This window comes from Saccharothrix lopnurensis, assembly GCF_042658445.1.
GTDB classification, from domain to species: Bacteria; Actinomycetota; Actinomycetes; order Mycobacteriales; family Pseudonocardiaceae; genus Actinosynnema; species Actinosynnema lopnurensis.
Genome location: NZ_JBHSQO010000003.1, coordinates 173,797 through 287,553 on the forward strand (window position 1 = coordinate 173,797; position 113,757 = coordinate 287,553).

113 protein-coding genes and 1 pseudogene (2 of these 114 cut by a window edge) are annotated in these 113,757 nt (G+C 73.6%); 55 read left to right on the plus strand and 59 right to left on the minus strand.

Features of this window, described 5'->3' with window-relative positions:
- The 6 genes in view from ACFP3R_RS04555 to ACFP3R_RS04580 are tightly spaced (at most 60 nt apart) and all read right to left on the minus strand, a layout consistent with a single transcriptional unit that may run on beyond the window.
- Positions 1–1,272, minus strand: partial view of an McrB family protein gene (locus ACFP3R_RS04555; protein WP_380633127.1) — the 5' portion only. It extends 1,008 nt beyond the left edge of the window; 1,272 of the gene's 2,280 nt are visible here — the first part of the coding sequence; it begins with the start codon at positions 1,270–1,272; its stop codon lies beyond the left edge, outside the window.
- Positions 1,273–1,332: 60 nt separating this feature from the next.
- On the minus strand, positions 1,333–3,087 hold the full coding sequence (locus ACFP3R_RS04560) for an IucA/IucC family protein (RefSeq protein WP_380633129.1): 1,755 nt from the start codon (positions 3,085–3,087) through the stop codon (positions 1,333–1,335).
- Positions 3,080–4,351 (minus strand): lysine N(6)-hydroxylase/L-ornithine N(5)-oxygenase family protein, encoded by a 1,272-nt coding sequence (locus ACFP3R_RS04565; protein WP_380633131.1) that lies wholly within the window; start codon positions 4,349–4,351, stop codon positions 3,080–3,082. Before ACFP3R_RS04565 ends, ACFP3R_RS04560 begins: the two co-directional genes overlap by 8 nt.
- Positions 4,348–4,923: a GNAT family N-acetyltransferase gene (locus tag ACFP3R_RS04570; protein ID WP_380633132.1), complete on the minus strand. Its 576-nt coding sequence runs from the start codon at positions 4,921–4,923 to the stop codon at positions 4,348–4,350. The genes ACFP3R_RS04565 and ACFP3R_RS04570 overlap by 4 nt, the downstream gene beginning before the upstream one ends.
- Complete coding sequence (locus ACFP3R_RS04575; protein ID WP_380633134.1) at positions 4,920–6,581, minus strand: IucA/IucC family protein; 1,662 nt, start codon at positions 6,579–6,581, stop codon at positions 4,920–4,922. Before ACFP3R_RS04575 ends, ACFP3R_RS04570 begins: the two co-directional genes overlap by 4 nt.
- Entirely contained in the window at positions 6,578–7,972 is a 1,395-nt protein-coding gene (locus ACFP3R_RS04580) for a pyridoxal phosphate-dependent decarboxylase family protein (RefSeq protein ID WP_380633136.1), read from the minus strand. Before ACFP3R_RS04580 ends, ACFP3R_RS04575 begins: the two co-directional genes overlap by 4 nt.
- A gap of 253 nt (positions 7,973–8,225) precedes the next feature.
- On the opposite strand from ACFP3R_RS04580, the gene ACFP3R_RS04585 reads away from it, so the two are divergent.
- Genes ACFP3R_RS04585 through ACFP3R_RS04610 form a run of 6 tightly spaced genes read left to right on the plus strand, consistent with a single transcriptional unit; the run spans position 8,226 to position 14,179 of the window.
- Positions 8,226–8,621, plus strand: coding sequence for a DUF948 domain-containing protein (locus ACFP3R_RS04585; protein ID WP_380633137.1), 396 nt, complete (start codon positions 8,226–8,228; stop codon positions 8,619–8,621).
- Positions 8,618–8,881 (plus strand): hypothetical protein, encoded by a 264-nt coding sequence (locus tag ACFP3R_RS04590; RefSeq protein WP_380633139.1) that lies wholly within the window; start codon positions 8,618–8,620, stop codon positions 8,879–8,881. The genes ACFP3R_RS04585 and ACFP3R_RS04590 overlap by 4 nt, the downstream gene beginning before the upstream one ends.
- A 56-nt stretch (positions 8,882–8,937) precedes the next feature.
- Complete coding sequence (gene alaS / locus ACFP3R_RS04595) at positions 8,938–11,610, plus strand: alanine--tRNA ligase (protein ID WP_380633141.1); 2,673 nt, start codon at positions 8,938–8,940, stop codon at positions 11,608–11,610.
- A complete protein-coding gene (ruvX, locus tag ACFP3R_RS04600; protein WP_380633143.1) occupies positions 11,597–12,109 on the plus strand; it encodes a Holliday junction resolvase RuvX in 513 nt (170 codons plus the stop codon). The genes alaS and ruvX overlap by 14 nt, the downstream gene beginning before the upstream one ends.
- On the plus strand, positions 12,106–13,338 hold the full coding sequence (gene mltG, locus ACFP3R_RS04605) for an endolytic transglycosylase MltG (protein ID WP_380633145.1): 1,233 nt from the start codon (positions 12,106–12,108) through the stop codon (positions 13,336–13,338). The genes ruvX and mltG overlap by 4 nt, the downstream gene beginning before the upstream one ends.
- Position 13,339: 1 nt before the next feature.
- Positions 13,340–14,179 (plus strand): shikimate dehydrogenase, encoded by an 840-nt coding sequence (locus ACFP3R_RS04610; RefSeq protein ID WP_380633147.1) that lies wholly within the window; start codon positions 13,340–13,342, stop codon positions 14,177–14,179.
- Here the strand turns inward: ACFP3R_RS04610 and ACFP3R_RS04615 are convergent.
- The 4 genes from ACFP3R_RS04615 to ACFP3R_RS04630 form a co-directional block, all read right to left on the minus strand.
- Entirely contained in the window at positions 14,176–14,763 is a 588-nt protein-coding gene (locus tag ACFP3R_RS04615; RefSeq protein ID WP_380633148.1) for an AAA family ATPase, read from the minus strand. The genes ACFP3R_RS04610 and ACFP3R_RS04615 overlap by 4 nt on opposite strands.
- 64 nt (positions 14,764–14,827) lie before the next feature.
- Positions 14,828–15,091, minus strand: coding sequence for an HPr family phosphocarrier protein (locus tag ACFP3R_RS04620; protein WP_380633149.1), 264 nt, complete (start codon positions 15,089–15,091; stop codon positions 14,828–14,830).
- Positions 15,084–16,391, minus strand: coding sequence for a PTS transporter subunit EIIC (locus tag ACFP3R_RS04625; RefSeq protein ID WP_380633150.1), 1,308 nt, complete (start codon positions 16,389–16,391; stop codon positions 15,084–15,086). Before ACFP3R_RS04625 ends, ACFP3R_RS04620 begins: the two co-directional genes overlap by 8 nt.
- A gap of 3 nt (positions 16,392–16,394) precedes the next feature.
- Entirely contained in the window at positions 16,395–17,189 is a 795-nt protein-coding gene (locus tag ACFP3R_RS04630) for a GntR family transcriptional regulator (protein WP_380633368.1), read from the minus strand.
- A gap of 180 nt (positions 17,190–17,369) precedes the next feature.
- Here ACFP3R_RS04630 and ACFP3R_RS04635 point away from each other — a divergent pair, with 180 nt between their 5' ends.
- From ACFP3R_RS04635 to ACFP3R_RS04665, 7 genes are all read left to right on the plus strand, one after another.
- Positions 17,370–17,606 carry a PTS sugar transporter subunit IIB gene (locus ACFP3R_RS04635; protein WP_033427848.1) on the plus strand — a complete coding sequence of 79 codons (237 nt, stop codon included), beginning with the start codon at positions 17,370–17,372 and terminating at the stop codon, positions 17,604–17,606.
- Positions 17,603–18,055 carry a PTS sugar transporter subunit IIA gene (locus tag ACFP3R_RS04640; protein ID WP_380633152.1) on the plus strand — a complete coding sequence of 151 codons (453 nt, stop codon included), beginning with the start codon at positions 17,603–17,605 and terminating at the stop codon, positions 18,053–18,055. Before ACFP3R_RS04635 ends, ACFP3R_RS04640 begins: the two co-directional genes overlap by 4 nt.
- 303 nt (positions 18,056–18,358) lie before the next feature.
- Positions 18,359–18,862: a prepilin peptidase gene (locus ACFP3R_RS04645; RefSeq protein WP_380633154.1), complete on the plus strand. Its 504-nt coding sequence runs from the start codon at positions 18,359–18,361 to the stop codon at positions 18,860–18,862.
- A gap of 63 nt (positions 18,863–18,925) precedes the next feature.
- Positions 18,926–20,125: a chorismate synthase gene (aroC, locus tag ACFP3R_RS04650; RefSeq protein ID WP_380633155.1), complete on the plus strand. Its 1,200-nt coding sequence runs from the start codon at positions 18,926–18,928 to the stop codon at positions 20,123–20,125.
- The gene (locus ACFP3R_RS04655) at positions 20,122–20,625 is read left to right on the plus strand and encodes a shikimate kinase (protein WP_380633156.1); all 504 of its coding nucleotides are present in this window, start codon (positions 20,122–20,124) and stop codon (positions 20,623–20,625) included. The genes aroC and ACFP3R_RS04655 overlap by 4 nt, the downstream gene beginning before the upstream one ends.
- Positions 20,626–20,703: 78 nt before the next feature.
- On the plus strand, positions 20,704–21,810 hold the full coding sequence (gene aroB / locus ACFP3R_RS04660; protein WP_380633158.1) for a 3-dehydroquinate synthase: 1,107 nt from the start codon (positions 20,704–20,706) through the stop codon (positions 21,808–21,810).
- 239 nt (positions 21,811–22,049) lie between these two features.
- The gene (locus ACFP3R_RS04665; RefSeq protein WP_380633160.1) at positions 22,050–23,570 is read left to right on the plus strand and encodes a beta-xylosidase; all 1,521 of its coding nucleotides are present in this window, start codon (positions 22,050–22,052) and stop codon (positions 23,568–23,570) included.
- Positions 23,571–23,588: 18 nt separating this feature from the next.
- On the opposite strand, the gene ACFP3R_RS04670 is transcribed toward ACFP3R_RS04665, so the two are convergent.
- A complete protein-coding gene (locus tag ACFP3R_RS04670) occupies positions 23,589–24,065 on the minus strand; it encodes a hypothetical protein (RefSeq protein WP_380633162.1) in 477 nt (158 codons plus the stop codon).
- An 89-nt stretch (positions 24,066–24,154) separates the two neighbouring features.
- Between ACFP3R_RS04670 and ACFP3R_RS04675 the strand changes: the two genes are divergently transcribed.
- From ACFP3R_RS04675 to nusB, 3 genes are all read left to right on the plus strand, one after another.
- Positions 24,155–25,234, plus strand: a complete 1,080-nt coding sequence (locus tag ACFP3R_RS04675; protein WP_380633164.1) for a M24 family metallopeptidase — start codon at positions 24,155–24,157, stop codon at positions 25,232–25,234.
- 62 nt (positions 25,235–25,296) lie between these two features.
- The gene (gene efp, locus ACFP3R_RS04680; protein WP_380633166.1) at positions 25,297–25,860 is read left to right on the plus strand and encodes an elongation factor P; all 564 of its coding nucleotides are present in this window, start codon (positions 25,297–25,299) and stop codon (positions 25,858–25,860) included.
- Position 25,861: 1 nt separating this feature from the next.
- A complete protein-coding gene (gene nusB, locus ACFP3R_RS04685) occupies positions 25,862–26,281 on the plus strand; it encodes a transcription antitermination factor NusB (protein WP_380633168.1) in 420 nt (139 codons plus the stop codon).
- Positions 26,282–26,393: 112 nt separating this feature from the next.
- Here the strand turns inward: nusB and bldD are convergent, their stop codons facing one another.
- Positions 26,394–26,882 (minus strand): transcriptional regulator BldD, encoded by a 489-nt coding sequence (bldD, locus tag ACFP3R_RS04690; protein ID WP_015103676.1) that lies wholly within the window; start codon positions 26,880–26,882, stop codon positions 26,394–26,396.
- Between the two features lie 257 nt (positions 26,883–27,139).
- Between bldD and pyrR the strand changes: the two genes are divergently transcribed.
- From pyrR to metK, 12 genes are all read left to right on the plus strand, one after another.
- A complete protein-coding gene (gene pyrR, locus ACFP3R_RS04695; RefSeq protein ID WP_380633170.1) occupies positions 27,140–27,712 on the plus strand; it encodes a bifunctional pyr operon transcriptional regulator/uracil phosphoribosyltransferase PyrR in 573 nt (190 codons plus the stop codon).
- Positions 27,709–28,668 (plus strand): aspartate carbamoyltransferase catalytic subunit, encoded by a 960-nt coding sequence (locus ACFP3R_RS04700; protein WP_380633172.1) that lies wholly within the window; start codon positions 27,709–27,711, stop codon positions 28,666–28,668. Before pyrR ends, ACFP3R_RS04700 begins: the two co-directional genes overlap by 4 nt.
- Positions 28,665–29,948, plus strand: coding sequence for a dihydroorotase (locus ACFP3R_RS04705; RefSeq protein ID WP_380633174.1), 1,284 nt, complete (start codon positions 28,665–28,667; stop codon positions 29,946–29,948). Before ACFP3R_RS04700 ends, ACFP3R_RS04705 begins: the two co-directional genes overlap by 4 nt.
- On the plus strand, positions 29,945–30,427 hold the full coding sequence (locus tag ACFP3R_RS04710; RefSeq protein ID WP_380633176.1) for a PH-like domain-containing protein: 483 nt from the start codon (positions 29,945–29,947) through the stop codon (positions 30,425–30,427). Before ACFP3R_RS04705 ends, ACFP3R_RS04710 begins: the two co-directional genes overlap by 4 nt.
- A complete protein-coding gene (carA, locus tag ACFP3R_RS04715; protein WP_380633178.1) occupies positions 30,424–31,536 on the plus strand; it encodes a glutamine-hydrolyzing carbamoyl-phosphate synthase small subunit in 1,113 nt (370 codons plus the stop codon). Before ACFP3R_RS04710 ends, carA begins: the two co-directional genes overlap by 4 nt.
- Position 31,537: 1 nt before the next feature.
- The gene (gene carB / locus ACFP3R_RS04720) at positions 31,538–34,855 is read left to right on the plus strand and encodes a carbamoyl-phosphate synthase large subunit (protein ID WP_380633180.1); all 3,318 of its coding nucleotides are present in this window, start codon (positions 31,538–31,540) and stop codon (positions 34,853–34,855) included.
- Positions 34,852–35,670 carry an orotidine-5'-phosphate decarboxylase gene (gene pyrF / locus ACFP3R_RS04725; RefSeq protein WP_380633182.1) on the plus strand — a complete coding sequence of 273 codons (819 nt, stop codon included), beginning with the start codon at positions 34,852–34,854 and terminating at the stop codon, positions 35,668–35,670. Before carB ends, pyrF begins: the two co-directional genes overlap by 4 nt.
- Positions 35,671–35,971: 301 nt before the next feature.
- Complete coding sequence (gene mihF, locus ACFP3R_RS04730; RefSeq protein ID WP_033427832.1) at positions 35,972–36,289, plus strand: integration host factor, actinobacterial type; 318 nt, start codon at positions 35,972–35,974, stop codon at positions 36,287–36,289.
- Positions 36,286–36,888 carry a guanylate kinase gene (gene gmk / locus ACFP3R_RS04735; protein ID WP_380633184.1) on the plus strand — a complete coding sequence of 201 codons (603 nt, stop codon included), beginning with the start codon at positions 36,286–36,288 and terminating at the stop codon, positions 36,886–36,888. The genes mihF and gmk overlap by 4 nt, the downstream gene beginning before the upstream one ends.
- A 60-nt stretch (positions 36,889–36,948) precedes the next feature.
- Positions 36,949–37,227, plus strand: a complete 279-nt coding sequence (rpoZ, locus tag ACFP3R_RS04740; RefSeq protein WP_015103666.1) for a DNA-directed RNA polymerase subunit omega — start codon at positions 36,949–36,951, stop codon at positions 37,225–37,227.
- Positions 37,224–38,483, plus strand: coding sequence for a bifunctional phosphopantothenoylcysteine decarboxylase/phosphopantothenate--cysteine ligase CoaBC (gene coaBC, locus ACFP3R_RS04745; RefSeq protein WP_380633186.1), 1,260 nt, complete (start codon positions 37,224–37,226; stop codon positions 38,481–38,483). The genes rpoZ and coaBC overlap by 4 nt, the downstream gene beginning before the upstream one ends.
- Before the next feature lie 44 nt (positions 38,484–38,527).
- A complete protein-coding gene (gene metK / locus ACFP3R_RS04750) occupies positions 38,528–39,730 on the plus strand; it encodes a methionine adenosyltransferase (protein WP_380633188.1) in 1,203 nt (400 codons plus the stop codon).
- Positions 39,731–39,854: 124 nt separating this feature from the next.
- Here metK and ACFP3R_RS04755 read toward each other — a convergent pair whose 3' ends face one another.
- Positions 39,855–40,169: a hypothetical protein gene (locus ACFP3R_RS04755; protein ID WP_380633380.1), complete on the minus strand. Its 315-nt coding sequence runs from the start codon at positions 40,167–40,169 to the stop codon at positions 39,855–39,857.
- A gap of 23 nt (positions 40,170–40,192) precedes the next feature.
- Positions 40,193–40,507, minus strand: a pseudogene (locus ACFP3R_RS04760) (alpha/beta hydrolase); the annotation flags it as partial.
- A gap of 522 nt (positions 40,508–41,029) precedes the next feature.
- On the opposite strand from ACFP3R_RS04760, the gene ACFP3R_RS04765 reads away from it, so the two are divergent.
- From ACFP3R_RS04765 to ACFP3R_RS04800, 8 genes are all read left to right on the plus strand, one after another.
- Positions 41,030–42,964, plus strand: a complete 1,935-nt coding sequence (locus ACFP3R_RS04765) for a primosomal protein N' (protein ID WP_380633370.1) — start codon at positions 41,030–41,032, stop codon at positions 42,962–42,964.
- 538 nt (positions 42,965–43,502) lie between these two features.
- Positions 43,503–45,287, plus strand: coding sequence for a gamma-glutamyltransferase (gene ggt, locus ACFP3R_RS04770; protein WP_380633190.1), 1,785 nt, complete (start codon positions 43,503–43,505; stop codon positions 45,285–45,287).
- Between the two features lie 266 nt (positions 45,288–45,553).
- Positions 45,554–45,745 (plus strand): hypothetical protein, encoded by a 192-nt coding sequence (locus ACFP3R_RS04775; RefSeq protein WP_380633192.1) that lies wholly within the window; start codon positions 45,554–45,556, stop codon positions 45,743–45,745.
- A gap of 49 nt (positions 45,746–45,794) precedes the next feature.
- A complete protein-coding gene (gene def, locus ACFP3R_RS04780) occupies positions 45,795–46,343 on the plus strand; it encodes a peptide deformylase (RefSeq protein ID WP_380633194.1) in 549 nt (182 codons plus the stop codon).
- Positions 46,344–46,459: 116 nt separating this feature from the next.
- A complete protein-coding gene (fmt, locus tag ACFP3R_RS04785) occupies positions 46,460–47,389 on the plus strand; it encodes a methionyl-tRNA formyltransferase (RefSeq protein WP_380633372.1) in 930 nt (309 codons plus the stop codon).
- On the plus strand, positions 47,386–48,810 hold the full coding sequence (locus tag ACFP3R_RS04790; RefSeq protein WP_380633196.1) for an RsmB/NOP family class I SAM-dependent RNA methyltransferase: 1,425 nt from the start codon (positions 47,386–47,388) through the stop codon (positions 48,808–48,810). Before fmt ends, ACFP3R_RS04790 begins: the two co-directional genes overlap by 4 nt.
- A gap of 163 nt (positions 48,811–48,973) precedes the next feature.
- Positions 48,974–49,501, plus strand: a complete 528-nt coding sequence (locus tag ACFP3R_RS04795) for a flavoprotein (protein WP_380633198.1) — start codon at positions 48,974–48,976, stop codon at positions 49,499–49,501.
- Between the two features lie 43 nt (positions 49,502–49,544).
- A complete protein-coding gene (locus ACFP3R_RS04800) occupies positions 49,545–52,202 on the plus strand; it encodes a helix-turn-helix transcriptional regulator (protein ID WP_380633200.1) in 2,658 nt (885 codons plus the stop codon).
- Positions 52,203–52,217: 15 nt separating this feature from the next.
- Here the strand turns inward: ACFP3R_RS04800 and ACFP3R_RS04805 are convergent, their stop codons facing one another.
- Positions 52,218–52,853: an SDR family NAD(P)-dependent oxidoreductase gene (locus ACFP3R_RS04805; RefSeq protein WP_380633202.1), complete on the minus strand. Its 636-nt coding sequence runs from the start codon at positions 52,851–52,853 to the stop codon at positions 52,218–52,220.
- Between the two features lie 196 nt (positions 52,854–53,049).
- Here ACFP3R_RS04805 and rpe point away from each other — a divergent pair, with 196 nt between their 5' ends.
- The 8 genes from rpe (at position 53,050) to ACFP3R_RS04845 (ending at position 59,916) form a co-directional block, all read left to right on the plus strand.
- On the plus strand, positions 53,050–53,700 hold the full coding sequence (gene rpe / locus ACFP3R_RS04810; protein ID WP_465269978.1) for a ribulose-phosphate 3-epimerase: 651 nt from the start codon (positions 53,050–53,052) through the stop codon (positions 53,698–53,700).
- A gap of 14 nt (positions 53,701–53,714) precedes the next feature.
- Positions 53,715–54,698: a bifunctional diaminohydroxyphosphoribosylaminopyrimidine deaminase/5-amino-6-(5-phosphoribosylamino)uracil reductase RibD gene (ribD, locus tag ACFP3R_RS04815; RefSeq protein ID WP_380633373.1), complete on the plus strand. Its 984-nt coding sequence runs from the start codon at positions 53,715–53,717 to the stop codon at positions 54,696–54,698.
- Between the two features lie 12 nt (positions 54,699–54,710).
- Positions 54,711–55,334 carry a riboflavin synthase gene (locus tag ACFP3R_RS04820; RefSeq protein ID WP_380633206.1) on the plus strand — a complete coding sequence of 208 codons (624 nt, stop codon included), beginning with the start codon at positions 54,711–54,713 and terminating at the stop codon, positions 55,332–55,334.
- Positions 55,331–56,605 (plus strand): bifunctional 3,4-dihydroxy-2-butanone-4-phosphate synthase/GTP cyclohydrolase II, encoded by a 1,275-nt coding sequence (locus tag ACFP3R_RS04825; protein ID WP_380633208.1) that lies wholly within the window; start codon positions 55,331–55,333, stop codon positions 56,603–56,605. The genes ACFP3R_RS04820 and ACFP3R_RS04825 overlap by 4 nt, the downstream gene beginning before the upstream one ends.
- Positions 56,602–57,081: a 6,7-dimethyl-8-ribityllumazine synthase gene (ribH, locus tag ACFP3R_RS04830; protein WP_380633210.1), complete on the plus strand. Its 480-nt coding sequence runs from the start codon at positions 56,602–56,604 to the stop codon at positions 57,079–57,081. Before ACFP3R_RS04825 ends, ribH begins: the two co-directional genes overlap by 4 nt.
- Positions 57,082–57,089: 8 nt before the next feature.
- Entirely contained in the window at positions 57,090–57,539 is a 450-nt protein-coding gene (locus ACFP3R_RS04835) for a PH domain-containing protein (protein WP_380633375.1), read from the plus strand.
- A gap of 297 nt (positions 57,540–57,836) precedes the next feature.
- The gene (locus ACFP3R_RS04840) at positions 57,837–59,177 is read left to right on the plus strand and encodes a M28 family peptidase (RefSeq protein ID WP_380633212.1); all 1,341 of its coding nucleotides are present in this window, start codon (positions 57,837–57,839) and stop codon (positions 59,175–59,177) included.
- 58 nt (positions 59,178–59,235) lie between these two features.
- The gene (locus ACFP3R_RS04845; RefSeq protein ID WP_380633215.1) at positions 59,236–59,916 is read left to right on the plus strand and encodes a DUF7919 family protein; all 681 of its coding nucleotides are present in this window, start codon (positions 59,236–59,238) and stop codon (positions 59,914–59,916) included.
- Between the two features lie 49 nt (positions 59,917–59,965).
- Here the strand turns inward: ACFP3R_RS04845 and ACFP3R_RS04850 are convergent, their stop codons facing one another.
- From ACFP3R_RS04850 to ACFP3R_RS04860, 3 genes are all read right to left on the minus strand, one after another.
- On the minus strand, positions 59,966–60,928 hold the full coding sequence (locus ACFP3R_RS04850) for a helix-turn-helix transcriptional regulator (RefSeq protein ID WP_380633219.1): 963 nt from the start codon (positions 60,926–60,928) through the stop codon (positions 59,966–59,968).
- A gap of 79 nt (positions 60,929–61,007) precedes the next feature.
- A complete protein-coding gene (locus tag ACFP3R_RS04855) occupies positions 61,008–61,490 on the minus strand; it encodes a hypothetical protein (RefSeq protein WP_380633220.1) in 483 nt (160 codons plus the stop codon).
- A gap of 2 nt (positions 61,491–61,492) precedes the next feature.
- The gene (locus tag ACFP3R_RS04860; protein ID WP_380633222.1) at positions 61,493–62,989 is read right to left on the minus strand and encodes a helix-turn-helix domain-containing protein; all 1,497 of its coding nucleotides are present in this window, start codon (positions 62,987–62,989) and stop codon (positions 61,493–61,495) included.
- A gap of 330 nt (positions 62,990–63,319) precedes the next feature.
- On the opposite strand from ACFP3R_RS04860, the gene ACFP3R_RS04865 reads away from it, so the two are divergent.
- Positions 63,320–63,811, plus strand: coding sequence for a hypothetical protein (locus ACFP3R_RS04865; protein ID WP_380633224.1), 492 nt, complete (start codon positions 63,320–63,322; stop codon positions 63,809–63,811).
- A 226-nt stretch (positions 63,812–64,037) separates the two neighbouring features.
- Here the strand turns inward: ACFP3R_RS04865 and ACFP3R_RS04870 are convergent, their stop codons facing one another.
- Positions 64,038–64,784, minus strand: coding sequence for a class I SAM-dependent methyltransferase (locus ACFP3R_RS04870; RefSeq protein WP_380633226.1), 747 nt, complete (start codon positions 64,782–64,784; stop codon positions 64,038–64,040).
- Between the two features lie 55 nt (positions 64,785–64,839).
- On the opposite strand from ACFP3R_RS04870, the gene ACFP3R_RS04875 reads away from it, so the two are divergent.
- Together ACFP3R_RS04875 and ACFP3R_RS04880 are read left to right on the plus strand one after the other, a co-directional pair.
- The gene (locus tag ACFP3R_RS04875; RefSeq protein WP_380633227.1) at positions 64,840–65,652 is read left to right on the plus strand and encodes a VOC family protein; all 813 of its coding nucleotides are present in this window, start codon (positions 64,840–64,842) and stop codon (positions 65,650–65,652) included.
- 75 nt (positions 65,653–65,727) lie between these two features.
- Entirely contained in the window at positions 65,728–66,564 is an 837-nt protein-coding gene (locus tag ACFP3R_RS04880; protein ID WP_380633229.1) for a VOC family protein, read from the plus strand.
- On the opposite strand, the gene ACFP3R_RS04885 is transcribed toward ACFP3R_RS04880, so the two are convergent.
- The 5 genes from ACFP3R_RS04885 to rpsB all read right to left on the minus strand — a co-directional run bounded on the left by ACFP3R_RS04885 (position 66,561) and on the right by rpsB (position 70,700).
- Entirely contained in the window at positions 66,561–67,424 is an 864-nt protein-coding gene (locus ACFP3R_RS04885) for a phosphatidate cytidylyltransferase (RefSeq protein WP_380633231.1), read from the minus strand. The genes ACFP3R_RS04880 and ACFP3R_RS04885 overlap by 4 nt on opposite strands.
- Before the next feature lie 65 nt (positions 67,425–67,489).
- Positions 67,490–68,047 (minus strand): ribosome recycling factor, encoded by a 558-nt coding sequence (frr, locus tag ACFP3R_RS04890; RefSeq protein ID WP_380633232.1) that lies wholly within the window; start codon positions 68,045–68,047, stop codon positions 67,490–67,492.
- 48 nt (positions 68,048–68,095) lie between these two features.
- Positions 68,096–68,806 (minus strand): UMP kinase, encoded by a 711-nt coding sequence (pyrH, locus tag ACFP3R_RS04895; RefSeq protein WP_344035384.1) that lies wholly within the window; start codon positions 68,804–68,806, stop codon positions 68,096–68,098.
- 126 nt (positions 68,807–68,932) lie between these two features.
- Complete coding sequence (gene tsf / locus ACFP3R_RS04900) at positions 68,933–69,748, minus strand: translation elongation factor Ts (protein ID WP_380633234.1); 816 nt, start codon at positions 69,746–69,748, stop codon at positions 68,933–68,935.
- A 100-nt stretch (positions 69,749–69,848) separates the two neighbouring features.
- Positions 69,849–70,700 (minus strand): 30S ribosomal protein S2, encoded by an 852-nt coding sequence (rpsB, locus tag ACFP3R_RS04905; RefSeq protein WP_380633236.1) that lies wholly within the window; start codon positions 70,698–70,700, stop codon positions 69,849–69,851.
- A gap of 368 nt (positions 70,701–71,068) precedes the next feature.
- Here rpsB and ACFP3R_RS04910 point away from each other — a divergent pair, with 368 nt between their 5' ends.
- Complete coding sequence (locus ACFP3R_RS04910; protein WP_380633237.1) at positions 71,069–71,653, plus strand: M23 family metallopeptidase; 585 nt, start codon at positions 71,069–71,071, stop codon at positions 71,651–71,653.
- Positions 71,654–72,263: 610 nt separating this feature from the next.
- Here the strand turns inward: ACFP3R_RS04910 and ACFP3R_RS04915 are convergent.
- The 31 genes from ACFP3R_RS04915 to allB all read right to left on the minus strand — a co-directional run bounded on the left by ACFP3R_RS04915 (position 72,264) and on the right by allB (position 104,267).
- The gene (locus tag ACFP3R_RS04915) at positions 72,264–73,256 is read right to left on the minus strand and encodes a FliA/WhiG family RNA polymerase sigma factor (protein WP_380633239.1); all 993 of its coding nucleotides are present in this window, start codon (positions 73,254–73,256) and stop codon (positions 72,264–72,266) included.
- Positions 73,231–74,208, minus strand: a complete 978-nt coding sequence (locus ACFP3R_RS04920) for a tyrosine recombinase XerC (RefSeq protein WP_380633240.1) — start codon at positions 74,206–74,208, stop codon at positions 73,231–73,233. The genes ACFP3R_RS04915 and ACFP3R_RS04920 overlap by 26 nt, the downstream gene beginning before the upstream one ends.
- A gap of 33 nt (positions 74,209–74,241) precedes the next feature.
- Complete coding sequence (locus tag ACFP3R_RS04925; protein ID WP_380633377.1) at positions 74,242–74,904, minus strand: DNA-processing protein DprA; 663 nt, start codon at positions 74,902–74,904, stop codon at positions 74,242–74,244.
- Positions 74,905–75,009: 105 nt separating this feature from the next.
- A complete protein-coding gene (locus ACFP3R_RS04930) occupies positions 75,010–75,438 on the minus strand; it encodes a hypothetical protein (RefSeq protein WP_380633241.1) in 429 nt (142 codons plus the stop codon).
- 5 nt (positions 75,439–75,443) lie between these two features.
- Positions 75,444–77,591, minus strand: coding sequence for a hypothetical protein (locus ACFP3R_RS04935; protein ID WP_380633243.1), 2,148 nt, complete (start codon positions 77,589–77,591; stop codon positions 75,444–75,446).
- Positions 77,588–79,426, minus strand: coding sequence for a hypothetical protein (locus ACFP3R_RS04940; protein WP_380633245.1), 1,839 nt, complete (start codon positions 79,424–79,426; stop codon positions 77,588–77,590). The genes ACFP3R_RS04935 and ACFP3R_RS04940 overlap by 4 nt, the downstream gene beginning before the upstream one ends.
- A gap of 65 nt (positions 79,427–79,491) precedes the next feature.
- Positions 79,492–80,925 (minus strand): site-specific integrase, encoded by a 1,434-nt coding sequence (locus ACFP3R_RS04945; protein ID WP_380633247.1) that lies wholly within the window; start codon positions 80,923–80,925, stop codon positions 79,492–79,494.
- A gap of 87 nt (positions 80,926–81,012) precedes the next feature.
- On the minus strand, positions 81,013–81,495 hold the full coding sequence (locus ACFP3R_RS04950; protein ID WP_380633249.1) for a DNA-processing protein DprA: 483 nt from the start codon (positions 81,493–81,495) through the stop codon (positions 81,013–81,015).
- A 390-nt stretch (positions 81,496–81,885) separates the two neighbouring features.
- Positions 81,886–83,394 (minus strand): YifB family Mg chelatase-like AAA ATPase, encoded by a 1,509-nt coding sequence (locus ACFP3R_RS04955; RefSeq protein ID WP_380633250.1) that lies wholly within the window; start codon positions 83,392–83,394, stop codon positions 81,886–81,888.
- Positions 83,394–83,747: a YraN family protein gene (locus ACFP3R_RS04960; RefSeq protein WP_380633252.1), complete on the minus strand. Its 354-nt coding sequence runs from the start codon at positions 83,745–83,747 to the stop codon at positions 83,394–83,396. Before ACFP3R_RS04960 ends, ACFP3R_RS04955 begins: the two co-directional genes overlap by 1 nt.
- 541 nt (positions 83,748–84,288) lie before the next feature.
- Positions 84,289–84,612, minus strand: coding sequence for a DUF2469 domain-containing protein (locus ACFP3R_RS04965; protein WP_015104440.1), 324 nt, complete (start codon positions 84,610–84,612; stop codon positions 84,289–84,291).
- Positions 84,612–85,361 carry a ribonuclease HII gene (locus ACFP3R_RS04970; RefSeq protein ID WP_380633379.1) on the minus strand — a complete coding sequence of 250 codons (750 nt, stop codon included), beginning with the start codon at positions 85,359–85,361 and terminating at the stop codon, positions 84,612–84,614. Before ACFP3R_RS04970 ends, ACFP3R_RS04965 begins: the two co-directional genes overlap by 1 nt.
- Positions 85,362–85,415: 54 nt before the next feature.
- Positions 85,416–86,318, minus strand: a complete 903-nt coding sequence (lepB, locus tag ACFP3R_RS04975) for a signal peptidase I (protein WP_380633254.1) — start codon at positions 86,316–86,318, stop codon at positions 85,416–85,418.
- A gap of 16 nt (positions 86,319–86,334) precedes the next feature.
- Positions 86,335–87,237: a signal peptidase I gene (lepB, locus tag ACFP3R_RS04980; protein ID WP_380633256.1), complete on the minus strand. Its 903-nt coding sequence runs from the start codon at positions 87,235–87,237 to the stop codon at positions 86,335–86,337.
- Between the two features lie 34 nt (positions 87,238–87,271).
- Positions 87,272–87,631 (minus strand): 50S ribosomal protein L19, encoded by a 360-nt coding sequence (rplS, locus tag ACFP3R_RS04985; protein WP_380633257.1) that lies wholly within the window; start codon positions 87,629–87,631, stop codon positions 87,272–87,274.
- A 148-nt stretch (positions 87,632–87,779) separates the two neighbouring features.
- Entirely contained in the window at positions 87,780–88,532 is a 753-nt protein-coding gene (gene trmD / locus ACFP3R_RS04990) for a tRNA (guanosine(37)-N1)-methyltransferase TrmD (RefSeq protein ID WP_380633258.1), read from the minus strand.
- On the minus strand, positions 88,522–89,040 hold the full coding sequence (gene rimM / locus ACFP3R_RS04995) for a ribosome maturation factor RimM (protein WP_380633260.1): 519 nt from the start codon (positions 89,038–89,040) through the stop codon (positions 88,522–88,524). Before rimM ends, trmD begins: the two co-directional genes overlap by 11 nt.
- 8 nt (positions 89,041–89,048) lie before the next feature.
- Positions 89,049–89,288, minus strand: coding sequence for an RNA-binding protein (locus tag ACFP3R_RS05000; RefSeq protein ID WP_015104447.1), 240 nt, complete (start codon positions 89,286–89,288; stop codon positions 89,049–89,051).
- Positions 89,285–89,737 carry a 30S ribosomal protein S16 gene (rpsP, locus tag ACFP3R_RS05005; protein WP_380633262.1) on the minus strand — a complete coding sequence of 151 codons (453 nt, stop codon included), beginning with the start codon at positions 89,735–89,737 and terminating at the stop codon, positions 89,285–89,287. The genes ACFP3R_RS05000 and rpsP overlap by 4 nt, the downstream gene beginning before the upstream one ends.
- A 153-nt stretch (positions 89,738–89,890) precedes the next feature.
- Positions 89,891–90,646: a LamB/YcsF family protein gene (locus ACFP3R_RS05010; protein WP_380633264.1), complete on the minus strand. Its 756-nt coding sequence runs from the start codon at positions 90,644–90,646 to the stop codon at positions 89,891–89,893.
- Positions 90,643–91,425, minus strand: a complete 783-nt coding sequence (locus ACFP3R_RS05015) for a CPBP family intramembrane glutamic endopeptidase (RefSeq protein WP_380633266.1) — start codon at positions 91,423–91,425, stop codon at positions 90,643–90,645. Before ACFP3R_RS05015 ends, ACFP3R_RS05010 begins: the two co-directional genes overlap by 4 nt.
- Before the next feature lie 9 nt (positions 91,426–91,434).
- Positions 91,435–92,145 (minus strand): CPBP family intramembrane glutamic endopeptidase, encoded by a 711-nt coding sequence (locus ACFP3R_RS05020; RefSeq protein WP_380633268.1) that lies wholly within the window; start codon positions 92,143–92,145, stop codon positions 91,435–91,437.
- 197 nt (positions 92,146–92,342) lie between these two features.
- Positions 92,343–93,422 (minus strand): amidohydrolase family protein, encoded by a 1,080-nt coding sequence (locus tag ACFP3R_RS05025; RefSeq protein ID WP_380633270.1) that lies wholly within the window; start codon positions 93,420–93,422, stop codon positions 92,343–92,345.
- Positions 93,419–94,978: a signal recognition particle protein gene (gene ffh, locus ACFP3R_RS05030; protein ID WP_380633272.1), complete on the minus strand. Its 1,560-nt coding sequence runs from the start codon at positions 94,976–94,978 to the stop codon at positions 93,419–93,421. Before ffh ends, ACFP3R_RS05025 begins: the two co-directional genes overlap by 4 nt.
- A 58-nt stretch (positions 94,979–95,036) precedes the next feature.
- The gene (locus tag ACFP3R_RS05035; RefSeq protein WP_380633273.1) at positions 95,037–95,582 is read right to left on the minus strand and encodes an AAA family ATPase; all 546 of its coding nucleotides are present in this window, start codon (positions 95,580–95,582) and stop codon (positions 95,037–95,039) included.
- Positions 95,583–95,899: 317 nt separating this feature from the next.
- Complete coding sequence (locus tag ACFP3R_RS05040) at positions 95,900–98,269, minus strand: [protein-PII] uridylyltransferase (RefSeq protein WP_380633274.1); 2,370 nt, start codon at positions 98,267–98,269, stop codon at positions 95,900–95,902.
- Between the two features lie 19 nt (positions 98,270–98,288).
- Positions 98,289–98,627 carry a P-II family nitrogen regulator gene (locus ACFP3R_RS05045; protein ID WP_344035194.1) on the minus strand — a complete coding sequence of 113 codons (339 nt, stop codon included), beginning with the start codon at positions 98,625–98,627 and terminating at the stop codon, positions 98,289–98,291.
- The gene (locus ACFP3R_RS05050) at positions 98,624–99,967 is read right to left on the minus strand and encodes an ammonium transporter (RefSeq protein ID WP_380633275.1); all 1,344 of its coding nucleotides are present in this window, start codon (positions 99,965–99,967) and stop codon (positions 98,624–98,626) included. Before ACFP3R_RS05050 ends, ACFP3R_RS05045 begins: the two co-directional genes overlap by 4 nt.
- Before the next feature lie 366 nt (positions 99,968–100,333).
- Positions 100,334–101,860 (minus strand): alpha/beta fold hydrolase, encoded by a 1,527-nt coding sequence (locus tag ACFP3R_RS05055; RefSeq protein ID WP_380633276.1) that lies wholly within the window; start codon positions 101,858–101,860, stop codon positions 100,334–100,336.
- Positions 101,861–101,973: 113 nt separating this feature from the next.
- On the minus strand, positions 101,974–102,975 hold the full coding sequence (alc, locus tag ACFP3R_RS05060) for an allantoicase (RefSeq protein WP_380633277.1): 1,002 nt from the start codon (positions 102,973–102,975) through the stop codon (positions 101,974–101,976).
- Positions 102,972–104,267 (minus strand): allantoinase AllB, encoded by a 1,296-nt coding sequence (gene allB / locus ACFP3R_RS05065; protein WP_380633279.1) that lies wholly within the window; start codon positions 104,265–104,267, stop codon positions 102,972–102,974. Before allB ends, alc begins: the two co-directional genes overlap by 4 nt.
- Before the next feature lie 173 nt (positions 104,268–104,440).
- Between allB and uraD the strand changes: the two genes are divergently transcribed.
- From uraD to pucL, 3 genes are read left to right on the plus strand one after another with little or no spacing between them, the layout of a single operon-like run.
- On the plus strand, positions 104,441–104,929 hold the full coding sequence (gene uraD, locus ACFP3R_RS05070) for a 2-oxo-4-hydroxy-4-carboxy-5-ureidoimidazoline decarboxylase (RefSeq protein ID WP_380633280.1): 489 nt from the start codon (positions 104,441–104,443) through the stop codon (positions 104,927–104,929).
- A complete protein-coding gene (locus ACFP3R_RS05075) occupies positions 104,926–105,213 on the plus strand; it encodes a hydroxyisourate hydrolase (protein WP_380633282.1) in 288 nt (95 codons plus the stop codon). The genes uraD and ACFP3R_RS05075 overlap by 4 nt, the downstream gene beginning before the upstream one ends.
- Positions 105,214–105,216: 3 nt before the next feature.
- Entirely contained in the window at positions 105,217–106,095 is an 879-nt protein-coding gene (gene pucL, locus ACFP3R_RS05080; RefSeq protein WP_380633284.1) for a factor-independent urate hydroxylase, read from the plus strand.
- A 4-nt stretch (positions 106,096–106,099) separates the two neighbouring features.
- Here pucL and ACFP3R_RS05085 read toward each other — a convergent pair whose 3' ends face one another.
- Genes ACFP3R_RS05085 through aceB form a run of 3 tightly spaced genes read right to left on the minus strand, consistent with a single transcriptional unit; the run spans position 106,100 to position 109,328 of the window.
- Positions 106,100–106,558, minus strand: a complete 459-nt coding sequence (locus ACFP3R_RS05085) for an Imm1 family immunity protein (protein ID WP_380633285.1) — start codon at positions 106,556–106,558, stop codon at positions 106,100–106,102.
- Positions 106,559–106,609: 51 nt separating this feature from the next.
- Positions 106,610–107,794 (minus strand): DUF6986 family protein, encoded by a 1,185-nt coding sequence (locus tag ACFP3R_RS05090; protein WP_380633286.1) that lies wholly within the window; start codon positions 107,792–107,794, stop codon positions 106,610–106,612.
- A 1-nt stretch (position 107,795) separates the two neighbouring features.
- A complete protein-coding gene (aceB, locus tag ACFP3R_RS05095) occupies positions 107,796–109,328 on the minus strand; it encodes a malate synthase A (protein WP_380633288.1) in 1,533 nt (510 codons plus the stop codon).
- 84 nt (positions 109,329–109,412) lie between these two features.
- On the opposite strand from aceB, the gene ACFP3R_RS05100 reads away from it, so the two are divergent.
- Positions 109,413–110,168 carry an IclR family transcriptional regulator gene (locus ACFP3R_RS05100; protein ID WP_380633290.1) on the plus strand — a complete coding sequence of 252 codons (756 nt, stop codon included), beginning with the start codon at positions 109,413–109,415 and terminating at the stop codon, positions 110,166–110,168.
- 90 nt (positions 110,169–110,258) lie between these two features.
- On the plus strand, positions 110,259–110,807 hold the full coding sequence (locus tag ACFP3R_RS05105) for a flavodoxin family protein (protein ID WP_380633291.1): 549 nt from the start codon (positions 110,259–110,261) through the stop codon (positions 110,805–110,807).
- Between the two features lie 173 nt (positions 110,808–110,980).
- Here the strand turns inward: ACFP3R_RS05105 and ftsY are convergent, their stop codons facing one another.
- Positions 110,981–112,477 (minus strand): signal recognition particle-docking protein FtsY, encoded by a 1,497-nt coding sequence (ftsY, locus tag ACFP3R_RS05110; RefSeq protein WP_380633293.1) that lies wholly within the window; start codon positions 112,475–112,477, stop codon positions 110,981–110,983.
- A 115-nt stretch (positions 112,478–112,592) separates the two neighbouring features.
- On the opposite strand from ftsY, the gene ACFP3R_RS05115 reads away from it, so the two are divergent.
- Positions 112,593–113,729 carry an anhydro-N-acetylmuramic acid kinase gene (locus tag ACFP3R_RS05115; protein WP_380633295.1) on the plus strand — a complete coding sequence of 379 codons (1,137 nt, stop codon included), beginning with the start codon at positions 112,593–112,595 and terminating at the stop codon, positions 113,727–113,729.
- Positions 113,716–113,757 carry the 5' end (the start) of a sodium:solute symporter gene (locus ACFP3R_RS05120; RefSeq protein ID WP_380633298.1) on the plus strand. Its footprint extends 1,503 nt past the window's final position, so 42 of the gene's 1,545 nt are visible here — the first part of the coding sequence; it begins with the start codon at positions 113,716–113,718; its stop codon lies beyond the right edge, outside the window. The genes ACFP3R_RS05115 and ACFP3R_RS05120 overlap by 14 nt, the downstream gene beginning before the upstream one ends.

Genomic DNA, 113,757 nt, shown 5'->3' on the forward strand with positions numbered 1-113,757 from the left:
GGTCGTCGACTGGCCCTCGTCCTCGTTCGGGAACGTGGTGCCGGTGAGCTCGAACGCCTTGCCGAACGCGGTCGCGACGTAGGGCGGGTGGTTGGCCGGGTCGGAGCCCATGAGCAGGGACGCGGCGATGGAGAGCCCCGTGCCCGCCCGGTTCACCGCGCTCGGCGGCGCGTGGTGCACGAAGCTCTCGATGCGGTCGCCCAGCTCGCGCCGCTCGTCCCACAGCGCGGTCAGCGCCTGCGCCGCGTCCTCCGGGTGCCGCTCGACCCAGTCGGTGAACGGGGCGCGCGAGAAGCGGTGCACGAGGTTGGCCCGGTGGTTCATCGCGACGCGCAGCCTGCCGGGCCAGTCCGGGGAGCGCCGGTCGAGCGCCTCCCGCGCCTCGGCCAGCAGCCCGGCGGCGGCGAGCTTGTCCTCGCGGTCCCCGTTGTCGAGGCCCACGTCGGCGGCGACCCGCCGCGCCCAGAGGAGCCAGTTGTCCCACGCGGTGCCCCCGCCCCGCCACTGCGGGAGGAGGCGCTCGTCGTAGAAGTCGAAGTCGGGGCCGTGGTGCGGGGTCAGGCCGGCCCGGACCTGCTGGAGCTGCCGGTCGACGTCCTCGGTGGGCGCGGTGACCAGGACCGCCCACTTCTTGGCGATCAGCCGCTTGTGCTCGCGCGAGACGATGGCCTCGAACGTCCGCGGGTGGAACAGGTGCAGCAGGGCGTGCCGCTGTGAGTGGGCGCCGGTGGGGCGCAGCCCCTCCACCACCTCCTTGAACGGCCACGGCCCCGACAGGACCCGCCACCGCTGGTTCACGTCCATCGCGGTGAGCGCGAGCCCGAAGTTGACCAGGCAGCTCAGCTGCACGTCGCGGCGGGTGAGGTAGAACGTGCCCGGGTTCAGGAAACCGAGGTCGAGGGCGCGGTCCACGGCAGCGGGCAGCGGGGTGCCGCCGTCGCCGCTCCACGACCGGACCGCGGCGATGAGCTCGCGCTTGCGCTCGCCGCCGGTGGTCTTCGTGACCAGCAGGTGCAGGGCGAGCAGCTCGGCCATCAGCCGCACCGGACCGGCGCCCGCGCCGGCCAGCTGATCCGCGAGCTTGGCCAGGAACGGCCGCTTGCCCAGGTCGGGCCGGTCCACGAACCGCTCACGCAGCACCTCGAAGTTGTCCCTGGTCCAGACCGCCTCGCCGGGCAGGAAAGCCGAGGTCCGCTCGTGCGCGGCGGCGCGGTACAGCTCCACCGCCTCGTAGATCCCGGGATCGGCCGTCCTGCGCCTGCCCACGACCATGCTCAGCGACCTCCCGCGCTCGACACCACGGTGGGGTGATCGTGATCGCCTCCGGGAGGGTTACCACCCGTCCGGCGGCGCCACCGGCTCCACCCCGTGCAGCGGGTTCGGCACGGTCCCGGCCCTCGGCACCGGCGGCCGGGCCGCCAGGTCCCGGTACCCCAGCGTGACCCGGTAGCTGTTGAGCGGGTACCGCAGGAACTCGGCGCAGGTCAGCGATCCCTCCTCCATCCGATCGGCCACCCCCGGGAACCGCGCCCGGTACGCCTCGACCTCCCCGCGCACCATCCCCCAGAACCTCTCCGGCGCCAACGGGTACAGCGAGGCCAGCGGTCGGAAGACGCCCACCAGCAGCGCGTCCACGACGTACTGCCGCAGCACCGCCCACGGCTTGCGCGGCAGCACGGGGGCGTCCGAGTCCGGGTCCAGTCCCCGCGCCGGCACCCGCTCCACCGACACGTTCACGTCGTCCACCAGGTCCAGCAGCGCCACCCGGACCGGCAGACCGCCCTCGTCGACGACCACCACCACGTTCTCCCCGTGCGGGTTGAAGGTGATCCCGTACGCGTACAGGAAGTGGATCAACGGCCGCAGCAGCGCCCGCAGCAGCGCCGCGAACCACACCGCCGGGTCCGTCCCGCCCACGTGCTCCAGCACCAGCGGCCGCCCGGCGCGGTCCACGTGCAGCAGGGCCGCCAGCGACCACGCCCGCTCGCCGGGCCCCAGCGCAACCGGCTCGCGCCAGATGCACCCCAGCGTCTCCAACCACTGGTAGGGCACCTCCCCGGCCCGCGACAGCTGCGGGTGCCGAACGGTCACCGAGGCGACCTCGCCCAGCAGCTGCGTCCCCCACGACCCGACGAGCTCGTCCGCGTCCCACAGACCGCGCAGCCACTGCGTCACCACCGGCGCGTGCAGCGTGCAGTGCGGCGGGATGCCGCGGTACACCGACGTGTTCAGCACCTTCAGCGGCAGCTTGACCTGGTAGCGCCCCGGCGAGTCCACGTTGGACATGCTGCGCACCGACTGCGTCGGCAGGTACCAGTCCGGCCCCTCGCCCAGCTCCACGATCCGACCCAGCGCCAGTTCCGGCGCCCACAGCACCCGCACCACGTGGTCGAGCTGCCACGGGTGCACGGGCAGCCACACGTACGCCGACGGCTCGACCCCCGCCTCCCGCAGCACCTCGGTGAACCGCTCGACCGTCGCCGGGTCCAGCTCGTGCCCCCGCACCGCCAGCTCCGACAGCTCCGGCGTGCCCCGGAACTCCGCCGGCCCCCGGTGCACGGCCAGCCACGGCAGCCGCACCGGGGTGCGCGACTCCGGCGCGTGCCGGGCCACGTCGTCGGCGGAGAAGCCGACCCGCCCCTTGTTCGCGATCAGCCACGGGTGCCCGGTCAGGTGCCCGTCCAGCTCGGCCTGCGGCAACGCCGCCAGCTCCGCGACCGGCCGCGCCGTCGCGGCCAGCTGCACGTCCGCCGCCAGCGTCGAGGTCACCTCGGCCAGGAACCCGGCGGTGGTGGCGGGGTCGACCCCCAGGTGCCGGAAGGCGTCCACCACGAACCGCTGCACGTCGTCGCACGGCTCGACCACGTCGTCGCCGAGGATGCCGGCCGCGCCGCGCCGCACCGACCCGGGGACGACCTCCCACCCGCCGAACGCCGTGCGCCGCGCCGCGAACGCGTACACCGCGTCGTCGAACCGCAGCTCGTACCCGCCCGCCGTGCCCGAGGGCGTCAGCAGCGCCTCGAAGCACAGCTCGCCGATCGCCTTCGCCAGCAACGCCGCCGAGCACTCGCGCCACAGGTCAGTCAACGGTCTCTCCCGGTGCGGTGAAGCTGGTGTAGGCCGTGTGCGCCGGCAGCGGGTACACCTCGCGACCGGCCACCGCGTTCAGGATCGTCGCGTTGCGCACCGCCCCGATGCCCAGGTCGGGCGCCGCCACGCCGTGGCTGTGCAGGTCCGCGTTGGCCACGAACACCCGCCCGCCGATCGCGGGGTCGATCTCGATCGAGTGGTCCAGGGCGACGACGTAGCGACCCTGGTCGTCGCGCCGCACGAACGGCTCCAGCGGCGCCAGGAACGGCGTGGGCGCCTGCCGGTACCCGGTGGCCGCCACGACCAGGTCGGTGACGTGCCGGAACGTCCGCCCGGTGTCGCGGTGCAGGCACTCCAGCACCACCCCGTCACCCGACACCGCCGACGACACCACCGACACCCCCGGCCGCAGCTCGACCGGCGCCAGGCCGTGCTCCCACTCCCGCCGGTACAGCAGGTCGTGCAGCTCGTCCAGGGTCTCCGAGGAGATCGCCCGGTAGTGCCGCCACTGCTCGGCCCGCAGCGCGTCCCGCCGGTCCTGGGGCAGCGAGTGGAAGTGCCGCACGTACGCCGGGGTGGTCATCTCCAGCACCAGCCTGGTGTAGTCCAGCGGCGCGAACACGGGCGTGCGCGTCAGCCAGGACACGGCCGGCCGGCCGTCGGACAGGTTGCGCCGCAGCAGGTCCAGCACCACCTCGGCCCCGGACTGCCCCGAGCCCACCACGGTCACCCGCTCCCGCGACACGTCCCGGTGCAGGTAGTCCGAGCTGTGCGCCAGCCGGTCGCCGAGGCCGGCCAGCGCCGGGGGCACGTGCGGCGCCGTCCCGACCCCGAGCACCAGGTGCCGCGCCTCCACCGCGAACCCGGGCCCGGACACCGCGAACCGGTCCCCGGCCCACTCGACCGAGGACACCCCGTGCGAGAACCGCACCGGCAGCCGCGCCGCCGCCCACCGCAGGTAGTCCTCGTACTCGCGCCGCGTCGGGTGGAACCGCTCCCGCACGTAGAACGGGTAGAGCCGGTCGGCGTCGCGCAGGTAGGCCAGGAACGACAGCGGGTGCGCGGGGTCCACCAGCGTCACCAGGTCCGCCAGGAACGACACCTGGAGCAGCGCGTCCGGGAACATCACCCCGCTGTGCCAGCGCAGCTCCGGCCGCGCCTCCAGCACCACCACGTCCACGTCGGGCACGGTCGACGCCAGCGCGGCCAGCCCGAGGTTGAACGGCCCGCACCCGATGGCCACCACGTCGTGGGTGGTCATCGCGACCGCACCATCAGCAGCGCCACCTTGTCCGGCAGCAGCACCTCGCCGACCGGCGCGAACCCGCCCGCGGTGAACGAGCTGATCGCCCGCCGGTTGCGCACGTCCGGCTCCAGCAGCACCCGCGTGCACCGCGGGTCGGCCGCGAACAGCGCGTCGGCCAGCTCCGGCAGCAGCGACCGCACCAGGCCCCGGTCGGTCATGCCCAGCTCGCCCACGGCGACGTGCAGGCCGATGTCGTGCGGCCGGGCCGGGTACACGCCGGCCACCACGTCGCGCGCCGCCCGGTACACCTCCAGGTACATCACCGGGTCGCCGTCCAGGTCCACCAGCACGGGCAGCGAGTGCACGCCGGCCAGCTGGGTCCGCAGCTCCTCGGCCCAGCGCTCGCGCGGCCACGCCTGGTGCCAGAACGCGGCCACGTGCGGCGACTGCATCCAGCGGTGCACCAGGGACAGGTCGCGCCCGGGGTCGGCGGCCCGCGCGCGCCACCGGCCGGTCAGCACCGGCAGCGGCGGGCCGGGCACGCCGGACAGGTCGTCGGTCGGCCGGTAGGCGTCGAGGTGGGTCACCGGGCGCACCCGACCTCCCGCAGCGGGTTGGGCGCGTCGAAGTACACCGACTGCGCGTCCAGCGGCGCCAGCACCTCGTCGATGCCCTCCAGCCTGGTCAGCAGGTTCCCCTTGCACGGCAGCGAGTCGGCCTCCAGCCAGCGCCGCGCCAGCCGGTCGCCGTCCGGACCGGCCTCGGCCAGCGCGGGCAGCGCGGACCTGAGCCGGGAGGCCACGACGCCGAGCAGGTCCCGCTCGTCGGCCAGGCCCTCCACCCCGAGGCACCCGATCACCGCCAGCGCCTGGTTGCGCAGCAGGTAGTACGTCAGCCGGTCGTCCACCACCGCATCGTCCACCACGGCCAGCGTCGACGCCTCCGCGCCGAGCCGCTCCAGCACGCGCGGCAGGTGGGACGCGGCCAGGTAGTAGCCCTGGTTGTCGCGGTACCGGCCGCCGACCACGCGCCCGGCCGGGTCGAGCCGCACCAGCGTGTTCTGCTGGTGCGCCTCCAGCCCGATGCCGGTCTCGGCGTAGAGCCGCAGCATCGGCACCAGCACGTGGTCGGTGTACGCGGCGACCCACTCGGCGGCGTTGAGCCGCGCCACCAGCTCGCCCAGCAGCGACCGCCCGATGCCGGGGCGCGGTGCGACCAGCCCGGCCAGGCACCGGGAGTCGCCGAGGTCGGCGGGCGACTCGCGCACGGCCACGTCCAGGCCGGTCACGTCGCCGCCCTCGTCCACCGCGAGCCACGCCGGGTCGCGCACCACCGAGAACTCCGGGTGCGCCTTCTCCGTGCCGGTCGCGTACCCGGACTCCAGCAGCAGGTGGACCTCCGACCCGCGCCGCAGCTCGGTGGCCGTCGACTCGCGCCGCGAGTTGGTGATCCGCAGGCCCAGCGACAGCTTCAGCATCACCGGCGCGCCCGTCCGGTACACCGTCCGCAGGCTGGAGGTCGGCGACCACTCGGGCCCGAACTCGCCCAGCGGCTCCAGCAGCCCGCGCGAGACCAGCGAGGCGATCCGGGGCCGGCTCAGCAGGTCGTGCGCCTGCCACGGGTGCGCGGGCACCAGCACCCGCCCCGGCTCGGGGACGCGCCCGGCCAGCTCGGCCATCAGCGTCACCGCGTCCGGGCCGGCCACCGAGCCGTGCGAGACGACCTCCTCGGCCGCGGCGAACCAGAACAGCGGGAACGAACCGCGCAGCTCGGGGGAGTAGCGGGCGTTGTCGGCGTCGGACAGCCCGTCCCGGCTCTTGGGCGCCGGGTGGTGCAGGTGCCCCAGCAGCAGCCGCTGCTCGGCGTCCAGGAACCGGTCCGCGGGCCCCACCGGCAGCCGCCGGCGGTGCTCGACGAACCCGGTCACCCGCCGCACCGACTCGGCGGTGCGCTCCACCAGGTCGGCGGTGTCGCCGCCCAGCTGCGCGCCGACCAGCGCGATCGCCACCACCGGGTCCGCGGGCTTCCCGGCCAGGGTCACCGGGCCGAACCGGTGCCACCCGGTCGGCGAGCGGTGGCGGACCTCCGCCTCCAGCGGCAGCCCGAGCACGTCGACCCGCACCCGGTCCCCGACCGGCACGCCGAGCTCCCGCACCCAGCAGCGCAGCAGCGCCTCCAGGTGGGCGTGCTCGGCGGCCCGCCGGGGGTGGTCCTTCAGCGGTTCGTCCAGCGGGTCAGCCCTCATGCCACGCCCTCCACCAGTCGTTCGGCCGCCGACCCGGCCTCGCGGACCAGGGCGAGCAGCGCCACCAGGTCCGCCTCCCGGGCCTCGGGGTTGAGCAGGGTGAGCTTCAGGCAGGTCGCCTTGTCGACCTCGGTGCGGCCGACGAGCGCCTCGCCCGCGCGCAGCAGCCGGCGGCGCAGCCGCGCGTTGACCTCGTCCGACCGCGCCTCGTCCGCGGTCCGGTAGCGGAACACCACGGTCGTCAGCACCACCGCGCCGACCAGCTCGAACGCCGGGTCGGCGGTGATCAGCGCGGCGGCGTGGCGGGCCAGCTCGTGGCAGCGGTCCACCAGCGCGCCCAGGCCGGCCCGGCCCAGCGCGAGCAGCGTCGCGGCCACCTTCACCGCGTCCGGCCGGCGCGTGGTCTGGAGCGTGCGGCCCAGCGTGCCGTCGTAGCCCTCGGCCCGGTCGTCCTCGGGGTTGAGGTAGGCCACCGACCGCTCCAGCGGCCCGAACAGCGCCGCGGAGCGCACCAGCAGCACGCTCGCCGCGGCGGGCTGCCAGCCGATCTTGTGCAGGTCCGCGGTCACCGAGTCGGCCAGCGCGAGGCCGTCGACCAGCCCGCGCAGCTTCGCGGAGAACACCGCGCCGAACCCGTAGGCGGCGTCCACGTGCAGCCAGGTGCCGTGCGCGCGGGCGAGGTCGGCCAGCTCCGGCAGGGGGTCCACGGAACCGAAGTCCGTGGTGCCCGCGGTCGCCACCACGGCCACCGGCGTCCCGCCCGCGCCGGTGATCGCGCGCAGCATCGAGGCCAGCGCGTCCGGCCGCATCCGCCGGTGGGCGTCGACCGACACCGGCCGCACCGCGTACTCGCCCAGGCCCAGCGCCGCGCAGGCCCGCTGCACCGAGAAGTGCGCGACCTCCGAGCAGAAGACCACCGGGTCGGGCAGCGCGGCCACCCCGTCGGACCGCGCGTCGATGCCGAGCCGCGCCGCCGCCGCGTCCCGGGCGAGCAGCAGCGCGGTGAGGTTGGACAGCGTGCCGCCGGGGGTGAACACGCCGTCGGCGCCCGGCCCGAACCCGGCCAGCCGGGTCAGCGCGGCCACCACCCAGCGCTCCACCGCGAGGGCGGCCGGCCCGGAGTCGTAGGTGTCCAGGGAGGCGTTGCCGGCGCCGGCCAGCGCGTCCGCCGCGACGGCCACGGCCAGCGGCGGCGGTTGCAGGTGGGCCGCCGCCAGCGGGCTGGTCAGGTCCACCCCGTAGGCGGCCAGCACCCCGGCCACCCGGGCCAGCGCGGCGTCCGCGCCGAGCCCGTGCTCCGGCACGTCGCCCAGCGCGCGGCCGGCCGCGGCCAGCACGTCGCGGGGCGCGCCCGCGGGGATCGGTCGTCCGGAGGGGCTGGGGGCGAACACGGCACCTCCGACACTTGGCAAGGTAAGCCTTACCTCATCTACTCCGCGTGGTCGTTGTCAACCTCTTTGTGACGATCACTCCGAATTCCACGCTAGCCGCCGCCCCCCGGCTCGGAGGCGACGCCAAATGGGGGGTCTTGGTCGCCCCGTCCCACCACGTGGCACGGCTCGCGCGCGATCTCGTTCGGACCCGCCGAACCGGGCGCGGTAACCTTGACCGCCACTTCCGCCCAGCAAGCCCCCAGGAGGATCCGTGTCGCCAGGGCAGATCGCCGCGCTGGTCGCTGCCGGCGCGTTCGTGCTGCTGGTGGTCCTGCTGGCGATCCCGTTGATCAAGCTGGGCCGCACGCTGGACGAGGCGACCATCGCCATCCGCAAGGCGCACCAGAACAGCGACCCGCTCTTCACCGGCGCGAACGCGACGCTCTCGCACGTGAACGCGCAGCTGGAGCGGGTGGACGGGATCACCGCGAACGCCCGCGCGGTCACCGGCAACGTCTCCGCGCTGACCTCGCTGTTCACCGCCACGCTCGGCGGTCCGCTGGTCAAGGCCGCCGCGCTGTCCTACGGGTTGAGCAAGGCCATCCGGGCACGGCGCGCGGCCGACGACGCGCCCAAGAAGCACGCACGACGCAGGGGCAGGCGATGAGGCGGTTCTTCTGGTTCGGGCTGGGCATCGCCGCGGGCGTGTTCGCCACGCGCAAGGCCGGCCAGGCCGCGCACGCCGCCACGCCCGCGGGCATCGGCGAGAACGTCGGCCAGGGCCTGCGCGAGCTGGCCGGGGCCCTCGGAGCCTTCGGCGCGGACGTGCGCGCCGGCATGTCCGAGCGCGAGCAGGAGTTGCACGACACCGTGGAGCGGCAGACGGGCTCCGCGCCGGGCCGGCGAGCGCGCCGGGCGGACGACTGAGGTCGGTCGTCCGCCCCGCCACGCCCCGAGCCCACCTCAGTCGTTAAGGGAAGACCGTGCAGACCCACGAGATCATCAAGCGCTTCCGCGAGCACTTCGAGAGCGCCGGCCACACCGTCGTGCCCAGCGCCTCGCTGCTGCTGGACGACCCCAACCTGCTGTTCGTCAACGCCGGCATGGTGCCGTTCAAGCCCTACTTCCTCGGTGAGGCCCCGCCGCCGTACCGGCGCGCCACCAGCGTGCAGAAGTGCGTGCGCACCCCCGACATCGACGAGGTCGGCAAGACCACCCGCCACCTGACGTTCTTCCAGATGGCCGGCAACTTCAGCTTCGGCGACTACTTCAAGGAAGACGCGATCCGGCTGGCCTGGGAGCTGGTCACCAAGCCCCAGGACCAGGGCGGCTACGGGTTCGACCCGGAGCGCATCTGGGTGACCGTCTACCTGGACGACGACGAGGCCGCCGACCTGTGGCAGAAGGTCGCCGGGCTGCCGCCCGAGCGCATCCAGCGCCGCGACGTCGAGGACAACTACTGGTCGATGGGCGTGCCCGGCCCGTGCGGCCCGTGCTCGGAGATCTACTACGACCGGGGCCCCGAGCACGGCGCCGAGGGCGGCCCGGTCGTCGACGAGGACCGGTACCTGGAGATCTGGAACCTGGTCTTCATGCAGAACGAGCGCGGCGAGGGCGGGGCCAAGAAGGACTACCCGATCCTCGGCGAGCTGCCCGCCAAGAACATCGACACCGGCATGGGCGTCGAGCGGGTCGCCATGCTGCTCCAGGGCGTGGACAACGTCTACGAGACCGACCTCGTGCGCGCCGTGATCGCGCAGGCCGAGGAGCTGTCCGGCCGCCGGTACGGCGCGAACGAGACCGACGACGTGCGGTTCCGCGTCATCGCCGACCACGCCCGCTCCGGCGTGCTGCTGGTCGGCGACGGCGTCACCCCCGGCAACGAGGCCCGCGGCTACGTGCTGCGCCGCCTGCTGCGCCGCATCGTGCGCTCCTCGCGCCTGCTCGGCGTGCGGGAGCCCGTGCTGGTGCGCTTCGCCGAGCTGGTGCGCGACACCATGGGCCCCGCCTACCCCGAGCTGGTCAGCGGCTTCGCCCGGATCGAGCAGGTGCTCAAGGCCGAGGAGGAGGCGTTCCTGCGCACCCTCGACGCCGGCACCCGGATCTTCGAGGGCGCCGCGGCCGCGGTGAAGGCCGAGGGCCGCGCCACCCTGCCCGGCGACAAGGCGTTCCAGCTGCACGACACCTACGGCTACCCGATCGACCTCACCCTGGAGATGGCCGCCGAGGCGGGCCTGAGCGTGGACGAGGACGGCTTCCGCGGGCTGATGGCCGAGCAGCGCGCCCGCGCCAAGGCCGACGCCGCCGGCAAGAAGACCGGCCACGGCGACCAGACCGTGTACCGGGAGCTGCTGGAGCAGGGCCCCACCGAGTTCACCGGCTACACCGAGCTGGCCAGCGAGGCCACGCTGCGCGGCATCATCAGCGGCGGCAAGCGGGTGCGCTCGGCCCGCGAGGGCGACCTCGTCGAGGTCGTGCTCGACCGCACACCGCTCTACGCCGAGTCCGGCGGCCAGGAGAGCGACGCGGGCACCATCGTGACCGCCAACGCCGAACTGGAGGTCGTCGACGTCCAGAAGGTCGCCCGCAAGCTGTGGGTGCACCAGGTGCGCGTGCTCAGCGGCGAGGTCGCCGAGGGCGAGCAGGTCGAGGCCAGGGTGGACGGGGAGTGGCGCGTCGGCGCCCGCCAGGGCCACTCCGGCACGCACGTCGTGCACGCCGCCCTGCGCCAGGTGCTCGGCCCGTCGGCGCTCCAGAGCGGCTCCTACAACAAGCCCGGCTACCTGCGCCTGGACTTCGCCTGGACCGGCGGCCTCTCCGAGGGGACCCGCAGCGAGATCGAAGAGGTCTCCAACCTGGCCGTCCGCAAGGACCTGCCGGTGCGCGTGGTCTACACCGACATGGGCGGCGCCCAGGACATGGGCGCGGTCGCCCTGTTCGGCGAGACCTACGACGAGACCGTGCGGGTGGTCGAGATCGGCGGCCCGTGGTCGCGCGAGCTGTGCGGTGGCACGCACGTCGAGCACTCGTCCCAGATCGGCCCGATCACGGTGATCGGCGAGTCGTCCATCGGCTCCGGCGTGCGCCGCCTGGAAGCCTACGTCGGCATCGAGGCGTTCAAGTACCTGGCCAAGGAGCGGTCCCTGGTGCAGAACGTCGCCGCCGTGCTGAAGGTGCCCGACGCCGAGGTGCCCGCCCGGGTCGAGGCCCTGGTGGAGCGGCTGCGCGTGGCCGAGAAGGAGCTGGAGCGGGTCCGCGCCGCCCAGTTGCTGTCCTCCGCCGGCTCGCTCGCCGAGCAGGCCCTGGACGTGCGCGGGGTGTCCCTGGTGGCGCTGGCCCTGCCCGAGGGCACGGCCGCCGGCGACGTGCGGGCACTGGCCGGCGAGGTCCGCAACCGGCTGGGCGGCAAGCCCGGCGTGGTGGGCCTGTTCGCCCCCGACGGGGAGAAGGTCAGCTTCGTGGTGGCCACCACGCCGGGCGCCCGCGACCTCGGCCTGGCCGCCGGCAAGCTGGTGCCCGCGTTCGCCCCGGCCGTGGGCGGTCGCGGCGGCGGCAAGCCCGACCTGGCCCAGGGCGGCGGCACGAACCCCGCCGGCGTGCCGGAGGCCCTCGTGGCCCTGCGCGCCGAGGTGGACCGCGCCCTTGACCGGGTCTGACCGCCCCGGTGTCGACGACCCCGGCCTCGGCCGGCGGCTGGGCGTCGACGTCGGCGCGGTGCGCGTGGGGGTGGCGGTGAGCGATCCGGGTGCGTTCCTGGCCACGCCCCTGATCACCCTGTCGCGCAACGAGAGGACCGGCCGGGACCTCGCTGACCTGGCCGGACTCGTCGTCGAGCACGAGGTGGTCGAGGTCGTGGTCGGCCTGCCCCGCACCCTGGCGGGCAGGCACGGGCCGGCGGCGGAGAAGGCGACGGCGTACGCTGCGGCGTTGGCCGAGCGCGTGACCCCGGTGCCGGTGCGGCTCACCGACGAGCGGTTGACCACCGTCACGGCGAGCCGGGTGCTCTCCGAGCGCGGGGTGCGAGGCAAGAAGCAACGTGCTGTCGTGGACCAGGCTGCCGCGGTCGAGATCCTGCAGTCCTGGCTGGACGCGCGGGCTCGACACGTGGCCCGTTCCGCCGAGGAGCGGGCCCCCGGACCGAAGGACGGCTCGTGAACGACGACCTCGGGTTGTTCACCGATCCCGAAGCGCGGCAGGACGAGCGCTCGCGCCGCCGGAGCAACGCGGCCGCCGCGGCGGCTCGGCGTGCCCAGCGCAGGCGCAAGCGCACGATCCTGTGGGTCGTGGTGGCGCTGGTGCTCGTGGGCGGTGGCGCCGGCGCGTACTACGGGTACCGGTCGCTGAGCGGCATCGGCTCCTACGAGGACTACGCCGGCGCCGGCGAGACCGACGTGGTGGTCGAGGTCAAGGACGGCGACATCGTGTCGGCCATCGCCGCCACGCTCAAGGCGCAGGACGTGGTGGCCAGCCAGCGGGCGTTCACCGAGGCGGGCGCCGACGACGCGCGGGTCACCGCGATCCAGCCGGGCTTCTACCTGATGAAGACCAGGATGTCCGGCGAGGCCGCGGTGGCGCGGATGGTGGACGAGTCATCGAAGATCACGCCGCTGGAGGTCAAGGGCGGCTACGTGCTGCACGACCTCACCGCGCTGGACGGCTCGACCACCAAGGGCATCCTGTCGATGCTGGCCGACGCCTCGTGCGTGGAGCTGGACGGCGCGAAGAAGTGCGTGCCGGTCGACCAGCTGCGCGACGCGGCGGAGAACGCGGACCCGGTCGCGCTGGGCATCCCGGAGTGGGCGCTCGCGGCGGTGCGCAAGGCGCCGAAGGAGAACCGGCTCGAAGGGCTGGTCCTGCCGGGCCTGTACCACCTCGACCCCGGCGCGGACGCCATCGGCCTGCTCAAGAGCGTGATCACCACCTCGCTGAACCGCCTCCAGGGCTACGGCATCCCCGGCGGCTCCGACAAGACCGGGTTCCGGCCCTACGAGGTGCTCGTGCTGGCCTCGCTGGTGGAGAAGGAGGGCGTGACCTCCGACTTCGGCAAGGTCTCCCGGGTCATCTACAACCGGCTCGAAGCCGGTCAGCTCCTCGAACTCGACTCCACGGTCAACTACAAGCTGGACCGGCCGCACATCACCACCAGCCCCGAGGACCGCGCCCGCTCCGGGCCGTACAACACCTACAGCGCGGGGACCAAGGGCCTGCCGCCGACGCCGATCGGCTCGCCCGGCGAGAAGGCCGTGCAGGCGGCGATCAACCCCGAAGAGGGCCCCTGGCGGTACTTCGTGAAGTGCCAGACGGACGGCACCTCGTGCTTCAACGAGACCTTCGAGGAGCACGACGCGGACGTGTACGACGCCCGGTCGAGGGGTGTCTTCTGACGTGACGCGCCGCGCCGCGGTCATCGGCTCGCCGGTGGCCCACTCCCTGTCGCCGGTGCTGCACAACGCCGCGTTCGAGGCGCTGGGCCTGGCCGACTGGACCTACACGCGGGTCGAGTGCGGGGCGTCGGCGGTGCCGGACCTGGTCGCCGGGCTGGACGCCTCGTGGGCGGGCCTGTCGGTGACCATGCCGAACAAGCGCGCCGCGCTGGCCGTCGCGTCCTCGACCACGTCCCGGGCGGCGCTGGTGGGCGCGGCCAACACGCTGGTGCCGGTGGACGGGGGCTGGCGGGCCGACTGCACGGACGTGGACGGCGTGCTGGGCGCGCTGAGCGCGGCGTGCGGCTTCACCTCCGGCACGCGGGCGCTGCTGCTGGGCGCGGGCGGCACCGCCACGGCGGCCCTGGTCGCGTTGGCGTCGGTCGGGGTGCGCGCGGTGTCGCTGGTGGTGCGCTCGGTGTCGCGGGCCGCCGAGGCGGAGGGGTGCGCGGCCCGCCTGGGCCTGGCGCTGGAGCCGGTCGTGTGGGACACGGCCGACTTCGCCGAGCTGGCCGCGTCCTGCGACGTGCTGGTCAGCACCGTGCCGCCGGCCGCGACCGAGCCGATCGCGGACGCGCTGGCGGGTGCGCCGTGCGTGCTGGACGTGATCTACCACCCGTGGCCGACGCCGCTGGCGCTCGCCGTGATGGCACGGGGCCGGTCCCTGGCGACGGGGTTGGACATGCTGTTGCACCAGGCGTTCGGCCAGGCGGAGCAGTTCACCGGGCTGCCCGCGCCGCGCGAGGCGATGCGGCGGGCGCTGCGCGAGGCGACCGGCGACCTGCTGCCCCTGCCGATCTAGCCTGGGCCGATCTGGTCTGTGCCGATCTGGCCTGGGCCGGGCTGCTCGACGCGCGCCCGGTCCAGGTTCGCCAGGATCGCGTCCACGGTCTCGTCGGGCGTCTGGTCCGAGGTGTCCAACCACAGGCCCAGGCGCGGTGTGCCGGCGCGCAGGCCGCGGTCGAGGTCCCCGACCGTCCACGCCCCGTACCCGGTCTTGGGCCGCCCGGCCTCGCGCCGCGCCACCACCTCCGGCGAGGGCGCCAGGACCACGACGTACCGGGGTCGGGTGCGCACGGCGTCGACGAACGCGCGCAGGTGCTCCCCGAGGACCACGTCCTGCACCACGGCGGTCCAGCCGGCGCGGGCGTACCCGTCGGCGACGGTGGTGGCCAGCCGGTACCGCAGCCGCAGCTGGGCCTCGGCCTCGGCGGCGGCGTCGGGCACCGGGTCCGCCCGCCCGGAGACGATCATCCGGCGGAACGCGTCGCCGCGGACGTGCGCGGCGCGCGGCAGCCGTTCGGCGAGGCGCTGGGCCACCGTCGACTTCCCGGCCGCCATGATGCCGGTGACGACCACGACGGCCGAGTCCAGTTCGCTGATCACGGGGACATGCCTAGCACCGGTGGGCCCCGCTCGTCGCGAGCGGGGCCCACCGGCCGGTCGACCCCTAGTCGAGGTCGGTGGCGATGATGTCCGCGATCGCCTCCAGCGCGGCGTCCGCGCCGTCGCCGTCCGCGGCCAGCACGACCTCGTCGCCGTGCATCGCGCCGAGCGTCATCAGCCCCAGCACGCTCGCCGCCTCGACCGGCTGGCCGTCGTCCTTGCGGATGGTGACCTTGACGGGCTGTCCGGCAGCCGCCTTGGCCAGCAGCGCGGCCGGGCGCGCGTGCAGTCCGACCTTGCTCGCCACGGTGACCCGTCGCTCAGGCACTCTCGGTCCTCTCTTCCTCCGCCGCCCGGCGCTCGGCGCGCCGCCGGGTCCCGCTCTCGTCGGTGGGCTCGACCACGCTCGCGTCGGCCTCCGGGTCCTCGTCCTCGTCGCGGCCGGGGGTCTTCAGGTTCCACTTGGTGATCACGAAGCGGAACAGGAAGTAGTAGATCACCGCGTAGACCAGGCCCAGCACGATGATCAGCAGCGGCTTCTCGGCGATGCCGAAGTTCAGCAGGTAGTCGATCGCGCCCGCGGAGAAGCCGAACCCGTCGCGGATGCCCAGCGCGTTGCTGATGGCCAGCGAGGTGCCGGTGAGCACCGCGTGGATCACGTACAGCGGCCACGCCACGAACATGAACGCGAACTCCAGCGGCTCGGTGACGCCGGTGATGAACGCGGTCAGCGCCGCCGAGCCCATGATGCCGGCGATGAGCTTGCGCTGCGCCGGGCGGGCGGTGTGCACGATGGCCAGCGCCGCCGCCGGGAGGGCGAACATGAAGATCGGGAAGAAGCCGGTCTGGAACGTGCCCGCGGTCGGGTCGCCCGCGAAGAACCGCGGGATGTCACCGGTCTTGCCCTCGTAGTCGCCGAACACCTGCCACAGGAAGGTGTTGGGGATGTGGTGCAGGCCCAGCGGGATCAGCAGGCGGTTGACCGTGCCGTAGATGCCCGCGCCGATGACCGTGCTGCCCGTGACCGCCTCGCTGACGTTGGTCAGGCCGGCGTCGAACCACGGGTAGACCAGGCCCATCAGCACCGCGACCGGGATCATCACGGCGGCGACCAGGATCGGCACGAACCGCCGACCGCCGAAGAACGCCAGGTAGGTGGGCAGCTTGATGCGGTGGTAGCGCTGCCACAGCACGGCGGTGATCAACCCGACCACGAGGCCGGCCAGCACGGAGTAGTTGATCACCTCCGGGTCGCCGTTCGGCTTCGTCTGCCCGTCCAGCACCAGGGGCGACATGGCGCCGAACACTGCCGTGGTCACCACGAAGCCGACCACGGCGGCCAGCGCCGTCGAGCCGTCGCCGCGCCGGGCGAAACCGATCGCCACGCCGACCGCGAACAGCAGCGGCAGGTTGGCGAACAGCGCGTTGCCCGCACTGCCGATGACGCTCGCGACCGCGTTCCAGCCCAGGCCGTCCTTGCCGAGCAGGTCGTCCTGGCCGAGCCTCAGCAGCAGGGCCGCGACGGGCAGCGCGGCGATCGGCAGCATGAGGCTGCGGCCGAACCGCTGGAGCCCGGCCAGGCCCTTGAACTCCCGACCGCCGGTCGCCTGTGGGGCGCTGGCGCTCATGGGTTACCTCCTTGTGGCGGAGTGGTGCGGGCCGGATCCCGGGTCGGTCCGGTCCAACTGCATGGTCACCTGGTAGAGATCGCCCCGGTACCAGGACGTCATGTCCTCGACTGGCCTGCCCTGCGCGGAGCTCACCCGGCGGAAGACCAGGAGCGGCGCGCCCGCGCGGACGTCCAGCAGCTTCGCGGTGGCGGGGTCGGCGGCCTCGGCCCACACCGTCTGACCGGCGTGGTCGAGCTGCACCCCGTAGGCGTCGGCGATGAGCGCGTAGAGCGAGGTCGTCAGGTCGTGCCGGTCGAGGTCCGGGACGACCCGGGGGTTGTACCAGCCGCGTTCGACGGCCAGCGGCACGCCGTCGGCGCGGCGCAGCCGGACGAGCCGGAACGCCGGTTCGCGGGGCCCGAGGTCGAGCGCGCCGGCCACCGCGGGCGGCGGGACCTCCCGCGCGCAGGACACGACCCCGGTCGCCGGGACCAGGCCGCGGCGGCGCATGTCGTCGGTGAAGGACTCCAGGTGGAGCTGGACGTCCACGCGGCGCCGGGCGGTGAACGTGCCCCGGCCCTTGGCCCTGGTCAGCAGCCCCTCGCTGACGAGCTGGCCGACCGCGGCGCGGACCGTGATGCGGGAGACGCCGTAGCGCTGGGCGAGGTCGCGCTCGGAGGGGATGGGGGAGCCGGGCGGCAGCTCCTGCTCGGCCGTCCGGCGCAGGATGTCGCGGAGCTGGGCGTGCTTGGGGCGCGGCCCGTCGGTGATCTCCCGCCCGGTGATCTCCTGCCCGGCGGCCTCCCGGCCGGCGATCCGCTCGTCGCCCACGACACCTCCCCCGTGCTCGCCCCAGGACACCCGGATTGGTACTTTCCGGTCTAGACCAGTTGGTGCGGGGAGGATGCTCCGCGCGCCGACCGGGTGTCAACCGCCGTTACGGGACCGTGCCCGAGCGGTGGCACCCTCGGGCCAGGTGTCGAGAGAGGACTTCAAGTGGCGGACGACAAGGCGGAGCGGATCCTCGCCGCGCTCGGCGGCGCGGACAACATCGTGGAGATCGAACCCTGCATCACGCGCCTGCGCTGCGAGCTGGAGGACGGCTCGCTGGTGGACGAGAAGGCGCTCAAGGGCCTGGGCGCGCACGGCGTGATGCGGGCGGGCAACGTGGTGCAGGTCGTCGTCGGCCCCGAGGCCGACACCATCGCGAGCGACATCGAGGACCTGCTGTGACGCTGCGCGTGACGAGCCCGGTCAGCGGCCGCGTGGTGCCGCTGACCGAGGTGCCGGACCCGGTCTTCGCGCAGGCCATGGTGGGGCCGGGGGTGGCGGTCGAGCCCGAGCGCGGCGGCGCCGAGGTGGTGTCCCCGGTGGACGGGACGGTGGTGACGCTGCACCCGCACGCGTTCGTCGTGGCCACCGAGGACGGTGCCGCCGTGCTCGTGCACCTCGGGATCGACACGGTCAAGCGCAAGGGCGAGGGCTTCACGCTGCACGTGGTCAAGGGCGAGTCGGTGCGGGCCGGTCAACCCGTGGTGACCTGGGACCCGGCCGAGGTCGAGGCGGCGGGCTTCGCGCCGATCTGCCCGGTGATCGCGCTGGACGCGGCGCCGGAGGTGCTGCTCGACCAGGCCGACGGTCCGGTGGTCGCGGGGGACGCGCTGTTCTCCTGGCGGCGCTGAGGTCGGTTCGACGGGAACGCGGGTGAACGGTCCGTTCACCCGCGTTCCCCGTTGCCCCGCCCCGGTCCTCGCCACGACGCTGGACGCATGGTCATCACCTCGTCCGCGCCGCTCTCGTCGGTGCTCCTCGCGTCCGTCCCGTTCGGATTCGTCACTCCGCCGGGCTCCGTCCTCTTCGGCTCCGGCTCCGTTTTCCCGGGCTCTGTCTTCTCGGGCTCCGTCTCATCTGGTCTGGTTGCCTCGTCCGGTTTCTGCGCCGGTGCGCTGGGCGCCCGTTTCCTCCGTTCCGCGCCGAGGGGGGCGGTGGTCCACCCGCTGTGGTGCGCCGTGCCCACGGCCGCGCTCTGGTGGCCGAGCACCCTGCTCGCCCCGCCCCGGTGGCTGCCGCTGGCGTTGCTGGTGGCGTGGCTGGGCGTGCTGCTGTCGGTCGTGGACTTCCGGCACCGGCGGCTGCCCGACGCCGTGACGCTGCCCGCCTACCCGCTGGTGGGCCTGGCGCTGTGGTGGGCGGGGGCCGACCCGTGGCGGGCGGTGGCGGGAGCCGCGCTGTTCTTCGGCTTCCACCTGGCCGTTCGGCTGCTGGCGCCGTCCGCGATGGGCGGTGGCGACGTGAAGCTGGCGGCTCCGGTGGGCGCCGTGCTGGCGTCGGTGTCCTGGTGGGCGTTGCCGGCGGGCGCGGTGGTGGCGAGCGCGGTGACCCTGGTCGTGGTCACCCCGGTCGCGGCGTCCCGGCGCCGGGCGGGCGGCGTGCCCCACGGCCCCGGGCTGCTGACCGCCGCGTGGCTGGCGGTGCTGTCGGCCGGCTGAGCGCACCCGGTGGGCCCCGCCCGACCGCCCCCGTCCCGTTCACGCTGTGAAAAGATCCTCGGCGTGCTGCGCTGGATGACTGCTGGGGAATCCCACGGGCCCGCCCTCGTCGCCGTGCTGGAAGGCATGGTCGCCGGGGTCGAGGTCACGACCGCCGACCTGACCGCCCAACTGGAGCGGCGTCGCCTCGGGTTCGGGCGGAGCCCCCGCATGGGCTTCGAGGCCGACGAGGTCGAGATCCTGGGCGGTGTGCGCCACGGCCTGACCCAGGGCGGCCCGGTCGCCGTCCGGATCGGCAACACCGAGTGGCCGAAGTGGCGGACGGTGATGTCCGCCGACCCGGTCGACCCGGCCGAGCTCAAGCCCACCGGCCGCAACGAGGCCCTGACCCGGCCGCGCCCCGGTCACGCCGACCTGCCCGGTATGCAGAAGTTCGGCTTCGACGAGGCCCGGCCCGTCCTGGAGCGCGCCAGCGCCCGGGAGACCGCCGCCCGCACCGCGCTGGGCACGGTCGCCCGCCACTTCCTCAAGCAGGTCTTCGACGTCGACGTGATCAGCCACGTGGTGTCGATCGGCAGGGCCAAGACCCCGGCCGACGCCGCGGTGCCCGGTCCCGGCGACCTGGCCGCGGTCGACGCCAGCCCGGTCCGCGCCTTCGACCGGCGCGGCACGGACGCCATGGTCGCCGAGGTGGAGGCCGTCAAGGAGGCCGGTGACACGGTCGGCGGCGTCATCGAGGTCATCGCCTACGGCCTGCCGCCCGGTCTCGGCTCGCACGTGCACTGGGACCGCAGGCTCGACGCCCGGCTGGCCGGCGCGCTGATGGGCGTGCAGGCGATGAAGGGCGTGGAGGTCGGCGACGGCTTCACCACCGCCGAGCGGTGGGGCAGCGAGGCCCACGACGAGATCGACCGGGGCACCGGCGCCAAGGGCGTCACCCGGCGCAGCAACCGGGCCGGCGGCCTGGAGGGCGGCATCACCAACGGCGAGCCGCTGCGCGTGCGCGTCGCCATGAAGCCGATCTCGACCGTCCCGCGCGCCCTGTCCACCGTCGACGTCCGCACCGGCGAGCCGGCCGTGGCGATCCACCAGCGCTCGGACGTGTGCGCGGTGCCGCGCGCGGGCGTGGTGCTGGAGTCGGTGGTGGCGCTGGTGCTGGCGGAGGCGGCGCTGGAGAAGTTCGGCGGCGACTCGATCACCGAGACCAAGCGCAACGTCGCCTCCTACCTGGAGGCCCTGGAAGCCCGCTGGGCGGGGCTGTGAGCCCGAGGTTCGTCGTCCTCGGGCCGCCCGGCGCGGGCAAGACGACGATCGGCGGCCTGCTCGCCGAGCGCACCGGGCTGCCCTTCCGCGACACCGACGAGGACGTGGTGGCGAGCGCGGGCAAGCCGATCTCGGACATCTTCACCACCGACGGCGAGCCCGTGTTCCGCGCGCTGGAGGAGCAGGCCGTCGCCGACGCCCTGGCGACCCACGAGGGCGTGCTCGCGCTGGGCGGCGGCGCGGTGCTGTCCCCGGTCACCCGGCAGCGCCTGGCCGGCCACACCGTGGTGTTCCTCAACGTCGGCATGGCCGAGGGGGTGCGGCGCACCGGCCTGTCCAGCGCCCGCCCGCTGCTGGCCGGGGTGAGCCCGCGCGCCACCTTCAAGGCCCTGCTCGACGCCCGCCTGCCGCTGTACCGGGAGGTCGCCACCGTCGAGGTGGTCACCGACGACCTGTCCCCGGAGCAGGTGGTGGACGCCGTGCTCGACCGGTGCGGTTGACCGCTCCCGACCGGGTGCGGTGCGGTCACGGGCCGGGGGTGGTCGTGGTCGAATGGTGAACGACGGAGGGGAGCGGTAATGGGCGAGCCGGTGCGTATCCGCGTGGCCGCGGAGCGACCGTACGACGTGGTGGTGGGCCGTGGCCTGCTCGGTGACCTGGTCGAACTCGTGCGCGGCACGGCCAAGGCGGCGATCGTCCACACGCCCACGCTGGCCGCGACCGCCGAGGCGGTCCGCGACGAGCTGATCGCCGCCGGGGTCGACGCGCACCGCGTCGAGGTCCCGGACGCCGAGGACGGCAAGGAACTGCGCGTCGCCGGCTACTGCTGGGACGTGTTCGGCCACATCGGCCTGGGCAGGCGGGACGTGGTGATCGGTCTCGGCGGCGGCGCGGTGACCGACCTGGCCGGGTTCGTCGCCTCCACCTGGATGCGCGGGGTGCGGCTGGTCCACGTGCCGACCACGCTGCTGGGCATGGTCGACGCCGCCGTCGGCGGCAAGACCGGCATCAACACCGACGCGGGCAAGAACCTGGTCGGCACGTTCTACGAGCCGGGCACCGTGCTGGTGGACCTGGCCACGCTGGAGACGTTGCCGCCCCACGAGCTGGTCGCGGGCATGGCCGAGGTGGTCAAGGGCGGGTTCATCGCCGACCCGGTGATCCTCGACCTGATCGAGGCCGACCCGGCCGCCGCGCTCGACCCGACCGGCGACGTGATCGAGGAGCTGGTCCGCCGCAAGATCCAGGTCAAGGCCGACGTGGTGTCCACCGACCTGCGCGAGTCCGACCTGCGCGAGATCCTGAACTACGGCCACACCCTGGGGCACGCGATCGAGCGCCGCGAGCGCTACCGGTGGCGCCACGGCGCGGCGGTCAGCGTGGGCCTGGTGTTCGCCGCCGAACTGGCCCGGCTCGCCGGCCGCCTGGACGACGCCACGGCCGACCGCCACCGCGCGGTCCTGACCTCCCTGGGCCTGCCGACCAGCTACGACCCCGACGCGCTGCCCGAGCTGATGGAGGGCATGCGCTCGGACAAGAAGAACCGGTCGGGCGTGCTGCGGTTCGTGGTGCTCGACGGGTTGGCCAAGCCCGGCCGCCTGGAGGGCCCGGACCCGGCCCTGGTCGCGGCGGCCTACTCGGCGGTCGCGGGCGAGTCGAAGGCCGGCGGCAGCGTCCTGCTCTGACATCCCCGGGCGGGTGCGGCGGGGCCGCCGCACCCGCGGGGTCGGCAGAGGAGCCTCTTCCCGGGCTCGATCCCTGCCGGCCCCGATTCTTGCCGGCCTGATCCTTGCCGGCCCCGATCACTACCGGCACCGATCGGGTGACACCCGAACAAGTGAGCCGATCTCTACACTGGGCCGAGCCGGTCGCCGTGCGTCCACCGGCGTACCGACTCGTCCGCAGAAGTGGAGACCAGTCCCGCATGCCCAGGTCCGTACGGGGAGCGGCGAGGCTCCTCGGGTTCGCGCTGGCCGCCGCTTCCCTGGCGGCCTGCGCCCCGAGCGCCGCCGACCCCGCACCGGAAACCCTCCAGGTCAGCGCCGCGCCGAGCCCGTCGGCCACGGGGGGCAGCCCACCGGCGCCCGTCCCGGAACCCGTGGCGCTGGCCGCCGACCGGGGCAGGCGGAGCGGCGGCGTGGTCGCGGTCGGCGGCGGGGACTCGGCCTACAATTACGCGCCCTCGCTGGTGGTCGAGGGCGGCCGGCACCGCATGTGGTGGTGCAGCCAGCTCGGCGTGGCCCAGCCCGACGGCGACGACGTGCTCTACGCGGAGGCCACCTCGGCGGACGGCCCGTTCGCCGCGCCCGACGGCAGCCCCGCCCGGCCCGTGTTCTCCGGCAGCGGCTCCGGCTTCGACGCCATGCACACCTGCGACCCGTCGGTGATCAAGGTCGGCAGCGTCTACTACCTCTACTACACGGCCGCCGAGCGCGACAACGTGGACAACGGCAGCGCCGTCGGCGTCGCGGTCAGCTCCGACGGCCTGACCTGGACCCGGTGGGGCAGCGGCCCGATCATCACCCCGTCCGGCGAGGTGATCAGGGACAACGTCTACGGCGCCGGCCAGGTGTCGGCGCTGTGGCTGGACGGCTGGGTCTACCTGATGTTCACCGACACCACGGGCGCGGCGGCCGGGTGGAACGGCGCGGGCCAGTTCGTGCTGCGCTCCCAGGACCCGACCTTCGCCACCGGCGTGCAGGCGCTCGGCCCCGGCGGTTTCACGGCGGCGCCCGACACGCGCCCGCGCACCCGATCGATCGTCGACGCCTTCAGCGCCGACTGGATGTACGTGGACGCGCTGGAGGCGTTCGTCATCGCCCACTCCACCGAGCACGGCACCACCCTGACGTCCTGGAACCGCGACTTCACCGCCAACCCGCACCCGCCGGTGCACATCCCCGGACCGTGGGCGGAGGGCCCCGGCCTGGTCCGGACACCCACCGGGCACGCGCCCACCTCGCCGGAGGACCCGTGCGGCCGGGTCCCGGTGGACGTGGTCCGCGCGACGGTCGAGGGGGAGTCGGGCGCGCCGACCGCCCTGGCCCGCTTCGGCCTGGACCTCGCGGGCGTGCCCGGCTGCGCGACGGAGGAGGCGGCCCGCGTCCTGGACGGCTTCGCGGTGCCGTCCCCGGAGAACACCGTCGACCTGGTGCTGGGCGGCGAGGTGGTGCGCGTCGAGCGCCGCTCGGTGGCCGACCGCCTGGCCACCCGCGTACTGGACCGCCGCCCGCCCGCGGTGGACCGGCTGGAGGTCGTCGAACGCGTCCCGGCGGGGGTGCCGGCCGTGCGCGCGCCGGACGGGCAGGTGGGCCTGCTGCTGGAGGGCGACCGGTTGTGGCTCGTCGACGACGCCGAGGTGGCCGCGCTCAACTCCTCCCCGGTCACCGACGTGGGGCAGCGCGCCTGGGCGGCCTACGAGAAGGCGGGCGGCCTGCGCCGCTGAAGAGGGGACGGTGGCGGACTACCGCACCCGACCCGACCGCCGGGCCCCTTCCCGCCGGGCCTCCCCCCGCGCCTCTTCCTCCCGACCCGCTTCCCCCGGAACCCCCTCCGGCTGGGGCAGCCGCCCACCGACCGCGACCCCGACCCCCGCCGCGGCCATCACCAGCAGCGCGGTGAACGCCGCGCCCCCGGTCAGCGCCGACCCCAGCGCCTCCAACCCCGTCTGGTCGACCAGCGACCGCCCCGCCACCCCGACGACCCCCGCCACCGGCCCGGCCACCAGCCCGGCGCGGAACCACACCAGCCCGGCGCCCCCCATCCCGCGCCACGCGTCCAGCGCGCCCCACAGCACCCCGACGACCACGAGCAGCGCCAGCGCGATGTACCGGGTCGACGAGGCGGCCCCCGGGCTGTGCGCGTTCACCGCCGCGATACCCGTCTGCACCGCGCCGTGGAGCAACCCCAGGGTGAACCCGCGAACCAGCCACGTGCGCATACCTCCACCCTATGTGCCCACCAGGACCCCCGAAGTTCAGCCGATCGTGTGGCCCCGTACCCCGGCCCCGGTGGCCCTAGGCTGCGGGTATGCCCCACGCCACTCGCCGTGCCGCCCTGCGGGCCTCGCTCCGGGCGCAGGAGCTGGACGCCCTGCTGGTGACCGACCTGCTCAACGTCCGCTACCTGACCGGCTTCACCGGCTCGAACGCGGCGCTCCTGGTGCACGCCGAGTCGGACGGGTCCACCGCGTTCTGCACCGACGGCCGCTACCTCACCCAGGCCGCCGCCCAGGTGCCGGACCTGGCGCGGGTCGTCGACCGGCCCTGCGACGCGGTGCTGCTCGAACGGGCCCGCGGCCTGCGCCGGGTGGGCTTCGAGAGCCACCACGTGACCGTGGACGGCCTGGACGCGCTGCGGGCCGCGGCCGGCGACGTGGCGCTGGTCCGCGCGCCCGGCCTGGTCGAGGCGCTGCGGCTGGTCAAGGACGACGCAGAGGTGGAGGCGCTGCGCATGGCCTGCGCGGCGGCCGACCGCGCCCTGGCCGGCCTGGTCGAGCACGGCGGCCTGCGCCCCGGCCGCACCGAGCGGGAGATCGCGCGCGAGCTGGAGAGCCGGATGCTCGACCACGGCGCGGCCGGCCCGTCGTTCGAGTCGATCGTGGCGGCCGGCGCGAACTCGGCGGTGCCGCACCACCGGCCCACCGACGCGCAGGTCCGGCACGGCGACCTCGTCAAGATCGACTTCGGCGCCCTGGTCGACGGCTACCACTCGGACATGACCCGCACCCTGGTCGTCGGCCGCGCCGCGGACTGGCAGCGCGACCTCCACCAGCTGGTCGCGGCCTCCCAGGCGGCGGGCCGCGCCGCGCTGGCGGTCGGCGCCGAGGTCTCGGCCGTGGACGCGGCCGCGCGCGCCGTGATCGACGCGGCGGGCCACGGCGAGCACTTCCTCCACGGTCTCGGCCACGGCGTCGGCCTCCAGATCCACGAGGCTCCGGCGCTGTCCAAGGCGGGTGACGGTACACTTCTGCCCGGTATGGCGGTCACCGTCGAGCCCGGTGTGTACCTGGCCGGGAAGGGTGGTGTTCGCATCGAGGACACGCTCGTGGTGCGCGAAGGCGCCCCGGAGCTCCTCACCCTGACCACGAAAGAGCTCGTGGTCGTCTGACGTCGGAGAAGCCGGCCGGAGCCGGCGCTCGCCAGCACTCACCCACAGGAGAGCCCACCACCGTGGCCACGACCAACGACCTGAAGAACGGCCTGGTGCTGAACCTGGACGGCCAGCTCTGGACCGTCACCGCGTTCCAGCACGTCAAGCCGGGCAAGGGTGGCGCCTTCGTGCGCACCACGTTGAAGCACGTCCTGTCCGGCAAGGTCGTGGACAAGACCTTCAACGCGGGCACCAAGGTCGACACGGCGACCGTGGACAAGCGCGGCATGACGTACCTGTACAAGGACGGCGCCGACTTCGTCTTCATGGACGGCGAGACCTACGACCAGATCACCGTCCCGGCGGAGACCGTCGGCGACGTGGCGAACTACATGCTGGAGAACCAGGACACCGTCGTCGCCATCCACGAGAGCACCCCGCTCTACGTGGAGCTGCCGACCTCGGTCGAGCTGGTCATCCAGCACACCGACCCGGGCCTCCAGGGCGACCGCTCCACCGGCGGCACCAAGCCCGCCACGCTGGAGACCGGCGCGGAGATCCAGGTCCCGCTGTTCGTCACCACCGGCGAGAAGATCAAGGTCGACACCCGCGACGGCCGCTACCTCGGCCGCGTGAACGGCTGAGATGGGCGCACGCAGCAAGGCCCGCAAGCGCGCGGTCGACGTCCTCTACGAGGCGGACGTGCGGGGGGTCGACCCGGTCACGCTGATCGCCGAGCGGGTCGGTTCCACCGACGTGCCGCCGGTCAACGACTACACGATCACCCTCGTGGAGGGCGTCACCGCGCACCGCTCGCGCATCGACGACCTGATCTCCGAGCACTCCGAGGGCTGGACCCTCCAGCGGATGCCGGCGGTGGACCGGGCGGTGCTGCGGCTCGGGCTCTACGAGCTGCTGTGGGCGGCGGACGTGCCCGACGCGGTGGCCATCGACGAGGCGGTGGAGCTGGCCAAGGGCCTGTCCACGGACGACTCGCCGCGCTTCGTCAACGGCGTGCTGGGCCGCATCGCGGTCATCGCCGACCAGCTCCGCGCGGTCCTGTAGCAACACCGGTAGGGGGTCGTGTCCCGCTCGTGGCGAGCGGGGCGCGGCCCCCTACCGTCGTGCTCGGCCCGCCGGGAGCCGGTGACACCGGCCGGTCCCCGGCGGATCGTGCTCAGTCCTCCTTGGCCGGACGGGCCTCGGGGGGGAGCACACCCCAGTCGATGAGCTGCTCGGTCAGCTCGCCGGGTGTCATGTCGTAGATGATGGCGAGGGACCGCAGGTCCTCGGTCCGGATCGACAGCACCTTGCCGTTGTAGTCACCGCGCTGGCTCTGGATGGTGGCCGCGTACCGCGCGAGCGGCCCGACCTTCTCCGCCGGCAGTTGTTGCAGCCGCTCCAGGTTGATGACGATCTTGGTGGCGGGCTCCGCGCCGGACGGGACCCGACCCTCCGGCAGCAGTTCGGCCACCGGCACCCCGTAGAAGTCGGCCAGCTCGGCCAGCTTCTGCACGGTGACGGCTCGGTCGCCGCGCTCGTAAGAGCCCACGACCACGGCCTTCCAGCGACCGCCGGACTTCTGCTCGACGCCGTGCAGGGACAAGCCCTGCTGCTGTCGGATCGCGCGGAGCTTTGCCCCCAGCGCCTTGGCGTAGTCGCCCATGTGGCGGTTCTCCGTTCATTCGCCCCGTCAGCCGGTAGGGGACTGCCGCGGGGAGGCTTAGATCAATACGCAGAGTAATGATTGCTCTCCGTGGTCACCAGGTCAAGCTGATCTCGCTGGGACAGGTGGGCGAGACCCGGGACACCACCCGGAAGATTGACCGCCGCCGCCTGATACCGTGCTGGTCAGCCCGGTCGCAACCGGGTGTCCGACGTCCTTTAAGGACCCGTCCTGCGAGGCGGGGAAGGAGGTCCACCGTGGCGCCGCGTCAACGTGGCGCGACGGACCCGGCCGGGGAGCGCGAGCTCCTGTCGGCCGGCGACGTCGCGCGCACCGTCGCCCGAATGGCCCATCAGATCATCGAGAAGACCGCTCTAGGTGCACCCAGCGCACCGGAAGTAGTCCTGATGGGGATCCCGAGCCGGGGCGCGCCGCTGGCGCGCCGGCTGGGAACCCGGATCGCCGAGTTCAGCGGGGTCGAGGTGCCCACCGGCACCCTGGACGTGACCCTCTACCGCGACGACCTGCGGCGGGGCCCGACCCGGCCGCTGGAGGACACCAGGCTCCCGGACGGCGGCGTGGACGACAAGCTCGTGGTCCTGGTGGACGACGTGCTGTTCTCCGGCCGCACCATCCGCGCCGCGCTCGACGCCCTGCGCGACCACGGTCGCCCGCGCGCCGTGCAGCTGGCCGTGCTGGTCGACCGGGGGCACCGGGAGCTGCCGATCCGCGCCGACTACGTGGGCAAGAACGTGCCCACCGCGCGGTCCGAGGAGGTCCACGTGCTGCTGTCGGAGTTCGACGACCGCGACGGGGTGGTCCTGCGGTGAGGCACCTGCTGTCCACCGAGGGCCTCGACCCGGCCGAGGCCACCGCGGTGCTCGACACCGCGGCCCGGCTCAAGCAGGCCCTCGAAGGCCGTGAAGTGCGCAAACTCCCCACGTTGCGCGGTCGCACGGTCGTCACCGTGTTCTACGAGAACTCCACCCGCACCCGGGTCAGCTTCGAGATCGCGGGCAAGTGGATGAGCGCGGACGTGGTGAACGTCTCCTCGTCCGGCTCCAGCGTCGGCAAGGGCGAGTCGCTGCGCGACACCGCGCTGACCCTGGCCGCGGCGGGCGCGGACTGCGTGATCGTCCGCCACCCGGCCTCCGGCGCGGCGCACCGGCTGGCCGGCTGGCTGCGCGAGGCGGGCACGTCCGTGGTCAACGCGGGCGACGGCACGCACGAGCACCCCACCCAGGCCCTGCTCGACGCCGCCACCCTGCGGGAACGCCTGGGCGACCTGCGCGACCGCCGGATCGCGATCGTCGGCGACGTGCTGCACAGCCGCGTGGCCCGCTCGAACGTCCACCTGCTCACCGCGCTCGGCGCGGAGGTGACGTTGGTCGCACCCCCGACCCTGCTGCCCGTCGGGGTGGAGAACTGGCCGGTGGGCGTTTCGCACGAGCTGGACGCCGAGCTGCCGAGCCACGACGCGGTCATGCTGCTGCGGGTGCAGGCGGAGCGGATGTACGGCGGGCCCGCCGGCGCGGGGGGCAACGGGCACTTCTTCCCGTCCGCCCGCGAGTACTCCATCGCCTACGGCCTGAACGACAACCGGCTCAAGCTGCTCCCCGAGCACGCCGTCGTGCTGCACCCCGGCCCGATGCTGCGCGGCATGGAGATCGCCTCGTCGGTCGCCGACTCGCCCCGCGCCGCCATCACCGACCAGGTGCGCAACGGCGTGCACGTGCGCATGGCCGTGCTGTACCACCTGCTTGCCCACGAGGAGGAGACTTCGTGAACCCCTTGATCCTCAGGGGAGTGAGGCCCTACGGCGAGGGCGACCCGGTCGACGTGCTGATCCGCGACGGCGTCGTCGCCGGGATCGGGGAGGTCGCCGAGGACGGCGCCGACGTGGTCGAGGGCAACGGCGCGGTCCTGCTGCCCGGCTTCGTCGACCTGCACACCCACCTGCGCGAACCCGGCCGCGAGGACACCGAGACCATCGCCACCGGCTCGGCCGCCGCCGCGCTGGGCGGCTACACGGCCGTGTTCGCCATGGCCAACACCGACCCGGTCGCGGACAACGCGGTGGTGGTCGGGCACGTCGCCCGCCGCGGCCGCGAGGTCGGCCTGGTGGACGTGCACCCCGTGGGCGCGGTCACCGTCGGGCTCAAGGGGGAGAAGCTCGCGGAGCTGGGCACCATGGCCAAGGCCGGCGTGCGGGTGTTCTCCGACGACGGCCACTGCGTGCACGACCCGCTGATCATGCGCCGGGCCCTGGAGTACAGCAGGGCGCTGGACGTGGTGGTCGCCCAGCACGCCGAGGAGCCCCGGCTCACCGTCGGCGCGCAGGCCCACGAGGGCGAGCACGCCGCCCGACTGGGCCTCCAGGGCTGGCCGGCCGCCGCCGAGGAGGCGGTCGTGGCCCGGGACTGCCTGCTCGCCAGGCAGGTCGGCGCCCGCCTGCACGTCTGCCACGTCTCCACCGCGGGCACCGCCGACGTGCTGGCCTGGGCCAAGGCGCGCGGCACCGAGGTCTCCGCCGAGGTCACCCCGCACCACCTGCTGCTGACCGACGAGCGCCTGGCCACCTACGACCCGGTGAACAAGGTCAACCCGCCGCTGCGCGCGACCGCCGACGTCGAGGCGCTGCGCCGGGCGCTGGCCGAGGGCGTCATCGACTGCGTGGCCACCGACCACGCGCCGCACGCCGTCCAGGACAAGGACACCGAGTGGGCCGCCGCCCGACCCGGGATGCTCGGCCTCCAGACCGCGCTGTCGATCGTGGTGGCGACCATGGTCGAGACCGCCCTGCTCGACTGGCGCGGCGTGGCGCGGGTGATGAGCGAGCGGCCCGCCGCCATCGCGGGCCTGCCCGACCAGGGCCGCCCGATCGAGGTCGGCGAGCCCGCCAACCTGACCCTGGTCGACCCGACCGCCCGCTGGACCGTGCGCGGCGCCGAGCTGGCCAGCATCGCGGCCAACACCCCGTTCGAGGGGATGGAGCTGCCCGGCGCGGTGCTCGCCACCGTGTTGCGCGGGCGCGTGACGGCACTCGGCGGAAGGATCGCCGCATGACCCGCGTGCTGCTGTCCCTGGCGGTCCTGGCGATCTTCCTGCTCTGCCTGTACGGCATGTGGCGCGGCTGGCGGAACCGCCAGCGGCGCCAGGCGGACCTGCCCGGGTTCCCGCCGGCGCCCGCCGACACCGGCGCCACAGTGCTGGAGACGACCGGCGTCTACGTCGGCACGACCCTCGGCGACGACTGGCAGGACCGGGTCGCCGTGGGCGACGTCGGCCACCGGGCCGAGGCGGTGCTCCGGCTCACCGAGCGGGGCCTGCTGGTGGAGCGCGAGGGCGCGAGCCCGCTGTGGATACCGGCGGAGCGGGTCGAGGGCGCGCGCACGGCCCGCGGCCTCGCCGGGAAGGTGATGACCGCGGACGGCCTGCTGGTCGTGCGCTGGCAGCTCGGGGACCGGGTGCTCGACACCGGGTTCCGGGGCGATGACAAAGACGTGTACGAGCAGTGGGTGCGAGCCCTGGGAGGCGACCGATGACCGACGCGGCACTGGTTCTTGAGGACGGCCGGGTGTTCCGCGGCGAGGCGTACGGCGCGCTCGGCGCGAGCCTGGGCGAGGTGGTGTTCTCCACCGGCATGACCGGCTACCAGGAGACCCTGACCGACCCGTCCTACCACCGGCAGATCGTGGTGCAGACCGCACCGCAGATCGGCAACACCGGCTGGAACGACGAGGACGACGAGTCGGGCCGCATCTGGGTCGCCGGGTACGTGGTGCGCGACCCCGCGCGCGTGCCGTCCAACTGGCGCTCCCGCCGGAGCCTGGACGAGGAGCTGACCCGGCAGGGCGTCGTCGGCGTCGCCGGCATCGACACCCGGATGCTCACCCGCCACCTGCGCGAGCGGGGCGCGATGCGCGCGGGCGTGTTCTCCGGCGACGAGCTGGCCCCCGCCGAGGAGATGGTGGAGCGCGTGCGCACCGCCCCGGAGATGACGGGCGCGGACCTCGCGGGCGACGTGACCACGCCCCGCCCCTACGTGGTCGAGGCGGTCGGCGGGCGCCGGTTCACGGTCGCCGCGCTGGACCTGGGCATCAAGTCCAACACGCCCCGGATGATGGCCGCCCGCGGCATCGAGGTGCACGTGCTGCCGCTGTCCTCGACCGTCGAGGAGGTCGCCGCGGTCAACCCGGACGGCGTCTTCCTGTCCAACGGCCCCGGCGACCCGGCGACCCAGGCGCACGCGGTCGAGCTGACCCGCGGCGTGCTGGACCGGCGCATCCCGCTGTTCGGCATCTGCTTCGGCAACCAGATCCTGGGCCGTGCCCTGGGCCGCGACACCTACAAGCTGCGCTACGGGCACCGGGGCATCAACATCCCGGTCATCGACGTGGCCACCGGCCGGGTCGCCATCACCGCGCAGAACCACGGCTTCGCGCTGGAGGGCGAGCCGGGGGAGGAGTTCGGCTCCGACTTCGGCCGCGTCCAGCTCAGCCACTACTGCCCGAACGACGGCACGGTCGAGGGCGTGCGCGCGCTCGACGTGCCCGCGTTCAGCGTGCAGTACCACCCGGAGGCGGCGGCCGGTCCGCACGACGCCGCCCCGCTGTTCGACGAGTTCGTGACGATGATGGACGAGGGTCGCTGACATGCCGAAGAGGACTGATCTCAAGCACGTGCTGGTCATCGGCTCCGGCCCGATCGTCATCGGTCAGGCGTGCGAGTTCGACTACTCCGGCACCCAGGCGTGCCGGGTCCTGCGCGAGGAGGGCATCCGGGTCTCCCTGGTCAACTCCAACCCCGCGACGATCATGACCGACCCGGAGTTCGCCGACGCCACCTACATCGAGCCGATCACCCCGGAGTTCGTGGAGAAGGTCATCGCGGCCGAGCGCCCGGACGCCGTGCTGGCCACCCTGGGCGGGCAGACCGCGCTGAACACCGCCATCGCCCTGCACGAGCGGGGCGTGCTGGAGAAGTACGACGTCGAGCTGATCGGCGCGGACATCGACGCCATCCAGCGCGGCGAGGACCGCCAGATGTTCAAGGACATCGTGCGCAAGATCGGCGCCGAGGTGCCGCGCAGCTCGGTGTGCCGGTCCATGGCGGAGGTCCGCGAGACCGTCGCCGAGCTGGGCCTGCCGGTGGTCATCCGGCCGTCGTTCACCATGGGCGGCCTCGGCTCGGGCATGGCGCACACCCCCGAGGAGCTGGAGCGGCTGGCCGCCACCGGCCTCGCGGAGTCCCCGGTCACCGAGGTGCTGATCGAGGAGAGCGTGCTCGGCTGGAAGGAGTACGAGCTGGAGCTGATGCGCGACCGCAACGACAACGTGGTCGTGGTCTGCTCCATCGAGAACATCGACCCGATGGGCGTGCACACCGGCGACTCGGTGACCGTGGCCCCGGCGATGACGCTCACCGACCGCGAGTTCCAGCACATGCGCGACGTCGGCATCGCGGTCATCCGCGAGGTCGGGGTGGACACCGGCGGCTGCAACATCCAGTTCGCCTTCGACCCCGAGGACGGCCGCATGGTCGTCATCGAGATGAACCCGCGCGTGTCCCGCTCCTCCGCGCTGGCGTCCAAGGCGACCGGCTTCCCGATCGCCAAGATCGCCGCGAAGCTGGCCATCGGCTACAGCCTCGACGAGATCCGCAACGACATCACCGGCGAGACCCCGGCGTCGTTCGAGCCGGCGCTCGACTACGTGGTGGTCAAGGTGCCGCGGTTCGCCTTCGAGAAGTTCCCCGGCGCGGACCGCACCCTCACCACGACCATGAAGTCCGTCGGCGAGGCGATGTCGATCGGCCGCAGCTTCATCGAGGCGTTCGGCAAGGCCCTGCGCTCGATGGAGACCAAGGCCGGCGGCTTCTGGACGGTGCCCGACCCCGCCCTGGCCACGGACCCCGACGGGACGGTCGAGGGCGCCCTGGAGGCGATGCGCACGGGCCACGACGGGCGGCTCTACACGGTGGAGCGCGCGCTGCGGCTCGGCGCGAGCATCGAGCAGGTGCACGAGGCGTCGCGCATCGACCCGTGGTTCCTGGAGCAGATCGCCTGGCTGGTCGACCTGCGGCGCGAGCTGGAGAGCGCGCCCGTGCTCGACGAGCGCCTCCTGCGCAAGGCCAAGCGGGCCGGCCTGTCCGACCGCCAGGTCGCCGCGCTGCGCCCCGAGCTGGCCGGCGAGGACGGCGTGCGCGCGCTGCGCCACCGGCTGGGCGTGCGGCCGGTGTTCAAGACCGTAGACACCTGCGCCGCCGAGTTCGCCGCCCGCACCCCGTACCACTACTCGGCCTACGAGCTGGACCCCGAGGCCGAGACGGAGGTCACCGAGCAGCGGGAGCGGCCGAAGGTGCTGATCCTCGGCTCCGGGCCCAACCGCATCGGCCAGGGCATCGAGTTCGACTACTCGTGCGTGCACGCGGCCATGGCGCTGCGCGAGGCCGGGTACGAGACGGTGATGGTCAACTGCAACCCGGAGACCGTGTCGACCGACTACGACACCTCCGACCGGCTCTACTTCGAGCCGCTGACCTTCGAGGACGTGCTGGAGGTCTTCCACTCCGAGCAGCGCTCCGGCACCGTCGCGGGCGTCGTCGTCCAGCTCGGCGGCCAGACGCCGCTGGGCCTGGCGCAGCGCCTGGCGGACGCGGGCGTGCCGATCGTGGGCACCCCGCCGCACGCCATCGACCTCGCCGAGGACCGCGGCGCGTTCGGCCAGGTGCTCACCGACGCGGGCCTGCCCGCCCCGAAGTACGGCACCGCCACCTCGTTCGCGCAGGCCAAGGCCATCGCCGACGAGATCGGCTACCCGGTGCTCGTGCGCCCGTCCTACGTGCTGGGCGGCCGCGGCATGGAGATCGTCTACGACGAGGAGTCGCTGCACGGCTACATCCGCCGCGCCACCGAGGTCAGCCCCGCGCACCCGGTGCTGGTCGACCGGTTCCTCGACGACGCCATCGAGATCGACGTGGACGCCCTGTTCGACGGGCAGGAGGTCTTCATCGGCGGCGTGATGGAGCACATCGAGGAGGCCGGCGTGCACTCCGGCGACTCGGCCTGCGTGCTGCCGCCCATCACGCTGGGCGAGAGCGACATCGAGAGCGTCCGCCGCTCCACGCTGGCCATCGCCAGGGGCATCGGCGTGCTCGGCCTGCTCAACGTCCAGTACGCGCTCAAGGACGACGTGCTCTACGTCCTGGAGGCCAACCCGCGGGCCTCGCGGACCGTCCCGTTCGTGTCCAAGGCCACCGCGGTGCCGCTGGCCAAGGCCGCCGCCCGGATCATGCTCGGCGCCACCGTCGCGCAGCTGCGCGAGGAGGGGCTGCTGCCCGCCACCGGCGACAGCGCCCGGCTGCCCGCGCACGCCCCCGTGGCGGTCAAGGAGGCCGTGCTGCCGTTCCACCGGTTCCGCACCCCGGAGGGCAAGGGCGTCGACTCGCTGCTCGGCCCGGAGATGAAGTCCACCGGCGAGGTGATGGGCATCGACGTGTCCTTCGGCACCGCCTTCGCCAAGTCCCAGACCGCCTCCTACGGCTCCCTGCCCACCTCGGGCCGGGTGTTCGTGTCGGTGGCCAACCGGGACAAGCGGGCCATGATCTTCCCGGTCAAGAGGCTCGCCGACCTGGGCTTCGAGGTGCTGGCCACCAGCGGCACGGCCGAGGTGCTGCGCCGCAACGGCATCCCGTGCACGGTGGTCCGCAAGCACTTCGAGGGCGAGAAGAACGTGGTCGACGCGATCCTCGACGGCACCGTGGACCTGATCATCAACACCCCCTACGGCAACAACGGGCCGCGGGTGGACGGCTACGAGATCCGCACCGCGGCGGTGGCCAAGGACATCCCGTGCGTCACCACGATCCAGGGCGCGGCGGCGGCCGTGCACGGCATCGAGGCGGCCATCCGCGGTGACATCGGCGTGCGGCCGCTCCAGGCCCTCCAGGCGGCCCTGCGGGGTGGCGAATGAGGTTCGGGGAGCGCCTGGCCGCGGCGGTGTCCCGGTACGGGCCCCTGTGCGTCGGCATCGACCCCCACCCCGGCCTGCTGGCGTCCTGGGGCCTGCCCCGGGACGCCTCCGGGCTGGAGCGCTTCGCGCTCACCTGCGTCGAGGCGTTCGGGGGCCGCGTCGCGGTGGTGAAACCGCAATCCGCGTTCTTCGAGGCGTACGGGTCCCGGGGCGTGGCGGTGTTGGAAAAGGTCATTTCCGGCCTTCGCGACAGCGGCACCCTCGTCCTGGTGGACGCCAAGCGCGGCGACATCGGCTCCACCATGGCCGCCTACGCGGCGGCGTACCTCACCGAGGGCTCCCCCCTGGCCGGCGACGCGGTCACGGTGTCGCCGTACCTCGGGTTCGGCTCCCTGCGCCCCGCCCTGGAAGCGGCCGCGGCGAGCGGTCGCGGAATATTCGCACTCGCGTTGACTTCGAATCCGGAGGGGGCTTCCGTGCAGCGCGCGGCGGGTCCGGACGGCCGGTCGGTGGCCCAGTCGGTGGTGGACGAGGCGGCCCGCGCGAACGCGGGCGCCGAGCCCCTCGGCGACGTCGGCCTGGTCATCGGCGCGACCGTGGGCCGACTCGACCTCGACCTGTCCGACCTGCGAGGACCCATCCTCGCGCCCGGTTTCGGGGCCCAGGGCGGGACGGTCGGGGACCTGCGCGCGCTGTTCGGCGAGGACCTGCCCGGGGTGCTGCCGGCGTCCTCCCGGGATGTGCTGCGGCACGGTCCGGGGACCGCATCCCTGCGGTCCGCGGTGGACGCCGCGCGGCGCTCGCTGGAGATGTGATCACGATCAAATCGCGACACGCTCAACGTGGTCCGCTCACCTGCGCAAACGGTCCCTGGTACGGTCCAGTCCACCAACGGGTCCATCCCCCGTCGAGCGCATACCACACAGGTCGTGCGCAACGCGTTACCGGTGGCGGTGGCGGACCTGTTGGAGGGTGTTGGTACTACTACCACCCGCCGCACCACACCGGCGCTGGAAAGATTCACCTGACTGGGAGCAACGTTGTACCCAGGCAATTGCGCTCGGTACGGTCGCGGCACCGATCCAGAATTGAAATTCCCACACCACGGAGGAAATCGTGGCCCTTCCCCAGCTTACCGAGGAGCAGCGGGCCGCAGCGCTGGAGAAGGCTGCTGCCGCTCGTCGCGCTCGGGCTGAGCTCAAGGAGCGCCTCAAGCGTGGCGGCACGACCCTGACGGACGTGCTGAAGGCCGCCGAGAGCGACGAGGTCCTTGGCAAGATGAAGGTGTCCGCGCTGCTCGAGGCCCTTCCGGGCGTCGGCAAGGTTCGCGCGCAGCAGATCATGGAGCGCCTGGAGATCGCGCCGAGCCGCCGGCTGCGCGGCCTCGGTGAGCGGCAGCGCAAGGCGCTGCTCACCGAGTTCAGCGGCGAGTGAGTGATGGCACCGGGGCGGGGTCGGGCGCACGCGCCCGGCCCCGCCTCACCGTCCTGTCCGGGCCCTCCGGCGTCGGCAAGTCCAGCGTGCTGGCCGAGCTGCGCCGCCGGGAGCCCGACATCCACTTCAGCGTCTCGGTGACCACCAGGGCGCCGAGGCCGGGCGAGGTCGACGGGGTGCACTACCACTTCGTCGACGTGGCCGAGTTCCACCGGATGGCCCACGACGGCGAGCTGCTGGAGCACGCCGAGTTCGCGGGCAACCGCTACGGCACCCCGAGGGAGCCGGTCGAGCGGGCCCTGGCCTCGGGCCGGCCCTCCCTGCTGGAGATCGAGCTCCAGGGGGCGCGCCAGGTCCGGGCCGCGATGCCGGGGGCCCGGCTGGTCATGCTGGCCCCGCCGTCCTGGGACGACCTGGTCGGCCGGCTGGTCGGCCGGGGCACCGAGGACCCCGCCGTGGTGGCCCGCCGGCTGGAGATCGCCCGCGAGGAGCTGGCGGCCGAGCCGGAGTTCGACGACGTCGTGGTCAACCACGACGTCGAGTCCGCCGCCACGAGCTTGCTAAACTTGGTGGTCGGCCCTGCGCCCGGCACGCCCTGACGCGTGCGCGGCAGGCGCGGGACGACCCCGAACGCACACCAACCGCAGGAGCGTTGACGAGTGACCACGCACACCGAGCTGGGCCCGCTGTCGGGTTCTCCGGAGGGCATCACCAACCCGCCGATCGACGACCTGCTGGAGCAGGTCAGCTCGAAGTACGCGCTGGTGATCTACGCGGCCAAGCGGGCGCGCCAGATCAACGACTACTACGCCCAGCTCGGCGAGGGCCTGCTGGAGTACGTCGGCCCGCTGGTCGAGCCGGGCCCGCGCGAGAAGCCGCTGTCGATCGCGCTCCGGGAGATCCACGCGGGTCTCCTGGAGCACACCGAAGGCGAGTGACCGGGACCGTCGACGCCCCCGGCCGCCCCGGGGTCGTCCTCGGGGTCGGCGGGGGCATCGCCGCGTACAAGGCGTGCGAGGTGCTGCGCCGGCTCACCGAGTCCGGCCACTCCGTGCGCGTCGTGCCCACCGAAGGGGCGCTCAGGTTCGTCGGCGCGGCGACGTTCGAGGCGCTGTCCGGCCAACCCGTGCAGGCGGGGGTGTTCGAGGACGTCCCCTCGGTGCCGCACGTGCGGCTGGGGCAGACCGCCGACCTGGTCGTCGTGGCGCCCGCCACCGCCAACCTGATCGCCAAGGCCGCCCACGGCCTGGCCGACGACCTGCTCACCAACACGCTGCTGACCGCCCGCTGCCCGGTCCTGCTCGTGCCCGCGATGCACACCGAGATGTGGGAGCACCCGGCCACCCGGGCCAACGTGGCGCTGCTGCGCTCGCGCGGCGTCGTGGTGGCCGAGCCCGCCAGCGGCAGGCTGACCGGCAAGGACACCGGCAAGGGCAGGCTCCCCGAGCCCGCCGAGATCGTGGACCTGGCCCGGCTGCTGCTGGCCCGCCCCGACGCGCTGCCGCGCGACCTGGAGGGCCGGCACGTCGTGGTGTCCGCGGGTGGCACCCGCGAACCGCTCGACCCGGTGCGCTACCTGGGCAACCGCTCGTCCGGCAGGCAGGGCCACGCCCTGGCCAGGGTCGCCGCCCAGCGCGGCGCGCGGGTCACCCTCGTCGCCGCCCACACCGCCGACCTGGTTCCCCCCGCGGGCGTCGACCTGGTGCGCGTGGGCTCGGCCGAGGAGCTGCGCACGGCCGTGCACGCCGCCGCCGGGTCCGCCGACGTGCTGGTGATGGCCGCCGCCGTGGCGGACTTCCGACCGGTCTCGACCGTCGAGCACAAGATCAAGAAGGGTGACCGCGACCCCGAGCCCGTCGCGCTCACCCGCAACCCGGACATCCTCGCCGAGCTGGTCGCCGCCCGCCGCCCCGGCCAGGTCGTCGTGGGGTTCGCCGCCGAGACCGGCGACGCCGAGACCGACGTGCTGGGGTACGGCCGGGCCAAGCTCAAGCGCAAGGGCTGCGACTGGCTCGTGGTCAACGCGGTCGGCGACGGCAAGGCGTTCGAGGTCGAGGACAACGCCGGCTGGCTGCTGTCCTCCGGCGGCGCGGAGACCCCCATCCCGCACGGTTCGAAGGCGCAACTCGCGTCCGTTGTGTGGGACGCCATTGCGCCCTCCGCCGAACTTCGGGGTACTCCCTGGTCAGGCTAAGTAAGCTGGTCCCGTTCGCGGATCGGTCTAGCCAGGGAGTGTCGTTGAGCCAGCACAGCAGCAGGCTGTTCACCAGCGAGTCCGTGACCGAGGGACACCCCGACAAGATCTGCGACGCGATCAGCGACTCGATCCTGGACGCGCTGCTGGCCAAGGACCCCCGCTCGCGGGTGGCGGTGGAGACCCTGGTCACCACCGGTCAGGTGCACGTCGCGGGCGAGGTGACCACCGAGGCGTACGCGGACATCCCGTCCATCGTGCGGGACAAGATCCTGGAGATCGGCTACGACTCCTCGGCCAAGGGCTTCGACGGCCACTCCTGCGGGGTCAACGTGGCCATCGGCGCCCAGTCGCCCGACATCGCGCAGGGCGTGGACACCGCGTTCGAGCAGCGGGTCGAGGGCGAGCAGGACGACATCGCCAAGCAGGGCGCCGGCGACCAGGGCCTGATGTTCGGCTACGCCTGCACCGACACCCCCGAGCTGATGCCGCTGCCGATCGCGCTGGCCCACCGCCTGTCCCGGCGGCTGACCGCGGTCCGCAAGGACGGCACCGTGCCCTACCTGCGGCCGGACGGCAAGACCCAGGTCACCATCGAGTACGCGGGCGACCAGCCGGTGCGCCTGGACACGGTGGTCGTGTCCACCCAGCACGCCGACGGCATCGACCTGGAGAAGCTGCTCGGCGTCGACGTGCGCGAGCACGTGGTGGCGCCGGAGATCGCCGAGCTGGGCCTGGACACCTCGAACGTCCGGCTGCTGGTCAACCCCACCGGCCGGTTCGTCATCGGCGGCCCGATGGGCGACGCGGGCCTGACCGGGCGCAAGATCATCGTCGACACCTACGGCGGCATGGCCCGCCACGGCGGCGGCGCGTTCTCCGGCAAGGACCCGTCGAAGGTGGACCGGTCGGCGGCGTACGCGATGCGCTGGGTGGCGAAGAACGCCGTGGCGGCGGGGCTGGCCACGCGCATCGAGGTGCAGGTGGCGTACGCGATCGGCAAGGCCGCGCCGGTCGGGCTGTTCGTGGAGACCTTCGGCACCGAGACGGTCGACCCGCAGAAGATCCAGCAGGCCATCGAGGAGGTCTTCGACCTCCGCCCGGCCGCGATCATCCGCGACCTGGACCTGCTGCGGCCGATCTACGGCCCGACCGCGGCCTACGGCCACTTCGGGCGCACGGACATCGACCTGCCGTGGGAGAACACGGACCGCGCGACCGCGCTGCGTGCCGCGGCGGGGGCCTGAGCGGGTTCCCCGGACCCCGGCGTGGTGGCCGGAGTCCCGTGTTGGCCGCTCAGCCGTCGGGTCGTGCCTGCCGCCGGGGCCCGTCCCGCGTTGAGCCGTGTCAGCCGTCAGGTCGTGTCAGCCGTCAGGTCGTGCCTGCCCGGCCGTACCGGCCGCCGGGCCGTGTTCGCCGGTCGGCGGGGTCGGCCGCGGGTCCGGCCACCGATGCCGAGCCCGTCGGCCGGCGCCGCGACCCGCGCGTCCGTGAAGCCCCGCGAGACCCCCGCCCTGCCCTGGACCGCGTCGAACCCGTGGTAGGCGCCAGCACCTCCAGCAGCTCGCAGCCGACCCCCGCCCGCCGCGACCGGTCGGCGTAGGCGACGTCCTCCCGGTGGCACAGGTCGTCGGTGCGCGCCGAGGTCCGGTCGTCCGGCATCGGGTACACCAGCAGCTGGAACACCGGCCGCACGTCCCCGCGCCCCTGGCCGGCAGCGCGAGCGCGGCCGCCAGACCACCACCGGCGCTCGCGCCGCCGACCGCGACGCGGCCCGGGTCGACGTCGGTCTGGTCGGCCAACCGGCGCAGCGCCGCCCGGCAGTCGTGCAGCGGCGTGGGGAAGGGGTAGTCGGGCGCGAGCCGGTACTCCACCGCGGCCACCACGACCCCCAGCTCGTCGGCAACCCGGCGGCAGAACCGCGCGTCCTGCGCGGCGCTGCCCATCACCAGCCCGCCGCCGTGGACCCACAGCAGCGCGGGCCGGGGCCCGGCGAGCGCGCCGGCCGGTCGGAACACGGACATCGACACCCCGGGCTCGACCCGCACCCGCTTCGCGCCCTGCGGCGGGCGGTTCCCGCGCAGCCTCGTCAGCAGCCTGATCAGCGGCGGCGAACCGGACTTCTTCCCCCGGACTTCTTCCCCCGGAATCCGCCGGGTGGAGCCTTGTGGGAGGACGTGTCCGGGAGCCGGGAGCCGGGAGCCGTCCGGGCGTCCGCTGCCTCGGCTCACCAGGCCATGGCCGTCCCAACCGCGCCCCACTCACCACCACCGCACCCAAACGATCACCCGACCGAGACCTTGCCCCCGTCGAACACCTGTTCGATACTAAATCCATGACCCCATCCCACCCCCTGCCCCAGGCCCTCTCTCCCTCCTCCACCCCTCCTCCTTCCAGCCCCTTCTCACCACCGGTCCCCGAACGCGGTCGTGACGGGCCGCCCGCCGCCACCCGGGCCGCGAGTGTCGCCAGCGGTCTCTGGTAGACCTCCCCCCGTGGCGGGCGAGGTGGGCAGCAGGCGCGGGGAGCGGGTCCCCGCCGCCTCGATGCCGGTTGCCCGCGTGTCCGTCGACGTGCCGCTGGCCCACCTGGACCGCCCGTTCGACTACCTGGTCCCCGCGGAGCAGGACGCGGACGCGGTGCCCGGCTGCCGGGTCCGGGTGCGGTTCGCGGGGCAGCTGGTGGACGGCTACCTGCTGGAGCGGGCGGAGTCCTCGGAGTACGGCCGGAAGCTCACCTTCCTGGACCGGGTGGTGTCGTCCGAGCCGGTGCTGTCCCCGGAGGTCGCGGAGCTGGCGCGGGCGGTGGCCGACCGGTACGCGGGGTCGTTGATCGACGTGCTGCGCATGGCCATCCCGCCCCGGCACGCGCGGGCCGAGGCAAAGCCGTCGCCGGACCCCGGGCCCGCGCCGGTGGCGCCGCCGGAGGAGGGCTGGGCGCGGTACCCGCTCGGCTCCCACCTCCTGGAGGCGCTGCGCTCGGGTCGTGCCGCCAGGGCGGTGTGGCAGGCGCTGCCCGCCGAGGACTGGCCGGCCCGGCTGGCCGAGGCGGCGGCCTCGATGGCCAGCACCGGGCGGGGTGCGCTGGTGGTCGTGCCGGACCACCGTGACCTGGCCAGGCTGCACGCGGCGTGCCTCGCGCTCATGCACGAGGCGGACGTGGTGGCACTGTCGGCCGACCTCGGGCCCTCCGAGCGGTACAAGCGGTGGCTGGCCGTGCGACGGGGCTCGGTGCGGGTGGTGCTCGGCACGCGCGGGGCCACGTTCGCGCCGGTGCACGACCTGGGCCTGGTCGTGGTGTGGGACGACGGCGACGACCTGCACTCCGAACCCCGGATGCCTTACCCGAACGTGCGTGACGTGCTGGTGCAGCGCGCGCACCTGACCGGCGCCTCGTTCCTGGTCGGCGGTTTCGCCCGGACCGCCGAGGCCCAGCTGCTCGTCGACAGCGGCTGGGCGCACGAGGTGGTCGCGGCCCGCGACACGCTGCGCTCGGTGGCGCCGCGCGTGGCGGCCGTCGGCGACAACGACTGGCAGGAGGTGAAGGACCCAGCGGCGAGATCGGCGAGGCTCCCGTCCATGGCGTTCGACGCGGCCCGCGCCGCGCTGTCGGCCGACAGCCCGGTCCTGATCCAGGTACCGCGCCGGGGCTACGTGCCCGCCCTGGCGTGCGGCCAGTGCCGGGCACCCGCCCGGTGCCGCCGCTGCGCGGGACCCCTGGCCCTGCCGGGCGGCACCCGGGACGGCGAGCCCAGGCCCGCGTACTGCCGCTGGTGCGGCGCGACCGAAGCCGCCTACCGCTGCCCGACCTGCGGCTCACGCCGGCTGCGCGGCCAGATCATCGGCGCCCGCCGCACGGCCGAGGAGCTGGGCCGGGCGTTCAACGGCGTCCCGGTCCGCACGTCGGGCGGCGACGAGGTGCTGTCCACCGTCCCCGGTGGCCGCTCGCTGGTGGTCGCGACCCCCGGCGCGGAACCGGTGGCCCCGGACGGCTACGGCGCCGCCCTGCTGCTGGACGGCTGGGCCCTGCTGGGTCGAGCCGACCTGCGGGCTGCCGAAGAAGCGCTGCGCCGCTGGATGACGGCGGCGGCGCTGGTGCACGAGGCCGGCCGGGTCGTGGTGATCGCGGACTCGTCCCTGGCGCCGGTGCAGGCACTGGTCCGCTGGGACCCGGTGTGGCACGCCAGGCAGGAACTGGCGGCCCGGGAAGAGCTGGGCTTCCCGCCGGCGGTGCGCATGGCCACGGTCGACGGCTCCCGGGACGCACTGGCCGCCGTCCTCGACGACCTCCACCTACCCCCGAGCGGCGAAGTCCTGGGCCCGGTCCCCCTGGACGAGGACCGGGAACGCGCCCTGGTCCGAGTAGCCCGCCCGGACGGCCGATCGCTGGCCGCGGTCCTCAGCGAACTCCAGTCGGTCCGCAGCGCAAGGAAGGAACCCGAGGCGGTCAGGGTGAAGCTGGACCCCCTCGAAGTCCTCTGACCCGCCCCTGTCTCTCCAGCACGGCTCCCACCCCTGCCTTTCCGCCCCCCTCGCGCATCCCCTCTACCTCCCACTCCTCTGCGTCCCACCGCGCTCGGGTCACCGCGCTCGGGTCACCGCGCTCGGGTCACCGCGCTCGGGTCACCGTGCTCGGGTCACCCGCTCGCGCCACCTGCTCGCGCTGCCCCGCTCGGGCCACCCCGCAGGGGCTCATCGCCGGTCGCGCCTCCCACTCCTCTACCTCCCGCCCGGCTCGCGCCACCCTGCCGGGGCTCGCCGCCGCCTGCGCCTGCCGCCTGCGCCTCCCCCCGCCTGCGCCTCCCCCCGGCCTGCGCCTGCCGCCTCGCTCGCGCCGCCCCTCCAGGGCCGTCTGTCGGGCCGGGTCGTACTACTCCGCCCACCTCGCCCCCAACCCTCCAGAATCGATTCAGCCACCGCCCCAACCCACGCTTATCCATCACAACCCCATGTGCTCACCTCCCGCGAACCAGCCACTCGGGAGGTTCAGCTTTCCCCCGGGGTGGAGTAGAAGAGAACGATGCTCCGGTCGACTGTCGTCAGCGTCCTCGCATCCGTCCTGCTGGTCCCGCTCCTGCCCGCCGTCGCGGGCGCCACCCCCGCCGCGCCGCCCCGCGTGCCCGAAGCCGTCGGCAGCGGGGGTGTGGTGTCCAGCGTCGACCCCGACGCCTCGCAGATCGGGGTCGAGGTCCTGCGCCGCGGCGGGAACGCGGTGGACGCCGCGGTCGCGGTCGCCGCCGCGCTGGGTGTCACCGACCCGTTCTCCGCCGGCATCGGCGGTGGCGGCTTCTTCGTCCACTACGACGCGCGCACGGGCCGCATCTCCACATTGGACGGTCGTGAGACCGCGCCCGCCGCCGCGAACGCCGACCTGTTCGTGGAGGACGGGGTGGCCATCCCGTTCGCCGAGGCCGTGACCAGCGGGTTGTCGATCGGTGTCCCGGGCACGCCCAAGACCTGGGAGGAGGCGCTCCGCAGGTGGGGCACCTTGTCCCTGGACCGGGCCGTCAAGCCGGCCGAGGACCTGGCCCGGCGCGGCTTCCGGGTCGACGCCACCTTCAACCGCCAGGTCACGGAGAACGCCGCGCGGTTCACCGACTTCACCTCGACCCGCGCGCTGTACCTGCCGAACGGGACCCCGCCCGCGATCGGCAGCACGTTCCGCAACCCCGACCTCGCCGACACCTACCGCGAGCTGCGCCGCAAGGGCATCCGCACCTTCTACGAGGGCGAGCTGGCCCGTGAGGTGGCGCGGACCGTCCAGCAGCCGCCGGTCGCCGCCGGCGTCACCCGCGAGGTCCGCTCCGGCGGGATGACCACCGCCGACCTGCGCGGCTACTCCGTCGCGCGCCGCGACCCCACCCACATCCGCTACCGCGGCCTCGACGTGTTCGGCATGGCCCCGCCGTCGTCCGGCGGCACCACGGTCGGCGAGGCCCTGAACATCCTGGAGACCACGAAGCTGTCGGAGGAGACCCCCACCCAGTACCTGCACCGGTTCCTGGAGGCCAGTCGCCTGTCCTTCGCCGACCGCAACCGGTGGGTGGGCGACCCGGCGGCGGTCGACGTCCCGACCCGCGAGCTGCTGTCCCAGCGCTTCGCGGACAGCCGGGCGTGCCTCATCGACCCGACCAAGGCCCTGACCGGCGCCGTCGCGCCCGGCGACCCGCGCAACCCGGCCCCGTGCGGGACCACCGGCGAGCCCGCCGCCACCCCGTACGAGGGCACGGACACCACGCACCTCACCGTCGCCGACCGCTGGGGCAACGTCGTCGCCTACACGCTCACCATCGAGCAGGAGGGCGGCAGCGGCATCGTGGTGCCCCGCCGGGGGTTCCTGCTCAACAACGAGCTGACCGACTTCTCGTTCACCCCGGTCACCCCGGGCGTGCCCGACCCGAACCTGCCGGGCCCCGGCAAGCGCCCGCGCTCGTCGATGTCGCCGACCATCGTGCTCGACCACGGCAAGCCGGTGCTGGCCCTCGGCTCACCCGGCGGCGCGAGCATCATCACCACGATCATCCACGTGCTGACCCAGCGGCTGGACCGGGGCGTCCCGCTGGTCGAGGCCATCGCCGCACCGCGCGCCTCCCAGCGCAACGCCGCGAGCACGCAGGCCGAGGCCGCCTTCCTGGCCACCCCCGAGGCACAGGCCCTGCAAGCCCTCGGGCACCGCTTCACCCCGACCGGCGAGATCGGCGCGGTGACGGCGGTCGAACGCCTCGGGGACGGCCGCTGGCGCGCCGCCGCCGAGACCAGCAGGCGCGGAGGAGGCGCGGCCCGCGCCGTCTGGCCCTCGCGCTGATCGTTGATCGCTGACCAACAGCGGCTGACCACCGGCTACCGGCAACCCGCCGCGCACCGCCGGCCCGCCATCGGCAACCGGCCCGCCACCCACCACCCACCCGAACAACCCACGCCCCACCTCGGGCCCACCCCGCCACCAAAGCGGGGTGGGCCCGAGGCGTCCCGTGCCCTTCATCCCGAGGTATGACGGCGAACCGCTACTCCAAGCGGATGCACGCGCACGCCTCCAGCCGGACCCTGGAGGTACGAGACGAGGAGCGTGACATGACCGCCATCACGATGACCCACCCACAGGGCCCGACCGCGGGCGCCGAGTTCCCCACCACCGCACCCGCCCTCACCAGGCAGCTGACCGACGCCCTCCCCGCGGGCGTCACCACCGCCGCCCGCTTCCTCGGCCACTTCACCACCGCCCTGCTGGGCGTGGCCCTCCTCGGTCGTGACCTGGAGCACTGACCCGCTTTCCGTAGACTGGAGAGCCCAGGCGCCGGCACGAGGAGTGTGCGTGACCGTCCAACCGATCCGGCTGTTCGGCGACCCGGTGCTGCGCAGCCCCGCGGTCGAGGTCGGCGATTTCGACGCGGAGCTGCGCAGGCTGGTCAAGGACCTCTGGGACACCATGGGCGAGGCCGGCGGCGCGGGGCTCGCCGCACCGCAGCTCGGCGTGGGCCTGCGCGTGTTCACCTACCACTGCGACGGGTTCGCGGGTCACCTGGTCAACCCCACCTTCGACGTGGTGGGCGACGAGTACCAGGAGGGCCTGGAGGGCTGCCTGTCCATCCCCGGCCTGGCCTGGGACTGCCGCCGCCACCGCCGGGTGATCGCCCGCGGCTGGAACATGTACGGCGAGCCGGTCGAGGTGGAGGGCACCGACCTGCTCGCGCGCTGCATCCAGCACGAGACCGACCACCTCGACGGCGTGCTGTTCCTGGACCGCCTGGACGAGGAGACCCGCAAGCGGGCGATGGCGGAGATCCGGCAGCAGTCGTGGTTCGACGGTTCCGCGCCGACCCTGAAGCAGTCGCCGCACCCGCTGTTCGGTGGCGCGAACTAGCGCCGGCGGGCTCTCCTAGACTTGCGCCCTGCCCCGATGCGAGGAGAGCGCGTGTTCGACCCAGCCAGTCCGCCGTTCCACCGGAGTTCCGCCGTGCCGTCCGGAGGCGCGTGACGATGCGCCTGGTCTTCGCGGGTACGCCCGAGGTCGCCCTGCCGTCGCTGCGGGCGCTCCTGGAGTCCGACCGGCACGAGGTGGCCGCCGTGGTCACCAGACCCGACGCGCCGTCCGGCCGCGGTCGGCGGGTGGAGCGGTCGCCGGTCGCGGCGCTGGCCGACGAGCACGGCATCGAGGTGCTGACCCCCGTCAAGGCCGGTGACCCGGCGTTCCTGGCCCGCCTGCGCGAGCTGCGGCCGGACCTGTGCCCGGTGGTCGCCTACGGCGCGCTGCTGCCCGAGTCCGCCCTGGCCATCCCCACCCACGGATGGGTGAACCTGCACTTCTCGGTGCTGCCCGCGTGGCGTGGCGCGGCACCCGTGCAGGCGGCCGTGCGGCACGGCGACGACATCACCGGCGCGACCACGTTCCGCATCGTCAAGGCCCTCGACGCGGGACCGGTGTTCGGCGTGCTGACCGAGCGGGTGCGCGAGCGCGACACGGCCGGCGAGCTGCTGGCCCGCCTCGCCGAGTCCGGCGCCAAGCTGCTGCTGTCCACTGTGGATGGCATCGCGGACGGCTCGCTGCGGGCCGTGGAGCAGCCCGAGGAGGGTGTCAGCTACGCGCCGAAGGTGGCCGTGGACGACGCCCGGCTCGACTTCGGCACGCCCGCGGCCGCCCTGGACCGGGTGGCCCGCGCGGTCACCCCGGACCCGGGCGCGTGGGCGGAGTTCCGCGGCGAACGGCTCAAGCTCGGCCCGGTGCTGCCGGTCGAGGAGGGGCACGACCTCGCCCCGGGGGAGATCAAGGTCGAGCGCAAGCGCGTGCTCGTCGGCACGGCCACCGAACCCGTCGCGCTGGGCGAGGTCCAGGCGCAGGGCAAGAAGCGGATGCCCGCCACCGACTGGGCGCGCGGCGCCCGCGTCGAGGCGGGGGAACGGATCTCATGACACAGCGGTCTTCCCGACCCTCGCGGCCCCGCCGCCCCCACCCGCCCCGCCGGCGGACCGGTCCCGTCCGGCCGCCGCAGGACGACCCGGCGCGCCAGGCCGCGCTGGACACCCTGCGCGCGGTGCGCCAGCGCGACGCCTACGCCAACCTGGTGCTGCCCGGCCTCCTGCGGGAACGCCGGATCACCAGCCGCGACGCGGCGCTGGCCACCGAGCTCACCTACGGCACGCTGCGCGCCCAGGGCCTGCTCGACGCCGTGCTGACCGCCTGCTCGGACCGCCCGCTGTCCGAAGTGGACGGCGCGGTGCTCGACGCCCTGCGGCTCGGCGCCTACCAGCTGCTGCGCACCCGCGTCCCGGCGCACGCGGCGGTCGCCTCGACCGTCGACCTGGTGCGCGCCGAGCGGGGCTCCGGCGCGGCCGGGTTCGCCAACGCGGTGCTGCGCCGCGTCACCGAGCAGGACGAGCAGGGTTGGGTGGAGGAGGTCGCGCCCGACGAGGACACCGACCCGGTCGGCTACCTGGCCATGGCCAACGCCCACCCGAGGTGGATCGCGCAGGCGTTCGCCGAGGCGCTGGGCAGCCGCGGCGAGTCGCTGCGCGACGCCCTGGCGGCCGACGACACGCGCCCGTCCGTGCACCTGGCCGCCCGGCCCGGGGAGGTCACCTCGGACGAGCTGGCCGCGATGACCGGCGGCGAGCCGGCCCCGTACTCGCCGTACGGGGTGCGCCTGGAGGAGGGCGGCGACCCCGGTGACCTGGAGGCGGTGCGGGAGCGGCTGGCGGCCGTGCAGGACGAGGGCAGCCAGCTCTGCGCGCTGGCGCTGACCCGCGTGCCGCTGGAGGGCCCCGACGCGCGCTGGCTGGACCTGTGCGCGGGGCCCGGCGGCAAGGCCGTGCTGCTGGGCGCGCTCGCCGCCCTGTCCGGCGCCGACATGGAGGCGGTGGAGAAGGCGCCGCACCGCGCCGAGCTGGTCCGCAAGGCGGCCGGTGACCTGCCCATCACGGTGCACGTCGCCGACGGCCGAGACTCCGGCCTGCCCGCCGGCTCGTTCGACCGGGTGCTGGTGGACGCGCCGTGCACGGGCCTGGGCGCGCTGCGCCGCCGGCCGGAGGCGCGCTGGCGGCGGCAGCCGTCGGACGTCGCGCCGCTGGCCCGTTTGCAGCGGGAGCTGCTGACCGCCGCGCTGGAGCTGGTGCGGCCGGGCGGGGTGGTGGCCTACGTGGTGTGCACGCCGCACCTGTCCGAGACGGTGGGCGTGGTCGCCGACGTGGCCCGCCGGACCGGGGCCGAGCGGGTGGACACCCGCGAGTTCTTCCCCGGCGTGCCGGAGCTGGGCGACGGGCCGCAGGTGCAGCTGTGGCCGCACCTGCACGGGACGGACGCGATGTTCTGCGCCGTGCTGCGGCGACCCGCGTGACCCGCGGTCCCGGTCTGTCCCGTACTGCCGCGCGCGGCAGTACGGGACAGACCGGGCCTGCTGTGGCCGGGCCTGCTGTGGCCGGGCGTTCCGGGGTCGTGCCTGCCGGGGGCGGGCCTGCCGGAACCGTGCCGTCCCCCTCCCGCACACCCGGACCACCCCGGTGAGCCGCCCCGTGCTGGCCCTCGTCGCCTCCGCCGCCGGCGGGGTGGAGCGGTGGCTCGTCGACGAACTCGCCCGACCCCTGGCTGACCGGGGCTGGCGCCTGGCCATCACCCTCACCCCGACCGCGGCCCGCTGGCTCGAACCACGACTGCCGGACCTGGCCGCGACCACCGACCTGCCCGTCCGCTGGACCTCGCGCCTGCCCACCGAGCCGAAACCGCACCCGGTCCCCGACGCGTTCGCCTTTGCGCCCGCCACCTCGAACTCGCTGGCCAAGCTGGCCCTGGGCCTGGGCGACAACCAGGCGATCACCGCCCTCTGCGAGGGCCTGGGCCGGCGCGCGCCGCTGGTGGTCATGCCGCGGGTGTCGGCCGACCAGTCCGCGCATCCCGCGTTCGGCGGTCACCTGGACGTGTTGATCTCCGCCGGGGTGGTGCTGGCCACAGATCCCGGTGCGGTGGTGCGTGAACTGGACCGCGTCGTGCCGTTCGGCCTTTTCCGCAAAAATGGTGATAACACGCCCTGACCGATGAATTGACAGCCCGTCAAGACACGTAGCAGGCTTGATTGTGTCGAAATCGTACGGACGGGATCGTGAACGAACTTCGGTTCTCCGCTTCCTGTCCGAACCCGGTGGCCTGCTGGCCATCGACGGCCCGCCGTGCGCCGGCAAGACGCTCCTGCTGGAGGAGGCGGTCGAGGCCGCCCGCGACCTGGGCTACGCCGTCGCCCTGGTCCCCGGCGAGCGGCTGGCGACCTCCGCCGACCTGTGCCGGGCCCTGGAGCAGGACGCCGCCACGCGTCCGCTGATCGCCGTCGACCACGCGCACCGGGACCCGGCCGCCCTGCTCGCCCTGCTGCCGAGGCTGCGCGGGCGCCCGGTCACCGCGCTGCTCGCCCTGACCGGCGCGGTGGCGGGCCCGGAGGTGCGGTGCGCCCTGGCCGAGCGGGGCGACGTGCTCACCCTCGGGCCGGTGGACGACGCCGTGGCCGAGCGGCTGGTCCGCGCGCTGCTGGGCGCCGCGCCCGATCCCGCGCTGACCGCCCTCGTCGCGACGGCGGGCGGCAACCCGCGCCTGATCGCCGACCTGGTCCTGGGCCTGCGCGAGGAGGACCTGCTGGAGGTCCGCGCCGGCGTGGCCGGGCTGTGCGAAGACCGGCCACGTGGGGACTGGCCGCGCGAGAACTGGCCGCGTGGGGACTGGCCGCGTGGGGACTGGCCGCACGAGGACCAGCCCCGCGAGGACTGGCCGCGCGAAGACCGACCCCGCGAAGACCGGTTGCCGCGCCGGGTGCTGGACCTGGTGGGCGGCCGGGTCGAGGCCCTGCCGCCCGGCGCGGCCCGGCTGGTGCGGGCCGCCGCCGTGGTGGGCCGGTCGTTCCTGCTGCGCGAGGTGGCCGCGGTCGTCGAGGAGGACACCGCCGCGCTGCTGCCGGCCGCCGACCGGGCGGTCTCCTCCGGCCTGGTGGTGTGCGCCGACGAGCGGTGGGAGTTCGACTCGGACCTGGTGCGGCGCGCGGTGCTCGGGTCGACCCCCGCGCCGGTCCTGCACGCCCCGCGCCACGCCACGCCCGTCCCGCGCGCCGACCTGAACGACCGCGCCGACCGGGACGACCATGCCGACCGGGACGACCATGCCGACCGGGACGACCATGCCGACCGGGACGACAGGTCGACACCCGTCGCCGACGAGGACCGCGGCGCGGACGCCGTGCACGGGGTCCGCGCGCTGGCCGCCGGCGGCCGCCTCGGCGCGGCCATCGCCCTGGCCCGGGACAGCCTGGGCCGCCGGCCGGGTCCCGCCGCGGCCGCCGAGCTGCACGTCGTGCTGGCGGGCATCCTGCTCGCCGACGGCCGCCCGTCCGACGCGGCGGCCGAGTTGGAGCACGTGGTGGTCATGCCGGACGCGCCGGAGCCGCTGCGGCGGCTGGCCTCGGCGGGCAGGCTGCTGGCGCTGTACTTCTCCACCGGTTCCCGCGCGGGCGCGCACGCCCTGTCGGTGCTGACCGCGCGCGACCGCGAGGCCAGCGACGCGGACGTGGTGATGGCGGCGACCGTCCACTCCTGCCTGGAGTGGAGGGCGGGCAACCTCGCCGAGAGCCTCTACTGGGGCCGCCAGTCGACCCGCTGGGAGCTGGACCGCCCCACCGCGTGGTGGCAGTCGCAATCGGCGGTGTCGTTCGCGCTGAAGCTGTCGGCGCTCGGCGAGTTCGCCGACGCCGAACGCCTGGTGCGCGGTGACGGCCCGGACGAGGACGACGCGGTCACCAGCGGCGCGCCCGCCGCCCGCGCCATCGCCCGCGCCCGCGTGCTCACCCAGGCCGGGCGGCTGGACCAGGCCCGCGCGGCGGCCCGGAAGGGCCTGCTCACGGCCCGCGACCGGGGCCTGCGGCTGCTCGTCCCGCTCGCCTCCACGGTGCTGGCCACGGTGGCGCTGCACCGGGGCGAGGTCGTGGCGGCGGCCGAGCACGTGCGCCGCTACCGGGCCGACCTGGTCGCGGGCGAGGCGGTGCTGCACTCCGGCCAGTACGACTGGGTGGAGCTGCTGCTCACCCACGCCCAGGGCGGCCCCGGACCGGCCGTCGAGCGGGCCCGCGAGCGCGTGGCCGACCCCGACGCCACGCGGCGGATGCTCGTGGAGGAGCCGGGCGCGGCGGCGTGGCTGGTGCGGCTCGCGCTGGCCGCCGACGACGTCGAGCTGGCCCGCGCCGCGGTGGCCGCGGCGCGGGAGCTGGCCGCGGCCAACCCCGGCATCGCCACGGTCTCGGTGGCCGCCGCCCACGCGCGGGCCGTGCTGGACCACGACGTGGAGGAGCTGCTGGTGGTCGCCGGGCGGCACCACCACCCGTGGGCGAAGGCCAACGCCAACGAGGACCTGGCGGTGCTGCTGGCCGAGGCCGGGCACGAGGGCCGGGCCGCCGCGCACACCGCGCTGGCGCTGCGGATCTTCGAGCGGATGGGCGCGGAGGGCGAGGCGGCGAGGCTGCGCCGGGGCGCCGGGCCCGCGCTCGGGGGCGGCGCGGACTGGCAGCGGCTGTCCGAGCCGGAACGCGACATCGCCCGGCTGGTGGGCGCGGGGCTGACCAACCGGCAGGTCGCCAAGCAGCTCTACCTGTCCCCGCACACGGTGAACTACCACCTGCGGGGCATCTTCAGGAAGCTCGGCATCAGCTCACGCGTCGAACTCGCCCGCCTGGCCCACGAGCAGGAGACCTCGAAGGCGTGAGCCACCGAACCGGGCTCACGCCCCGAGCGCGTCCGACACCCCGCCCCCGCCGAGCAGGAAGCACACCTCGTCCACCACCCGCCGCACGTCCGCCGGCGCCACCACCGCGCAGTGCACGCCGCCGGCCGCGACCTCCACGGCCAGGCACTCGGCGTAGGCGACGGCCGCCGCCCGCGACGCCGCGTAGGCCGCCACCCCGGGCCGGGGCGCCGCCACCGCGTGCGCGGGCACCACCACGATCCGACCGCGCCCCCGCCCGACCATGCGCGTGGCCACGGACCGGCAGGTGTTGAACACCCCGGTCGCGTTCACCGCGAGGCTCACCGACCAGTCCTGGTCGGTGATCGACAGCGCGGGGCCCAGCCGCAGCGCGCCCGCCATCGCCACCAGCGCGTCCACCGGCCCGAACTCGCGCTCCACCTGGTCCACCAGCGCGTCCACGGCGTCGCTCGACGTCACGTCGATCTGCCGCCCGGCCACCAGCAGCCCCTCGTCGCGCAGCCGCTCGACCAGGTCGGCCAGCCGCGGCCCGTCACCGTCGACGGCCGCCACCAGCGCGCTCCGCCGGGCCAGCGCCTCCACCACCTCGCCGCCGAGCCGCGAACCCGCGCCGGTGACCAGCGCGACGCGGCGGCGGAATTCCGCATTCATCCAAACGCTCCCCAGTACCTGCCCCGCACCTGAACGTAATAGCCCGCGCGCGACAGGGGAACTACCCGCGTGAGTAGTCGGGAATGGACGGGCCGGTGGTGAATACCGGGGAACGGGCAGTGGCCCGGAACACCGGTCCCGGACGGGTCGACCGGGAGGCGGAAGCCTAGACTCCCGAGCCGTGGTCCACCAGCCGATGATCGCGCCGAGCATCCTGTCCGCCGACTTCGCCCGCCTCGCGGACGAGGCCGCCGCCGTGACGGGCGCCGACTGGCTGCACGTGGACGTGATGGACGCCCACTTCGTGCCCAACCTCACCATCGGCCTGCCGGTGGTGAAGGCGCTGCGCGGGGCGACCGACATCCCGCTGGACTGCCACCTGATGATCGAGGACCCGGACCGCTGGGCCACCGGGTACGCCGAGGCGGGCGCCCACAACGTGACCGTGCACGTCGAGGCCGCGAAGGACCCGGTGCGGCTGGCCAAGGACCTGCGCGCGGCGGGCGCCAGGGCGGGCCTGTCGCTCAAGCCCGGCACCCCGCTGGAACCGCACCTGGACGTGCTCAAGCACTACGACACCCTGCTGGTGATGTCGGTCGAGCCCGGGTTCGGCGGGCAGCGGTTCATGGCCGAGGTGCTCGACAAGGTGCGCACCGCGCGCCGCCTGGTCGACACCGGCCACCTCAGGCTCGTCGTGGAGATCGACGGCGGGATCAACGCCGACACCATCGGGCAAGCCGCCGAGGCGGGCGTGGACTGCTTCGTCGCGGGTTCCGCGATCTACGACGCGGCCGACCCCGGCGCGGCCCTGGAGCGGCTGCGCGAGCGGGCGGCCCGCGCCCGGTGAACCTGGACGAGGCGATGGCGCGGGCCATCGCGGCGAGCGAGCGGGTGCGGGGCACCACCAGCCCGAACCCGCCGGTCGGCTGCGTGGTCCTGGACGCCGCCGGCGAGCCGGTCGGGGAGGGCGCGACCAGGCCGCCCGGCCAGGCCCACGCCGAGGTCGTCGCCCTCGCCCGCGCCGGTGACCGGGCCCGGGGCGGCACGGCCGTGGTCACCCTGGAGCCGTGCAACCACCACGGCCGCACCCCGCCGTGCGTCGACGCGCTGCTGGCCGCGGGCGTCGCGCGGGTCGTGCACGCCGCGGCCGACCCGAACCCGCGGGCGGGCGGGGGAGCGGAGGCGCTGCGCGCCGCCGGGGTGGCCGTCGAGTCCGGCCTGCTGGCGGAGGAGGTGGCGCGCGGCCCGCTGCGCGCCTGGCTGCACTTCGCCCGCACCGGTCGCCCGCACGTGACCTGGAAGTACGCGGCCACCCTCGACGGCCGGGTCGCCGCCGCCGACGGCACCAGCCGCTGGATCAGCTCCGAGAGCTCCCGCGCCGAGGTGCACGACCTGCGCGCCAGGGTGGACGCGATCGTGGTCGGCGCCGGCACGGTCCGCGTCGACGACCCCGGGCTGACCGCGCGCGGCCCCGGCGCGACCCGCCAACCGCTGCGGGTCGTGGTCGGCACCGGCGACCTGCCGCCGGGCGCCCGGGTCCTGGACGACGCGGCGGAGACCGCGCACCTGCGCACCCGCGACCCCGACGCGGTGCTCGCCGAACTCGCCCGGCGCGGCGTCGTGGACGTGCTGCTGGAGGGCGGGCCTACCCTGGCGGGTGCGTTCACGGCCGCGCGCCGCGTCGACCGGGTGCTCGCCTACCTCGCCCCGAAGTTCCTGGGCGACGGTGCTCCCGCACTGCGGGACGCCGGGGTGTCGACGATCACCGACGCGGTCGGGCTGGTCGTGGAGCAGGTCAGTATGTGCGGGCCGGACGTGCGGATCTCCGCCGTCCCCGGCCGCTAGAGGAGGACACTGGTGTTCACCGGGATCGTCGAGGAGTTGGGTGAGGTCGTCGCGGTGGTCGACCTGCCGGACGCGGCGCGCGTCACCATCGCGGGCCCGCTGGTGACCGGCGACGCGAAGCACGGCGATTCCATCGCGGTGAACGGCGTCTGCCTCACCGTCGTGGACGTCGAGGGCGGCGCGTTCACCGCGGACGTGATGCGCGAGACGCTGAACCGCTCCAGCCTGGCCAAGGTCGCCTCGGGGGACCGGGTCAACCTGGAGCGCGCCGCCGCCGTCGGGCAGCGGCTGGGCGGGCACATCGTGCAGGGCCACGTGGACGGCACGGGCACCGTGCTGGCGCGGGAGAGGGCCGAGCACTGGGAGGTCGTCCACCTCGGCCTGCCGCCGCGGCTGGCGCGGTACGTGGTGGAGAAGGGCTCGATCACCGTGGACGGGGTGTCGCTGACCGTGGTGTCGGCGCTCGACGACTCGTTCACCGTCAGCCTCATCCCGACCACGCTGGAGCTGACCACGCTCGGCCGGCGCGTGCCGGGCGACACCGTGAACCTGGAGGTGGACGTCCTGGCGAAGTACGTGGAACGGCTCGCCCTGCCCCACCTGCGGGAGCGGTCCGACGTCGAGGGGGAGCGGTGAGGGACTTCGCCGACATAGAGCGGGCCGTGGCGGACATCGCCGCGGGCCGGCCGGTGGTCGTGGTGGACGACGAGGACCGCGAGAACGAGGGCGACCTGATCTTCGCCGCGGAGAAGTCCACGCCGGAGCTGCTGGCGTTCATGGTCCGCTACACGTCCGGGTACGTGTGCGTGGCGCTCACCGAGGCCGACTGCGACCGGCTCGACCTGCCGCCGATGTACCACACGAACCAGGACCAGCGCGGCACCGCGTACACGGTGACCGTCGACGCCCGTGAGGGCGTGTCCACGGGCATCTCGGCCGCGGACCGGGCGCACACCATGCGCCTGCTGGCCGACCCGGAGTCCACCGCCAAGCACTTCACCCGGCCCGGTCACGTGGTGCCGCTGCGGGCCCGCGACGGCGGCGTGCTGCGCCGCGCCGGGCACACCGAGGCCGCCGTGGACCTGGCCCGGATGGCGGGGCTCGCGCCGGCGGGCGTGCTGTGCGAGATCGTGTCGCAGAAGGACGAGGGCGACATGGCGCGGCGCGAGGAGCTGGAGGTGTTCGCCTCCGACCACGACCTCGCGCTGATCAGCATCGCGGACCTGATCGCCTACCGGCGGCGGGTGGAGACGCAGGTGGAGCGGGTCGCGGAGGCTCGCATCCCCACCGCGCACGGTACGTTCACCGCGGTCGGTTTCGACAGCAGGCTGGACGGCATCGAGCACATCGCGATGGTCTACGGCGAGCTCGGCGACGGCGAGGACGTGCTGGTGCGGGTGCACTCGGAGTGCCTGACCGGCGACGTGTTCGGCTCGCTGCGCTGCGACTGCGGCCCGCAGCTCGACGCGGCGCTGGAGGCGGTCGCGGCGCAGGGCCGCGGCGTCGTGCTCTACATGCGCGGGCACGAGGGCCGGGGCATCGGCCTGATGCACAAGCTCCAGGCTTACCAGCTCCAGGACCACGGCGCGGACACCGTGGACGCGAACCTCGGCCTGGGCCTGCCCGCCGACGCGCGCGACTACGGCACCGGCGCGCAGATCCTGTGCTCGCTGGGCGTGAAGTCGATGCGGCTGCTGACCAACAACCCGGCCAAGCGGGTGGGTCTGGAGGGCTACGGGCTGCGCGTGCTCGACCGCGTGCCCCTGCCGATCTCGCCCAACCCGGAGAACCTGCGGTACCTGCGCACCAAGCGCGACCGGATGGGCCACGAGCTGCACCAGCTGGAGCAGTACGAGGCGCTGGCCCAGGGCGGCGCGGTGGTGTCCACCACGGAAGGAGCGGAATGAGCGGCGAAGGGCGGCCCGAGGGCGATGTCCCGGACGCGGCGGGGCTGACGCTGGCGGTCGTGGCCACGCGGTGGCACGCGAGGATCACCGACAACCTGGTCGCGCGGGCGCTGGAGGCGGCCTCCCGGGCCGGCGTGGCGTCGCCGACCGTGACGCGGGTCGCCGGCGCCGTCGAGCTGCCGGTGGTGGCGCAGGAGCTGGCCCGCACCCACGACGCGGTGGTGGCGCTGGGCGTGGTGGTCCGGGGCGGCACGCCGCACTTCGAGTACGTGTGCGACGCGGTGACCGCCGGGCTGACCAGGGTGGCGCTGGACTCGTCGACCCCGGTCGGCAACGGCGTGCTCACCGCGAACGACGAGCAGCAGGCCCTCGACCGCGCCGGGTTCCCGGACTCGGTGGAGGACAAGGGCTTCGAGGCGTGCGTGGCGGCGCTGGACACGGCCCTCGTGCTGCGCGGGCTGCGAGCGGGCTCGTGAGGACCGCCGTGGCCGCCGTCGAGTTCCGCCCGAAGAAGATCCGCCTGGTGGCCGGCGCCTGCGCGGTGTTCCTGGTCGCCGTGTTCACCGTGGTCGGACTGCTGCTGGGCGACACACCCACCGGCGTCATCTTCCGCACCTCCGACCAGGTGGCGATGGTCTGCCTGGGCGTCCTGCTGGCCTGCGGCGTCCTGCTGCTGACCCGCCCGCGCGTGCGCGCCGACGCCGAGGGCGTCGAGGTCCGCAACGTGATCACCGCCCACCGCTTCGCCTGGCACGACGTCCTGCACGTCTCGTTCCCCGACGGCGCCTCCTGGGCCCGCCTGGAACTCCCGGACGACGAGTACGTGTCGGTCATGGCCATCCAGGCGGTGGACCGCGACCACGCCGTCACCGCCGTACGCACCCTGCGCGACCTGCACCGCACAGCCACCCCACCGGGTGACCCCGAACGCTGAACTCGGGTGTCCTGAACGTACGACACGCCGGGCCGCACCGTACGACTCGCGCGAGTCGTACGTCCAGACCCCGCGAGTCGTACGTTCAGACCTTGCGTGTCGTACGTTCAGGACCCGCGAGTCGAACGTTCGGGACGACCGTGTCGAACGTTCGGGACGACCGTGTTCTGCGTTCGGGTGTTGGGACCCGCCGATCGGCGTGGTGCTGTTGGCGGAGCCGGTGTGGGCCATCGGCGGCTTGTCCGGGTCCGGGGGCCTGCCTAGGTTCGGGTGACCACGAACCCCGGGGGGCCGCTCATGCGCAGACGTTCACTCATCACCGGTGCCGCGGCGGTGGCGGGGGCGGTCACGCTCGGCCTCAACCCGGCCGCGCGCGCCCAGCGGCCCGGCGCGTCCGGCCTGCCCGACCTCGGCCTGGGTGACCACCCCGTGGTGGGGCGGGCGCGGTCGCGCAAGGCGATGGAGCACCTGCGGGTGCTCAGCGAGCGCATCGGGCCGCGCATCGGCGGCCTGGAGTCCGAGCACCGCGCCCGCGACTACCTCGCCGACGTCCTGCGCGACTTGCGCTACCGGGTGACGCTCCAGCCGTTCCCGGCACCCGACAAGTACCTGTCCACGCTCAAGGTCGGCCGGAGCACCTGGAGCGCGGGCGCGTCCCGCTTCGGCGCCCTCGGCGTCACCGCGTCCGGCCCGGTGGTGGACCTCGACAACGGCGCGTCCCTGCCCGCCGACCTCACCGGCAAGGTCGTCCTGCTGGTCAACGTGCCCGCCGGCGCCACCACGGTGCTCGACGTGGTCCGCCTGGGCGCGGCGGCCGTGCTGATCGGCCGGGTGTCGACCCCGCCCGCGGGCAAGACCGGCGCGTTCTCGCCCACCCTCACCGAGAACGTGGCCGTGCCGGTGCTGGGCATCGCCCAGGTGCACGTGGAGCGGCTGCGCGCCGCGGGCCCGGTCCGCGTCACCGTCGCCACCACCCACCACACCAACCTGACCTCGTACAACGTCATCGCCGACCGGCCCGCCACGTTCCCCGGCGGCCCCGACCACGGCGTGGTCATGGTCACCGCCCACTACGACAGCGTGCCCGGCTCGCCCGGCGCCAACGACGACGGCAGCGGCACCGTCCTGGCCCTCGAACTGGCCCGCGTCCTGCGCTACCTGCCGACCCACCGGGCGCTGCGCTTCGCGCTGTGGGGCTCGGAGGAGCAGGGCCTCATCGGCTCCCGCTACTACGTCAACCAGCTCACCGACGCCGAGGCCGGCCGCATCGCGGGCGTCTTCCAGAACGACATGGTCGCCACCAGCCACGGCCCGGCCACCGCCTACTGGCTGCTGTCGGTCGACGGCGGCGACAACGCCACCACCGCCCAGGTCGCCGCGGCCGCCACCCGCCTGGGTTACGGCGGGCGCGTGCACGGCCCGGTGCCGCGCGGCAGCAGCGACCACGTCCCGTTCCACGAGCGGGGGATCGCCTCGGCGAACTTCAGCTGGCGCGGCGAGGGCGGCCCGCACGAGCTGGAGCCGCTCTACCACACCCCGGAGGACACGATCGAGCAGAACGTGAGCACCGAACGCCTCCAGGTCTCCCTGGAGCTGATCGGAGCCGCCTCCTACCGCCTGGCCCGCACGCGCCCCTGATCCCGGGATGTGGACGAAACCCGTCCACGTCGACGGCCCGTGAGCGATGCTGGTCCGCGTGGCCACGTACGAAGACCTGACCCCCTACGAGTACCTGACCCCGGACGAGGGAACCGGCCGGCTGGTCAACGTCGGCTGGCTGGGCCGCGGCTCGCGGTTCGGGGTCGGCGCGCCGGAACCCGGGCTGGTCGAGGCGCTGCTCACCCTGGCCGCGTTCCGCCGGGCCCACGTGACCAGGGGCCACCACCTGTGCGAGCTGTGCGAACGGCACCCGGGGCAGGACGCGCTCCGGGTGCCGTTCGAACCGGCGGAGGGCGGCGAGGTGTCCCTGGGCAACGGGGAGGTCCACGTCCCCGGTCCGGGCGGGTTCGTCTACGCCGCGCCGACCCTGGTGGCCCACTACGTCGACCGCCACGGCTACCGCCCGCCCGCCGACTTCTCGTGGAACGCGATCGCGGCCGCCAAGGCCCACATCTCGACCTGGGAGAAGGCCAAGCGGACCCTGCCGGTCGGCGCGGCCGTGCACGGCGAGGTCGTGGAGAGGTGGACCTCCGGCCTGGTCGTCTCGACGCGGGCGTGCCCCGGGGCCGAGGGTTTCGTGCCCGCGGAGCTGTACCGCCCGGACGGCGCCGCGGTGGCCCCGAAGGACTTCCCGCGCGACGGCGACCCGGTCGAGGCGGTGGTGACCGGCCACGCCGAACGCGGGCGCCGCATCCTGCTGCGGGTCGGCCCCGCCTAGGTCCGGCCGGGTCCGTCCCAGATCCGGCCCGGGTCCGGCCCAGGACCCGCTAGACCCGGTCGCCGGCGGCGCGCGCCAACCGCCCGGCCAGCGCCCGGAGGTGCCCCCTGAGCTCCTCCGGGCTCTCCACCTCGAAGTCCACCCCGATCATCGCGATCCACGGGCCCAGCTCCTCCAGCGACGGCGCGCCGACGGTCAGCCTGGTCCGCTCCCCGTCGATCCGCTCCAGGTGCACCGACGTGTAGGACGTCCGCTCCGCCACCACCTCGTAGGGCGCGTGCACGATCAACCGGGCCTCGTGCGGGTAGGGGGCCACCGACAGCTGCCGCGACACGTACGAGGCGAGGTCCTCCTCGGGCGGCTCGCGCGGCGTGAACCGGGCGCCCGACGTCGGCTCGGCCCCGATCCGGTCCACCCGGAAGGTCCGCCAGTCGTCCCGGTCGACGTCCCACGCCACCAGGTACCAGCGCCGCCCGGTGTGGGCCAGGCCCAGCGGCTCCACGTGCCGGTTGGTGGCGTCGCCCTCCCGACCGGAGTACGGGAACCGCAGCCGCTGGTGATCCCGGCACGCGCCGGCGATCGCGGTCAGCGTCGCCGGGTCGACCCGCGTCACGCTCGGCGCGAGGGACACCGTGTGCGCCTGGAGCGCGTTGACCCGCCGCCGCAGCCGCGACGGCAGCACCTGCTCCAGCTTCGCCAGCGCCCGCACCGAGGTCTCCTCGATGCCCGACACCGTGCCGTTGGCCGCCGTGCGCAACCCGACGGCCACCGCCACGGCCTCGTCGTCGTCGAGCAGCAGCGGCGGCAGTTCGGCGCCCGCGCCCAGCTGGTACCCGCCGGCCACGCCCGGCGCGGCGTTCACCGGGTAGCCGAGGTTGCGCAGCTTGTCCACGTCCCGGCGCACGGTGCGGACGTCGACGTCGAGCCGCCGCGCCAGTTCGGCCCCGGTCCAGTCGCGGCGGACCTGGAGCAGCGACAGCAGCTTGAGCAGGCGGGCGGAGGTCTGCAGCACACCACGCAGTGTGCCGGCCATCACGGACAACCACCGTCCGCTATTCCGCCCCGCCCGCCCGGCTGCTCCACCCGGCCCGCTACGCCCGCCGGGCCCCCTCCGGCCACACGACCACGACCGGCACGCCCGACGCCCGCGCCGTCTCCACCACGTCCGCGGTGCCGCCGCGCCCGTCGGGCGGCTGCCCGTCCCACACCGCGATCAGCAGCTCCACCGACGCGAGCATCCGCTCGTTGGCCATCACGTACGCGTGCCGCCCGGACAGCTCGTTGGGCAGCACGCTCACCACGTGCGCCCGCGCCAGCAGCTCGTCGTAGGCGGCCCGCTTCTCCGGTTTGAGCCGGTCCCGGTAGTCCGCGGCGGGCAGCACGACCTCCACCCGCCCGCCGAGGTCCAGCACCACCCGCGCGAACAGCTGGTCCGCGCCCGGCGCCAGGCAGGTCACCCCCACCAGGGATGACCCGCCCGCCGCCTCGGCCTCCAACGCCGCCCGGATCGCCGCCCGAACGGCATCGACGCATTCGGGCACCAGTTTGCTGTGCCCCGTCACACCCACCCGCATCACTAGGCCGTCCGCAGTCCCCTGATCGCTTCCCGCGTGTCGCGCACCACGGCCAGGTCGCGGTGCATCTCGGCTTCCTTGGCGAAGTCCTGGAGCTTGCGCACCACCCGCCCGGACGCCAGTCCCGCCGCCTTCGGCAGCACCTGCTGGATCAGCGCGCACGCCTCCTCGGGTTCACCCGCCACCATCTTCGTGCGGGCCAGCCCGATCACGTCGAACGCCCGGTTGCGCACCCGCGACGGGTCGCGCAGGCTCAGCGCCCGCCGGATGTGCAGCTCGGCCTTCGGCGCCTGGGACGGGTCGTGCCTGGCCAGGTCGCGCATCCGCGCCCCGATGACGCCCTCCATCTCGGCCTCGTCGAAGCTGTCCAGCCACCACGGGTCGCCGTCGGGCCGCCGCTGGGCGAAGCTGTCCTGCGCCTGCCCGACCGCCCGGTGGAACTCCCGCACCCGGCCCATCTGCGCGTACGCCCACGCCTCCCGCGTCTGCAACAGCGCCTGCAACGTCGGCGTGGCGGTGCGCCTGGTGCCGTACTGGGCCAGCTGCACCAGCTCCAGGCCGTCCTCCGAACGGCCCAGGTCGAACATCTGCCTCGCCATCGCCGCCAGGCACAGCGCCGCGAACGGGTCGTTGCGCCCGGCCTTGGCCATGCGCACGCCCAGCACGTAGTACCGCTGCGCGGCGTCGTGCATACCCGCGTCCCACGACATGCTCGCCGCCACCTTGGACAGCTCCGCGCCGATGAAGAAGGCCCGCTCCGTGGTCGGGCCCGCCGGCGCGCGCGACAGCCGCTCGGCCAGTTCCTCCAACTGCCCGAGCACCGCCTTGCGCGCCAGCCCGTACCCGCCTCGTCCGCCCCACCCGCGCAGCCCGTCGGCGACGTGCTGCAACGCCGCCAACTCCTCCTCGCTGATCGCCGCGCTGGACGACCACCGGGACAGGGGCTGCAAGGGGTGGAGCCACCGCTGCAACGGCTCGACCAGGGAGGGACCCATTGCCACCGCGGCAGCTCCGGTGAGCGCCGCTCGTCTGCTGATCGCCAAGTCGTTCCTCGCCGTCTCCTCGACCGATCTGGCTATGCTCGACGCGTCCCACGCCGCGGCGAGCACATCGGGCGGGACCCCGTGATCGGGGCCCGCCTGGCTTGGGATTCCGACGCGGTCGAACCACAGCCGGTCGCCGGGGACGCCGAGCACCCGCGCGAAGTGGCGCAGGCGGTCGATCCGGTCGATCGGGTTCTCACCGGTCTCGTACCGCGAAAGCTGTGCCTGGGAGATCCCCAGCCAGGACGCCATGCGGTCCTGGGTGACGCGGCTGACGTGCTGGGGGTGGTGCCGGTAGGCGGCGAGGAGCGCTCCCATGTTCCGGTCGGAGAACGCGGCAGCCATCGCCTCGTGGTCCCAGAAGTCCCCCGGGACGCGGGGTGGTCCGTGGAGCTCGACGCGCGCGGTGCGCCGGCAGCGCTGGCAGAGCTGGTCGGTGTTGTCAGCGGCGACCAACGCCCCGCACGACGGACATGCGCGCCTGGTGGTGGGTGCTCTGGTGGCTTTCCGGTCCATGGCTCGCTCCCGTCACTGAGCGTGGTCAACAGTGTATAGAGATGTGATCGCGAGTCCATGCATTTCGTGCATATGGCGAAGTCGGCCCCCTGCCGGGGACCCGGTGACGCCGGGTGGTGGATGAACGGGATACGGCCGGTGCATGGATCCCAACCGAGGCCGGTGTGGTGGGGGCCGCCCCGCGGCCGGACCCTTCGGGGTGTGCAGGAGCCGGGACGACCTCACGGCGCCGCACCCCGTCCGCTCCACCCGACCGGGAGGAACGCACCGATGAGGGTCACCACCGCCACCACCGCCGACAACACCCCGCGACTGGGGCCCCGCGACCGCGCGCACCAGCAGGCGCTGGGTGAGGCCATCGCGGGCTACCGGCTGCTGGGCTGGAAGGTGTCCGTCACCGAGCAGGGCGTCTTCCTGCCGCTCGGGCCGGCCACCACCGCCCTGGCCATGCCCGCCCGGATCGGGTCCCGGGTGCTGGCCGACCTGAAGGCCCGGATGCTGGCGGGCCCGGTCACGGTGATCCCCGGGCCGCGGGAGCACTGGATCTTCCTCGCCGAACTGGTGGCGCTGCTGCCCACGCACCTGAAGGCGCCGGCGGAGGTCCAGTTCGTCCGCTCGCCGCAGCGCATCGCCCTGCCGCCGACCATGACCCGGTACGGCTCGCTGAGGTGGGCGAACCCGCCGTCGCACTCGCGCCACTGGTTCCCGCCGTTCACCGCGGTGCTGGCGCTGGCCCGGACCGCGGTGGCGCAGGACCGCTGAGCCGCCGGGCTGCCGGGTCGCCGAGCTGCCGGGCTGTCGAGTCGCCGGGCCGGAACCGCCGAACTCCGGCCGCCGGGACGTCGGGGCACCGCTGCGGGGGGTGCTTCGACCGCCGGTGGCCGGGGCGCCGGGCCCCGGACCTCCGCACCCGGCGGGCGGTCCCGGGCGCCGGCCCCCCCCCCCTTCCGCCCCCCGCTCCACCCCGCCCCCCTCAGCCCCGCCCCCCTCAGGGCAGCACGAGCCCGGAGGGCTTGCGCCGCACGTGGACGCGATAACCCACCTCGAACGCCAACCCGGGGGTCTCCGCGAGGGCCCGCTCCGCCACCCCGCCGGAGAACTCGATCCGCAGCACCGCCTCCAGGTCCGCCCGCCGCTCGAACCGCCACAGCGCCCGCACCCGCCGCAGCGAGAACCCCTGGTCGGCGAAGAACCGCTCCACCTCGGCCGGGTCGTAGCGGGGCTCGTCCGCGCGCAACCACGGCCCGTAGGGCTCGGCCAGGCCGTCGAGGTCCACCACCGCCACCGCGCCGCCGGGCCGCAGCACCCGGTCCGCCTCGCGCAGGCCGGGTTCGCAGCCGGGACCGAAGAAGTAGGCCGTGCGGGCGTGCACGAGGTCGGCGCTCGCGTCGCGCAGCGGCAGCCGCTGGGCGGGGCCGGCGACGACCTCGACGTTCGGCACGTCGGCCACGCGGGCCCGCGCACGTGCCACCAACGGGGAATGCGGCTCCACGCCGATCACCGAGCGCGCCCGAGCGGCGAACACCGGCAGGTGGAACCCGTCGCCGCAGCCCACGTCGACCACGTCCCGACCGGCCCAGTCGCACTCCTCGCGCAGCGCGGCCCAGATCGCGCCGCCCACGTCCTGCGCGCGGTTCTCGACCTCGTAGACCTCGGGCCAGTGCCAGATGTTCGGGCTCGGCAGCACGTCCGCCGGGCGGACCGCGGCCAGGGCCGCGCGGACGAATCCCTTCACGGGACGACTCTAGAGCCGTAGCGTGGCCGAATCCTCGGTTACCAGGAGGTCCCCGGTGTCGATCGTCCCCAATTCCCCCGCCCTGGCCGAACTGCACCACGGCGCGCCCTGCTGGGTCGACCTCGCCACCACCGACCTCCAGGCCACCCTCGACTTCTACACCGGCCTGTTCGGCTGGCACTACTCCGACGTCGAGGGCCGCGCGGTCGCCGTCGTCGGCGGGCTGCCGGTGGCCGAACTGGTCGCCGCGGCCGAGCCGAGCGCGTGGACGCTGTACCTCAACACCCCGCACGCGCGGGCGACCGCGGAGAAGGCGCACGCGCTGGGCGGGTCGGTGCTCGGCGAACCGTCCGAGCTGGTCACCCTGCTGGCCGACCCGACCGGCGCGGTGGTGGGCTTCCGGCACGTGCCGCCGGACTGGATGTTCGGCACCAACGGGCACGGCGCGTACGCGTGGGCCGAGCTGAACACCCGCGACGGGTACGCGGCGGACGCGTTCTTCCACGAGCTGTGCGGGTTCGAAATCACCCAGATAGGTGATGGGCAGGCCGTCGACTACACGCTGTGGGACATCCAGGGGAGCACCGTGCTGGGCCGGCAGCGGATGGGCCGGGCGTTCGCGCCGGACACCCCGCCGCACTGGATGGTCTACTTCACCGCCGCGCCCGAGATCGGCACCGACTCGGTCGCGACCAGGGTGCTCGAACTGGGCGGACGGGTGACCGTGGAGCCGTACGACACGCCGCTCGGCCGCGTCACCGTGGTCGCGGACCACTCCGGCGCGGTGTTCTCCGTGATCGACCCGTCCCGCGTCACCCCGATGACCGAGGACGACTACTCGTCGCGCATCGACGACCTCGACGACTGAGCCGCCCTCGGCTTCTGTCGTACCCCCGGCGTACCGTCCCGCACGGATTCGAACACGTGTGCGAGGAGGTGCGTCATGCCCGTGCCCGGAACACCCGCCTGGGTGGAGGTCTCGGCGGAGGACCCGGCCGCGAGCCGGGAGTTCTACGGCAGGCTGCTCGGGTGGTCCTTCGAGGTGTCCCTCGACCCGCTCAACCACGGCTACACCGTCGCGCGGCGCGGCGGTGAGCTGGTCGCGGGCCTCTACGAGGCGTCCGAGGGCGTGCCGCCCGGCTGGCTGCTCTACCTGCACGCGCCGGACGTGGACGCCGTGCGGGACCGGGTCCCGGCCCTGGGCGGGCAGGTCGTCGCGGGCCCGGTGGACCTGCCCGGCGCCGGGCGCGCCCTGCTGGCGACCGACCCGACCGGCGCGGCGGTCGGCTTCTGGCAGCCCACCGCCGACCGGCCCCTGGCCACCGGTCGGACCGGCGCGCTGAACCGCGTCGAGCTGCTCACCCGGGACACGACGGCGGCCGCCCGGTTCTACGGCGGCGTGTTCGGCCCGGAGGTGTTCGGCCAGGAGGTGTTCGGCCAGGAGCAGCGGCAGCCCGGTCCACCGGGCCGGTCGTTCACCCACGACCGGGGGCAGCACCGCGCGGGCGAGCGGTCCCGGCCGGCGTTCGCCGGCGCCGTGCCGGCCCGGTGGCGGTCGACCCGCACGCCGCCGTCGCGCTGGGTGGTCCACTTCGCCGTCGACCCGGTGGCCGGCGTGGACGCGGCGACCGAGCTGGCGATCGACCTGGGCGGCGCGGTGGAGCTGCCCCCGTTCGACTCGCCGCACGGGCGCACCGCGGTCCTGCGCGACCCGTGCGGCGCGCGGTTCTCGCTGGTCGACCCCCACCAGCGGGTCCTGGAGGTGGGGCGCAGCGCCTAGGCGGGCACGAACAGGTGCAGCAGCAGCCAGGACACGACGGCCGAGGGCAGCAGCGAGTCCATCCGGTCCATCAACCCGCCGTGGCCGGGCAGCAGCGTGCCCATATCCTTGATGCCGAGGTCGCGCTTGATCAACGACTCCACCAGGTCGCCCGCCGTGGCCGTGACCACGATCGCGGCGCCGAACAGCACGCCCTGCCACCACTGGCCGTCCAGCAGCACGCCGACGGTGAGGGCGCCACCGACCATGCCCGCCACCATCGAGCCCGCGAAGCCCTCCCACGACTTCTTCGGGCTGATGGTGGGGGCCATGGGGTGCTTGCCGAGGAGGACGCCGGCCACGTAGCCGCCGGTGTCGGACAGCACGACGCCGATCAGGAACGCCAGGACGCGGAACACCCCGTCCTCCGGCACCACCAGCATCACCGCGAAGGAGGCGAACACCGCCACGTAGGCCACCGTGAACACCGACGCGGTCACGTCCCGCAGGTAGCCGTCCGCGCCGTCCCTGAGCCGCCACAGGAGGCAGACCAGCATCGTGACCACGAACGCGCCCAGCACCCCGGCGCGCCCCAGCGGCCAGGCCAGCCACAGCGCGGCCTGCCCGCCGACCAGCACGGGCACCAGGGCGACCCGGATGCCCGCCCCGCGCTTCAGCGCGCTCGCCAACTCGTACGTGGAGATCGCGACGGCGACGGCGACCACGCCGATGAACAGCTCCCGCACCGTCAGCAGCGCGACGAGGATCACCGCGCCCAGGCCGACCCCCACGGCGATGGCCGCGGGCAGGTCGCGCCCCGCGCGTGATGCGCTCTTCCCCGGCGCGCCCCGCTCACCGCCTGACACCTGTTGTGCTCCCATCACGGCCGCCGACCGGCCGAGCGAGGCGTGCGGCCGGGAACCCGACCGGACGCGGCCGACGCCGACTAGACTTCCAGCAGTTCGGCTTCCTTGTGCTTGACCAGCTCGTCCACCTGCGCCACGTACCGGTGGGTGACGTTCTCCAGTTCCTTCTCGGCGCGGGTGCCCTCGTCCTCGCCGACCTCGCCGTCCTTGACCAGGCGGTCCAGCTCCTCCTTGGCCTTGCGGCGGATGTTGCGGATCGAGACCCGGGCGTCCTCGCCCTTGCCCTTGGCCACCTTGACCATCTCGCGGCGGCGCTCCTCGGACAGCTGCGGGATCATCACGCGGATCACCGTGCCGTCGTTGCCGGGGTTGACGCCCAGGTCGGAGTCGCGGATGGCCTTCTCGACCGAGTGGAGCTGGCTCTGGTCGTAGGGCTTGATGACGGCCATGCGGGCCTCGGGGATCGCGACGCTGGCCAACTGGTTCAGCGGCGTGGGCGAACCGTAGTACTCGACGACGATGCGGGCGAACATCGAGGGAGTGGCGCGGCCGGTCCGCACCGAGGCCAGGTCCTCCTTGGCCACGGACACCGCTTTTTCCATCTTCTCCTCTGCGTCGAGGAGGGTCTCGTCGATCACGGCTGACTCCCTTGGGGTGTGCGCGGTTCGGCTCGAATCCCAGCAGGTCTAGAAGGACGGACGACCACCGGGGGTGCTCACCAACGTCCCGATCTTCTCACCACGCACGGCCCGGGCGATGTTCCCCTCGGTGAGCAGGTTGAAGACCATGATCGGCATGTTGTTGTCCATGCACAGGCTGAACGCGGTCGCGTCGGCCACGTTCAGGCCGCGTTCGAGCACCTCGCGGTGGGTGATGTTGTCGAACATCAGCGCGTCCGGGTCCACCCTGGGGTCGGCGGTGTAGATGCCGTCGACGGCCTTGGCCATCAGGACGATCTCGCAGCCGATCTCCAGCGCGCGCTGCGCGGCCGTCGTGTCGGTGGAGAAGTACGGCATGCCCGCGCCACCGCCGAAGATGACCACGCGGCCCTTCTCCAGGTGCCGGATGGCGCGGCGGGGGATGTAGGACTCGGCGATCTGCCCCATGGTGATGGCGGTCTGCACGCGGGTCTCGATGCCGTGCTCCCGCTCCAGGAAGTCCTGGAGGGCGAGGCAGTTCATGACGGTGCCGAGCATCCCCATGTAGTCGGCGCGGCTGCGGTCCATGCCGCGCTGCTGGAGCTCGGCGCCCCGGAAGAAGTTGCCACCGCCGATGACGACCGCGACCTGTGCCCCTGTTCGGACGACCGCGGCGATCTGGCGGGACACGGTCTGCACGACGTCGGGGTCGACGCCCACGCCGCCACCGCCGAACATCTCGCCGCCCAGCTTGAGCATCACCCGGCGGTAGCCGGTGGCCGGGTCCTCACCGCGGTCGTGGTCTACCTCTGCGCTCACAGGTCCTCCTCTGGACACGGCAAGGGCGGGGTCGCGACCTCTCGCGCAACCCCGCCCCCACGTGGATCAGGCTTGGCCGACCTCGAACCGGGCGAAGCGGGTCACGGTGACCCCGGCCTCGTCCAGCACGGCCTTGACCGTCTTCTTCGACTCCGTCACCGACGACTGCTCCAGGAGCACGACGTCCTTGAAGAAGCCGTTCACGCGACCCTCGACGATCTTGGACAGCGCCGCCTCCGGCTTGCCCTCCTCGCGCGCGGTCTCCTCGGCGATGCGGCGCTCGTTGGCGACCACGTCGGCGGGGACCTCGTCACGGGTGAGGAAGCGGGGGCGCATCGCGGCGATCTGCATCGCGGCGCCGCGGGCGGCCTCGTCGTTGTCGCCGGTGTACTCGACCACGACGCCCACGGCGGGCGGCAGGTCGGCGGCACGGCGGTGCAGGTAGGTGGTCACCTTGCCGTCGAAGACCGCGACCTTGGCCACCTCCAGCTTCTCCCCGATCTTGGCGGAGAACTCCTGGACGACCGCGTCGACGGACTGGCCGTCGAGGTCGGCGGCCTTGAGCGCGTCGACGTCGGCCGGGCGGCCGGTCTTGGCGACCTGGACGATGCGGGAGGCGAGCGCCTGGAAGTCCGCGTTCTTGGCGACGAAGTCGGTCTCGCAGCGCAGCTCGATCATCACGCCGTCCTCGGCCTGGACCAGGCCGTTGGAGGTCGTGCGCTCGGCGCGCTTGCCGACGTCCTTCGCGCCCTTGATGCGGAGGATCTCGACCGCCTTGTCGAAGTCGCCGTCGGACTCCTCCAGCGCCTTCTTGCAGTCCATCATGCCGGCGGCGGTGAGCTCGCGGAGGCGCTTCACGTCAGCGGCGGTGTAGTTCGCCATCGTGCTGAATCCGTTCCTTCTGCGGTTGACGCGCGGGTGGTTCTGTGCGCGCGCCGCGCCCCTCCGCTGGTGTGGAGGAGGAGCGCGGCGTGCGGCCGGCTCAGGACTGGACGGCCTCGGTGCCCTCGGCGACCTCGGCGGCGGGCGCCGGCTTGTCGGTCGTCGCGTCGGCGCCGACCAGCAGCTCCTGCTCCCACTCGGCCAGCGGCTCGTTGGCGCCCGGCTCGGGCTTGTCGGCGCCGTCGGCCACCTGGATGCGGGCGCCGGATCGGGACATCAGACCCGCGGCGGCGGCCTCGGCCACGACCTTGGTCAGCAGCGCGGCGGAGCGGATCGCGTCGTCGTTGCCCGGGATCGGGTAGTCGACCTCGTCCGGGTCGCAGTTGGTGTCGAGGATCGCCACGATCGGGATGTTGAGCTTGCGCGCCTCACCGACCGCGATGTGCTCCTTCTTGGTGTCCACGATCCACACGGCGCTGGGCACCTTGGACATGTCGCGGATACCGCCGAGCGTGCGCTCCAGCTTGTCCTTCTCGCGGTTCATCATCAGGATTTCCTTCTTGGTGAAACCCTGGAAACCGCCGGTCTGCTCCATCGACTCCAGCTCCTTGAGCCGCTGGAGGCGCTTGTGCACCGTGGAGAAGTTGGTGAGCATGCCGCCCAGCCAGCGCTGGTTCACGTAGGGCATGCCGACGCGGAGGGCCTCGTTGGCGATGGCCTCCTGCGCCTGCTTCTTGGTGCCGATGAACAGGATCGACCCACCGTGCGCGACCGTCTCGCGGACGAACTCGTAGGCGCGGTCGATGTAGCTCAGCGTCTGCTGGAGGTCGATGATGTAGATGCCGTTGCGCTCGGTGAAGATGTAGCGCTTCATCTTCGGGTTCCAGCGGCGGGTCTGGTGCCCGAAGTGCACGCCGCTGTCGAGCAGCTGCTTCATGGTGACGACGGCCATGGCCGGGTTCGCACCTCTTCGTTCGGGCGCGCCGGCGACCTGGGCCGGCGCGCGTTCCGGTTCATCGCGGCGGACCGGGGTGGACCGCCGCCCTGGTGCCCTTGCCGTCGCCCGGACCAGGGGGTCTTTCCCGACCCTCGGGACCGCCGGACGCCGTGACTCGACCACGGAAGCGGGTCGGATCTGCAGTGGCACGCGAAGTCGCCCTGCACGTACACGGGGCGCGGCACGAGTGTACGCCGTCGGGGGTCGGAACCACGAACCGGCCCCGACAGTTGTCCACAGGCAGTTGTCCACAGCCCCGGCAGTTGTCCACAGATCCCCGGACCCCCCTGGCACCCCCCACCCACCCCCGGCACCGTGGACCCATGACCCCACCACCCCGAACACCGCTGGTCCTGACCCTGACCGTGCTCTTCGTGCTCGTGCCGGCGCACCCGGACGCCCGCGCCCGAGCAACCCGCTTCGGCTGGCCGCTCGCACCGCCGCACGAGGTGGTGCGCGCGTTCGAGGCACCACCCGGCCCCTACGCCGCGGGGCACCGGGGCGTGGACCTGCGCGCCGCCCCCGGCACCGCGGTCCTGGCCGCCGCCGACGGCGTGGTGGTGCACGCGGGCCCGGTGGCCGACCGGCCGCTGGTGTCGTTGGCCCACGTGGGTGGGCTGCGCACCACCTACGAGCCGGTGGAGCCCTCGGTCGTGCGCGGTGCGCTGGTGCGCCGGGGCGAGCGGATCGGGACGCTGCGCGCGGGCCACCGGGACTGCCCGGCGGAAGCGTGCCTGCACTGGGGCGCGCTCAGGGTGGAACCACCCCGCCCCCGGGAACACCTGAACCCCTTGCGCCTGCTCACAAGCCCCCGCATCCGCCTGCTGCCGGCACTCCCGACCAACCCGGCGCCAGCCGCCCCAACGCCTGCCAACCCGACCCCAGCCGACCCGACCCAGCCGGCCTGATCCGAGCCAACCTGGCCCTAGCCGACCCAACCTCAGCCGACCTGGCCCTAGCCAACCGAACCCCAGCCAAGCCGCCGCAAGCCAACCCGATGCAAGCCGCCCCAACCTCAACCGGCCTGATCCGAGCCGGCCCGCCACCAGCCAATCAACCCCAGCCAACATGGCCCTATCCGACCTCGCCCCAGCCGACATGACCCCAGCTAATTCGCCGCCAGCCGACCCAATCCCGGCCAGCCTGGCCCCAGCCGACCCACCGCCAACCGACCTGACCCCAACCAACCTGACCCGAGTCGGCCCACCGCCAACCGACCTACCGAAACCCACGCCGGCTTGACCAGCGGCCAAGGAGGCAGCCCAAGAAGCTTGACCAGCGGCCAAGCAGGCAATGCGACTCGCTCGCCCCGTCCGACCCACTCACCGCGTGCTGCGTTCAGTCCGCTCGACCCGCCCCGCTCGACCCGCCCCGCTCGACCCGCCCCGCTCGACCCGCCCCGCTCGACCCACCCCGCTCGACCCACCCCGCTCGACCCACCCCGTCAGGCCCGCTCACGTCATCCGGCTCACGTCATCCGGCCCACCCACGTCATCCGGCCCACCGCATCCGATCGGGTCAGCTCTCCAGCTGCTCGTTGAGCTTGGTGCGGAGGCGCAGGACCGCCCGGGTGTGGAGTTGGCAGACGCGGGACTCGGTCACCCCGAGCACCTTGCCGATCTCGGCCAGGGTCAGGTTCTCGAAGTAGTACAGGGTGACCACGACGCGGTCGCGTTCGGCGAGCTGGGCGATGGCGTCGGCCAGTTGGCGGCGGCTGTCCTGGTCGACGAGCGTGGCGATCGGGTCCTCCGCGCCCTCGTCGGGCAGGGACTCGGCCAGTGACGAGCCCGCGCCGCCCGCGCTGCGGCCCGCCGCGATCAGCTCGTCGAGCGCCACCACGCTGGTCAGCTGGAGCTGGGCGTAGAGCTCGCGCAGCTCACCGAGGCCGATCTTCAGCTCGGCGGCCAGTTCGCGGTCGGTCGGGGTGCGCTGGAGGCGGGCGCCGAGGCGTTCGAGGGCGCGTTCCACGTCGCGGGCCCGGCTGCGGACCGAGCGCGGCACCCAGTCCTGCGACCGGAGGTCGTCGAGGATGGCGCCCCTGATGCGCTGCATCGCGTAGGTCTCGAACTTCAGGCCGCGCTCGGGCTCGAACTTCTCGATCGCGTCGACCAGGCCGAAGATGCCCGACTGGATCAGGTCGGCCACGTCCACGTGCGCGGGCAGGCCGGTGCCCACGCGGCCCGCGACGTACTTGACCAGCGGGGCGTAGTGGAGCACCAGGCGGTCGCGCAGTGCTTGCTCGCCGGACACGCCGTAGGTGTGCCAGAGCGCGATGATGCCGGCTTCCACGTCGTCGGCCGTGCGCGACTCCGAGGCCGGGTGTGCCGGTCTACCACCGGAGCTCACGGCGTGCCCGTTGTGCGACGGCTCGCCGTCGGCGTGGTGACCGTTCGCCCCGGCCGGGGTGCTCGCCTCCGACGAGGTCCCGACGTGCGCGGCGGAAGGAGAGGTCACGGTTGCGGTCCGCGAACCTCCCCCTGCGACGTCAGGAACGGGGGTGGGTTCGGTCATGGATCGCCTTCAGCCGTTCGACGGTGACGTGTGTGTAGAGCTGAGTTGTTGCGAGCGTAGCGTGACCAAGGAGCTCTTGGACGGTGCGCAGGTCCGCTCCCCCTTCCAACAGGTGCGTGGCTGCCGAGTGGCGCAAACCGTGGGGGCTGGTGTCGACCCCGCCGGGGATCGCGCCGACCACGTCGTGGACGATCTTCCTGGCGGCACGGGGGTCGAGCCGACCGCCGCGCGCACCGAGCAGCAGTGCCTTCTGTGAACGGTCGCTGACCAGCGCCGATCGGCCGCTTTCCACCCAGAGGCGTACTGCCCGTTCGGCCGGAACGCCGAACGGCACCACACGTTCGCGGCTGCCCTTGCCCAGAACCCGAATCACCCTTTGGGAGTAGTCCACGTCGTCGAGGTCGAGACCGCACAACTCGGCGACCCGAACACCTGTCGCGTACAGCAACTCCACCACGGCCCGGTCACGCAGCGCAACCGGATCGCCCTGTTCCGCGCCTACTTCGGCGGCTGCCATCGCAGCCCCGGCCTGTTCCGGCCGCAGCACCTGGGGCAGGGTCCGGTGCGGGCGGGGCGCGACCAGCCGCGAGCCCGGGTCCTCGGCGAGCAGACCGGTCCGGGCGGCCCACGCGGTGAACGCGCGGGCGGCGGCGGCGCGGCGGGCGAGCGTCGTGCGGCTCGTGCCGGCCGAGTGCTGCACCCCCAGCCAGGATCGCAGACCGGCGAGGTCGACCGCTTCGACGGCGACGTGCTCGGGTGCGCCGCCGGCCAGGTGGACCAGCAGGGCCACCACGTCACCCAGGTAAGCGCGAACCGTGTGAGGGGATAACGAGCGTTCCGACGCCAGGTGGCGTTCGTAGCGGTCCAGCGCCGCCCCGACGTCGCCGGGCAGCCCTCGACGCAGGCGTGCGAGGTCGACCCTGGGTGTCCGAGCTGGCGGCGGCGGGGACATAGACCCAGACGCTGCGCCCTCAAGCGCACTTGGTCAAGTATCGCCACGCCAAGTCGCCTCCTGGGAGCGCTTCCAACCTGACTCGGTCCGCTCGGCGAGACCGGCCAGTTCCAATTGGGGCAGCAGCGCCCGCACCCGCTTCAGCTCGACGCCGGACTCCACCGAAACCGCCTCGGGGCTGTACCCGAGCGAAAGCCCCAGGGCTTCGAAGACCCGCATCGCGTCGCCCTGCGGCGGACCGGTGCCGGTGTCCCGCGTGGCCTCGACCAGGTCGACGCCGAGCCGCCCGGTCGATTCGAGCACCTCCGCGACGCTGGTCACCGGCAGCGCCTCCCCCGACCGCAGCAGTTCGTGGCACCCCAGCGAGCTGGCGGAGGTGACCGGACCGGGCACCGCCATGAGCACCCGCCCGAGCGCCGAGGTGGACGCGGCCGTGTTCTTGGCCCCGCTGCGCCGCCCGGCCTCGACGACCACGGTCCCCTCCGACAGCGCGGCGATGAGGCGGTTCCGGGTCAGGAACCGGTGGCGGGCCGGGCTGTGGGTGGGCGGGTACTCGCTCACGACCAGACCCTGCGCGGCGATGTGGTCGATCAACACCCGGTGACCGGCCGGGTAGGCCGTGTCCACCCCGCAGGCCAGCACCGCGATGGTCGGGCCGTCGGCGGCGAGAGCACCCCGGTGCGCCGCACCGTCGATGCCGTAGGTTCTCTACCTCGTTCGGGACTGTTGGTCCAGCGGTGTGGTAGCGACAGTGACCAGCAAGTTCGACGTTGCCGAACGTCAACAGCGGCCTTGGATGCTTCAACGACGCCTGGCCAGCGGGGTGACTGTTGTTCCACGTTCAGCAGCCTGCTGCCGCAGTGCCTCGTTTTCCAGGGTGAGTTCGCTGATGGCGGTGGCGTAGAGGACCAGGAGCTGTTCCAAGCCCTGGCAGTGGTCCCGTAGCTCGTTGTGGTCTTTTCGCAGTTGCGCGTACCCGTCGACCGGGTCAGGCTCGGTCGTCACGTGCCTGGGCTCGGCGGCGAGCTTCTGGAAGTGGTCACGCAGATCGGTGTGCTTCTGGGCGACGACCCAGTACTTGACCTCGGCCTCGATCGCGAGTTGGACGATCGACAGTCGCCCGGTGGAATGAACGGGCGTGCCGGCCAGGAGTCGGTCGGCCGCGTCGAGCAGCGCACGCCGGTGAGGATCGGTTTCAGCGTGTGGCCATGCTGCGGTGGCCGGTCCCATGGGCGCTACCTTCCGGCCTGGTGGTGCCGGATGATCTTCTCGACCCGGTCGAGTTCGTGCCGGTCTCGTGCCGTTCGCAACGAAGGGGCGAGCGGATCGGAAACGATCTCCCTCAGCCTGTCGGCGCGGCCTTGGAGTGCGGCGATGTCCCCGTCGGTGAACGCCAGGTTCTGGCATTTCGGACGGCAATCGTCCTGGTCAGGAGTGCGCCGAGTGCTGTTGGCGGGGCCGGTGAGCTGGCAGAGGGCTTTGTTGGTGTCCAGGACGCAGGTCATCCCTCGTCCGGGGAAGATCTGAAGCAGCGGGTTGCCCAACAGGTCGTGCGCTTGCCTGGTACTGGTCAGTACACGGCCTGCGAACTTGGCGTGTGCGGCGTGGACACGATGCCGGAAGGTCTCGGCGGCCGGCCCGCTGACGTGCTCGCCCTCCACCAGGCGTTCTTCGTGGGCTTCGAGTTGTTCGAGCCGCAGCAGCCAGTCCTCGAAGGCGTAGTCGTCGAGGAACCCGGACTCGTAGGTGCCCGCGTATCCCAGAGTGATCTTCACGTGCAGGTGGCCGTACTGGATCGCCCCGGCGATCAACCCGCGGGGGCGCCGCACGATGTGCCAGGCGAGCGTGCGGCGGAACCGGCGCAGTGTGAGTCTTCCGCGTGGGTCGGCCGGGATGCGCTCGCTGTCGAGGCCGTGTTGGTCGCAGTAGTCGTTGCACCAGGTGATCAGCCACTCGATCGCGTTGGCGGCCGAGGTGTCGGTGCACCCCTTGATCTGTTGCCGGTCGGGTCGCCGGGGGCCTCTGTTCTGGCCGTGGGCTCGAAGCTGGGACGGGAACAGGATCGGGTGGCGGTGCAGCCGTTCCATGACCTCGACTGCCCTGGCCACGGCCTCGACGGTGGTCCAGGGGTCGGGGCGGGGTGTGCCTTCGGGTCGTTTCTCCCCGTTCTCGTCGACAGCTCCTTTCCACTGCTGGCCGGTGATCTGCCAGAGCTTGGTGGCCTGGTCGTAGGTCACGCACCCGCGTTCGAGGTTGAGCATTTCCCCGGGCCGCATCCCGGTCAGGTACAAGATCACCACGGAGGCGGCGGCTTGGAGAAGACGCGCCAACTTGGGTGCCTCGCGGTAGGAGATCGGCTCGGACCGCCACGGTCTGCCGTGTACTCGTGCGGTGATCGGCGTGTCCAGCCAGACGCCGGGTGCGATCGGGAGTCCCGAGTCCACGATGAGGTCGTAGGCCCGTCTGCCGGGGCGGAAGTTGTTGGCACAGTCGAAGATCCGGCTGACGTGGTCCCACGCCACCTGCCGCGATCCGTCGGGGAGTTCATGTCCGGGCAGCATCCCGCCCCGACTGCGAAGGGTCGCCAGCCAGTCCTCGACGGCCGGGCAGAGCCATCCCACGGTGCCGGGAGAGTCCCGTCGATCCGCATCGGGTCGGCGGTGGGAACCGTGGCCCCGCAGCATCAGGCGCTCGTACTCGGCGAAGGCCGCCGTGATGTCCTCGGCGAAGTCGAGGAACCGCAGCGACCACATCAGCAGCGGTTGCAGGGTGTCGGGGTGGATGCGCGCGGTGGCGTTCTCCCGGCTTGTCCGGCGGCTGCCGAGCAGGTCCGCAGGGTCGTCGCCGTCCCAGGGCGGCTCCGGCGGCAGACGCATCGAGTCGGGAAGCAGCGCGCGGTAGGACCACAGTCGTCGGACCTCGGTGAGGATGGACTGCTTGGTGTCGATGCTGTGCTCGGTGTCCCGGACGTCGTCGAGGAAGCGGTCGAGGTGGGCCTGGCCGACCTGGTCGAAGTCGTGCACGTTGCGGGCTTCCAGCCACGAGACGAAGACCGTGAGCTGGCGCAGGGCTGCGGGAAGGCTGACCGGTGCGAGCCGGCCGGTGTTCGCGCGGCGGAGCGGGTTGGGCGACGCATGGTTGATCAGGTGCCAGAAGTAGAGCTTGACGATGTTCCTGGAGGTCTCCGTCTGGGTGGCGAAGTTCAGGCTGACGGCCTTGGCGTGCACCTCGAACACCGCCGGCGTGAGGTTCCAGACGTCATCGGCGAAGACCGACAGGCCCTGTGTTGTCGTGCCGGGCACGAGGGCCCGGTGCAGCAGGACCGGCGTGGTGTCGGTTGGTTGGACACACTCGCAGTCCGCGGCGCGCAGGGCCGTTGTCATGACAGGTCCAGTTCTCGGTTGAGGAAGCGCTCGACGATCTCGTTCTGGTCGGCGGTGATGCTCTTGCGGGCGTCGGTCACGGCCGCCGGACCTGCGCTGTCGAGCAGATCGGCCAGTTGCGTGTGCGGCAGGGCGAAGCGTTCCGCCCAGCGCAGTGGCGCCATGGAGTCCTGTTTCGCCTGGACTGCGTCGTGCACCGCGACCTGGACCGGAAGGTGATGGGGCAGCGCTCGGGCGCAGGGGCAGGACAGGCACAGCATGAACGAGGCCCGGCACGGAGTGCCGGGTGGCGAGTGCGGGCTGTTGGTGTTGTCACTGCACGCGGCCACCACCGTGTCCAGGTCGCCGTCCAGCATTCGCTTCAGCGTCGCCGCGTCCAGCCCGTACCGTTCGGCGATCTCGGCGGGGTCGACACGAGCCTGCTCGACCTCGGCCGTGCTCAACATGGGCAGGGCCGATCGGGTCTGTGCCTTCTTGACTTCCTTCTCCAGGACGTCCGCGACGACCTGTTGGTATTCGGTCAGATTGCCGCGCTCACGCAACAGGTAGTTGTTTGCCAAGGTCTTCGTTGAATGAGCGACCGGTTTCTGGTTCAGCTCTAGGAAGCTGTGCCGCAGCAGGTTCAGTGTCACTGTAAGCTGTGTCGACTCGTCCTCCGTGCCCGGCTTTTCCTGCATTCGGGTTTTCCTGCGCCGGTCCGACGGCAGGTCGTGATTCTGTGCCCAGTCCTTGATGTGCCCACTGGAGACCTTTGTGCGCGGGCCGGGGGCAGCACCCCTGCCGCTTCGTAGGGCCCACCACGCGAAGAGGTTCGGGCTGTTCAGAAGGTCTCGGGCGGGGCCGGCGAGGTCGTGCAGGAGCATGTAGACGCCGAAGGCCGAGTGCAGGTCATCACCGTTCTCGGAGGACGGCTCCCGATCCGCCGGGACACCCGCCCAGTCGGGCAGTTCGGTCAGCGCGACGTCCATGTGGCGACGGGACTGACGGCGGGGCTTGTCCAGCTCGACGATCGCCGAGGCGATCTCGCCCGAGTACCCGTCGGGGCGATGGTGCGCCGCCGGTGCCTTGGTGATCGTGCTCGGGTTCTCGCCCGTCAGTCCGGTCAGCAGGACCGCGAACGCCGCGATGTCACGGGCTCCCAGGTGCAGGCGGGTGACGTGCTCGCCGACCGTGCCCAGTTTCTCCACCCACGCCTGCTGGTGGCCGCCGTTGGCGTAGCGCGGAATGTCGGCGTGGCGGTCCATGTGGTCGAGCAGGCGCCCCAGGCGCCATTCGTGCCGGTCGTGTTCGGGACCGAGTTCACCGGATCGCCACCGGGCCAGCAGCTCGCGATTGGCTCGGATGCGGCCGGCTGCTCGACGGACGTCGAATCGGGCGGCCGTCAAGATCCGCCGGAACTCGTCACGGCTATAGCTGATCATGGGCTCACTCTTGGCCCGTCGATGCGACCGAGTCATCGCCGCAGCGAATTCCGGTGAAATTCCCGGCACCTTGCGCAGCGAGAGCTTGAGGGTTCCCAACTCCTTCAACGCGGTGGCGATGCGCGAGCGCTGCTCCACCCACCCCCGGACATGCGTTTCTGCAAGCTCTCTCGCTGACTGCGGTGGACGCAGGAGTCCGTCGAGGTATTCCGCGAAACTCGTCAGAACCGACCAGGTGTGCCGTGCGGACCCGATCGACCGGAGCGGCGACGAAGGCCCGGTCCGGTAGGCGAACGCCGCCGCGAACGCCTCCTGAAGCTCCCGGTGCACGCGCAACGTGGTGAAGTCGAAGTCCTTGGAATCGCTGTTGCCGTCCTCGGACACGAACCGCACCACCAGCCTGTCTTCCTCCACGACGAGACGCTGCCGTGGCCGGAACCCCGCCGGCGGCAACGACGCGCGCCTGCCGCGACCTCCACTCACCGGGCGTCCCCCACCGGGTCGGTGCGGACCCTCGGATGCCGGGCCAGGAAGCCCGCCAGGAACTCCGGCAGGTTCGCGTCGGCCGCGTGGCGCAGCAGCAGCTCGACGTCCAGCGACCGGAACGGTTCCAGGTAGTGCTCCCGGGTCGTCTGCGGGTTCCGGTGTCCGACCATCGTGGCGACCAGGTCCCAGGTGTCGCCGAACTGCTCGCGGAAGTCCTTGCGCTCGGTTTCGCCCAGGTGCTCCAGCTTGGCCTCGTAGACCAGCTTGCCGATCGAGTACCAGCGCAGACAGAACGAGTGCCGCAGGTGGTGCGGCGTGGCCCGCAGGCCCGGAAAGCCCAAGCCGGCGATGCGGGCGTTGGCGTTGCCGAAGGTGTGTTCCCAACCATGCGGGACACGGGGCAGCCCGTCCTCGTTCAACCACACCGCCATCGGCTCCAGGCCCTGCGGGGTCCGGCAGAACAGGCGGCGCCGCATGACCGGGCCGATGGCGTCGATCGCCGGCGTCGTCTGACGGCCGTCCGGCTCCATGACCACCAAGCGGTCTCCGTCGACGCCCAGCACGAGCCGCACGCGCCGGAGGCGTTCGTAGCGACCCGCGTGCTGCGCGCGGCGCACCACTCGTGCGCGAGCCCCTTCCACGTACGACAGCACCTCCGTCGAGGTGCGCCGGGACATCCAGTACTTGTGCCCGTAGCCGCCCTTCGCGCAGGCGTTCGCCAGCCACCGGGTGGCATAGCCCCGACCGGGATCGTCTTCCGGGAGTTCGCAGATCAGGACGCTGGCCCACTCGGTCAGCCGAAGGCCGGTGCCGTACAGGCCCTCGGCGAACGCGGCGTCACGCTGCTCGTTGCGGCCCCGGAATCCCGGATCGGGACGGCCGTCGACATCCAGTCCGCGTAGACCAAGATCGCGCCAGCGCCGATAGCCAGCCGGGTCCAGCCACTTGATGTCCTTCTGCCGGGGCCCGCTCGGCATGAGGTCGTGGTCGTCGATCAGCGCGACCGGGTCGATGATTCCGAACTTGGGTGCCGCCCACCTGTAGAAACTACGCAGCGCGACCAGGTCCCCGCGGAAGGTCGAGGAGTCCACCCGATTCAGGTTGGACTCTTCGGTGATGCGCCACTCCTTGAAGTACTGGGCGTCCTCCTCCGTCGCGGCGTCCCACTGCTGCTCCAGCACAGCAAGGAAGTTCAGCCACAACCCAAGCGAGTACGAGTACTTCCTCCAGGTCAGAGGCGACTTGCCGAGCATCTTCCGGGAGGAGAAGAACGCGTTCACCCGCACATCCGGCCGACCCGACGGCGAGATCAAGAACGGCTGCCCGTGCTTGCGTCCCCGCGCCTCCAGATCCCGCGCGGCCGTCACAGCCACATCAGTGGCCCCGACCACGGTGTCGAACCTGCGGTTGAGGTCGTAGTGGAACACCACCCACCGGCCAGGCTTCAAGCCCTCTCTCATGATCAAGAACCTAGAGGTGGCGTTTCATCAACAACAGTTGACTGGATAGAGACCCTATGCGGCGCCCGAGACCACGGTGACCCCGGCTCCCGCGAGGCCGAAGCCGAACTCGCCGGCGACGTGCCGCCCGTAGTCGGAGGCCGCCCGACTCCCCACCACCGCGACGGCCCGCCGGGTCAACGCGGCGAGGTCGTGACTGCCGCGCACCCAGAGGGCGAGGGGTTCGAGACCGCAGCGCAGCCCGTTGGCGGCGGCGATGGCCAGGGCGTTGAACGGCCATTTCGGCCACTCCTCGTCCTCGGGGATCAGCAACCGACCCCCGGCCTCGGTGACGAGGTCGAGGTCGAACGCGGCCCGGTCCTCGGCGCGGCGGGCGGAGGTCTGGACGTCGACGGCGGAGGGCACCTCACCGACCCGGACCCTGGCGGCGGCCTCGACGGGACCGACCTCGGCGACGAAGGCGGTGAGGGCGAGCGCCGGCGGTTCGGCCACCCGGGAGAGGTAGGCGCGGGCCAGCCGGAGCTCATCGCTGTTCATCGCCGGCCCCTGCGGATGGAGCCCTTGAAAACCCGGCGAGGACTGGGGGGAGAGCAAGGCGCGGCGGTGCGGATGGCAGGGGTGGGGCAAGAGCAGGGACGGCGGTGGTGGACGGAGTGAGAGGGGCGAGGCGGGCGGTGACGGGAGCGGCGGCAACAGCGGTAGTGGCCCGAGTGGTGGTGGGGCCGGTGGAGGCGGGGCCGGTGTCGGTGGGGCCGGCGGCGGCGGTGGAGGCGGAGCAGGCGGGGGCAGGACTGGTGGAGGCAGGGTTGGCGGGAGCAGGGACAACCCGGGCAGTGGCCAGGGTGGTGGCAGGGCTGGGGGTGGTGGCAGGGCTGAGGATGGGGGCAGGGCTGGGGGTGGTGGGTTGCCTGGAGGTTCGGTGGGTGGTCATGACTTCCTCCGCTCGCGGAACTCCAGGGCGGCTGCCACGTGGTCCGCGGTGGGGTGGCTCTCCTCCGACAGGTCGGCCAGGGTCCAGGCCACGCGGAGGCAGCGGTCGGCGCCCCGGCCCGTCAGGCTGCCCCTGGACAGGGCCCGGTCGAGGATGGATGTCGTGGGGCGGGGCAGGGCGAACTCCCTGCGCAGGGCCGGGCCCGGGACCTCGGCGTTGGTGAGCCAGCCGTGGTCGGCCCAGCGTTCCGCCGCCCTGGTCCTTGCCTTGTGGACCCTCGCGCGGACCGCCGCCGTGGGTTCCGGTGGCACGTCCACGGCACCCATCGCGGTCAGGGGGCGCATCGGCACCCGCAGGTCGACCCGGTCCAGGAGCGGGCCGGAGAGCCTGGCCCGGTAGCGGCGGCGGGCTGCCGGCGGGCAGACGCAGTCGATCTCCTTCGGTGGCGCGCACGGGCAGGGGTTGGTGGCCATCACCAGCTGGAAGCGCGCCGGGTAGCGGGCTATGCCGTCGCGCCTGGCCAGGCGCACCTCGCCCTCCTCCAGGACCGTGCGCAGCGCCTCCAGCTTCGCGGCGCCGAACTCGCACGCCTCGTCCAGGAACAGCACACCCCGGTGGGCCCGGCTCACCGCTCCCGGTTTGGCCAGGCCCGCCCCGCCGCCGACCAGGGCCGCCGGGGAGGTGGAGTGGTGCAGGGAGATGAACGGCGGGGTGGAGACCAGCGGGGCCTCCGGGGTGAGCAGGCCGGCGATCGAGTGGACCGCGGTCACGCCCAGGGCCTCCTCCGGGGACAGCGGCGGGAGCAGGCCGGCCAGCCGCTGGGCCAGCATGGTCTTGCCGGTGCCCGGCGGGCCGGTGAGCAGGACGTGGTGACCGCCCGCCGCCGCCACTTCGAGGGCCCACCTCGCCTCCGGTTGCCCGATGACGTCGGCCAGGTCCGGGCCCGGCGGTGGCTCGATCGCCTCGGGCACGCCCGCCACCGGCAGGGAACCCTGGTTCGCGAGCCAGGCCAGCACCTCGGTGAGGGTCTCCGCCCCGTGCACGGCCAGGCCGGACACCAGGCCCGCCTCCGGCAGGCACGGGGTGGGGACGACGACGCGGGTGAGGTTCGCCCGGCGGGCGGCCAGCAGGGCGGGGAGCACTCCCCTGATGGCTCGGACGCGGCCGTCCAGGGCCAGTTCGCCCAGCAGCGCCGTGCCGGCCAGGGCCTCGCCCGGGATGACCCTCGCCGCCGCCAGCACCACGCAGGCGATGGCCAGGTCGTAGCCCGAGCCGTTCTTCGGCAGGGTGGCCGGGGACAGGCCCAGGGTCACGCGCTGGCTCGGCCAGGCGTGGCCGCTGTTGCGCACGGCCGCCTTGACTCGGTCCTTCGACTCGTGCAGGGCGGCGTCCGGCAGGCCCAGCAGCTGGGTGTTCACCACGCCCACACCCACGTCGGCCTCGATCTCGACGGGGACGCCGTCCACACCGAACAGGGCGACCGACCACGCTCGCGCGAGCGCCATCACACACCCCGCACGTGGCGCAGGTGGACCCGCCCGGTGGGCGGCCACTCGATGGCGACCACGTCGTAGCGGACCTCCACGCGGCCGATCCGCTGCACGGCCAGCCAGCGCAGGGCCGCCCGGCGGACGCGGGCCAGCTTGGTCTCCCCCACCGCCTCCAGCGGCGTGCCCCGGGATGTGCCGGAGCGGCACTTGACCTCGACCACCACCAGGCGGTCGCCGTCGGTGGCGATGATGTCCAGTTCGCCCTCGGGGCAGCGCCAGTTGCGCGCCAGGACGGACAGGCCCTGACCCTCCAGGTAGCGGCAGGCCGCTTCCTCACCCCGTTTGCCCAGCTCCGTCGCGGTGCTCATGGTTCCTCCCCGGTTGTCGGTCGTGGGATCGACCTTGCCGGGGTGGGTGGGGGTGGGCCATGGGGGATTCGTGAACTGTGGACAACTCGCGGTGGGGGTGATGGATAAACCGGAATTGTCGGGGTGGTGGGGTAATGGGGCGCAACGCCGGGAACGGGGCGGGGACTGGACGGGGACTGGGTGGAGTGGCGGGAACGCGCCGGAGCGGCGGAGAGCGGGCAGGGGGCAGGGGGCGCGAACGGCCGGGGGGCGAACCGGCCCGGGACGCGAACGGGCCGGGGCAACGGGAACGGGCCAGAGCAGCAGGCCAGAGCAGCAGGCGGGGGGGTGGCAGGCCGGGATGGCAGGCGAGGGGTGGCAGGCGGGAGGTGGGGTGGCACTGACTGGCCGAGGTGGCGGAATGCGGTGAAGTGGTGGAGATGCGACGGACTGGCACAAAAGCGGCAGAACCGGCCTGGGCGAACCGGCCGGACCACCGCGAGCACTCCTCAACGCCGCGCAGGGGCCCACCGAACGGCGGACCCCTGCGACGTGACCGGTGTCAGGAGTTGAACGGACCGTCCTCGGGCAAGCGGAGGTCGGGCTTGTCCAGCTCCTCGACGTTGACGTCCTTGAAGGTGATGACCCGGACGTTCTTCACGAACCGGGCCGGGCGGTACATGTCCCAGACCCAGGCGTCGGACATCCGCACCTCGAAGTAGACCTCGCCGTCCGCGTTGCGGACCTGCACGTCCACCGAGTTGGCCAGGTAGAACCGCCGCTCGGTCTCCACGACGAACGAGAACTGGCTGACGATGTCGCGGTACTCCTTGTACAGCGACAGCTCCATCTCGGTCTCGTACTTCTCGAGATCCTCTGCACTCATTACGCCTCCGCGCGGGTGTTCATCTGATCCGCGCCCCTCCTCGTCGCGAGCCTGCCACCGCCGGACCGCGGGGGTGCTCCATTCTGGACCACACCGGCGGTCGCGGCGCCGCGCGCCACCGGGTGCGGCGGCTCCAGCCCGTGCTTGCGAGCCGCAGCCGCCACATTCGCATACGACCAGCGGTGTTGCGCACTCGGCCCGTGCTCCAGCAGCGCCGCCGTGTGGTCGGCGGTGCTGTAGCCCTTGTGCACGTCGAACCCGTAGACCGGCAATTCCCCGTGCAGCTCCGTCATGATCCGGTCGCGCGTCACCTTGGCCAGCACCGACGCGGCGGCCACGCACGCGGCCACCCGGTCGCCCTTGACCACCGGCACGTTCGGCGCGGTGAGCCCCGGCACGGGGAAGCCGTCGGTCAGCACGTACCCGGGATGTGCACCCAATCGGGCGACAGCCCGGCGCATCCCCTCGATGTTCGCCACGTGCACGCCGATGAGGTCGACCTCGGCGGCGGGGACCACGATCACCGAGTAGTCCAGCGCCCGGTCCAGCAGCAGGTCGTACATCCGGTCGCGGGCGGGCGCGGTGAGGAGCTTGGAGTCGGTCAGGCCCTCGAACCTCGCCGCGTCACCGGTCCTGAGCACGCACGACGCCACGACCAGGGGACCCGCGCAGGCACCGCGGCCGGCCTCGTCCACGCCCGCGACGGGACCGAGGCCGCGCCGGTCCAGCGCGGCCTGGAAGGCCCACATGCCCGCGGCCTGCCGAACCTGCGCGCGGGGCGGCTTGCGGATCACCCCCCGACCCTATCCCAGCCCGGAGCGCCTCAGCCGCGCCCTCACCCGCCTGCCGACCAGCAGGACGGGCCACGCGGCCGCCAGGCCCGCACCGGCCGGCAGGGCGTCCTGCCACGCGGGCGCGCCGAGCACGACCGCCTGCGGGTCGTGGTCGCCCACGCCCTGCCAGCGCGACGGCGGCAGCACGACCACCCGCGCCTTGCCCACCACGTTGTCCACCGGCACCAGCCCGGCCTCGCCGCCACCACCCTGGCACCGCGAGTCGCACGAGTCGTTGCGGTTGTCACCCAGCACGAACAGGAACCCCTCGGGCACCCTGACCTCGGCGAACGACTCCTGCGCGGTGCTGCGGCCGGGCGCCCGGTACACGTACGGCTCGTCCAGCGGCCGGCCGTCCACCAGCACGCGGTTCTGGTCGTCGCAGCACTTCACGGTCTGCCCGCCGACCGCGACGACCCGCTTGACGAAGTCCTCCTCGTTCGCCGTGGGGAACCCCAGCAGCGAACCCGCGAACCGGACCGCCCTGGACACCGGGTCGGTGGGCTCGGGGGCGGTGAACTCCTGGTTGATCCAGCTGTCCGGCCCGTGGAAGACCACCACGTCACCCGGCTCGGGCTCGGTGAAGTCGTAGGTGAGCTTGTCGACCAGCACGCGGTCGCCGAAGCACTCGCCCGTGCAGCCGTGCAGCGTCTGCTCCATCGACTCCGACGGGATCATGTAGACCTTCGCCAGGAACGCCTGGATCAGCACCGCCAGCAGGACCGCCACACCGACGAGGATGGGCAGCTCCTTCCAGAAGGAGCCCTTCTTCGCGGCCTTGCGGCGGGTGCTCGCGCGCCAGCGCTCGACCTTCTCCTCGTGCTCGGGGTCCTCCCCGTCGGAGGGACCCCGGCCCGGTGCGACGTCTACCACCCGCCCAGCGTACCGATCAGGGCTGTGTGGCCCTGGTCAACCGCCTGCGCACCTTCCGGGTGAAGAACAGGAGCGGCCACGCCGCGGCCAGCCCCGCGCCCGCCGGGACGGCGCTCTGCCACGCGGGCGCGCCGATCGCCGCGGCCTGCGCGTTGTGGTCGCCGATGCCCTGCCAGCGCGACGGCGGCAGCACGATCACGCGCGCCTTGCCGATCACGTTGTCCTCGGGCACGGTGCCCGCCAGGCCGCCACCGCCCTGCTTGCGGGAGTCGGTGGAGTTGGTGCGGTTGTCACCCATCACCCAGAGCTGGCCCTCGGGCACCTCGACCGGCGCGAACGGCTCGTGGTTCTCGGGCGAGGTGCCGGGCTGCCAGTAGACGTACGGCTCGTCCAGCGGCTTGCCGTCGACCTTGACCCGGTGCTGGTCGTCGCAGCACTCCACGGTCTGCCCGCCGACGGCGATGACCCGCTTGACGAAGTCGCGCTCGTTCGGCGGCGCCAGGCCGACCAGGGACGCCACCGAGTGCAGCCCCCGGACCACCGGGTTGGCCGACTCCTCGGTGGTGAAGTCGTTCTGGCCCCACGACTCGGGGCCGCGGAACACCACGACCTCGCCCGGCTCGATGTCGGTGAAGTCGTAGACCAGCTTGTCCACCAGCACCCGGTCGTTGTTGCAGCCGGGACAGCCGTGGAGGGTCTCCTCCATCGACTGCGACGGGATCACGTACACCCGCGCCAGGAAGGTCTGGATCAGGACGGTGAGCACGAGGGCCGTCGCGCCGAGCACGAGGAGCTCGCGCCACAGCGGCGGCTTCTTCTTGCCCTCCGCGGGCTTGCTTCCCGCAGCCGCGTCCGGAGTGGACTCGGCTGCGGGATCCTGACCGTCTTCGTCAGTGGAGCGGTGCACGGGATCTGCCACGTGGGCAGGCTACTGGTTCCGCGTGAACCTGCCGTCAGGAGGCCGGCTTGGGGTCGCGCTTCTCGCGGATCTTGGCCGCCTTGCCGCGCAGCTCGCGCAGGTAGTACAGCTTCGCCCGGCGGACGTCGCCGCGGGTGGCGACCTCGACCTCGGCGATGTTCGGGGAGTGCACCGGGAAGGTGCGCTCGACGCCGACGCCGAAGGAGACCTTGCGGACGGTGAAGGTCTCGCGGATGCCACCGCCCTGGCGGCGGATCACGACGCCCTGGAACACCTGGACCCGCTCGCGGGAGCCCTCGATGACGCGGACGTGGACCTTCAGCGTGTCGCCCGGCCGGAAGTCCGGGATGTCGGAGCGCAGCGACTGGGCGTCAAGAGCGTCCAGGGTGTTCATCGGTGGTCCGTCCTCGTCCTCACGTGTATTGCGTACTCCCCCGGGGCGCGGTCCAGCCAACGTTTTCACACGCGCGGGGGCGGGCTCGGCGCACGCCGGATGAGTGAACCGGGTGCAGCAACCTGTCCAGTGTGCCAGACGCGGCCGGTCAGGACGAAATCGCCCCTGACCTGAGCTCGTCGAGCAGCTTGCGGTCGTGCTTGTCCAGGGCTTCGTCGGGCAGCGCGTCGACCAGCTCGGGGCGGCGCTCCCAGGTGCGGCGCAGCGCCTGGTCGCGGCGCCAGCGGTCGATCAGCCGGTGGTTGCCCGAGCGCAGCACCTCCGGCACGGCCAGCTCGCGCCAGACCTCCGGGCGGGTGTAGCTGGGGCCCTCCAGCAGGCCGTCGGAGAACGAGTCCTCGGCGGCGGAGCGCGGGTTGCCCAGCACGCCGGGCAGCAGCCGGGCCACGGCCTCGACCACGACCAGCACCGCCACCTCGCCGCCGACCAGCACGTAGTCGCCGATGGAGACCTCGTCCACGCGCATCCGGCGGGACGCGTCGTCGACCACCCGCTGGTCGATGCCCTCGTACCGCCCGCAGGCGAACACCAGGTGCTCCTCGTCGGCCAGCTCGCGGGCCATCTCCTGGGTGAAGGGCCGCCCGGCCGGCGTGGGCACGACCAGGCGGGTCCGCTCGGTGCAGACGGCGTCCAGCGCCGCGCCCCACACCTGCGGCTTCATCACCATGCCGGGACCACCGCCGTACGGGCTGTCGTCCACGGCCTTGTGCACGTCGTGCGTCCAGTCGCGCAGGTCGTGCACACCGACCGAGATCAGGCCCCGGTCGACCGCCTTGCCGAGCAGCGCGGCCCGCAGCGGGTCGAGGTACTCGGGGAAGATCGTGACGACGTCAACGCGCATCGAGCAGGCCCTCGGGGGGGTCGAGCACCACCCGGCCGCCCGCGACGTCGACCGCGGGGACGATCTCCCGGACGAACGGGACCAGGGTCTCGTCGCCGGTCTCGCGCACGATCACCAGCAGCTCGCCCCCCGGCCCGTGCACGATCTCGCGGACGGTGCCGACGCGCGTGCCGTCGGCCAGCTCGGCGACCAGGCCCTCCAGCTCGTGGTCGTAGAACTCGTCCGGGTCGCCGGTGGGCGGCAGGTCCTCCGTCCCGGCCAGCAGCAGCGTGCCGCGCAACGTCTCGGCGACGTCGCGGGTCAGGACCTCCGCGAAACGCACCAGCAGCCGCCCGGAGTGGTTCCGGGCGGCTGCGACGGTGAGGTTGCGGGACGTCCCGTCACGCAGTTTGGCGGCCAGCACCGAGCCCGGCGCGAACCGGGTCTCGGGCAGGTCGGTGCGCAGGTCGACGGCCAGTTCGCCGCCGATGCCGTGCGCCTTGGCCACGCGGCCGACGACGACGTCCACCAGCGCGCTCAGCGATCGGTGTCGACCACGTCGACCCGCACGCCGCGACCGCCGATACCGGCCATCACGGTGCGCAGCGCGGTCGCGGTGCGGCCGGACCGGCCGATCACCTTGCCGAGGTCGTCCGGGTGGACGTGGACCTCCAGCGTGCGCCCGCGCCGGGTCGTGACCAGGTTGACCCGGACGTCGTCCGGGTGGTCGACGATGCCCCGAACGAGGTGTTCGAGGGCGTCAGCCAACAAGCTCACGCCTCGTCCTTGGCGGCTTCGGCGGCGGGCTCGGCGTCCGCCTTCTTGGCGTCGTCCCGCTTGGCGGACTTCTTCTTGGGCGTGGTGGCCTCGGTCGTCGGCGCGTCACCGGCGGCGGCCAGCGCCGCGGCGAACAGGTCCGCCTTGTTCGGCTTCGGCTCCTTGACCTTCAGCGTGCCCTCGGCGCCCGGCAGGCCCTTGAACTTCTGCCAGTCACCGGTGATCTCCAGCAGGCGCTGCACCGGCTCGGTCGGCAGCGCGCCGACGCCCAGCCAGTACTGCGCCCGGTCGGTGTTGACCTCGATCAGCGAGGGCTCGTCCTTCGGGTGGTACTTGCCGATCGTCTCGATGGCCTTGCCGCTGCGGCGGGTGCGGGCGTCGGCGACGACGATGCGGTAGTACGGCTGACGGATCTTGCCAAGCCGCTGAAGCTTGATCTTGACGGCCACGGGTGTGGGTGCTCCTCGTGCTCTGATGTGCGTCAGGTTGGGCAGTCCTCACCCGAGTGGGGCACGGGTGGTGAAAGCCCAGGTGTCTGGGGCGCCACGGCACGGTGAGAGGGACCGACCTCGGCGAACAACCGTCAATTGTGCCAGACGCCCCTAGCCGGCGGCGAACCGGCCCACCGGTGTGCCGCGCGACTCCAGTTCGGCGCGGATCCGCCGGGCGTGCTCGACCGCCCCGGGCGTGTCGCCGTGGACGCAGACGGACTCGACCTCGGCCCGCACGACGGTGCCGTCGACGGCCACCAGCTCGCCGTGCTCGGCCAGCCTGAGCACCTGCGCCAGGACGGCGTCCGTGCCGCTCAGGACGGCGCCGGGCGACCGGCGGGGCACGAGCGCGCCCTCGGGGGTGTAGGCCCGGTCCGCGAACGCCTCGCGCACGGGGCGCAGGCCGGCCCGCTCGGCGTGGTGCAGCAGCCGGGAGCCGGGCAGGCCCAGGACCGGCAGGTTCCCGAACGCCCGCACGCCGTCCACCACGGCCCGCGCCTGCTCCTCGTGGCGCACGGTGGCGTTGTAGAGCGCGCCGTGCGGCTTGACGTAGGACACCCGGGTGCCCGCCGCGCGGGCGCACGCGTCGAGCGCGCCCACCTGGTACAGCACCTCGTCGGCCAGCTCGGCCGGGTCGACGTCGATGAAGCGGCGGCCGAAGCCGGCCAGGTCGCGGTAGGACACCTGGGCGCCGACGGCCACGCCGCGCGCGGCGGCCGACCGGCACACCCGCCGCATGGTCGACGGGTCGCCCGCGTGGAAGCCGCAGGCCACGTTCGCGCTGGTGACGACGTCCAGCAGGGCGTCGTCGTCGCCCAGGCGCCAGATGCCGAAGCCCTCGCCCAGGTCGCTGTTCAGGTCGATCACGCGGGCATCACCCCGACGGAGACGAGCAGGAGGGTCAGGCCGGGCAGGAAGTTGTTGATCACGTGCGCGACCACGCTGGCGGTCAGCCTGCGGGTGATCAGCCTGGCGATGCCGATCGGGATCGCGATGACGATCAGCAGCGAGGTGCGCAGGGGCTCCAGGTGGCTGGCGGCGAAGATCAGGGTGGTCAGCGTGAACGCCGCCCAGCGGCTCCAGCGCTGCCGCTCGATCGCGCCCCAGAGCAGGCCGCGGTAGATGATCTCCTCGCAGACCGGGCCCAGGAAGCAGACGTAGCAGAACATCACCACGGCGGCCGCCACCGGCAGGCCCGCGCCGTCCACCAGCTCGCCGATGGCCGAGGTCGCGTTGTCGTCGCCCACCAGCCGCGACCAGACCACCGCGGCGACGTAGGTCATGACCAGGCCGAGCGCGCCCAGCTTCAGGCCGATCTTGACGTCGTCGCGGTTCCAGTCCAGGCGCAGGTCCTGCCACGGGCCGTTGCCGCGCACGTAGGTGACGACCACCGCCGCGGTCGCCGCGAGGACGGTGGGCACCATCGAGCCGACCAGGATGAACGTCACCGACGAGCCGAGGTCCGTGCCCGAGGTGCGGGCCAGCGCCGTGATGAACACGGCGCTGAGGATGAAGATCGCCTCGACCAGCAGGAAGGCGCCGAAGCCCCAGCGCTGGCCGGCGCGCTCCGGCGCCGGTTCCCGCCCGACCGCGCGGACGCTCGCGATCAGTCCCGTCGGGGGTTCGTCCGGTGGTTCCACAGCCATCCACCCTAGTCAGCCGGTGTACAGGTACACGGCGGGCAGCAGGTTGTTCGTCGCGTGGGCCACCACGCTGGACGCTGCCCGTCCGGTGATCATCCGGGCCGCGCCGATGGCGAGCCCCTGGGCGAAGAGGCCGAGCATCCGCCAGCTCTCCTCGTGGAGGAAGGCGAAGACCAGGGCGGTGAGGGCCAGGACCACGCCCTTCGGGATGCGGTGGTGCGCCAGGGCGTGCCACAGCGCGCCCCGGGTGAGCAGCTCCTCGGTCAGCGGCGCGCCGAGGAGGACGAACAGGGCGGCGGCGGCCAGCCAGACCGTGCGCCCGCCCGAGAGCGCCCCGATCCGCTCCACCGCGGTGGTCGGGTCGGGGTTGATGCGCAGCAGGATCGTGCCCAGCAGCCAGGCGGCCAGCAGCGCCGCGCCGCCCATGGCCAGGCCCACCCTGAGGTCGCGGGCGGTGGGCCACAGGCCGAAGTCGCGGTTCGGGCCGCGGCCCAGGCGCCACGACACCACGGCCGGCCCGAGGCCGAGCAGGACGTTGGGCAGGAAGATCAGCAGCAGCAGCGGGCCGAGCACCGGCGGGTCGGTGACGTCCACCTCGGCGAAGCGGTCGGCGGTCGCGGCGGTGAGGACCAGGGTGGCGAGGTAGTAGCCGCCCAGGCCGGTGAAGAACGCCAGGAACGCCCAGTGCCCGCGCCCGGTGTCCTGGATGTCCTGTTCCGCCACTCGTCCGAAATTACTGGTCCGGGGGCAGGAGGTGCCGCCCGAGTTCGGTCAAGATCACCCTGACGGCGGCACGCGCTCGTTCGGGGTGCCCACGCGAGCGGGAAGAATTCCACCGGAAGTGCGGTTTCGCCGGACGGTCGACACCCGGCCGGAACCCGGTCGACCACGGCGGGCGAGAGGGCCGGTCGCCCAACCGTTCAGGCGTGGATCCGACCCCGCAGCACCACCAGGCTCGGCCGGCGCAGCACGGCGAGGTCCTCGCGCGGGTCCGACCCGTAGACCACGACGTCGGCCGCGGCGCCCTCGGTGAGCGAGGGGAAGCCCAGCCACTCGCGGGCCGCCCAGGAGGCCGCGCCCAGGGCCCGCTCGGTCGTCATGCCGACCCGGTGCAGCGCCTCGACCTCGTCGGCGATCCGGCCGTGCGCGATGCCGCCGCCCGCGTCGGTGCCCGCGAACACCGGCACCCCCGCCTCCACGGCCTTGGCCACGGTCTGGGAAACGCGCGCGTGCAGGTCCCGCACGTGGGCCTGGTAGGCCGGGAACCGGTCCGCGCCCCCCGCGATCGACGGGAAGTTCTCCACCACGTTGATCAGCGTGGGCACCAGGGCGGTGCCGTTGCGCGCCATCAGCTCGATCGTGTCGTCGGTCAGGCCGGTGCCGTGCTCGACGCAGTCGATGCCCGCGGCGAGCAGCGCCGGGAGTGCGTCCTCGCCGAACACGTGCGCGGTGACCCGGGCCTTGCCCTCGTGGGCGACCTTGATCGCCTCGGTGAGCACGTCCTCGGTCCACAGCGGCGCCAGGTCGCCGGTGTCCCGGTCGATCCAGTCGCCGACGAGCTTGACCCAGCCGTCGCCGTCGGCGACCTGCTCGGCCACCGCGGCGGGCAGGTCGGCCGGGTCCTCCAGCTCGTGGCCCAGGTACCGGAGGTAGCGCTTGGGCCGGGCCAGGTGGCGGCCCGCCCGCAGGACGCGCGGCAGGTCCAGGCGCTCCTGGAGCGGCCGGGTGTCCAGGGGCGAGCCGCAGTCGCGCAGCAGCAGCGCGCCCGCGTCCCGGTTGGCCAGCGCCTGGTCCACGGCCTCGGGCAGGTCGACCGCGCCGCGGGGCCCGAGGCCGACGTGGCAGTGCGCGTCCACCAGGCCGGGCACGAGGTAGCCGCCGTCGGACACCGTGGTCGCGCCGGGCACCGGGCGGGTGCGGATGCGGCCGTTGACCACCCAGAGGTCGCGCGGCGCGCCGCCCTCGGGCAGCACCACGCCCCGCAGGTGCAGACCGGTCACTTGCCGAACTTCAACTTCGAGGGGTCGAAGCCGGGCGGGAGCTGGTCGAGCCCGCCGAGACCGGGCGGGAGCTCGGGCGCGCCGCCGGGGGGCACCATGCCGGGCGGCATCATCCCCGGGGGCATCATGCCGGGCATCATCCCGGGGAAGCCGCCACGCACCTTCGGCGGCGTCGGGCCGCGCCCCTTGCCCTTCTTCCCCTTCTTGCCCTTGCCCTTGCGGTTGTTCCGGTTGCCGCCGCCGCCCGGCAGGCCGAACCGGCCCGCCATCTGGCTCATCATCTTGCGCGCCTCGAAGAAGCGGTTGACCAGGTCGTTGACGTCGCTGACCTTGACGCCCGAGCCGTTGGCGATGCGCAGCCGGCGGGAGGCGTTGATCATCTTGGGGTCGTCGCGCTCGGCCGGGGTCATGCCGCGGATGATCGCCTGGACCCGGTCGAGGTGCTTCTCGTCGAAGTTGGCGAGCTGGTCCTTCATCTGGTTCGCGCCCGGCAGCATCCCCAGCAGGTTCGCGATGGGCCCCATCTTGCGCAGGGCCAGCATCTGCTCCAGGAAGTCCTCCAGGGTCAGCTGGCCGGAGCCGAGCTTGACCGCGGCGGCCTCGGCCTGCTCGGCGTCGAACGCCTGCTCGGCCTGCTCGATGAGGGTGAGCATGTCACCCATGCCGAGGATGCGGCTCGCCATCCGGTCCGGGTGGAAGACGTCGAAGTCCTCCAGCTTCTCGCCGTTGGAGGCGAACAGGATCGGCTGGCCGGTGACCTCCCGGACGCTGAGCGCGGCGCCGCCGCGGGCGTCGCCGTCGAGCTTGGTGAGCACCACGCCGGTGAAGCCCACGCCGTCGCTGAACGCGGTGGCCGTGTTGACCGCGTCCTGACCGATCATCGCGTCGACCACGAACAGCACCTCGTCGGGCTGCACGGCGGCGCGGATGTCGATCGCCTGGCGCATCATCTCCTCGTCGACGCCCAGGCGGCCCGCGGTGTCGACCACGACGACGTCGTGCTGGGCCCGCTTGGCCTCCTCGACGCCGCGGCGGGACACGGCGACCGGGTCGCCGACGCCGTTGCCGGGCTCCGGCGCGAACACGGGCACGCCCGCGCGCTGACCGACCACCTGGAGCTGGGTCACCGCGTTGGGGCGCTGGAGGTCGCACGCCACGAGCAGCGGCGTGTGGCCCTGGGCCTTGAGCCAGCGGGCGAGCTTGCCGGCCAGGGTCGTCTTGCCCGCGCCCTGGAGGCCGGCGAGCATGATCACCGTCGGCGGGGTCTTGGCCAGGTTCAGCCGGCGGGTCTCGCCGCCGAGGATGCCGACGAGCTCCTCGTTGACGATCTTGATGACCTGCTGGGCCGGGTTCAGCGCCTGCGAGACCTCGGAGCCCTTGGCCCGCTCCTTGATGCCGGCGATGAACGAGCGCACCACGGGGAGCGCGACGTCGGCCTCCAGCAGCGCGACCCGGATCTCGCGCGCGGTGGCGTCGATGTCGGCGTCGGAGAGCCGCCCCTTGCCCCGCAGGTTCTGCAGGACCGAGGTGAGCCGGTCGGAGAGGGTGTTGAACACGGTGCCGCCAGACCTCGCACGTCGGATTCCGCCACTGGTCACCCGCCAGGGTAGCCGCTCACCCTTCGGCCACGGAAAGCCGCAGGCGGTCACGGCGGGTGAGCACGCTCAGGCCCTGCCAGCCGCGCGGCGGGGGGCCCGAGGTGAAGCGGGCGCGCAGCCGGGCGGCGCGGCGCACGTGCCGGGTGAACGACCGGGAGTTCAGCAGCCTGCCCCGCTCCACCTGGCCCGCCAGGGCCTCCTCGGGGCTCGCGTCGAGCCAGACGAAGTGCCGGGGCCGGCGGGTGAGCAGGCCGACCGCGACCAGGCCGGCCCGGGTGGTGGGCCGGGTGGACGGCTCGTGCACCAGCAGCAGGCTGCGGGAGGCGGTGATCGCGTACCAGAAGATGCGGCCGCGGTGCACGAGGTGCACCAGCGGGCGGTAGAAGCGGTAGGGGACGGCTTTCGGGAACAGCGCGACGAGGCGGGCCCGGACCTGGTCGGAGTCCAGCACGACCGCGGGCGCGCCGCCGGTGTCGGCGGCGGCGAGCAGCGTCGTCTTGCCCGCTCCGGGCAGGCCGGCCAGCACGACGAGGGAGCGCGGCCCCACGGCGACAGCGGTCATCGCATCCATACTAAAAAGACGTTTCGGACGCCGCCGAGTTCCGCGCCGCCGCTTTCCGTGATCCACGTCCCGCGCGACCGGGTTCGCGCGGGGTGGTCCGGGAGCGGCCCAACCCCTCGATGAGCCGCTCCCGGACCACCCGGTGACGACACCCCCCGCCCCCCGGGGAGGAACCCCCACGTCGTCACGGCGCCAAGCCTGCCCTGCCGGCGGGGTACCCGGCAGCGTGAGCACCCGTGGGGGTTGTGCGTAGACCTACGCAACCCGCCCGACGAGGACCCGGCGGGCGGTTCACCGGATTGGTTCACCGGATTGGTTCACCGGGCGGCGAGCACCACCGCGCGTTCGACCTCCCGCCGGCGGGTCGCGTCCAGGCCGTCCGCCGCGGCGAGCGCGAAGGAGTCCACGACCGTGGAGCCCAGCGTGGACACCCGCGCCCACACCACGTCCACCCCGCACCGCTCCAGGGCGTCGGCGACGCGGTGCAGCAGCCCGATCCGGTCGGCCGCCCGCAGCTCCAGCACCACCGCGCCGGTCGACTCGTCGTCGAACCACAGCACCCTGGGCGGCGGTGGGTCCTGCGGCGGCCCGCCGTAGTCGCGCTCCTTGGCGGCGAGCTTGTCGGCCAGCGCCAGCGAGCCGTCCACGGCCCTGGTCAGCTGCTCGCGCAGCAGGGTCACGTCCGGCAGCGAGCCGAACCGCGGCGAGACGGTGAACACGTCCACCGCCGCCGCCCCGGTGGCGGGGTCGCCGCAGGAGCGCAGCGCGGCCGCGTGCACCTCCAGCGAGTTCAGCGCCAGCACCCCGGCGGCCCGGGACAGCAGGCCGGGGCGGTCCGGCGCGACGACCGTGACGACCGCGGTGCCGCCGCCGGCGTCCAGCAGCACGTCGGGCCGGCCGGTGGCGACCACCGCCAGGGCCAGGTCCCGCTGCCGCTGGTCGAGGGGTTCCGGCGCGGGCAGGGGGTCGCCCGCCATCGCGGTGCGGCAGCGGCCGACCAGGTCGTTGACCAGCGACGCCTTCCAGTCGGTCCACACGCCCGGACCGGTGGCCAGGGCGTCGGCCTCGGCCAGCGCGTGCAGCAGCTCCAGCAGCACCGGGTCGCCGCCGAGCGTCTCCACCACGCGGCGCACGGTCGCCTCGTCCTCCACGTCCCGGCGGGTCGCGGTGTGCGGCAGCAGCAGGTGGTGGCGCACCAGCGCGGTGAGCGTCGCCACGTCCTGCGGCCACAGCCCGAGGCGTTCGGCGATCTGCGTGGTCAGCGCCGCGCCGACCTCGGAGTGGTCGGCCTGCCTGCCCTTGCCGATGTCGTGCACCAGGGCGCCGAGCAGCAGCAGGTCCGGGCGCGAGACCCGGGTGACCAGCCGGGCGGCGTGCGCCGTGGCCTGCACGAGGTGGCGGTCCACGGTCCAGGTGTGGGCGGCGTCGCGCGGCGGCAGGTCGCGCACCGCGCCCCACTCCGGGAACAGCCGGCCCCACAGCCCGGTGCGGTCCAGCGCCTCCACCACGTCGATCAGGCCGGTGCCGCTGCCCAGCAGCGCCAGCAGCTCGTCGCGGGCCTCCCGGGGCCACGGCTGCCGCAGCTCGGGCGCGGAGTCGGCGAGCTTGGCCAGGGTGCCCGGGGCGATCGGGTGCTTGCCGCGCGCGGCGGCCGTGGCCACCCTCAGCAGCAGCGCCGGGTCGCGGCCGGGCACGGCGTCGCGGGCCAGCGCCACCTCGGCGCCGTGCAGCACCACGCCCTCGTCCAGCGGCCGCCGGGCGGGCGCGCGCCGCAGCGGGGACCGCGCGAACACGCCCAGCCCGCGCTTGGGCACCGCGGCCCGCGCCGTGCGCGTGGCCACGTCCACCGCGTACACGACGGTGCGCGCGGCCGACGACAGCGCCCGCGCCAGGGCGAAGCGGTCCGGCAGGCCCAGGGCCGCGGCCACCTCGTCGCCGTCCTGCGCGCGCAGCACGTCGCGCGGCCGACCGGCCACCCGGCGCAGCTCCGTGCGCACGTCCAGCAGCAGCTTGCGCGCCTCCTCGACCTCCGCCGACGGCCGGTCGGTCAGCTGCGCGGCGCTCAACGCGTCCAGCAGCGTCACGTCGCGCAGCCCGCCGCGGCCGTGCTTGAGGTCGGGTTCCACGCGGTGCGCGATCTCGCCGCTGCGGGCCCACCGCCGCGAGGCCGACTCCGCCATCTCGTCCAACCTGCCGCGCACGCCGGAGCGCCACGCCTGGCGCGCGTTGTCGCCCAGGCGCCCGCTGACCTCCTGGTCGCCCGCGAGGTGCCGGACGTCCAGCAGCCCCAGCGCGGTGCGCAGGTCGGACGCCGCGACGCGCAGCGCCTCGCCGACCGTGCGCACCGAGTGGTCGAGGCCGATGCCGGAGTTCCACAGCGGGTACCACAGCTTCTCGGCCACCGCGTCCACGCCCTTGTGCCCGTTGTGCACCAGGACGAGGTCGAGATCGGAGTAGGGCACCAGCTCACGCCTGCCCAGGCCACCCACGGCGGCCAGCGCGACCCCGCTGCCCGGCCCGCCCACACCCGCCTGCGCGGCGTGCGCGGTGAGCCAGAACTCGTGCAGGTCCACCAGCGCCTCGCGCAGCGACTCCCCCGTCAAACGGCGCCGACCCGGCGCGAGCAGCCGATCGCGTGCCCGCACCAGGTCGTCCGCCGTGACGACGGCCGTTCCGGTGTCGTCCATCCGGCCGTCTCCCCTTCCCCTACAGGGCGTCCGAGCCGCGCTCCCCGGTCCGGACCCGGATGACCGTGTCGACGGGGGTCACCCAGACCTTCCCGTCACCGATCTTGCCGGTGCGCGCGGCCTCCACGACGGCGTCGAGGACCTTGTCCACGGCCGCGTCGTCGATCAGCACCTCGATGCGCAGCTTGGGCACGAAGTCCACGGCGTACTCGGCGCCGCGGTAGACCTCGGTGTGGCCCTTCTGCCTGCCGTAGCCCTGGACCTCGCTGACGGTCATGCCCAGCACGCCCAACTGCTCCAGCGACGCCTTCACGTCGTCCAGGGTGAAGGGCTTGATGATCGCGGTGACCAGCTTCATGACTTGTTGCTCCCCTCGAGGACAGCGGTGGCGCCGGCGGCGACGCTGGGCTTGCCCGCGCCGCGGGTGCCCAGGCCACTGCCGAACTCGTAGGCGGTCTCCGCGTGCTCGGCCTCGTCGATGCCGCCGATCTCGGACTCCTCGTCGGCCCGGAAGCCGACGGTGACCTTGACCAGGTAGCCGAGCAGCAGGCTGAGCACGAAGGAGTAGGCGAGCACCGCGATCGCGCCCACGGCCTGGCGCCACAGCTGGTCGACGCCGCCGCCGTAGAAGAGGCCGTTGACGCCCGCCGGGGCGGCGTCGCTGGCGAAGAGGCCGATCAGCAGGGTGCCGGACAGGCCGCCGACCAGGTGCACGCCGACCACGTCGAGCGAGTCGTCGAAGCCGAAGCGGTACTTGAGGCTGACCGCCAGGGCGCACAGCGCGCCGGTGATCGCGCCGATCGCGATGGCGCCGAGCGGGGTGACCGACGAGCAGGCCGGGGTGATGGCGACCAGGCCCGCGACGATGCCGGAGGCGGCGCCGAGGGTGGTGGCGTTGCCGTCGCGGACGCGCTCCACCAGCAGCCAGCCGAGCATCGCGGCGGAGGTGGCGACCAGGGTGTTGACGAAGGTGACACCGGCGGTGGCGTTGGCGGCGACGGCGGAGCCCGCGTTGAAGCCGAACCAGCCGAACCACAGCAGCCCGGCGCCCAGGACGACCAGCGGGAGGCTGTGCGGCTTCATCCGGTCCTTCGGCCAACCGACGCGCTTGCCGAGGACCAGCGCCAGGGCCAGGCCCGCCGCGCCGGCGTTGATGTGCACCGCGGTGCCGCCGGCGAAGTCGATGGCGGCCAGCTGGTTGGCGATCCAGCCGCCCGGGTCGACGACGTTGCCCGCCTCGTCCTTGCCGTCGAAGTCGAAGACCCAGTGGGCGACCGGGAAGTAGACGATGATCGACCACAGGCCCGCGAACAGCAGCCAGGGGCCGAAGCGGGCGCGGTCGGCGATGGCGCCCGAGATCAGCGCCACGGTGACGATGGCGAACATCGCCTGGAACGCGACGAACACCGTGGCCGGCAGCGTGCCGGACAGCGCGTCGGGCCCGAGCAGGCCGTCCAGGCCGAAGAACTCGAAGGGCGCGCCCAGCAGGCCGCCGCCGACGTCCTTGCCGAACGCCATCGAGTAGCCGACGAGCACCCAGAGCACACCGACCACGCCGATGGCACCCAGGCTCATCATCATCATGTTGAGCACACTCTTGGACCGGACCATGCCCCCGTAGAAGAAGGCGAGGCCCGGGGTCATCAACAGCACCAGCGCGGCACTGGTGAGCACCCAGGCGGTGTCCCCTGTATCCACTGTCGACCTCCACTGCACGTCGGTTGCAGGGAGCATCGATACGTCCTGTTTCACGCGGTTGCGCCGAAGGTTTCGCGGCGGTGAACTGTCCGGGCCCCCGTGTTACGGCCGCGTTTCGCGCGCTTGAAGGGAGCGGTTCCGCCGGTGACCAGTCCGCTCCACCGCGGAATTTCCGGTGACGGATCGTGCGAGGACCCCTCGCTCCCGGGGTGAACTCCCGCCTCCGCCGGTGGCCTCCGCGACGGTGGGTCATGACCGCGCCGGTCGGGCCCGCCGGGCGCGGGTGGGCCGATCGGCGCACCCGCGACGGCACGAGCCGCCCTCGCCGAGGGGCGGCGGGGGCGGCTCGTGGACCCGGGCGCGGGGCTAGCCGAGCCAGCCCGGCACGCCGGGCGCCGGACCCGCCGGGCGCGGCCGCGCGTCGAGCGGCGCGACCGGCTCGGCCGGGGGTTCGACGCCGGGGCAGCGGGCGCCGTCGCGCGGCGTCCTGAGGTTGATCAGGTAGTCGTCCAGGGCGCCCGTGGTGCAGTCGCTGCGGCCGTAGACGCCGTGGCCCCAGCCCTCGTAGGTGAGCAGCACGGTGGTGTCGCGGCTCTGCCGGTGGGCGTTGGCCGCCCACGCGTACGGGGTGGACGGGTCGTGCAGGGCGTTGGTCATGAGGATCTTGGGCGCGTGGTCGATCCGCAGCCGGTGCTGCGGGTTGTTCACCCGCTCGGGCAAGCCGACGCAGCCCGTCGTCGCGGTGTGGCCCAGGGCCGAGCCGCGCATGTGCGGCGCGAGCCGGTTGTTCCGCTCGACCAGCGCGGAGAGCTCGCGGTGGTCCTTCACGCGGATCGCCCAGTCCTGGCAGAACACCGCGGGGAACGGGTTGTGCGCGGTCTCCTCGGCGGCGAGCGCCGAGGCGGCGGGGGCGCCCGCGCGCAGGTCGACGACCAGCTGGGCGAGGAAGGTCCAGTTCGGGCCGTAGAACGCGCTGAGCGCGATGCGGCTGATCTCCTCGGCGGTCACCTCCAGGCTCGGGTCGCCCGGCCGGCCGATCTCGCCGCGGTCGGCGCGGGCCAGCAGGTCGTCCCAGACCGCGGCCACGTCCTGGCCGTGCAGCGCGCACGACGGGGTGCGGTCGCACCACTCCACGAACTCGTGGAAGGAGTCCTCGGCGCCCACGGCCTCGGTCTCGTTGAACCGCCGGGTGCCCAGGCTGTGGTCCATGTTCGAGTCGAGCACCATGGCGCGGATGTCGCGGCCGAACTCCTCGGCGTACTGCTGGCCGATGAGCGTGCCGTAGGAGATGCCGTAGTAGCTGATCTTCCGCTCGCCGAGGGCCTTGCGCAGCGCGTCGACGTCCTTGACCACGGACAGGGTGTCGGCGTGGTCGTAGATCGGACCGGAACGCTCGCGGCAGTCGGCGGCCAGCTCGCGGTTGTAGGAGGCCAGCGCCCGGAACCCGGCCTCGTCGGCGGGGTAGGCCGACGGGGCCGCCCGCAGCAGCTCCAGCGAGCAGCGCACCGGTTGGCTGCGGGCCACGCCGCGCGGGTCGAAGCCGACGACGTCGAAGCGCTCCAGCACCGCCGGGCTGAAGTACCGGTCGGCGCCGAGCGCGAAGTTCACCCCCGAACCGCCCGGTCCGCCGGGGTTGACCACCAGCACCCCGACGCGCTTGGCCGGGTCGGTCGCGGGTCGGCGGGCCACGGCGAGGTCGAACCGCTCGCCGCGCGGGCGCGCCCAGTCGATCGGCAGGCTGAGCGCGCCGCACTCCACCTCGGCCGGTTCCCCGCACGGCGCCCACTCGACGCGTGCCGCGCCCGGCGGGTCCGCGAACGCGGGCGTCGCCGTCCCCAGGACGAGCGCGCAGGCGGCGGCAGCGCCGCCCAGCGCTCGGATGCTCGATCGCACAGGTTCCTCCCTAGTTCCTGTCACCCAATAGGGTGATCGCAGGCTGTCAGGGGCGTTGTGCGTCTCACAAGCGACTCAAGTCGTAGGCAAAATCAGCCCGAAGGCTGACAACTTCAGGACCCCCGGGTAACTGCCTGGTAGCGCTGGGTGAGCCCGTGCAGTCCCGCCGGGGTCAGTGCGCCGATCAGGCGAAGGCGGGCCATGCCGCCGTCCGGGTGGATGTCGAGCCTCGCGTGGGTGACCTCCTCGCCCCGCTCCACGCGGAAGCGGTGGCGGGTGTCGGGCTGCAACCGGGTCAGGGGCAGCAGGTCGACCCACCCGCCGTCGCCGCGCCGGCCCCGCACCGAGGCCCAGCCCGGCGCGTTGCCCTTGAAGTGGGTGGTGTCCAGCTCCACCAGGCGGACCACGCCGGGCGCGGCGAGCGCGATCTCCACCCAGTCGTTGCCGTCGTCCCGGCGCCGCGCGGTCTCCCAGCCCTCCCCCATCACCCGCGCCTGGCCGGGCGCGATCAGGTTGGCCGGCGAGCCGTAGAACATGTCGCTGCACCCGGTGACCGACGCGCCGTTCTCCAGCGCCGCCAGGTCCAGCGCCTCCGGGAGCACCAGCTCCGGGTCGACCACCGGCTCACCGTGCACGCGCAGCCGCGCCACCCCGCCGTCCGGGTGGATGGTCAGGCGGACGTGGGTCCAGCGGCGCCCGTCGGCCACGTCGAAGTGGTGCTTGCGGTCGCCGCCCAGGGGCGACCTCGGCACCAGGGTCTCCCAGTCGGTCAGCTCGTCCGGGGCCGGGTGGCCGCGCACGGCGGTCGCCTCCACCGAGGCGAACGGCGGGTAGTTGCCCGTGAAGAACGCCGTGTCCACCACGACGCCCCGGACCACGCCGGGCAGGCCGAGGCGCACCACGGCGTGGTCCACGCCCGGCTCGCGGCGGCGGCGCGTCTCCCACCCGTCGTAGACCTGCCCCTTGTGGCCGAACGTGTGCGGCCGGTACCCCGGCTCCGCCCGCTCGACCAGGTTCTCCCGCTCGGCGAACGACTCGTCGTTGGCCCACACCACGCCGCCGCCCACCGCCCGGCAGGCCAGGTCGGGCAGCATCGTCCAGGGTGTCCCGGTCATGCGTCTCCTCTGGTCAGCAACCGCCCGCGCGGTCGGTCGTCCACCGGCTGCCCGCGCAGCCACGTGCGCCGCACCACGCCGGACAGCGGCCGGCCGTGGTACGGGGTGACGGGGTTGCGGTGGTGCAGCGCCGCGCGGTCGACCACGAACGCCTCGTCCGGGGCGAACACGGCGAAGTCGGCGTCCGCGCCCGGCGCGATCCGGCCCTTGGCGGTCAACCCCACGAGGTCGGCCGGGTTGGTCGCCATCCACCGCACCACGTCGGTCAGCCCGTGACCGCGCCGCCGGGCCTGGGTCCAGACCGCGGGCAGGCCGAGCTGGAGGCTCGCCACCCCGCCCCACGCACTGGCGAAGTCGCCCCGCTTCAGCTCCGGCGTGCACGGCGAGTGGTCGGTCACCACCAGGTCGACCAGGCCCTCGCCCAACGCGCGCCACAGCTGCTCGCGGTTGGCCGCGTCGCGGATCGGCGGGCAGCACTTGAACTCCGTCGCGCCGTCCGCGATCTCCTCGGCAACGAACGTCAGGTAGTGCGGGCACGTCTCCGCGGTCACCGCCAACCCGCGCCCCTTCGCCTCCCGCACCCGGTCGAGCGCCTGCCCGCTGGACACGTGCAGCACGTGCAGCCGCGCGCCGGTGCGGGCGGCCAGCTCCACCACCGAGTCGACCGCCCTGGCCTCCGCGCGGTGCGGGCGCGAGTCCAGGAACGCCCGGTAGCCGGGACCGGGTTCGGTGATCTCGTGCGGGTCCTCGGCGTGCACGACGGTCAGCGCGCCCAGCGGCGCCAGCCGGTCGAGGGCCCGGCGCAGCTCGTCCGTGCTGACGTGCGGGAACTCGTCCACGCCCGAGTGCACCAGGAAGCACTTGAAGCCGAACGCGCCCGCCTCGTGCAGCGCGACCAGGTCGTCGGCGTTGTCCGGCACGATCCCGCCCCAGAACCCCACGTCCACGTGGACCCGGCCGAGCGCCGCCGCCCGCTTGACCGCCAGCGCCGCCGGCGTCGTGGTCGGCGGCAGGCTGTTCAGCGGCATGTCCACGATCGTGGTGACGCCGCCGGCCGCCGCCGCCCGGGTGGCCGTGGCGAAGCCCTCCCACTCGGCCCGCCCGGGGTCGTTGACGTGCACGTGGGTGTCCACCAGGCCGGGCAGCAACACCTCGTCCGGCGCCAGCTCCACCACGGTGGCGGCGTCGAGGCGGTCGGCCACCGCGACCACGCGCCCGCCGGCCACGCCGACGTCCGCCGCGCGCTCGCCGTCCGGGGTGATCACTCGCGCCGCCCTCAGCACCAGGTCCATGGACCCCACCTTGGCAGCCGGGCGGGCGCGGCGGCAGCACCCCGGTGTTCCGGGATCGTGTCCGATCGGGGCGTCCGGCACCGCGGCGGCACGTCATTGACACGTCCGGGGGGCGCTCGTACCGTCCCGCCCAGGCGGAAACGCGATTCCGCGAGACGGAAAAGGGAGCGCCCGTGCCCGACCTGCCCGCGTTCAACTCGGCGCCCCCGGACGAACTCCGCCCCCTGCTCGCCGAGTGCCTCGCGGTGCCGCGCTGGGTGGACGCCGTGCTGGCCGGTCGGCCTTACGCGGACGTGGAGGCGCTGCTCGCCGCCGCGGACCGGGCCGCCGAGGAGCTGTCCGACGACGAGGTCCGCGCCGCGATCGCCGGGCACCCCCGCATCGGGGAGCGCGCGACGGGCGGCGGGCCGGGCGCGCGCTGGTCCGCCGACGAGCAGTCGGGCGTCGCCGCGGCCGCGGCCGGTCGGCTGGCCACCGCGAACGCGGCCTACGAGGAGCGCTTCGGGCACATCTACCTCGTGTGCGCGACCGGGTTGAGCGGCGAGCGGGTGCTGGTCGACCTCGACTCGCGCCTGGGCAACCCGCCGGACGTCGAGCTGCGCGTGGTGAACCGGGAACTGGCCAGGATCGCCGCGCTGCGGCTGGGGAAGGTGCTGTCGTGACCACGCTGTCCACCCACGTGCTCGACGCGGAGGCCGGCCGGCCCCGGGTCGGCGTGCCGGTCCGGTTGGAGCGCGACGGCGAGGTGCTGGCCGCCGGACGCACCGACGAGGACGGCCGGCTGCGGTTCGCCGAGGAGCTGTCCCCCGGCGTGCACCGGCTGGTGTTCGAGGTCGACACCCCGTTCTACCCGGAGATCACCGTCACCTTCCGGGCCGCGGCGGGGCACCTGCACGTCCCGGTCCTGCTCAGCCCGTTCGCCTACACCACCTACCGAGGGAGCTGACCCGTGGCCATCGTCCTGGGGGACAACCAGTACGGGAAGGCGGAGAACCGCCTCGTCGTGGTGTCGCGCGACGGCGCCGTGCACCGGATCAAGGACCTCACGGTCAGCACCTCCCTGCGCGGCGACCTCGCCGACACCCACCTGACCGGCGACAACTCCAAGGTGCTGGCCACCGACACGCAGAAGAACACCGTCCACGCCTTCGCCAAGCAGGCGCCCGTGGGCGAGATCGAGGACTTCGCGCTGCGGCTGGGCAGGCACTTCGTCTCCTCGCAGGAGGCCATCACCGGCGCGCGGGTCCTGGTCGACGAGCACTCGTGGGAGCGGATCGAGGACCACGACCACGCGTTCGTGTCGGGCAGCGCCGAGAAGCGCACCACCGCCGTGACCGTCGACGGCGACCGGGCGTGGGTGGTGTCCGGCCTGCGGGACCTCGTGGTGCTCAAGTCCACCGGCTCGGAGTTCCACGGCTTCCCGCGCGACGAGTACACGACGCTGCGGGAGACCGACGACCGCGTGCTGGCCACCTCCGTCACCGCCCGCTGGCGCTACCGGGGCGGTGACGTCGACTGGGCCGGGGCGCACGCCGCGATCAGGCGGCTGCTGCTGACCACCTTCGCCGGCAGGCACAGCCTGTCGTTGCAGCAGACCCTGTACGCGATGGGGGAGGCCGTGCTGCTGGCCCGGCCCGAGGTCGCCGAGGTGCGGCTGTCCATGCCGAACAAGCACCACTTCGCCGTGGACCTGTCCCCGTTCGGGCTGGCGAACGACAACGAGGTGTTCCACGCCGCCGACCGGCCGTACGGGCTGATCGAGGGCTCCGTGCTGCGCGACGACGCCGAGGACCCGGGGCTCGCCTGGCACACCCTGCCGACGTTCTAGCGCCTCACCCCTCGTAGCGCGCCATCCGCTGGAGCCGCCAGGCGTGGAACAGGTCGGACTCCTCGTACCAGTCCACGGCGGTCGGGCGCCGCGCGGTGGCCAGGAACTCCAGCAGGAGCGCCCGGAACACCGGCAGCGGCACGCCCACGCCCGGCGGGAAGTCCGTGTAGGGCTCGTCCACGAACGGCGCGTCCGGGTCGCCCTTGGGCCAGCCGGTGAACTCGTCGTCGACGTAGTTCAGGTAGCCCCACCCGCCGCGGACGGCGAGCACCAGGTTGTGGTCGCTCTCGCCCTCGTCGTCGACCTCGCGGCCGAAGTGCTCCAGCATCGCGTCGTTGCACCCGGGCCGCGCCAGGGCCTCGACGAGCAGGTCCACGTCCGCCTCGCACGCCACCACCCGGTAGCGGAACTCGGCCCGCTCCAGGTCGGGCAGCCCCGTCCACAGCCCGGCGCGCATGGTCATGCACCCCACGATGGCGGCCGGCCCGCGGATCGGCCCGTCGAGCCCGCAGGATCACCCCATCCGGCGACGGGCCAGCCCGCGCAGCTCGGGCAGGCCCAGGCCGGTGGCGCGGCGGACCTCGTCCTCGGCCAGCGCGCCGCAGTCCAGCGCCCGCAGGAAGGACGCCGACAGCGCCTGGGCGGTGGCGGGCTCGTCCAGCACGGCCCCGCCGGCGCGCTCCACGTACGCCCGCAGCCGGTCGGCGTCGGCCGCCACGCCCTCCAGGTGGAACGCGTGCACGGCCGCGTACCTGGTCACCAGGTGCGCCGGGTGCAGGTCCCAGCCCTGGTAAAAGCCGTGCGCGAGGGACCGGCGGACGAGGTCGTAGTGGGTGCGCCACCCCTGTTCCACCCGGTCGCCGACCGGCAGCACGTTGGTCGAGCCGTCGGACAGTTCGACGCCCGTGCCCGCCGCGGACACCTGCATGACGTGGCGGGCGAAGTCGCACGCCCCGTGCGCCAGGTGCTGGTGCGCCGCGCCGAGCCCGCAGCCCGCCGTGTAGTCGTAGGTGCCGAAGTGCAGGCCGCTGATCCGGCCCCGGCCCGCCTCGATGAACCCGGGCAGGGCCAGCCGCCCCCGCGGGTCGACGACCGACCGGGTCGTCTCGACCTGGACCTCGAACCGCAGCGGCAGCCCGAACAGGTCCAGCACCTCGCCGAACACCTCGACCTGCGCCACCGACGTGACCTTGGGGAAGGTGATCACCAGCCCGTCGGGCGCGCCGCAGAGCGCGGTCAGGAAGACGTCGAGGGTGCGCAGGCCGCGCTCGCGCAGCGCCGCCGTGTCGAACGACTTCATCCGCAGGCCGAAGCGCGGCGGCGCCACGCCCTCGTCCAGCCAGTCCCGCACCACCAGCGCGGTGCGCTCGGCGTCGGCGTCCTCCTCGTCGTCGGCGCGGGTGCCGTAGCCGTCCTCGAAGTCGATCCGCAGGTCCTCCACCGGCTCGGTGGCGAGCTTGGCCCGCACCCGGTCCGGCACGACCGCCGGCACGCCGAGCAGGCCGACCAGGTCGGGGTGCGCGTCCAGGGCCGCAAGCGCTTGCGCGCCCCAGTCCCGCACGGTCGAGGCGGTGACCCGGTCGGCGGGCGCGTAGCAGGTGTGCACGGGCTGCCTGCCGACCGGCCACCTCGGCTCCACATCGGACAGCCGCGCGGTGAGCGCCCGCACCGCACCCGGGTCGAGCGAGGTCCGGGGCACGTCAGCCGATCCGCTCGTAGGCGGGCAGGGTCAGGAAGTCCACGAACTCGTCGGCCAGCGCGACCTGCTCGAACAGCTCGACGGCCGGGTCGAGGTGGTCGCCCTCCAGCTTCTCCCGCACCCCGGCCAGCACCTCCCGGACGAGGTCGGCGGTGACCGGCGTGCCGTCGTCGAGCACCACGTCGTTGTGCACCCACTGCCACAGCTGGGAGCGGGAGATCTCGGCCGTGGCGGCGTCCTCCATGAGGTTGTGGATGGCCGCCGCGCCGTTGCCGCCCAGCCAGGACATCAGGTAGCGCACGCCGACGTCCACCGCGGACTCCAGGCCCGCGCGGGTCGTCGCGCCGCCGGTCGAGGCGAAGTCCAGCAGCTGCCCGGCGGTCACGGACACCTCGGGCCGCAGCACGTCGAGCTGGTTGGGCCGCTCCCCCAGCACCCCGTCGAAGATCTCCCGGCACACCGGCACGAGGTCGGGGTGCGCGACCCACGAGCCGTCGAACCCGTCGCCCGCCTCGCGGGTCTTGTCCGCGCGCACCTTCGCCAGCGCGTTCCCGGTGACCTCGGGGTCTCGCCGGTTCGGGATGAACGCGGCCATGCCGCCGATGGCGAACGCGCCGCGCTTGTGGCACGTGCGCACCAGGAGCTCGGTGTAGGCGCGCATGAACGGCGCGGTCATGGTGATGCTGTCGCGGTCGGGCAGCACGGCGTCCGGGCCCGCGTCGCGGAAGTACTTGATGACGCTGAACAGGTAGTCCCAACGGCCGGCGTTGAGGCCGGAGGCGTGGTCGCGCAGCTCGTGGAGGATCTCCTCCATCTCGAACGCGGCCGGGATGGTCTCGATCAGCACGGTCGCGCGGATCGTGCCGTGCGGGACGCCGAGCCGCTGCTGCGCGGCGGTGAACACGTCGTTCCACAGCCGGGCTTCGAGGTGGCTCTCCATCTTCGGCAGGTAGTAGTACGGCCGGCCGAGGGACGCGTTGTGGAAGAAGTGCAGGCCGAAGTCGACCAGGGCGCCGACGGCGGGCGCGCCGTCGACCTCCAGGTGCCGCTCGGGCAGGTGCCAGCCGCGCGGGCGGACCACGATCGCGGGGCGCTCCACGTCGTCGCGCAGGGCGTAGCGCTTGCCCTCCGGCGAGGTGAACCCGATCGTGCCCCGGGCCGCGTCGCGCAGGTTGACCTGGCCGGAGACGACGTTGTGCCAGTGCGGCGTGTTCGCGTCCTCCAGGTCGGCCAGCCAGACCCGCGCGCCGGAGTTCAGCGCGTTGACGGTCATCTTGCGCTCGGTCGGGCCGGTGATCTCCACCCGCCGGTCGCGCAGCGGCTCGGGCGCTTCGGCGACCCGCCAGTCCCCCTCGCGCACGGCCCGCGTCTCGGGCAGGAAGCCCAGGGTGCGGCGCTGCGCGCGGCGGCGCACCAGCGTGGCGTGCTCCGGCGCGAACGACCGGTGCAGGCCGGCCACGAACTCCAGCGCGTCCGGGGTGAGGACCTCGTCCCCGCGCTCCACTTCGCCGCCGAGGACCCGGACACCGGACATGGAGGCCCACCTCTTTTCGCCTTGGTTTCTACTCAGCGGACTATAGTTTCCGCAAAGCGGAACAGCAATGAAGGAGTGGTGGCCGTGGCCCCGGAGCCCGCCGGCGGCGTCCAGTCGCTGCGACGCGCCTTCGACCTGCTGGAACGCCTGGCGGACGCGGGTGGCGAGGCGAGCCTGTCGGAGCTGGCGGCCACGACCGGGCTGCCGCTGCCGACCATCCACCGGCTGATCCGCACCCTGGTCGCGCTGGGGTACGTGCGGCAGAACAGCAACCGGCGCTACACCCTCGGCTCGCGGCTGATCAGGCTCGGCGAGACGGCGTCGCGGCAGTTCGGCCGGTGGGCGCGGCCGCTGCTGGCGGAGCTGGTGGACCGGGTCGGGGAGACGGTGAACCTGGCCGTGCTGGACGGCGACGAGGTGGTGTACGTGGCGCAGGCGCCGTCGCGGCACTCGGTGCGGATGTTCACCGAGGTCGGTCGGCGGGTGCTGCCGCACGGCACCGGCGTGGGCAAGGCGATGCTGGCGCAGCTGCCCCGGGACGAGGCGCGGGCGCTGCTGGAGCGGACCGGCCTGCCCGCGTCCACGCCGAACACGATCACGGACGCGGCCGAGCTGCTGGCGTCGCTGGACCTGGTGGTCGAGCAGGGGTACGCGCTGGACGAGGGCGAGCAGGAGGTGGGCGTGCGGTGCGTCGCGGTGCCGCTGCGCGACGCGCCCGCGTTGGCCGCGGTGTCGGTGTCCGGGCCCGACAGCAGGCTGACCAAGGAGGCCGTGACGCGGATGCTGCCCGACGTGCTGCGGATCGCGGAGCGCCTGTCGACCGAGGCGACCAGGGCCTGACCCGTTCGGGCGAACGAAGGCGAACGAACTTGACGGCACCTCGCTTCGTGGATTTATATGCAAGTACATACAAACGAGTTGGGGGCCGATGTGGGTACCGGGACCGGGCGCAAGTTCCTGTTCGTGCTGGGCAGCGCGCGGCGCGACGGCAACACCGAGCAGCTGGCCAGGCTCGCGGCCGAGCAACTGGGCGACGTCGAGCAGCGCTGGCTGTGGCTGGGCGACGTGCCGCTGGCGGACTACCGGGACGTCCGGTACCCGGTCAGCGAGCGACCCGAGCCGACCGGCAACGAGGAGCTGCTGCTGGACGCGACGCTGGAGGCGACCGACATCGTGATCGCGTCCCCGACCTACTGGTACAGCGTGTCGTCGTCGACCAAGCGCTACCTGGACCACTGGTCGAACTGGGAGCGCGTGCCGGGCTTCGTGGAGGCCATGGCGGGCAAGCACCTGTGGGCGGTCACCGCGCTCGCCGAGGAGCCCCACCAGGCCGGCGCCCTGCTGGACGCGCTGGAGCGCGCCGCGGTCTACCTGAAGATGACGTGGCGCGGCGGCCTGGTCGGCGTCGGGAACCGGCCGGGTGACGTCCTGTCCGACACCACCGCCCTGACCACCGCAAAAACCTTCTTCACCGCCTAACCCCGCGAGTCGTACGTTCCGGTCGACCGTGTCGTACGTTCGCGACCCCCGAGTTCAACGTTCAGGACCCCCGAGTTCAGCGTTCACGTCGGGCGGTTCTCGCCTGAACACTGAATTCGGGGGTCCTGGACGTACGACACGACAGGTCTGGACGTACGACTCGCGAGGGGGTGTCAGCCCAGGAGGGCGTTGACGAAGGCTTGTGGTTCGAAGGGGGCCAGGTGGTCGGCGCCCTCGCCCAGGCCGACCAGCTTCACGGGCACGCCCAGTTCGCGCTGGACCTGGAAGACGATGCCGCCCTTGGCGGTGCCGTCGAGCTTGGTCAGCACGATGCCGGTCACGTCGACGACGTCGGCGAAGACGCGGGCCTGGGTCAGGCCGTTCTGGCCGGTGGTGGCGTCGAGCACGAGCAGCACCTCGTCCACCGCCGCCTGCTTCTCCACCACGCGCTTGACCTTGCCCAGCTCGTCCATCAGGCCGGTCTTGGTGTGCAGGCGGCCCGCCGTGTCGACGAGCACGGTGTCCACGCCCGCGTCCACGCCCCGCTTGACCGCCTCGAACGCCACCGAGGCCGGGTCCGCGCCCTCCGCGCCGCGCACGGTCGCCGCGCCCACGCGCGAACCCCACGTCTCCAGCTGGTCGGCCGCCGCCGCGCGGAAGGTGTCCGCCGCGCCCAGCAGCACGGTCCGGCCGTCGGCCACCAGCACGCGCGCCAGCTTGCCGGTGGTGGTGGTCTTGCCCACGCCGTTCACGCCGACCACCAGCACCACCGCGGGCTTGCCCGAGTGCGGCAGCGCGTTGACCGCGCGGTCCATCTCCGGGTGGAGCACGCTCACCAGTACGTCGCGCAGCATCGCCCGCGCGTCGTCGGACGTCCGCACGCCGCGCGAGGCGATCTGCTCGCGCAGCGCGGCCACCACCTCGTCGGTGATCGCCGAGCCGAGGTCGGCCATGAGCAGCGTGTCCTCGACGTCGGTCCACGAGTCCTCGTCCAGGTCGCCCGCGCCGAGCAGGCCGAGCAGGCCCTGGCCGAACGTGGACCGCGACCGCGACAGCCGCCCGCGCAGCCGCTCAAGCCGGCCCTCGGTCGGCTCGATCTCGTCGATCTCCGACGCCTGCTCGGGCAGGTCGACCTCGACGAACCCGCGCTTGACCGAGTCCCGCGGCACCGCCGCGTCGTCGCCGACGCCCGGCTGGCCGTCGACCTCGGTGCGGTCCACCACCGGGTGCTCGACCGGCGGGACGGCGGAAGGCGCGGAGACAGGAGGCGTGGAGACGGGAGGCGTGGAGACGGGAGGCGTGGAGATGGAAGGCGCGGGGGGTTCGGCGACGGGAGGAGTGGCGAGGTCCGCGAGCGGAGGCGCGGGGGGTTCCGCGACGGGGGGTTCGGCGGTCGGGGGGCGGGAGACCGGCTTCTCGACCACCGGGGGGGCGGTGGGGGGCGCGGTCCTCTCCACCACCTCGGGCTCGGGCCGCTCGACCACCGGTGGCGGCGCGGGCGCGTTGAACGTGATCGCGCCGCCCGCCCGGTACCCCGTGGCGGGCTTGTCCTGCTCGGGCTCGGTGAGGCTGATCCGCCGCCGCCGGGACAGCACGACGCCCGTCACCAGGGCGACCAGGAGCAGTGCCGCGACGACGACGATGATCCAGATCAGGGTCGTGGTGGTCACCGGCCAATCCTCGCACGACCCGGGGATGTTGCCGATCGACCAACCACGTCGAGATCAGGCAACTTTCCCACCAGCACTCTTGCGCACACCCTCGGCTGTGCAATAGACCACAGGCGTGAGGGTGATCGGGCTGATCTCAGGCACCTCGATGGACGCCATCGACGTGGCCGTGGCCGAACTGTCCCTGGACGGGCCCACCGTCCACCTGGAACCCGTCGAGCACGCCGAGCACCCGTTCCCCGAGGAGCTGCGCGGGCCGCCGACCTCCGCCGCCGAGCTGTGCGCGCTGGACACCGGGCTCGGGCGGGCGTTCGGCGACGTGGCGCGGCGGTACCGGGGCGACCTGGTGGCCTCGCTCGGGCAGACCGTGCACCACGAGGTCGTGGACGGCCGCTGCCTGGGCACCCTCCAGCTCGGCCAACCCGCGTGGATAGCCGAAGCCACGGGGCTGCCGGTGGTGTCCGACTTCCGGGCCCGCGACGTCGCGGCGGGCGGGCACGGCGCGCCGCTGGCGAGCACGCTGGACGCGCTCTGGCTGGCCGACTTCGACGGCCCGGCCACCGCGCTGAACATCGGCGGCATCGCCAACGTGACCAGGGTTTCGCCCGAAGGTGTGGTGGCCTACGACACCGGGCCCGGCAACGCGCTCATGGACGCGGCGATGACCGTGCTGACCGGCGGCCTGCGCACCCGGGACACCGACGGGGAGTTCGCCCGGCGCGGCCGCGTCCACGAGGAACTGCTCGACCGCCTGCTGGCCGACCCGTACTACGCGCTCCCCGCGCCCAAGTCCACCGGCAAGGAGCACTTCAACCGCTCCTACCTGGACCGGGTCGCCGGGGGTCTGACCATCCAGGCCGAGGACTTCCTCGCCACCCTCACCGAGCTGACCGCCCGCACCGTCGCCGCCGAGTGCGAGGGCGTGGTCATCGGCTCGGGCGGCGGGATGCGCAACCCCGCCCTGGTCGAGTCGCTGCGGCGGCACGTGGACCTGCGCCCCAGCGACGAGTTCGGCCTCCCCGCCGACGGCAAGGAGGCGTACCTCGCCGCCCTGCTGGGCTTCCTGACCTGGCACGGCCTGCCCGCCAACGTGCCGTCCGCCACCGGCGCCGCCGGACCGCGACCGCTGGGGTCGATCACCCCCGGCCGCGTCCCGCCGCGCCTGCCGGAACCCGCGGTGACCGCCGTCCGCGGTCTGAGGATCGGCCGCCACCGGCGGCCCTGGGATGGAGGACCCCGTGCGCGCACTTGACGTCGGCATCATCGTGCTGTTCCTGGTG

Excerpts from the sequence above, each read along its gene's own strand:
- ACFP3R_RS04565 (WP_380633131.1), bottom strand. The coding sequence starts at position 4,351 with ATGACCACCCACGACGTGGTGGCCATCGGGTGCGGGCCGTTCAACCTC.
- ACFP3R_RS04575 (WP_380633134.1), bottom strand. The coding sequence starts at position 6,581 with ATGAGGGCTGACCCGCTGGACGAACCGCTGAAGGACCACCCCCGGCGG.
- ACFP3R_RS04590 (WP_380633139.1), top strand. The coding sequence starts at position 8,618 with ATGAGGCGGTTCTTCTGGTTCGGGCTGGGCATCGCCGCGGGCGTGTTC.
- ACFP3R_RS04625 (WP_380633150.1), bottom strand. The coding sequence starts at position 16,391 with ATGAGCGCCAGCGCCCCACAGGCGACCGGCGGTCGGGAGTTCAAGGGC.
- aroB (WP_380633158.1), top strand. The coding sequence starts at position 20,704 with ATGGGCGAGCCGGTGCGTATCCGCGTGGCCGCGGAGCGACCGTACGAC.
- ACFP3R_RS04665 (WP_380633160.1), top strand. The coding sequence starts at position 22,050 with ATGCCCAGGTCCGTACGGGGAGCGGCGAGGCTCCTCGGGTTCGCGCTG.
- ACFP3R_RS04670 (WP_380633162.1), bottom strand. The coding sequence starts at position 24,065 with ATGCGCACGTGGCTGGTTCGCGGGTTCACCCTGGGGTTGCTCCACGGC.
- ACFP3R_RS04675 (WP_380633164.1), top strand. The coding sequence starts at position 24,155 with ATGCCCCACGCCACTCGCCGTGCCGCCCTGCGGGCCTCGCTCCGGGCG.
- nusB (WP_380633168.1), top strand. The coding sequence starts at position 25,862 with ATGGGCGCACGCAGCAAGGCCCGCAAGCGCGCGGTCGACGTCCTCTAC.
- bldD (WP_015103676.1), bottom strand. The coding sequence starts at position 26,882 with ATGGGCGACTACGCCAAGGCGCTGGGGGCAAAGCTCCGCGCGATCCGA.
- ACFP3R_RS04710 (WP_380633176.1), top strand. The coding sequence starts at position 29,945 with ATGACCCGCGTGCTGCTGTCCCTGGCGGTCCTGGCGATCTTCCTGCTC.
- carA (WP_380633178.1), top strand. The coding sequence starts at position 30,424 with ATGACCGACGCGGCACTGGTTCTTGAGGACGGCCGGGTGTTCCGCGGC.
- carB (WP_380633180.1), top strand. The coding sequence starts at position 31,538 with ATGCCGAAGAGGACTGATCTCAAGCACGTGCTGGTCATCGGCTCCGGC.
- pyrF (WP_380633182.1), top strand. The coding sequence starts at position 34,852 with ATGAGGTTCGGGGAGCGCCTGGCCGCGGCGGTGTCCCGGTACGGGCCC.
- ACFP3R_RS04765 (WP_380633370.1), top strand. The coding sequence starts at position 41,030 with ATGCCGGTTGCCCGCGTGTCCGTCGACGTGCCGCTGGCCCACCTGGAC.
- ggt (WP_380633190.1), top strand. The coding sequence starts at position 43,503 with ATGCTCCGGTCGACTGTCGTCAGCGTCCTCGCATCCGTCCTGCTGGTC.
- ACFP3R_RS04775 (WP_380633192.1), top strand. The coding sequence starts at position 45,554 with ATGACCGCCATCACGATGACCCACCCACAGGGCCCGACCGCGGGCGCC.
- fmt (WP_380633372.1), top strand. The coding sequence starts at position 46,460 with ATGCGCCTGGTCTTCGCGGGTACGCCCGAGGTCGCCCTGCCGTCGCTG.
- ACFP3R_RS04790 (WP_380633196.1), top strand. The coding sequence starts at position 47,386 with ATGACACAGCGGTCTTCCCGACCCTCGCGGCCCCGCCGCCCCCACCCG.
- ACFP3R_RS04805 (WP_380633202.1), bottom strand. The coding sequence starts at position 52,853 with ATGAATGCGGAATTCCGCCGCCGCGTCGCGCTGGTCACCGGCGCGGGT.
- rpe (WP_465269978.1), top strand. The coding sequence starts at position 53,050 with ATGATCGCGCCGAGCATCCTGTCCGCCGACTTCGCCCGCCTCGCGGAC.
- ribD (WP_380633373.1), top strand. The coding sequence starts at position 53,715 with ATGGCGCGGGCCATCGCGGCGAGCGAGCGGGTGCGGGGCACCACCAGC.
- ribH (WP_380633210.1), top strand. The coding sequence starts at position 56,602 with ATGAGCGGCGAAGGGCGGCCCGAGGGCGATGTCCCGGACGCGGCGGGG.
- ACFP3R_RS04840 (WP_380633212.1), top strand. The coding sequence starts at position 57,837 with ATGCGCAGACGTTCACTCATCACCGGTGCCGCGGCGGTGGCGGGGGCG.
- ACFP3R_RS04855 (WP_380633220.1), bottom strand. The coding sequence starts at position 61,490 with ATGCGGGTGGGTGTGACGGGGCACAGCAAACTGGTGCCCGAATGCGTC.
- ACFP3R_RS04865 (WP_380633224.1), top strand. The coding sequence starts at position 63,320 with ATGAGGGTCACCACCGCCACCACCGCCGACAACACCCCGCGACTGGGG.
- ACFP3R_RS04880 (WP_380633229.1), top strand. The coding sequence starts at position 65,728 with ATGCCCGTGCCCGGAACACCCGCCTGGGTGGAGGTCTCGGCGGAGGAC.
- ACFP3R_RS04885 (WP_380633231.1), bottom strand. The coding sequence starts at position 67,424 with ATGGGAGCACAACAGGTGTCAGGCGGTGAGCGGGGCGCGCCGGGGAAG.
- pyrH (WP_344035384.1), bottom strand. The coding sequence starts at position 68,806 with ATGCTCAAGCTGGGCGGCGAGATGTTCGGCGGTGGCGGCGTGGGCGTC.
- tsf (WP_380633234.1), bottom strand. The coding sequence starts at position 69,748 with ATGGCGAACTACACCGCCGCTGACGTGAAGCGCCTCCGCGAGCTCACC.
- rpsB (WP_380633236.1), bottom strand. The coding sequence starts at position 70,700 with ATGGCCGTCGTCACCATGAAGCAGCTGCTCGACAGCGGCGTGCACTTC.
- ACFP3R_RS04910 (WP_380633237.1), top strand. The coding sequence starts at position 71,069 with ATGACCCCACCACCCCGAACACCGCTGGTCCTGACCCTGACCGTGCTC.
- ACFP3R_RS04915 (WP_380633239.1), bottom strand. The coding sequence starts at position 73,256 with ATGACCGAACCCACCCCCGTTCCTGACGTCGCAGGGGGAGGTTCGCGG.
- ACFP3R_RS04920 (WP_380633240.1), bottom strand. The coding sequence starts at position 74,208 with ATGTCCCCGCCGCCGCCAGCTCGGACACCCAGGGTCGACCTCGCACGC.
- ACFP3R_RS04930 (WP_380633241.1), bottom strand. The coding sequence starts at position 75,438 with ATGGGACCGGCCACCGCAGCATGGCCACACGCTGAAACCGATCCTCAC.
- ACFP3R_RS04935 (WP_380633243.1), bottom strand. The coding sequence starts at position 77,591 with ATGACAACGGCCCTGCGCGCCGCGGACTGCGAGTGTGTCCAACCAACC.
- ACFP3R_RS04950 (WP_380633249.1), bottom strand. The coding sequence starts at position 81,495 with ATGAACAGCGATGAGCTCCGGCTGGCCCGCGCCTACCTCTCCCGGGTG.
- ACFP3R_RS04955 (WP_380633250.1), bottom strand. The coding sequence starts at position 83,394 with ATGGCGCTCGCGCGAGCGTGGTCGGTCGCCCTGTTCGGTGTGGACGGC.
- ACFP3R_RS04960 (WP_380633252.1), bottom strand. The coding sequence starts at position 83,747 with ATGAGCACCGCGACGGAGCTGGGCAAACGGGGTGAGGAAGCGGCCTGC.
- ACFP3R_RS04965 (WP_015104440.1), bottom strand. The coding sequence starts at position 84,612 with ATGAGTGCAGAGGATCTCGAGAAGTACGAGACCGAGATGGAGCTGTCG.
- ACFP3R_RS04970 (WP_380633379.1), bottom strand. The coding sequence starts at position 85,361 with ATGTGGGCCTTCCAGGCCGCGCTGGACCGGCGCGGCCTCGGTCCCGTC.
- rplS (WP_380633257.1), bottom strand. The coding sequence starts at position 87,631 with ATGAACACCCTGGACGCTCTTGACGCCCAGTCGCTGCGCTCCGACATC.
- trmD (WP_380633258.1), bottom strand. The coding sequence starts at position 88,532 with ATGCGCGTTGACGTCGTCACGATCTTCCCCGAGTACCTCGACCCGCTG.
- ACFP3R_RS05015 (WP_380633266.1), bottom strand. The coding sequence starts at position 91,425 with ATGGCTGTGGAACCACCGGACGAACCCCCGACGGGACTGATCGCGAGC.
- ACFP3R_RS05035 (WP_380633273.1), bottom strand. The coding sequence starts at position 95,582 with ATGACCGCTGTCGCCGTGGGGCCGCGCTCCCTCGTCGTGCTGGCCGGC.
- ACFP3R_RS05040 (WP_380633274.1), bottom strand. The coding sequence starts at position 98,269 with ATGGACGACACCGGAACGGCCGTCGTCACGGCGGACGACCTGGTGCGG.
- ACFP3R_RS05045 (WP_344035194.1), bottom strand. The coding sequence starts at position 98,627 with ATGAAGCTGGTCACCGCGATCATCAAGCCCTTCACCCTGGACGACGTG.
- alc (WP_380633277.1), bottom strand. The coding sequence starts at position 102,975 with ATGACCGGGACACCCTGGACGATGCTGCCCGACCTGGCCTGCCGGGCG.
- allB (WP_380633279.1), bottom strand. The coding sequence starts at position 104,267 with ATGGACCTGGTGCTGAGGGCGGCGCGAGTGATCACCCCGGACGGCGAG.
- ACFP3R_RS05085 (WP_380633285.1), bottom strand. The coding sequence starts at position 106,558 with ATGACCATGCGCGCCGGGCTGTGGACGGGGCTGCCCGACCTGGAGCGG.
- aceB (WP_380633288.1), bottom strand. The coding sequence starts at position 109,328 with ATGTCCGGTGTCCGGGTCCTCGGCGGCGAAGTGGAGCGCGGGGACGAG.